The sequence below is a fragment of the Gimesia sp. genome, assembly GCF_040219335.1.
Taxonomy (GTDB): domain Bacteria; phylum Planctomycetota; class Planctomycetia; order Planctomycetales; family Planctomycetaceae; genus Gimesia.
In genome coordinates, this window is the sequence record NZ_JAVJSQ010000015.1 from 57672 (window position 1) to 173014 (window position 115343).

Annotated in this window: 90 protein-coding genes and 1 tRNA gene (2 of these 91 cut by a window edge); 46 read left to right on the plus strand and 45 right to left on the minus strand. The window is 51.3% G+C overall.

What is annotated here, in order from left to right:
• Positions 1-539, plus strand: the end of a protein-coding gene (locus RID21_RS12985; RefSeq protein WP_350189448.1) for a transglutaminase domain-containing protein. The gene continues 1480 nt to the left of window position 1, outside the view; only the last 539 of its 2019 coding nucleotides appear in the window; the start codon falls outside the window, past its left edge; its stop codon occupies positions 537-539.
• A 199-nt stretch (positions 540-738) separates the two neighbouring features.
• Positions 739-948: a hypothetical protein gene (locus RID21_RS12990; protein ID WP_145035879.1), complete on the plus strand. Its 210-nt coding sequence runs from the start codon at positions 739-741 to the stop codon at positions 946-948.
• A 52-nt stretch (positions 949-1000) separates the two neighbouring features.
• Here RID21_RS12990 and RID21_RS12995 read toward each other — a convergent pair whose 3' ends face one another.
• Positions 1001-2143: a metallophosphoesterase family protein gene (locus RID21_RS12995; protein WP_350189450.1), complete on the minus strand. Its 1143-nt coding sequence runs from the start codon at positions 2141-2143 to the stop codon at positions 1001-1003.
• A 422-nt stretch (positions 2144-2565) separates the two neighbouring features.
• Between RID21_RS12995 and RID21_RS13000 the strand changes: the two genes are divergently transcribed.
• The 4 genes from RID21_RS13000 (at position 2566) to RID21_RS13015 (ending at position 7543) form a co-directional block, all read left to right on the plus strand.
• Complete coding sequence (locus tag RID21_RS13000; RefSeq protein WP_350189452.1) at positions 2566-3951, plus strand: tetratricopeptide repeat protein; 1386 nt, start codon at positions 2566-2568, stop codon at positions 3949-3951.
• Entirely contained in the window at positions 3948-5726 is a 1779-nt protein-coding gene (locus tag RID21_RS13005; protein ID WP_350189454.1) for a CRTAC1 family protein, read from the plus strand. Before RID21_RS13000 ends, RID21_RS13005 begins: the two co-directional genes overlap by 4 nt.
• 348 nt (positions 5727-6074) lie before the next feature.
• Positions 6075-7079 carry a DUF1559 domain-containing protein gene (locus RID21_RS13010; protein ID WP_350189456.1) on the plus strand — a complete coding sequence of 335 codons (1005 nt, stop codon included), beginning with the start codon at positions 6075-6077 and terminating at the stop codon, positions 7077-7079.
• Positions 7080-7234: 155 nt separating this feature from the next.
• Positions 7235-7543 (plus strand): hypothetical protein, encoded by a 309-nt coding sequence (locus tag RID21_RS13015; protein WP_350189458.1) that lies wholly within the window; start codon positions 7235-7237, stop codon positions 7541-7543.
• A gap of 152 nt (positions 7544-7695) precedes the next feature.
• Here the strand turns inward: RID21_RS13015 and RID21_RS13020 are convergent, their stop codons facing one another.
• From RID21_RS13020 to RID21_RS13060, 9 genes are all read right to left on the minus strand, one after another.
• The gene (locus RID21_RS13020; RefSeq protein WP_350189460.1) at positions 7696-8982 is read right to left on the minus strand and encodes a Gfo/Idh/MocA family protein; all 1287 of its coding nucleotides are present in this window, start codon (positions 8980-8982) and stop codon (positions 7696-7698) included.
• Positions 8983-9169: 187 nt separating this feature from the next.
• Positions 9170-11053, minus strand: coding sequence for a hypothetical protein (locus RID21_RS13025; protein WP_350189462.1), 1884 nt, complete (start codon positions 11051-11053; stop codon positions 9170-9172).
• A gap of 58 nt (positions 11054-11111) precedes the next feature.
• The gene (locus RID21_RS13030) at positions 11112-12101 is read right to left on the minus strand and encodes a phosphoglycerate dehydrogenase (protein WP_350189464.1); all 990 of its coding nucleotides are present in this window, start codon (positions 12099-12101) and stop codon (positions 11112-11114) included.
• A 126-nt stretch (positions 12102-12227) separates the two neighbouring features.
• On the minus strand, positions 12228-13415 hold the full coding sequence (locus RID21_RS13035) for a hypothetical protein (protein WP_350189466.1): 1188 nt from the start codon (positions 13413-13415) through the stop codon (positions 12228-12230).
• A 92-nt stretch (positions 13416-13507) separates the two neighbouring features.
• Positions 13508-14713 carry a C2HC5-type zinc finger protein gene (locus tag RID21_RS13040; RefSeq protein ID WP_350189468.1) on the minus strand — a complete coding sequence of 402 codons (1206 nt, stop codon included), beginning with the start codon at positions 14711-14713 and terminating at the stop codon, positions 13508-13510.
• A 64-nt stretch (positions 14714-14777) separates the two neighbouring features.
• Positions 14778-15695, minus strand: coding sequence for a hypothetical protein (locus tag RID21_RS13045; protein WP_350189470.1), 918 nt, complete (start codon positions 15693-15695; stop codon positions 14778-14780).
• Between the two features lie 137 nt (positions 15696-15832).
• On the minus strand, positions 15833-16549 hold the full coding sequence (locus tag RID21_RS13050; RefSeq protein ID WP_350189472.1) for a hypothetical protein: 717 nt from the start codon (positions 16547-16549) through the stop codon (positions 15833-15835).
• Between the two features lie 446 nt (positions 16550-16995).
• On the minus strand, positions 16996-18357 hold the full coding sequence (locus tag RID21_RS13055) for an ABC transporter permease (protein WP_350189474.1): 1362 nt from the start codon (positions 18355-18357) through the stop codon (positions 16996-16998).
• Between the two features lie 64 nt (positions 18358-18421).
• A complete protein-coding gene (locus RID21_RS13060; RefSeq protein ID WP_350189476.1) occupies positions 18422-19096 on the minus strand; it encodes an ABC transporter ATP-binding protein in 675 nt (224 codons plus the stop codon).
• A gap of 319 nt (positions 19097-19415) precedes the next feature.
• On the opposite strand from RID21_RS13060, the gene RID21_RS13065 reads away from it, so the two are divergent.
• From RID21_RS13065 to RID21_RS13075, 3 genes are all read left to right on the plus strand, one after another.
• Positions 19416-20684 (plus strand): L,D-transpeptidase family protein, encoded by a 1269-nt coding sequence (locus tag RID21_RS13065; RefSeq protein ID WP_350189478.1) that lies wholly within the window; start codon positions 19416-19418, stop codon positions 20682-20684.
• A gap of 188 nt (positions 20685-20872) precedes the next feature.
• Positions 20873-21433: an orotate phosphoribosyltransferase gene (gene pyrE / locus RID21_RS13070; protein WP_350189480.1), complete on the plus strand. Its 561-nt coding sequence runs from the start codon at positions 20873-20875 to the stop codon at positions 21431-21433.
• 43 nt (positions 21434-21476) lie between these two features.
• Positions 21477-22886, plus strand: a complete 1410-nt coding sequence (locus RID21_RS13075) for a phosphoglucose isomerase-related protein (RefSeq protein ID WP_350189482.1) — start codon at positions 21477-21479, stop codon at positions 22884-22886.
• Positions 22887-22982: 96 nt separating this feature from the next.
• On the opposite strand, the gene RID21_RS13080 is transcribed toward RID21_RS13075, so the two are convergent.
• Both RID21_RS13080 and RID21_RS13085 read right to left on the minus strand, forming a co-directional pair.
• Positions 22983-23486, minus strand: a complete 504-nt coding sequence (locus RID21_RS13080) for a 3-hydroxyacyl-ACP dehydratase FabZ family protein (protein ID WP_350189484.1) — start codon at positions 23484-23486, stop codon at positions 22983-22985.
• A gap of 185 nt (positions 23487-23671) precedes the next feature.
• Positions 23672-24628: an HAD family hydrolase gene (locus RID21_RS13085; protein ID WP_350189486.1), complete on the minus strand. Its 957-nt coding sequence runs from the start codon at positions 24626-24628 to the stop codon at positions 23672-23674.
• Positions 24629-25621: 993 nt separating this feature from the next.
• Between RID21_RS13085 and RID21_RS13090 the strand changes: the two genes are divergently transcribed.
• Positions 25622-26194 carry a helix-turn-helix domain-containing protein gene (locus RID21_RS13090; protein ID WP_044238118.1) on the plus strand — a complete coding sequence of 191 codons (573 nt, stop codon included), beginning with the start codon at positions 25622-25624 and terminating at the stop codon, positions 26192-26194.
• A gap of 200 nt (positions 26195-26394) precedes the next feature.
• Positions 26395-28062, plus strand: coding sequence for an ArnT family glycosyltransferase (locus RID21_RS13095; RefSeq protein ID WP_350189488.1), 1668 nt, complete (start codon positions 26395-26397; stop codon positions 28060-28062).
• 4 nt (positions 28063-28066) lie between these two features.
• On the opposite strand, the gene RID21_RS13100 is transcribed toward RID21_RS13095, so the two are convergent.
• The 6 genes from RID21_RS13100 to RID21_RS13125 form a co-directional block, all read right to left on the minus strand.
• On the minus strand, positions 28067-29098 hold the full coding sequence (locus RID21_RS13100) for an SMP-30/gluconolactonase/LRE family protein (RefSeq protein WP_350189490.1): 1032 nt from the start codon (positions 29096-29098) through the stop codon (positions 28067-28069).
• Between the two features lie 69 nt (positions 29099-29167).
• Positions 29168-29869 carry an MIP/aquaporin family protein gene (locus tag RID21_RS13105; RefSeq protein ID WP_350189492.1) on the minus strand — a complete coding sequence of 234 codons (702 nt, stop codon included), beginning with the start codon at positions 29867-29869 and terminating at the stop codon, positions 29168-29170.
• 45 nt (positions 29870-29914) lie between these two features.
• Positions 29915-30751, minus strand: a complete 837-nt coding sequence (locus RID21_RS13110; protein ID WP_350189494.1) for a phytanoyl-CoA dioxygenase family protein — start codon at positions 30749-30751, stop codon at positions 29915-29917.
• A 424-nt stretch (positions 30752-31175) separates the two neighbouring features.
• Positions 31176-32132 carry a MotA/TolQ/ExbB proton channel family protein gene (locus RID21_RS13115; protein WP_350189496.1) on the minus strand — a complete coding sequence of 319 codons (957 nt, stop codon included), beginning with the start codon at positions 32130-32132 and terminating at the stop codon, positions 31176-31178.
• A 223-nt stretch (positions 32133-32355) separates the two neighbouring features.
• Positions 32356-35436: a tetratricopeptide repeat protein gene (locus RID21_RS13120; RefSeq protein WP_350189498.1), complete on the minus strand. Its 3081-nt coding sequence runs from the start codon at positions 35434-35436 to the stop codon at positions 32356-32358.
• A gap of 228 nt (positions 35437-35664) precedes the next feature.
• Positions 35665-36942: a glucuronyl esterase domain-containing protein gene (locus RID21_RS13125; protein ID WP_350189500.1), complete on the minus strand. Its 1278-nt coding sequence runs from the start codon at positions 36940-36942 to the stop codon at positions 35665-35667.
• A 513-nt stretch (positions 36943-37455) separates the two neighbouring features.
• Between RID21_RS13125 and RID21_RS13130 the strand changes: the two genes are divergently transcribed.
• Positions 37456-37881 carry a hypothetical protein gene (locus tag RID21_RS13130; RefSeq protein WP_350189502.1) on the plus strand — a complete coding sequence of 142 codons (426 nt, stop codon included), beginning with the start codon at positions 37456-37458 and terminating at the stop codon, positions 37879-37881.
• 147 nt (positions 37882-38028) lie between these two features.
• Positions 38029-38472 carry a methyltransferase family protein gene (locus RID21_RS13135; RefSeq protein ID WP_350189504.1) on the plus strand — a complete coding sequence of 148 codons (444 nt, stop codon included), beginning with the start codon at positions 38029-38031 and terminating at the stop codon, positions 38470-38472.
• Positions 38473-38594: 122 nt separating this feature from the next.
• On the opposite strand, the gene RID21_RS13140 is transcribed toward RID21_RS13135, so the two are convergent.
• Positions 38595-39374, minus strand: coding sequence for an SPFH domain-containing protein (locus RID21_RS13140; RefSeq protein WP_228030707.1), 780 nt, complete (start codon positions 39372-39374; stop codon positions 38595-38597).
• A gap of 740 nt (positions 39375-40114) precedes the next feature.
• Complete coding sequence (locus RID21_RS13145; RefSeq protein WP_350189506.1) at positions 40115-41269, minus strand: alpha/beta hydrolase; 1155 nt, start codon at positions 41267-41269, stop codon at positions 40115-40117.
• Positions 41270-41966: 697 nt separating this feature from the next.
• Between RID21_RS13145 and RID21_RS13150 the strand changes: the two genes are divergently transcribed.
• The 3 genes from RID21_RS13150 to RID21_RS13160 all read left to right on the plus strand — a co-directional run bounded on the left by RID21_RS13150 (position 41967) and on the right by RID21_RS13160 (position 44337).
• Complete coding sequence (locus RID21_RS13150; RefSeq protein ID WP_350189508.1) at positions 41967-42377, plus strand: hypothetical protein; 411 nt, start codon at positions 41967-41969, stop codon at positions 42375-42377.
• Positions 42378-42611: 234 nt separating this feature from the next.
• Positions 42612-42965, plus strand: coding sequence for a hypothetical protein (locus tag RID21_RS13155; protein ID WP_350189510.1), 354 nt, complete (start codon positions 42612-42614; stop codon positions 42963-42965).
• A 925-nt stretch (positions 42966-43890) separates the two neighbouring features.
• The gene (locus RID21_RS13160; protein ID WP_145438445.1) at positions 43891-44337 is read left to right on the plus strand and encodes a Fur family transcriptional regulator; all 447 of its coding nucleotides are present in this window, start codon (positions 43891-43893) and stop codon (positions 44335-44337) included.
• A gap of 7 nt (positions 44338-44344) precedes the next feature.
• On the opposite strand, the gene RID21_RS13165 is transcribed toward RID21_RS13160, so the two are convergent.
• Positions 44345-45502, minus strand: coding sequence for a ZIP family metal transporter (locus RID21_RS13165; RefSeq protein ID WP_350189512.1), 1158 nt, complete (start codon positions 45500-45502; stop codon positions 44345-44347).
• A gap of 558 nt (positions 45503-46060) precedes the next feature.
• On the opposite strand from RID21_RS13165, the gene RID21_RS13170 reads away from it, so the two are divergent.
• Together RID21_RS13170 and RID21_RS13175 are read left to right on the plus strand one after the other, a co-directional pair.
• Positions 46061-47656 (plus strand): porin, encoded by a 1596-nt coding sequence (locus RID21_RS13170; protein WP_350189514.1) that lies wholly within the window; start codon positions 46061-46063, stop codon positions 47654-47656.
• Between the two features lie 61 nt (positions 47657-47717).
• Positions 47718-48173, plus strand: coding sequence for a hypothetical protein (locus RID21_RS13175; protein WP_350189516.1), 456 nt, complete (start codon positions 47718-47720; stop codon positions 48171-48173).
• Positions 48174-48255: 82 nt separating this feature from the next.
• Here RID21_RS13175 and RID21_RS13180 read toward each other — a convergent pair whose 3' ends face one another.
• Positions 48256-51408, minus strand: coding sequence for an efflux RND transporter permease subunit (locus RID21_RS13180; protein WP_350189518.1), 3153 nt, complete (start codon positions 51406-51408; stop codon positions 48256-48258).
• Positions 51409-51477: 69 nt separating this feature from the next.
• The gene (locus RID21_RS13185) at positions 51478-52809 is read right to left on the minus strand and encodes an efflux RND transporter periplasmic adaptor subunit (RefSeq protein ID WP_350189520.1); all 1332 of its coding nucleotides are present in this window, start codon (positions 52807-52809) and stop codon (positions 51478-51480) included.
• A gap of 287 nt (positions 52810-53096) precedes the next feature.
• On the opposite strand from RID21_RS13185, the gene RID21_RS13190 reads away from it, so the two are divergent.
• Both RID21_RS13190 and RID21_RS13195 read left to right on the plus strand, forming a co-directional pair.
• Positions 53097-54950, plus strand: coding sequence for a TolC family protein (locus RID21_RS13190; RefSeq protein WP_350189522.1), 1854 nt, complete (start codon positions 53097-53099; stop codon positions 54948-54950).
• Positions 54951-55102: 152 nt separating this feature from the next.
• Positions 55103-56569 carry a type I 3-dehydroquinate dehydratase gene (locus RID21_RS13195; RefSeq protein ID WP_350189524.1) on the plus strand — a complete coding sequence of 489 codons (1467 nt, stop codon included), beginning with the start codon at positions 55103-55105 and terminating at the stop codon, positions 56567-56569.
• Positions 56570-56588: 19 nt separating this feature from the next.
• Here the strand turns inward: RID21_RS13195 and RID21_RS13200 are convergent, their stop codons facing one another.
• On the minus strand, positions 56589-58787 hold the full coding sequence (locus tag RID21_RS13200; protein WP_350189526.1) for a heavy metal translocating P-type ATPase: 2199 nt from the start codon (positions 58785-58787) through the stop codon (positions 56589-56591).
• Between the two features lie 191 nt (positions 58788-58978).
• On the opposite strand from RID21_RS13200, the gene RID21_RS13205 reads away from it, so the two are divergent.
• The 8 genes from RID21_RS13205 to RID21_RS13240 all read left to right on the plus strand — a co-directional run bounded on the left by RID21_RS13205 (position 58979) and on the right by RID21_RS13240 (position 70957).
• Positions 58979-60076: a M24 family metallopeptidase gene (locus RID21_RS13205; protein ID WP_350189528.1), complete on the plus strand. Its 1098-nt coding sequence runs from the start codon at positions 58979-58981 to the stop codon at positions 60074-60076.
• Between the two features lie 389 nt (positions 60077-60465).
• Positions 60466-60969 carry an acetyl-CoA carboxylase biotin carboxyl carrier protein gene (gene accB / locus RID21_RS13210; protein WP_350189530.1) on the plus strand — a complete coding sequence of 168 codons (504 nt, stop codon included), beginning with the start codon at positions 60466-60468 and terminating at the stop codon, positions 60967-60969.
• 75 nt (positions 60970-61044) lie between these two features.
• Positions 61045-62382 carry an acetyl-CoA carboxylase biotin carboxylase subunit gene (gene accC / locus RID21_RS13215; protein ID WP_350189532.1) on the plus strand — a complete coding sequence of 446 codons (1338 nt, stop codon included), beginning with the start codon at positions 61045-61047 and terminating at the stop codon, positions 62380-62382.
• A gap of 217 nt (positions 62383-62599) precedes the next feature.
• On the plus strand, positions 62600-63634 hold the full coding sequence (locus RID21_RS13220; RefSeq protein WP_350189534.1) for a 6-phosphofructokinase: 1035 nt from the start codon (positions 62600-62602) through the stop codon (positions 63632-63634).
• Positions 63635-63914: 280 nt separating this feature from the next.
• Positions 63915-65525 (plus strand): DUF1080 domain-containing protein, encoded by a 1611-nt coding sequence (locus RID21_RS13225; protein WP_350189536.1) that lies wholly within the window; start codon positions 63915-63917, stop codon positions 65523-65525.
• Between the two features lie 68 nt (positions 65526-65593).
• The gene (locus RID21_RS13230; protein WP_350189538.1) at positions 65594-68662 is read left to right on the plus strand and encodes a PVC-type heme-binding CxxCH protein; all 3069 of its coding nucleotides are present in this window, start codon (positions 65594-65596) and stop codon (positions 68660-68662) included.
• A gap of 123 nt (positions 68663-68785) precedes the next feature.
• A complete protein-coding gene (locus RID21_RS13235; protein WP_350189540.1) occupies positions 68786-69811 on the plus strand; it encodes an MBL fold metallo-hydrolase in 1026 nt (341 codons plus the stop codon).
• Positions 69812-69901: 90 nt separating this feature from the next.
• Positions 69902-70957 (plus strand): C45 family autoproteolytic acyltransferase/hydrolase, encoded by a 1056-nt coding sequence (locus tag RID21_RS13240; RefSeq protein WP_350189542.1) that lies wholly within the window; start codon positions 69902-69904, stop codon positions 70955-70957.
• A gap of 18 nt (positions 70958-70975) precedes the next feature.
• Here the strand turns inward: RID21_RS13240 and RID21_RS13245 are convergent, their stop codons facing one another.
• The gene (locus RID21_RS13245) at positions 70976-72976 is read right to left on the minus strand and encodes an ATP-binding protein (RefSeq protein ID WP_350189544.1); all 2001 of its coding nucleotides are present in this window, start codon (positions 72974-72976) and stop codon (positions 70976-70978) included.
• Positions 72976-73653: a thioredoxin domain-containing protein gene (locus RID21_RS13250; protein WP_350189546.1), complete on the minus strand. Its 678-nt coding sequence runs from the start codon at positions 73651-73653 to the stop codon at positions 72976-72978. The genes RID21_RS13245 and RID21_RS13250 overlap by 1 nt, the downstream gene beginning before the upstream one ends.
• A gap of 614 nt (positions 73654-74267) precedes the next feature.
• Here RID21_RS13250 and RID21_RS13255 point away from each other — a divergent pair.
• Complete coding sequence (locus RID21_RS13255; protein WP_350189548.1) at positions 74268-75245, plus strand: tetratricopeptide repeat protein; 978 nt, start codon at positions 74268-74270, stop codon at positions 75243-75245.
• 80 nt (positions 75246-75325) lie between these two features.
• Here the strand turns inward: RID21_RS13255 and RID21_RS13260 are convergent.
• The 4 genes from RID21_RS13260 to RID21_RS13275 all read right to left on the minus strand — a co-directional run bounded on the left by RID21_RS13260 (position 75326) and on the right by RID21_RS13275 (position 79647).
• Positions 75326-75421 (minus strand) — tRNA-Leu (locus RID21_RS13260).
• A 346-nt stretch (positions 75422-75767) separates the two neighbouring features.
• Positions 75768-77231 carry a leucine-rich repeat domain-containing protein gene (locus RID21_RS13265; RefSeq protein ID WP_350189550.1) on the minus strand — a complete coding sequence of 488 codons (1464 nt, stop codon included), beginning with the start codon at positions 77229-77231 and terminating at the stop codon, positions 75768-75770.
• A 14-nt stretch (positions 77232-77245) separates the two neighbouring features.
• Complete coding sequence (locus tag RID21_RS13270) at positions 77246-79003, minus strand: protein kinase domain-containing protein (protein WP_350189552.1); 1758 nt, start codon at positions 79001-79003, stop codon at positions 77246-77248.
• 5 nt (positions 79004-79008) lie between these two features.
• Positions 79009-79647, minus strand: a complete 639-nt coding sequence (locus tag RID21_RS13275; protein WP_350189554.1) for an RNA polymerase sigma factor — start codon at positions 79645-79647, stop codon at positions 79009-79011.
• 311 nt (positions 79648-79958) lie between these two features.
• On the opposite strand from RID21_RS13275, the gene RID21_RS13280 reads away from it, so the two are divergent.
• Together RID21_RS13280 and RID21_RS13285 are read left to right on the plus strand one after the other, a co-directional pair.
• On the plus strand, positions 79959-81683 hold the full coding sequence (locus tag RID21_RS13280; RefSeq protein WP_350189556.1) for a DUF4339 domain-containing protein: 1725 nt from the start codon (positions 79959-79961) through the stop codon (positions 81681-81683).
• A gap of 54 nt (positions 81684-81737) precedes the next feature.
• Positions 81738-82328: a DUF4339 domain-containing protein gene (locus tag RID21_RS13285; protein WP_350189558.1), complete on the plus strand. Its 591-nt coding sequence runs from the start codon at positions 81738-81740 to the stop codon at positions 82326-82328.
• Positions 82329-82435: 107 nt separating this feature from the next.
• Here RID21_RS13285 and RID21_RS13290 read toward each other — a convergent pair whose 3' ends face one another.
• The 9 genes from RID21_RS13290 to RID21_RS13330 form a co-directional block, all read right to left on the minus strand.
• Positions 82436-84490 (minus strand): SUMF1/EgtB/PvdO family nonheme iron enzyme, encoded by a 2055-nt coding sequence (locus tag RID21_RS13290; RefSeq protein WP_350189560.1) that lies wholly within the window; start codon positions 84488-84490, stop codon positions 82436-82438.
• A 384-nt stretch (positions 84491-84874) separates the two neighbouring features.
• Positions 84875-85789, minus strand: coding sequence for an HNH endonuclease (locus RID21_RS13295; protein ID WP_350189562.1), 915 nt, complete (start codon positions 85787-85789; stop codon positions 84875-84877).
• 359 nt (positions 85790-86148) lie between these two features.
• Positions 86149-86454, minus strand: a complete 306-nt coding sequence (locus RID21_RS13300) for a hypothetical protein (RefSeq protein WP_350189564.1) — start codon at positions 86452-86454, stop codon at positions 86149-86151.
• A 317-nt stretch (positions 86455-86771) separates the two neighbouring features.
• Entirely contained in the window at positions 86772-87149 is a 378-nt protein-coding gene (locus RID21_RS13305; protein ID WP_350189566.1) for a hypothetical protein, read from the minus strand.
• A 30-nt stretch (positions 87150-87179) separates the two neighbouring features.
• On the minus strand, positions 87180-87554 hold the full coding sequence (locus RID21_RS13310) for a hypothetical protein (protein WP_350189568.1): 375 nt from the start codon (positions 87552-87554) through the stop codon (positions 87180-87182).
• A 10-nt stretch (positions 87555-87564) separates the two neighbouring features.
• On the minus strand, positions 87565-88476 hold the full coding sequence (locus RID21_RS13315) for a tyrosine-type recombinase/integrase (protein WP_350189570.1): 912 nt from the start codon (positions 88474-88476) through the stop codon (positions 87565-87567).
• A 100-nt stretch (positions 88477-88576) separates the two neighbouring features.
• Positions 88577-89050 (minus strand): hypothetical protein, encoded by a 474-nt coding sequence (locus tag RID21_RS13320; protein WP_350189572.1) that lies wholly within the window; start codon positions 89048-89050, stop codon positions 88577-88579.
• 4 nt (positions 89051-89054) lie between these two features.
• Positions 89055-90008, minus strand: a complete 954-nt coding sequence (locus RID21_RS13325; protein WP_350189574.1) for a Holliday junction DNA helicase RuvB C-terminal domain-containing protein — start codon at positions 90006-90008, stop codon at positions 89055-89057.
• Positions 90009-90223: 215 nt separating this feature from the next.
• Positions 90224-90640: a hypothetical protein gene (locus RID21_RS13330; RefSeq protein ID WP_350189576.1), complete on the minus strand. Its 417-nt coding sequence runs from the start codon at positions 90638-90640 to the stop codon at positions 90224-90226.
• 1009 nt (positions 90641-91649) lie between these two features.
• Between RID21_RS13330 and RID21_RS13335 the strand changes: the two genes are divergently transcribed.
• Entirely contained in the window at positions 91650-92504 is an 855-nt protein-coding gene (locus tag RID21_RS13335) for a hypothetical protein (protein WP_350189578.1), read from the plus strand.
• A gap of 65 nt (positions 92505-92569) precedes the next feature.
• On the opposite strand, the gene RID21_RS13340 is transcribed toward RID21_RS13335, so the two are convergent.
• Positions 92570-93373 carry a hypothetical protein gene (locus RID21_RS13340; protein WP_350189580.1) on the minus strand — a complete coding sequence of 268 codons (804 nt, stop codon included), beginning with the start codon at positions 93371-93373 and terminating at the stop codon, positions 92570-92572.
• Positions 93374-93499: 126 nt separating this feature from the next.
• Here RID21_RS13340 and RID21_RS30710 point away from each other — a divergent pair, with 126 nt between their 5' ends.
• Both RID21_RS30710 and RID21_RS13345 read left to right on the plus strand, forming a co-directional pair.
• Entirely contained in the window at positions 93500-93670 is a 171-nt protein-coding gene (locus RID21_RS30710; RefSeq protein WP_502892613.1) for a DUF6933 domain-containing protein, read from the plus strand.
• Positions 93661-94026: a DUF6933 domain-containing protein gene (locus RID21_RS13345; RefSeq protein ID WP_502892614.1), complete on the plus strand. Its 366-nt coding sequence runs from the start codon at positions 93661-93663 to the stop codon at positions 94024-94026. Before RID21_RS30710 ends, RID21_RS13345 begins: the two co-directional genes overlap by 10 nt.
• Positions 94027-94146: 120 nt before the next feature.
• On the opposite strand, the gene RID21_RS13350 is transcribed toward RID21_RS13345, so the two are convergent.
• Positions 94147-94455, minus strand: a complete 309-nt coding sequence (locus RID21_RS13350; protein WP_350189584.1) for a hypothetical protein — start codon at positions 94453-94455, stop codon at positions 94147-94149.
• Positions 94456-94643: 188 nt separating this feature from the next.
• On the opposite strand from RID21_RS13350, the gene RID21_RS13355 reads away from it, so the two are divergent.
• From RID21_RS13355 to RID21_RS13385, 7 genes are all read left to right on the plus strand, one after another.
• Positions 94644-95069 carry a heavy metal-responsive transcriptional regulator gene (locus RID21_RS13355; RefSeq protein WP_350189586.1) on the plus strand — a complete coding sequence of 142 codons (426 nt, stop codon included), beginning with the start codon at positions 94644-94646 and terminating at the stop codon, positions 95067-95069.
• A 22-nt stretch (positions 95070-95091) separates the two neighbouring features.
• Positions 95092-95337 carry a hypothetical protein gene (locus RID21_RS13360; protein ID WP_350189588.1) on the plus strand — a complete coding sequence of 82 codons (246 nt, stop codon included), beginning with the start codon at positions 95092-95094 and terminating at the stop codon, positions 95335-95337.
• 74 nt (positions 95338-95411) lie between these two features.
• Positions 95412-95690 carry a cupin domain-containing protein gene (locus RID21_RS13365; protein ID WP_350189590.1) on the plus strand — a complete coding sequence of 93 codons (279 nt, stop codon included), beginning with the start codon at positions 95412-95414 and terminating at the stop codon, positions 95688-95690.
• Complete coding sequence (locus RID21_RS13370; RefSeq protein WP_350189592.1) at positions 95687-96859, plus strand: efflux RND transporter periplasmic adaptor subunit; 1173 nt, start codon at positions 95687-95689, stop codon at positions 96857-96859. The genes RID21_RS13365 and RID21_RS13370 overlap by 4 nt, the downstream gene beginning before the upstream one ends.
• On the plus strand, positions 96856-98067 hold the full coding sequence (locus RID21_RS13375) for an ABC transporter permease (RefSeq protein WP_350189594.1): 1212 nt from the start codon (positions 96856-96858) through the stop codon (positions 98065-98067). The genes RID21_RS13370 and RID21_RS13375 overlap by 4 nt, the downstream gene beginning before the upstream one ends.
• On the plus strand, positions 98064-98768 hold the full coding sequence (locus RID21_RS13380) for an ABC transporter ATP-binding protein (RefSeq protein WP_350189596.1): 705 nt from the start codon (positions 98064-98066) through the stop codon (positions 98766-98768). The genes RID21_RS13375 and RID21_RS13380 overlap by 4 nt, the downstream gene beginning before the upstream one ends.
• A 633-nt stretch (positions 98769-99401) precedes the next feature.
• Positions 99402-99599 carry a cold-shock protein gene (locus tag RID21_RS13385; RefSeq protein WP_291167771.1) on the plus strand — a complete coding sequence of 66 codons (198 nt, stop codon included), beginning with the start codon at positions 99402-99404 and terminating at the stop codon, positions 99597-99599.
• Between the two features lie 491 nt (positions 99600-100090).
• Here the strand turns inward: RID21_RS13385 and RID21_RS13390 are convergent, their stop codons facing one another.
• The 4 genes from RID21_RS13390 to RID21_RS13405 all read right to left on the minus strand — a co-directional run bounded on the left by RID21_RS13390 (position 100091) and on the right by RID21_RS13405 (position 105517).
• The gene (locus tag RID21_RS13390; protein WP_350189598.1) at positions 100091-100702 is read right to left on the minus strand and encodes a hypothetical protein; all 612 of its coding nucleotides are present in this window, start codon (positions 100700-100702) and stop codon (positions 100091-100093) included.
• Positions 100699-101169 carry an alpha/beta fold hydrolase gene (locus tag RID21_RS13395; protein ID WP_350189600.1) on the minus strand — a complete coding sequence of 157 codons (471 nt, stop codon included), beginning with the start codon at positions 101167-101169 and terminating at the stop codon, positions 100699-100701. Before RID21_RS13395 ends, RID21_RS13390 begins: the two co-directional genes overlap by 4 nt.
• 4 nt (positions 101170-101173) lie before the next feature.
• Positions 101174-101800 carry a thermonuclease family protein gene (locus tag RID21_RS13400; RefSeq protein ID WP_350189602.1) on the minus strand — a complete coding sequence of 209 codons (627 nt, stop codon included), beginning with the start codon at positions 101798-101800 and terminating at the stop codon, positions 101174-101176.
• A gap of 96 nt (positions 101801-101896) precedes the next feature.
• The gene (locus RID21_RS13405) at positions 101897-105517 is read right to left on the minus strand and encodes an AAA domain-containing protein (RefSeq protein ID WP_350189604.1); all 3621 of its coding nucleotides are present in this window, start codon (positions 105515-105517) and stop codon (positions 101897-101899) included.
• Positions 105518-106134: 617 nt separating this feature from the next.
• Between RID21_RS13405 and drmD the strand changes: the two genes are divergently transcribed.
• The 5 genes in view from drmD to drmA are tightly spaced (at most 56 nt apart) and all read left to right on the plus strand, a layout consistent with a single transcriptional unit that may run on beyond the window.
• Complete coding sequence (gene drmD / locus RID21_RS13410; protein ID WP_350189988.1) at positions 106135-109278, plus strand: DISARM system SNF2-like helicase DrmD; 3144 nt, start codon at positions 106135-106137, stop codon at positions 109276-109278.
• Between the two features lie 15 nt (positions 109279-109293).
• Positions 109294-109827 carry a hypothetical protein gene (locus tag RID21_RS13415; RefSeq protein WP_350189606.1) on the plus strand — a complete coding sequence of 178 codons (534 nt, stop codon included), beginning with the start codon at positions 109294-109296 and terminating at the stop codon, positions 109825-109827.
• A 12-nt stretch (positions 109828-109839) separates the two neighbouring features.
• Positions 109840-113802 (plus strand): DNA methyltransferase, encoded by a 3963-nt coding sequence (locus tag RID21_RS13420; protein ID WP_350189608.1) that lies wholly within the window; start codon positions 109840-109842, stop codon positions 113800-113802.
• A gap of 56 nt (positions 113803-113858) precedes the next feature.
• Entirely contained in the window at positions 113859-114254 is a 396-nt protein-coding gene (locus RID21_RS13425; RefSeq protein WP_350189610.1) for a hypothetical protein, read from the plus strand.
• Positions 114247-115343 carry the start of a DISARM system helicase DrmA gene (gene drmA, locus RID21_RS13430; protein ID WP_350189612.1) on the plus strand. It continues 2578 nt past the right edge of the window, so 1097 of the gene's 3675 nt are visible here — the first part of the coding sequence; it begins with the start codon at positions 114247-114249; the stop codon falls past the right edge of the window. The genes RID21_RS13425 and drmA overlap by 8 nt, the downstream gene beginning before the upstream one ends.

Consider the following 115343-nt stretch of genomic DNA (forward strand, 5'->3'; position numbering starts at 1 on the left):
AAGCGTGGGATGAAAATCGGGGCTGGGTGACTGTGGAATCGACACCGTTCGCCGGGCAGCCGGAGTTCGAAACACCTGGTTCTGCACGTCAATACTGGGAATCGTTTATGGGACAGTTCACCCGGCTCAAGATGGCCCTGCAACAGGGGCAGTGGATCCTGGCGATGTCGGAAGCCCAGTTGCCTTTACTGCTGCTGGTGGGGGGGGTGGCGCTGTGGTTCCTGGTGCGATGGGTGTTGCATCTGGTTCTGCGACAACTGAAAACGCGTGCGGAGTTTCGCGACAATCCGTTATATATTCAGGAGTTACACCGCCTTTTATCTCAGATGGATCGTCTGCTGGCTCGTAAACATCTGGTTCGTGAACCTGGGGAAACTCTGATGCAATTTTCCCGTCGGATTCAGAATCAGGAGATCTCCCACTGGTATCAAACCTATGCCAGCAGCCGGTTTATGCCGGAAAATGAGTCATTGCAGGACCAGATCAGCCAACTGCGATCTCAGCTACAGGAAATCCGCAGTCGGAAAGCCTCTGTCTGACTGGGAAAGCGGCAGATTTTGCCAGTGAAAACGGGGTTGGCAGACTGTGAGCTCCGGGCTAGAATCCGCCCCTCATCTCTCAAATCTCAAACAATTTCCACAAGACTACTTCAGTTTTCAAAGACGGACCGGGCGTTCGCCTGTATTTGCATGCGCGTCTGTCTTTGACACTTCCTTTACCAGAAACGGGATTCTCTCAATGAAAGTTCTCTCAAAAGCACTCCTCATCGTGATTCTTCCGAGCCTGTCTCTGTTTGCCACCGGGTGCGATCTGTTACCGCACGCGTTTCATCCCAGTCAGTGGCATAAACTGAATCGGCAGCCGGCACCACGGCAGGATACCTACTTCTCTGTCCCCGACCATATTCCGGAGCGGGACTTTCCTCATCAGACAGAGAACGACAAATAAAAACCAGGTCAGCGGGCTGAAGGCGGCGACAGATACGTTAGCCTGATCGGGCTTACTGAGACTTCGCTGCTGAAAACATCTGGCGGTCGAGCACATCACCTTTGAGGTTTTTCAGCTCAGCCTTCATGGTACCTGCTGCGCGGTCACAGGTGAGCAGCAGGTAGCTGTCCTGTCCGGCGAGGAATTTTGAATGCGGGTCCGGGTACTTTGTGCCTGTGCCACTGAGTGAGGTGTTGTAACAGGTCAGACCGTCCACCTCGGCCCGCTCGGCGAAATAGCCGAAGCCGGTGACGCAGAGCGTCCCCCGTTGGAAGAGCTTGTGCCAGTCTCCCTTGAGCTTACCCCGCATGGTGGCGTTGCGCTCGTTATACAGGGTTATGGTGAGACCGGGATTGGTCTGCGTGAGCTGCTCATACCAGCGATACTGTTCTGAGTCATGACCAAACGGATGACAGGTCTGCCAGGTGGTGCCGAAATCGGATGTGTGGTTGAAGTCGAGGGCGATCAACCGCAGATCGAAGTCCGGGAGGTCGAAATGCCACTTCCATTCTTCGCCGGGTAACGCGAAGACGCGGCGGAACGCGGTTGCTTCGACATCGTAGACGGCGTGAGCCGGGGGCTGCTGACCACGGGGATGCGCTTCGCGGTCATGATTGCCGAGCACCGGCATGAAAGGTGTTGAACGGAACAGTTGCGGGTATTTACCGATGAGCTGCAGGTAGGGTTCAATGCATTCCGGTTTGCCGGGTCCACAGGTCTGCCAGAGATTACGGATGTTGTCGCCGGCGGTGAGCAGCAGATGGACATCGTCTTTTCGCAGCTGTGACAGATCGGGTTGTGACTGCCAGTCTGCGACGACCGCGATGCGCAGGACATCGGTGGGAAACGCTTTGAATGTCGCGAGTGACGATGTTTCGTTCCCGGTCTGGACCGAGTAATGGTAGATCGTGTCCCGTTGGGGCAGCGGGATCTCGACATGATGCAGTCTTGCGTTGCCCGGTTGGCTGATGGTCTGCAGGGAATCAGGGGTGGCGCCAAAGTGCACCACGGAGTCGCCGGGCTGGTCGCTGTACCAGTTGAACACAATTCGATCGGGGCGATGGTTGTTACAGGTGAGCCAGATGCGTTCAATATCTGCTGCGGTGACCGTGAGGGGAACCAGGCAGAGGGTGAGCAGGAATGCGGATAATCTCATGGAAGTCTCGCGTGTGAGAGGTGGATCGTTTCAAAGTGGATTAGAAGTCAGTGTAGGCTGAGATACAACGGGATGCCACGTTGGCGTTGATTGTAACGTGCGAATACTGATCTTTTGTGTTGGCGGTGTTAAAGTTGTTTATTTATCACGGTCGCGAGATCCAACGACGCGGATGCGGTTCGCGTAAGAGTACTGAGCCCTTGAATCCTGCTGAAGAATTGGCATTTTTAAGGATGAATGCCGCTTTTAGACAGGAAATACAGGGACGAGGGGTCTAAAATTACGTTCCCGGAGGCAGCAGAGGCCCGGCGATGCCTCGATTTTTTTGATGAAGCGATAGATGCGGTGCTCGATTGCGTTCCCAGGCGACTGATTCAACTGAGGCAAACAGGAAGACAACGGCGCGAAAGAAACGTCTGCTGGTGGTCGGTCTGATCCTGCTGGGGATCGTGGGCAGTGCGCCTTTCTGGGGGCAGGGCTTGTGGGTCGATTTCTGTCTGCAGCGGGCGGAAGCAAATCTGGTCGCACGCGATCCGGAGCGGGCCCTGGAGTGGATTGCTTCCGCGGACGGATATGCTGTAGATAACCCGGAGCTGATTCTGCTGAAAGCGCGGGCGCTGCGGAAGTCGCATGATGTTCAAGCCGCTTATACTGAGTTGCAGAAGTACTTTGAGCTGGCAGGACTCACGCCGGCACTCGAGCAGGAGCAGTGGCTGCTGAAAGCACAGGTGGGAGATCATACCGATCTACAGATGCATCTCAGTGACGTTCTGATGGCTCCCGAGGGGGATCTGCAGGACATCTGTGAGACCTACGTCAACAGCTGTCTGTTGAATTATCAGTTCAATGATGCGCTCAAAATCCTGGAGCTCTGGGAAGCAGATTTCCCCGCTGATCCGCTGCCCCATTTTATGCGGGGGAAGATGTTTGAGCATAATCTCGCCTGGGATGAAGCAATTACTGAATATCAGCGTGTTTTGGATAAGGACCCCAGATATGCTCCTGCCGCTTACAGCCTGGGGCGAATCCACCTGACGTTGAAGAAGACGGAGCAGGCATTGGAGTATTATCAGCGGGCCGTTGAGGGTGCCGATCAGCCGGGACCGGCCCAGGTGGGAGTGGCCCGCTGTCTGCGGTTGTTGAACCGGAATGCCGAGGCGAAAGCGCTGTTGCAACAGGTGCTGGCGAACGAACCGGAGGAGCTGCAGAAAGCTTATCAGGCTTTGGGGGATCATAAAGCAGCAGCGCTGTCGGAGCCGCAACTGGAAATGGCCAGGCTGGAACTGGGGGCGAAGAATTACGAAGCGGCACTCAAGTGGCTGGAGCCGGCGGCAGAGGCAAATCCCCTGGACCTGGGAATTAAGAACTCACTGGTGCAGGTCTACAGCCGACTGGGCCGCAAGAAAGAAGCACGCGAATTGGGACAGGTCGTCAAGGAGACCAACGAAGTGCTGGCGGAAATCTCAGATCTGTTGAAAGTCGTGGAAGAGAATCCGGGCGATGCGGACTTACGATTTCAGGTCGGCAAGAAATACCTGAATTATGTTTCCGAGGAGCAGGGGGTTGTCTGGCTCAATTCGGTCATCCGGTTGAAGCCCACTCATCGTGAAGCCCATGCAGAACTGGCTCACTATTATGAGCAGAATCTCTTCCGTGGCCCCAGCTTCGAACGACTGGCCAGACAGCATCGTGCGCAGGTAGAGGCTTTGGCTGAACAGGAAGAGAATCAGGGCGTGCCTGTAAACCACAATGAAAACAAAGCGCAGGCGACGCCTGTCGAAGAGCCTGAAAAGGCCAGCCAGCCATGAGTGTCAAGCCGCCCGTAACCCCGTTTCAAACCGGACAGCCGTACCCCGACAATAGCCTGAGAACACCTGTTTCCAGCATCCAATCTTACTGGCTGATGCTGGTATTGCTGATGCTCTTTACCGGTTGTCAGTCTGAGACGGAGTCGGTCAAGTCGAGTTCGAAAACCACCCAAGAAGGAACGCAGGCATCGAGCTCTGCAGAGGAAGTGGCGCCTGTGTTTCGAGATGTCTGGCCGGAGCAGAAGCTGGACTTTACTTATCGCAATGGACGTGAAGCGGGAGAGCTGGCGATCCTGGAAACCATCGGGGGCGGCACCGCGATCTTTGATTATGATCGCGATGGTGAGCCGGATCTGTTCTTTCCCGGTGGTGGGACGTTTGAAAACAAGAGTACAAAGGGTTATCCCTCCGTACTGCTGCGGCACACGGGGGACTTTCGGTTTGAAGATCGGACCATTCCGGCGGGACTGGATCTGGCGGCGTTCTACAGTAATGGTTGTGCTGTGGGCGATTATGACAACGATGGTTTTTCCGACCTGCTGGTGACCGGCTATGGTGGTTCGGTGCTCTGGAAGAACCTGGGAGACGGAACCTTTGAAGAGGTGTCAGTGGATGCAGGTGTGCGTGACTGTTTCATGGGAACGAGTGCCGGCTGGGGGGACCTGAATGGTGACGGTCTGCTGGATCTCTATCTGACGCAGTACGCGGACTGGTCGTTCGAGAATCATCCCCCGTGTGAACTGACTCCGGGCGTACCCGATGTCTGTTCGCCTCATTCTTTCACGGGAATGAAAGACAGGGTTTTTTACAGTAAAGGGGACGGTACCTTTTACGATGCGACAGAGGAAGCGGGCCTGGTCCCCGAGGGTAAAGGACTGGGGGTGCTGCTGGCGGATCTGGATAATGATGCGGATCTGGATGTCTATGTGTGTAACGATACCGTCGAGAATTTCCTGTACCTGAATGACGGGAAAGGGAAGCTGGAGGAGGTGGGCATTATCAATGGTGCCGCCGTCGATGATGGAGCCACGCCGAATGGAAGCATGGGAGTGGACATCATGGACTATAACCAGGACGGTCTGCCTGATCTGTGGGTGGCGAATTATGAGAAAGAAGCGTTTGCTTTGTATCGCAATGACGGTGATGCCCAGTTTCTGCACGTAAGCAATGATACGGGAGTGACTTCGATTGGGACCCTGTTTGTCGGTTTCGGGACTGCCTGTGCGGACTTCGATCTGGATGGGGATGAAGATGTAATGGTGGCCAACGGGCATGTCGCGTACTACTCGACTCACTCACCATTTCGGCAGAAGCCACTCTACCTGGAAAATCGGGACGGACGATTTCAGCAACGGGAGTTCTCAGGCGACTCGTATCTGGGCCAGGCCCACACCGGCCGGGGACTGGCAGTTTCCGATTTAAATCAAGACGGGAAGCTGGATGTCGTGATCTCCAATTTTTATGATCCACCGGCAATTCTCAAAAATGAGACCGAAGAGGCAGGCTCCTGGGTTACTGTGCGTCTGATTGGTATACAGAGCAATCGAGACGCGGTTGGAGCACGGCTGGTGCTGCATACTTCAGCCGGCGATCAGGTCAGACAGGTCAAGGGGGGGGGCAGTTATTTGTCTGCCAACGACCTGCTTGTACACTGGGGAGTGCCTGAGGGCGTAAGTGTAGACAGTTTAGCTATTTACTGGCCCTCTGGGGTTGAACAGACGCTGAAAACCGTGAATCAGCGCGAGGTTAACCTCATTCTTGAGCCGACTCCCTGATCAGTTAAATTGGTGCTGAATGTCCAGAATAGCTCGTGTCGGCTCGACTCTCCGCTGTCAGTAACAGGCTGGTACACACTGAACGGTGTGTACGTAAGTCAGAAATTTTAAATAAGTTAAGTAAATCAAACTTCGTACAAAAACAGCGTGTTTGGTCGATACATCAGTATGAAGAGATTGTTTTATATTGAAGAAAATATAGAATAGATTATTGGGGAGGCCTTTAGCGCCCCCCGGACTTGATGTCCCTGGCACACCAGACCTCTGTCTTACGTCTGGATAGCTCATGTTGCCAGTTATTGTTTTTTAAAGTGCTCATTTTTTCTATTTTTCTGCAGGAGAGTGTCGATGAGAGTCTTCCAGAGAAGACGCGCATTCACGCTGATTGAGTTGCTCGTCGTGATCGCTATTATTGCCATTTTAATTGCCTTGCTGCTTCCCGCGGTGCAGCAGGCGCGTGAGGCCGCCCGTCGGTCGCAGTGTAAGAACAACCTGAAACAGTTCGGGCTGGCTCTGCACAATTACCATGAAACCCATGGCTGTTTTGGTCAGCTGACCCTGGCTGCGTACCACGAAGGCAGTGGTGGGGCTATTCGACCCTGGACCGGTTTCAGCCAGCAGGCGATGCTGCTCCCCTTCCTGGATCAGGCCAACATTTACAACCAGTTTGATTTCAGCCAGTCTTGTGAAGAGTCCCCCAATACCAACAACCGCAATGCGGGAATTGGCGTTTTCCGTTGTCCTTCTGATCCAAGGTACATCAACTATGGTGAAGGGCATTTAAACTATTACATGTCGGCAGGTCCTTGTATGGGTTGGGATCCTGACCTGGGATATCAGGTAGGTTTTTCTCGCTACGAACTCATTACACGAGTTGCTGATATTCTGGATGGAACTTCGAATGTGGTTGCGATGAGTGAACGGATAGTAGGTACTGCTAACAGCTCCACATTTAATATTAACGGCGATGTGGCAAGATCGGTTGGAACGAGCTTCAACTCAAGACAGACGACTTTCCCGACGAAGTCACAATTAGACACGCATGGAACTGCTTGTAGTAATCCTACTGCTTTCTATACACATCGTGGATCTCGCTGGATGCGGGCAGACGAGTGCTGGTTTAACACCTGGAACACGCCGAACTCGCCTAATCCGGACTGCAGTACCGGCAACGGTGGTCATGCAGGTGGTGATGCTCCTGCAGCACAGGCGGCCCGTAGCCGTCACACCGGTGGTGTGCATGCTCTGATGGCCGATGGCTCAGTACACTTTGTCTCTGAGAACATCGACTTACAGAAATGGCAGCAACTGGGCGCGATCGCTGATGGTGCCGCTGTCAGTATCAACGAGTAGTCTGACTCACTGAAGTCGTATCGTGTTAACGAACAGAACAGCCCGGCAATGTTTGTTGCCGGGCTGTTTTTTTTCAGTATAATCAGGCGTGACATGTCATTAGAAATTAATCATTTAGAGAAAAGAAATTAATCATTTAGAGAAAGGTACTCACCATGTCTAAGTTGGCGCCACTCTGTCTTGCGCTGAGTTTACTTTTTACGGGCTGTGGCGGAGGCGAGGGAACGGGGGAAACAACACCTGCCAATCAGGAAACGCCACCGACTCATGATCTGTCTGCAGTGAAATCGACTTTGAACGATATCGCGCAATCAGGTGAGATCAACAGCGCCTTTTATGGCATTCCGGAAAGTCTTAAAGAAGCGGGCAAACCGGAACTGGCAGAAGAAGCAGAGAAGCTGGGATCTCTGAAGAGTCCGAGCCAGATCAAAGCTGCTGCGAAAAAACTGGCAGACAAGCTTTAAACGCCGGTCGCTTCAGACCTAATACATAGAAAAACCTTCGGCTCAATGGGGCGAAGGTTTTTTTACGTACGCAGTTTCTTGAAGCCGTCCATAAAAAAAGGGAGTCGACAAGCTGTCGACTCCCCGGGTATGAACTGTCTGACTAAATCAGACTAAACTTTGGGTTCCCAACCGGGTTCGTATTCGCGTCCCCAGAAGGTCATGGCTTCTTTATCATCAACGATGTGCCCGTTGGTCGTATCGCACTGCAGGGTACGTCCGGTGCGGTGGGCGATGTTACCGAGATGGCAGAGCAGGGTACTCTTGTTGCCGATTTCGATTTCAGCGTTGAGGTTCAGCGGCTCGTTATTGCGGATGGCATCCACAAAGTTCTGAGCATGTTCGCTCATGCCCTGGTTGCCGTCAACTTTCTTGACTTCCTTATCTTTGGCATCCAGAACCGTGTAACCACCGGAGGTACCGAGGATCAGGTTCCCTTTGCTGCCGAAGAAGATCACGAAATCATTCTTGTGACGGTTACAGCTGGTTCCCTGCCAGGTGATCTGCTTGCCGCCATCGAATTCAAAAGCGACGACATGCGTGTCGGGAGTCTGCTGATCGTCGCTGTAGAAGTAACGACCACCGCTGGAAACCACGCGGTTAGGAATTTCTGCACCCAGGCCCCAGCGACAGAGGTCGAGCGAGTGTACGCCGTTGTTCCCCAGTTCGCCGTTACCGTATTTCCAGAACCAGTGCCAGTTGTAGTGAATCAGGTTGTCCACGTACTTCTGACGGGGCGCTGGTCCCTGCCAGAGATCGTAGTTCAGTTCGGGAGGCACAGCCGCCGGTTTCCCTTTGCCGATGGAACCGCGGGCACTCCAGTAGTAGGCGCGGGCCAGGTGAACATCGCCGATGATACCTTCTTTGAGCTGCTGAATCCCTTCCTGAATGGATTCACTGCTGCGACGCTGGCTTCCCATCTGGACGGCTCGTTTGTTTTTGCGAGCAGCCTCAACCATCATTTCCCCTTCTTTGGGGTTGTGGCAGCAGGGCTTTTCAACGTAGACGTGCTTGCCGGCTGAACAGCCGAGAATAGTACCGGGAGCATGCCAGTGGTTGGGAGCAGCGACGATCAGAGCATCCACGTCTTTGTCGTCGAGGATTTTGCGGAAATCACCGATGGCCTGTGGCTTCTTTTTCGTGGCTTTTTCCACTGTCTGGGCTGCTTTGCCGGCACGGGTGTCATCCGTATCACAGACGTACTTGATTTCGACCCCATCCAGGGCACCGAAGGTTTTCGCCAGGGCCAGACCACGCTGCATCCCCATGATGCCGATGGTAACTTTCTCACTGGGGGCTTTGTTGGCGGCGGACAGAATCGCCGGGGCGGTGATGCCGGCAGCGGTGGCAGCTGCGGCAGTCTGTCCCAGGAAAGTACGACGATTGACGGAATCGGACATAATCTCTTTCTCCGTAGAATAGACTTAAAAGCGGTATGCTAAAGGCAGGATGTTAATATGACAAACTGTATTCTAGTCGCATTTCAGGCCAAATAACACAGTAAAAATCGCGCAGCGGCCTATTTCTTAAAAAAGCTAACAATCTCTTGTGCTGTCGCGGTTTACCGTCAGAGTGCGGTGGAACGCATCAGGCTTTGCGAATGTAATGAGCGGCGTAACTGCGGACTTCCTGCCCGTTGAGGACATGGAACATACGAAGCTGCTGGATGGTTTCCTGGCTGAAGCGGCCCAAGGGGACGTGGATCAGTTTTTTCTGGTAGCGTTTGGCGAGGCGCTTCCAGCCGATGCCCGGCGGCGATTCGCTGAGCAGGGCAATATGCGATTCTTCACTGTAATGGCAGGCAGCGACGAGCAGTCGTTCTTCGAGGGTATCGACGAAGTCGAAATTGACTTCATTCCAGATGTCATACACCGGTCGGGGTGGAAAGAGGAACATCGCGCCTCCGTAGGTGGAGACGCCGATTCCCGGGCCGACCATTTCCTGACGGTAGTCGGTAGCGAAGAAGGCCAGCGTCGATTCGTCCTGGTGTTCTGCATGCCAGGTGAGGCGATAGGGATAGTCGCGCGGGTCCGCAGGTGAGTCAAAGAGCATGATCACGCAATCGAGCCGGCCGCGGCTGGGGGGGAGCACTTTGACGTGGATCTCACCGGTGTGCCAGTTGCGGAGGGTTTCGCGGAGATCGAGACCATCTTTCATACTGGTCGTGAATTTTTCGGTCCGGGCCAGATCGACGCCGAGCAGGTTCAAGGCGTGGTCTTTGACGCTGGTGCGGAACTTTTCGATGGCGACATCTTCCGGTGGCCAGCTGCACTGCTTATAGGGATTCCATTTCATTTCCCATTCGTTCTGCTGCGGTTTGGGAGGCCGGGGAACCAACTGACAGCTGCGCCAGGAGATGGGATTGCCGGGCAGGCGGTTGCTGAGTTCGACAGTGGTGCCGTCAGGGAGCTGGGCCTGTTCGATGCCGAAACGGAGTGTTTCGAACGGGAGTAAGTGTACGAACGGGTATTCGCGGGCTGTTTCTGCGATCTGGATCGCATACTGATCGCCGGCGACCTGCTGGGCGGCTTTGACCAGCGTATACAGGTCGGGAGTCATGCGACGTTCGATGAGCGAGAGATTCCGCACGTAGCGAAAATAGACCGAGAGCAGCTTGGGGGTAATCTTGCGTCCCCGGGATTTGAGTTCGACTTTGTAACGGTCCCGGGCGGTGAGTGCGAGTTCCTTGATGCCGTCGACCGAGAGGTTTTCATCATCTTCCAGTTCAGAACGGGCGGCTTCATAGAGTCCCGTGATGTAAGGGAGTTCTCCCAGCATGAACAGCAGCGTTTCGGTGTCGGCGGTATAAATGGATGTCTCGTTGACCTCTTCGTCCTCGACTTCGAGGGGCAGTTGATCGATGTAGGCGTCGTGAATCCAGGGCCAGTCAGACAGCGAGCAGACCAGCAGGATCGATTTGTATTTTTTCTCCAGTTCCCGCAGGCGGTGTGCCATCATTGTGCAGCGGTCGAGGGGTTGTCCTGCGGGCAGTTTGCTGAGCGCGGGCAGGACGGCGGCGGAAAACTTTTCGATGGGCACCTTCTTCAGTGCATAGGGATCCGGGAGGACGGCGGACATACTCTCGAAACGCTGCGTTTCCAGATCGATGAAGTGCCGGTCGATGTGTTCCATCATCGCGATGCGGAGTGCGGCGATGACCCCCTGGCAGGGATCAATGGGCACGTAGCTGTACATCTTCTGGTTGTCTTCGTCGTCCTCGTCCTGCTCCCAGGGTGGTGCTCCGGAGATGGGGGGCTCTTCCTGCAGGACCGCGGTGATACTGGGGAGAAAGGTAATGGCCCGCTCGACATCTTCCTGAAACGAGGCGGGCAGCGGAACGGCGAGGCAGTCAAAATCGTTGTTGAGCATCACTCGACGGACTTCGATCGCGAAGTCGCCACTGCCGTGAATGAGGGGCAGCACGGAGATGCGTGGGCTGATTTTCAAAAAACTGGAATGAGGGGCTGTCATGTTGCAATCGTCCAGTTTCTCAAGGACCGGAGTCAGTTCGCTGGGATCTATGACGGGATCAGCGAGTCCATTTCCAGTCGGGGGTCTGTTTCAGGTTGACCACACACTCTTCCGGCCACTCGCCCTGATACAGTTTCACAATGTTGTGAGCCGCCATCGCGTAAGCATCGCGGTGCGATTCCTGGTCCAGTCCGCCGATGTGACAGCTCAACAGTACATTGTCCAGCTTGATCAGGGGACTTTCAACAGGCAATGGTTCTTTTTTGAAGACATCGAGACCGGCGGCGCGGAGATGTCCCGACTGCAGGGCTTCAATGAGGGCGTCTTCGTCGACGAGGCCGCCGCGGGCAGTGTTGATGAGGACCGAGCCTTGTTTCATTTTGGCCAGCGAGTCCTTGTTGATCAGGTCGACAGTTTCGGGGGTGACGGGAAGGTGCAGCGTGACGTAGTCCGACTGGGCCAGCAGTTCGTCGATGCTGACCATGGTGACCGCGTGACTGTCAACAAACTGTTTGTTGGGGAATGGATCGTACGCAAGGACTTTCATGCCCATGCCGATCGCGCGGGTTGCGACTGCCTGACCGATGCGACCGAGGCCGACGATTCCGATGGTGCTGCCCCAGACGCGGGGAGTCAGAGCCCGTTCCCATTCACCGCGTCGGACAGCCTGGTCCTGGGAGCGGGTGAGTCGGGCGACGCCCATCAGCAGCGCGAAAGCCTGTTCGGCGACCGAGTGATGATTCACTCCCGGGGTGATGGTGACCGCGATGTCCAGATCGTCAGCGGCTGCCAGATCGACGGCGTCGAAGCCGACTCCATAGCGGGAGACGATTCTCAGATCGGGCAGTTGTGCGAGCACTTCGCGGGAATAGATTTCTGCACCGGCCAGCACGGCATCGTAGCCCTGTACCTGTTCGACGACGCGATGGGGTTCTTTGCGGAGATCCACGTCAGTCGGGACGGTGTCCACCTCGAATCCTGCAGCCTGAAGGATTTCAAAGTGCGGACCGAATTCACACATTTTAGCGGTACAGATGACGCGAGGCATGTTTCCGTTTCTTCTTCTAATACAGGTTTCGGGAATGAGTAACCGGTAGTGTTACTCTAGCGAATCCCGGGGTTGGCTGACAGTCAGCCGGAAGGAAAAAACGGAAGGCCCGCGAAGTGTCGGTATTTAATAAAAGCGTTCGGCCCGTTTGACGAGTTGGGGGTCTCGATCGCGGATGAGAGTCAGGTATTTTCGGGCCCGGGCGGCGGTTGTGGCGTCGGGACCGCCGTCCGAGGGATCGGAATAGCGGGAGGCGACCAGCAGGTAGCGGATGATGGCCTGGCGGATGCCTTTGTAGTCGTAGCCTTTGGCGTCATAGAGGGAGACGAGTCGATCCATAACGGTCCAGTCCTGCCAGCGCGCGAGGTCGGCAATGACGAGGTCAGCCAGTTCCGGGCGATTGAGCAGCATCCGCATGGATTGTCGCAGGCGTTCGGGGGGAATCTGATAACGCCCCTTACCGTAAGTCCACATGAATGAGACCGCTTCGCGGGCGGCGAAGAGTTCATTGGGTGATGTATTCTTCTGCTGGAACTTGGATCGCTCCAGGTGGTCGAGTCCTTCGCTGCCGGTGAGCATCAGGTAGCCTGACATCAGGCCGCCGATGCCTGAGCGGAGCCCCTGTGCCTGGACGTTGATTTTATCTTCCATGAAGTCGATGTCATCTTCATTTCCGCAGAGTCCCAGCATGAGTCCGTATAAGCCGAGGCGGGGGGCGGGCGTGGATTTGCTGCTCAACCAGTAGTGCAGCTTTTCGCGGGGGAGTTGTGGGGTCAGCGGGGCGATGTCTTCAAAGGGGGCGTTAGCGAATTCCGCAAAGGCATCGTTGGCGATGATCATATCCTGGTGTTCGAGGAACTTCAGAAAGTACTGCAGCCTTTCGGTGGTCGGTTTCTGCAGCGAGGGCGCCTGCATGACATACGCATAGCTGGCAGGGGTGATGGCCGTCGGGTTTTCCCAGAGGGGCTTGGGGCCGTGAGTGCCGGTGAGCAGGAACGGGCCGCCGGGCTTGCTGAAGTGATAGTGGTTGACCGTGATCAGCGAACCTTTTTCGTACTGAGTGCCCTGCGACTGTTTAATGACCTTCAGCACTTTGAAGACCGTGTGTCCCGGCTTCTCGATGGTGCCGGTATCGCCTTCGACCCAGCGGACCAGACAGGCGGTGTGGGCGTGTGTGAGTTTTTCGGTCAACGGGACAGAAGCCCCGGGGCAGAACGGACAGGCTGCGAGTTTTGTGGACAGCAGTGTGATCAGCAGGCAGCAGAACAGCCCAGGCCATCCATGGCAGGGTCGGATTCGATTCCAGTCGGTCATACCAGTTCCTTCTGGTAAAAATGTCGGTTAGTCTCGGTCAGTTCCTGCTGTTGAGCGCGACTGCAGGAACGTCGTCAGCATATGAGTGCGAACTACTTCAGGAAGAAGAAGCGTTCGGCACTTTTGACGGTCTTGGGATCTTCTTCGCGGAGTTTGGCGAGAAGTTCCCTGGCTTTTTCGGTCGTAGCGGCATCAGGGCCGCCACCTTTTTTGTTTTTCCCTTTGGAGGCGACGAGCAGGTACCGCACGATGGCCCGTTTGATGGAGGGGATGTTGTAGTCTTCGGCGCCGTACATTTCCATCAGGCGGTTCATGACGCTCCAGTCATCCCAGCGAGCGAGGTCCGCGACGACAAGGTCGGTCAGTTCGGGACGCTCGAGGAGCAGTCGCATCGATTTCCGCAGACGTTCTTTACTGATGCGTCCGTCGCCGTAGGTCCACATGAAACGCAGGGCCTGCATGGCAGCATAGGTTTCGCTGAAGGCGACATCCTTGGGGACAAACTTGGATTCATCGATTTTGTCGAGTCCGTCCGACCCGGTGAGCAGCAGGTAGCCGGAGATGACGCCGTCGATCCCCAGGCGGAAGTCTTTGGTGGGTTCATTGATTTTCTTTTCCATGAACTCCACATCTTCACCCTGTCCGCAGAGTCCCATCAGCAGTCCGTAGAGACCGATGCGGGTGACGGGTGTTTCGGGATCGGAGAGCCACTTGCGGATTTTTTCGCGGGGCATGTCTTTGGACAGCGTGGCGATATCTTCGTAAGGGGCGTTGGCGAATTCGGCATAGGCGTCGTTCGAGATCATCTGGTCCGGGAATTCCAGGAACTTCAGGAAGTAACGCAGCCGCTTGGATGTTTTTTCTTCTGGCGGTGGTGCCTGGGAGACGTAGTGGTAGCTGGTTTCGGTGACTTCGATCGGGTCGCCCCAGTCGACTTCTGCGCCTTTGGTGCCCAGCAGCATGAACAGGTTGCCTTTTTTGCCGGGACGATGGCGATTGATGGTGATTTTATCGCCGACTTTGAGTTTGTCCTTGTCTGACTGGCGGATGATCTCTTTGACTTCGAAGACGGTTTTACCCGCTTTTTCGAGGTCCCCTTTCTCGGCTTCGATCCATTGGACCAGCACGGCGACGTCCGACTGAGACAGTTGCTCGGTCAGGGTCAGCGAGGGAGCGGAGCAGAAGGGACAGGCCTGGGCCACAGGTACCTGGGCCAGCAGGATCAGTCCGCAGAGCAATCCCATGACGGTGCGTTGTTTCAGGATGCGATGTTGAAAGAAGTTTCTCAGACGATTCATGAGCCAGACCTCGTGGCGTTAGTTAACAATTTTGTAAAACGTGTTTTGTTTCCGTAAGCATTTATTATTGATCGATGACGATGGCGTCGTCAATCAAGTAGATCCGCTCCAGTTCTCCGTCGATGGTTTCAGCCTTGATGTGGAAGACGCCGACCACGTCGAAGGGGCGGTTCAGAATGTAGTCAGTTGTGACGCCGTCCTTGAGGAGCACGGGGAACAGGTCGTAGATTTTCGGGTTCTTGCCGAAGCAACAGATCTGGTTATCCCGCGCGAGGAGGAAATACTCATTGCCGGTCTGCTGGAACGGGGGATACATGAAACCGCGAATACGAATTCGTTTGCCGTTCAGATCCTTCAACCACTGAGGCATCAGCTCGGGGGCTTCGGGAGTGACGGGTTCCATATTCATGACTTTGAGCAGGTCGATGTCATCGTAGCTGACCTGCAGGGCATCATTGGGCGCGACGTGTCGGAATGATTTGTTTTTGACCAGAATCTTGACTTCCCGTGGTTCCTTTTTCGCCGTCTGCTGCTGTTCTTCTTCCGGAGTGAGTGCCCGGAGGCTCGGATCGGGACGCTGCGCGATCAGGGGGAGGAAGTCGTCGGTGGCATCGACGGCGGCGGTGGTTTCCGTGGGGGCCGGTTTGGCTTTGGTCCCGTTCTCCAGCGGCATCGGTTCAGCCGATTTGACTGCGGAGGTCTGGGTGATGGTTTCCGGTTCGGGTTCTACCGGCTCCGATTGCTCTGGAACCGTTGCGGCGACCTGTTCCGGCTGCTTCACAGCCGCGTCTTTCTGCTCGGGCGATTTGGCATCAATCTGTTCGCTGTACTGACGGTACTCGGTCTGGTCTGATGAATTGCAGCCGACTCCCCAGAAGGTGAGGCTGCAGAGGGTGAGGATTATCAGACTGACTGGTGAGTATCGGGTGGGATTGTGGTGGGCCTGCACGTGATCAAACTCCTGATGATCGGGTGGTTGCACCAACTTCTGGATAAAGTTGATAATGGCTCAGACTGTGAATCAACCTGAGCCATTCAAATTCGTAACGTGGTAATGAACGCGTTGGTCTGGGTCTCCGGTGTTTTCAGGCGGGTGTCTCTGTGTGGTTGTCTGGTCGATTATCTGTAGGAAGTACGAGCCTGTTCGAAGTGGGTCCCCTTCAGCTGGTAGACCGGACGTAATTCACCGGCCTGGGTCGGGGCTTCTGCGACGAATTCACCGGCAACGGAAACGAGACCGGAATAGAAGTCGGCTCGATTCTTACCCTGCATTTCGACCAGGATCATATCTTTTACGTCGGGCTGGCCGCCGAAGCAGCACTGGCCGTTATCTTTAACCAGAATGAAAGACTGCAGGTCTTCGGTCTGGCGTGTGGGGTACATGTAGCCTTTGACGAAGACTTTCTGCTTGTCCATTTTGAGTACGTCGGGATTGACGCTGGTCACGCCATCCTTCTGGACGAATTCTTTGGTTGAAATGTCGGTCGCGAAGTTGATGCGCTGGTAGCCTTCGGGAACTTCGTGTGCATAGACGAAGGACTGATAGCTGATGCCGGTGACCAGGAAGAAGGTCGACAGCATGAGACCGGAACGGGCTACCATTTTGCCGCCCAGTTCACCGCCTGCCCGGCGGATATTGAACATACTGATCAGCGAGACCACGATACCGAACACGGCCACACCCAGTCCGATGATCCCGAACAGGGCGATAAAGGAGAGCAGTCCCAGTACCAGGCCCACGACAGCAGTCGGGGGAACCGGCTTGTAGGAAAACTCATCCTGACCTTCGAAGGAACTTTGCAGCGAGTGATTGGAGCCATCAAGAACTTGCGACATCTTGCAAGGCCTTTCAAAATTCAGCAGAAATAAACAGGGAATACAGTTAATTATCGCAGAATCACAGGTTGCCCGGCCAGAACAACTGGCTGATGTTCAGAACGGGGTCTGGATTTTTTACTATCATATCAGGGAGGGGGGATGAGAACATCCCTGAAATCATCCAGAACCGGTCAGAAAATTCTGAAGTTCCGGGTAAAGTGAGCCTGGCTCTTTAGATCCCTTGCTGAGCGACAGGCAGAATGCTCCCTGACACCAGTCCTTTATAATAGTATATACGGAATGGAATGGATTTCCGTTGAATTTTTATCAATCTTAATTTAAAGCGGGTCCCGTCAGGAAAACATGCATCGCAAGTGCCTATTTCAAAACGGTTTATGGCGAAACGCTTGTTGCTGTTCCCTTATCGTAAAACCACCGAATAGGAGACCGGTTCAAGCGGACGATCAGGTATCACTCAAAGTGCTGGCGACGTCGGTGCGGTAGGCGGTCATCGCGGGGATGAAGCCGACCAGTGAGGCCAGGACGACCAATACCGGCAGCAGGATCAGTTCGACTGAGCTGAAAGCGAACGGATTGATCAGCAGTCCGCTGCGGGCCTCGATGATCGGGGCGGCGGCGAAGACCAGGCCGTGTCCGAGCAGGATACCCAGGATGCCTCCCCCCAGGCAGAGCAGAACGGACTCGCTGAGAATGATGGTGAAGACTGCGGTGCGGCCGGCACCCAGGGCCCGCATGATGGCGATCTCCCGTTTGCGGTCGGCCATTGAGTTGTAGATGCTGACAAAAATACTGACGCCGGAGACGACGATGATCAGGCTCGTCAGAATGATGAGCATCGTGCGTACGTTGCCTACGATGTTGATCATCAGCCAGCTGATCTGCTGAATTGGATTGACAGCCTGGGCCTTGTTACCTTCTTTGAGTTCGGACTGCAGTTTGATGGTGGAAAAGCCGCGGAGGCGATCGCCTTTCATCTGGACCAGAATCGCAGTAACCTCTTTCTGCGCGTCGGGAACTTCGTGCCCGTGATCGTGTCCATGGTCATGACCGCTGTGATCATGATGATCGTGGCCGGCGTTTTCCTTGAGGATTTTCTGCAGTTCGGCTTCGTCGATTTTTTCACCGAAGAATTCGGCTTCGCGGCGGAGTGCTTCTTCCAGCGGTTTTTCGTGACCGGATACCTGGTAGAACCCGCGCAGATTGACGAAGACGGTGCGGTCGTTCGGCGTGCCCGTTGGTGCGAGGATGCCGACGATCTTGAATTTTTCATCGTGGACGTGACCACTCTCCGCGGAGCCGTGAATCAACTGGAATTCATCTCCCATTTTCCAGTTGTTTTGTTTCGCGACGGCAGAACCTATGACGGCATCCCAGGTGCCGGGCAGGAACTTGCCATCCTTATTAATGCGGAAGTGCCGCCCCGGGATGTACTCCAGAGCGAAGTAACGCGGTATGGTGCCGACAATTGGAAAGCCGCCTTCCTCGGTGACATCGCCGATCGCGAAGGGGATGGCTTCTTCGATACGGGGATCTTTTTTCAGTTCTTCGTAGTAGCGGTAGGGGAGATTCTCAATCGGGGCACCGACGCGGAAGACGGTATTCAACACCAGCTGCAGCGGGCTGCCCTTGGGGCCGATGATGAGGTCGTAGCCGCTGGCGGTCTGGTTGAACATCTTGTCGATGACGCCGTTGATGACCAGAACGGAGATCATCAGCGTCACACCCAGGGCCACGCTGAGGGCCGTCAGTGCAGAGGCGAGGCGACGTTGTTTGATGCTTTTCCAGGCGATGGTCAGTGTATTCATAATGAGAATCTACTTTGTAGTCGGTTCGCTGAGAAGAAAATAAGAAACGAAAAACCAGGACGAATCAGACCTGTGCGTGGACCTTGTTGAAGTCGGTCAGCGTTTCAACCCGTTCAAACTGGCTGGCAACTTCCTGGGAGTGGGTGACCAGCAGCATGGCGATCTGGTGCTGAGTGCAGGCTTCGCGGAGCAGTTTGAGGATGGTTTCCTGGTTGGCGACATCGACGTTCGCCGTCGGTTCGTCGGCCAAAAGTAGTTTGGGTTGATTGGCCAGGGCCCGCGCGACGGCGACCCTTTGCTGTTCCCCGACGGACATCTGTTTGGGGCGGTGATGCAGGCGATGCTCGAGTCCCACGAGGGCCAGCAGTTCTTTCGCCCGGTCGCGGCTCGCTTTTTTTCGTGAGAAGCTCATGCCGAGCAGGACGTTTTCCAGGGCTGAGAACGCGGGGAGCAGATTAAAGGTCTGGAAGACGAAGCCGATGCGTTCGGCGCGAAAGCGGTCACGAACGACTTCAGGCATGGAGGCGATTTCGGTTCCGGCGATGGTGACTTTTCCACTGTCGGCGGTGGTGATGCCGGAAATGACGTTGAGCAGTGTCGATTTCCCCGAGCCACTCTCGCCGATGAGAACAACCTGTTCCTGTTCTTTGACTTCAAAGCGTTCGATATCCAGGATGGGGAGTGTCGAGCCATCCGGTTCACGGTAGCTCTTTTTGACATTTTCCAATAGCAGGGACATGCTGACCTCGTCTGGTGGGAATCTGGCAACGCCGCAAACCGTGGTGCCGGCGTCAGGCCGTATTGTTTGTTTTTGCAAATGTTATGCAATTAGCCGGGTGTTGCCTAGGGTTGTTCTGTCAAATCTTCCTGATTCCTGCGGAACACAGGGAACCGCGGGTCGGATCTTAAACAATTATTAATATATGACTTACGTCTCCCCGGTGGCAAGCCGGTTTTCACAGAATCGCCGTAGGCTTAATCTTGTGGATTTGCTATAGTCCCGACTCTCTGATTTTAACCGAAGCGTATCCGTATTGTGAATCAAGGATGATGGCAAGATGCGAAGTCGTAACCGGGGTCGATGGATTACTCCTTTTCGTTTCATCATGGTAACTGGACTGGGAATTCTGGGGGCGGTGGCCTGGAAAATGGATCTGCTGCCTTTCCAGGTGAGTAGTGCTCCCACAGGCGCGCTGCACGAACAGGAGACTGCAGGCAAGTCGTCCGGCAAGACGACTGCGCAGCCGGAAGAATACAAAGAGCCGGTCCTGGAAGAAGCCACGATTCTGGCACAGTCCGAACCGCCTGCGGAGGAACTCTCAGACGGAGATGACAACCAGCGTCTGTTCCGCAGAAGCGAAGTGGAGATGCCCCGGGTTTACACGCGTACGTTGAACGGGGCGATCGTGGAAGCGGAGACCTCCGTCGATCCGCTGTTCGCGGAAACCGAGCCTCCGGCCCAATTCAAAGGGGCCGCTCGTCCTGTTGAACCACTGCCCGAACCGACGGCTGCCATGCCTGAGCCCAACGCACCCGCGAAGCTGAATCCCCCCGAGGGGATCAAGCGGGCCAGCAATCCAGTGATCAAAACCGCCAAGCATGCCAGCTTTAAAGAAGAGATTGGTGGTGAAGCCGCCAAACAGGCCGTACCCGATCTGATTGCCATTGATGAACTGATTTCACAACGGAAAATCATCGAGGCTCACAAGCGACTGTCCAAAATTTACTGGGATCAGCCTGAAGTCTATCCGGTCATTAAATCGCGTATTGAAGAGACGGCGCGGATGATCTATTTCGCACCGCAGCCGCATTTCATGAAGCCTTACGAGATCGAACCCGGCGACCAGCTGCGGAAAGTCGCGCAGCAGTACGGCATTACCTGGGAATACCTGGCGAAGCTGAACCAGATCGATCCCAAACGGATCCGTCCCGGTCAGAAGCTCAAGGTCATCAAAGGGCCCTTACATGTGTTCGTTGATTTGAGCGACTTCACACTCACGGTGCATTCGCACGGTTACTTCGTCAAACGCTATACGATTGGTACCGGCAAGGATCATTCGACGCCGACCGGCAAATTTGTCGTTAAGGACAAGCTGGTCGATCCGACGTATTACGGTCCGGATGGTGTGATTGCCAATGATGATCCGACCAATCCCCTGGGCGAACGCTGGATTGATATCGGCGACAGCTATGGAATTCACGGCACGATCGATCCGTCTTCGATTGGCAAAGCGGAGTCCAAAGGTTGCGTGCGGATGCAGAATGACGATGTGGCCGAGGTCTACGATCTGCTGGGTGTTGGCTCGGAAGTCGTGATTCGCCCCTGATTGCAGAGAGATTCGCGTCAGCTGGGAATTCTTTGCCTGCAGTCCGTTTGAATGTTCAATTCGACCCTGTAGAATACGTGTGTTTGAGCCGGTCCGCGGTGTTTTTATTAAACATTGTTTATGCGAACGGACCGTGGCGGCTCCTGATTTGAGCACATCACACATTCAGGGTAGAGAAGAGAGCATTCATGTTTGATCGCGAAAAGCTGATCGAGTTGTTTCGGGAGCGGGCGTTAAAATTCGGCGATTTCACGCTGGCTTCAGGTAAGAAGAGCACCTATTACCTCGACGGAAAACAGGTGGTCCTGCATTCACACGGTCTGCGTCTGGTGAGTGCCGGCCTGCTGGAAATGCTGGAAGATGTCGAATTCGACGCGATCGGCGGCATGTCGATCGGTGCTGACCCGATTGTCGCGGGTGTGCTCGCGGTTGCTGCAGAGCAGGGCCGAGCGCTGAACGGGTTTATGGTCCGCAAAGAACCCAAGGGGCACGGCACCAATAAATATGTCGAAGGCCCCGTGCAGCCTGGCGACAAAGTGGTGATCGTGGATGACGTCATCACGACTGCCGGCAGTGCACTGCTGTCCGTCGACCGGGCCGAAGAGTTTGGTTGCAAGGTTGTGCAGGCCCTGGGAGTCGTCGATCGTCTGCAGGGGGGCGCAGCCAACTTTGAGAAGCGCAACATCCCCTTCAAAGCGCTGCTCTCGATTCGGGACTTCGGTATCGAGCCGCCTGCGGAAGATCAGTGATCTCCCTCTCAATTTATCCACTCTGACGAAAGCGTGATCTCACATGACAAACTCCATTCGCTACGACGATTCCGCCGCCCGCAAGCTCATTGATGAGAAGTGGTATGAAGAACTGCAGCCGGCCCTGATGGCGGCCCGGGAAGAAATGTTGAAAGACATTGAACTGCTGGGCAGCGATGCGATCCCTGCGGACAAGCAGCCTCTGGATGCGGGTTTTCAGAACCTGCCTCAACAGTTGCTGGACGAATACGAGTCCCAGGGAAGCGGGAGCCTGCTGGGACGCATCGAAGCGAAAGCCCAGGAACTACGTGAGCAGTCGGACCGGTTTGTCGTGCTGGGGATCGGCGGTTCTTACATGGGGATGCGGGCGCTGTTCGAAGCGTTGTGCCATCCGCTGCACAATGAACTGACCCGCGAGCAGCGAGGAGGCGTGCCGCGCCTGTATTTTGAAGGGAACAATGTCGACAACGATTCGATTACGGCATTGCAGGAACTGTTGAAGACGAGTTGCCAGGATCCTAAGGATGTGCTGCAGCGGTGGAGTATGACCGTCATCAGTAAATCCGGGGGAACGCTGGAAACCGCCCTCGGCTTCCGCCTGTTCCGCGAATCACTGGAAGAGTATTACGGAGCCGATTCCGAAGAGAGCCGATCACTGGTGGTGCCGATCACCGGGCTGGAAGGAAAGCTGCGGAACTTCTCCAATCATAAAGGGTATCCGGAAGTCTTTCCGATTCCCGACAATGTGGGCGGCCGGTTTTCGGTCTTCACGTCGGTCGGTCTGTTCCCGGCTGCCGTGCTGGGCGTCGATCTGAAAGCATTGCTGCAGGGGGCCGCGGACATGACGCGCCTGTTCAACACACAGCCGATGGGGGACAACCCGGTGCTGGATTACACGGCGACCTGTCACCTGTTTGAGCGGGAGAAGAACGTATCGATGCGGATTCTTTCGACCTGGGGCAAGCGTCTGGAAGCGCTGGGGCTGTGGTACGATCAGCTGCTGGCGGAAAGTCTCGGTAAAGAAGAAAAGGGTGCGACGCCGCTGACCGTGGTCAACACTCGCGACCTGCACAGCCGGGGACAGCAGCACCAGGAAGGTGTGCGTGACAAGCTGATCACCAACGTGATTGTCGAACGTCCGGACAGCGAGCCAATCTCCGTGCCTGTCGTACCTGAAGAAGAAAATCAGGATCAGCTGAATAAGTTGAAAGGCAAAACGGTTCCCGACGTGCTCTCTGCGGCAATCGAAGGGACCAACCAGGCTTATGCCGACGTGCATCGTCCGACGGCGGATCTGATCCTGCCGAATCTGGATGCCTATACGGTCGGCCAGACCCTGCAGATGCTGATGCTGGCGACGGTGCTCGAAGGCCGGTTGATCAATATCAATCCCTACGGGCAGCCGGGTGTGGAAGCCTATAAGAAGAACATGCAGGACGTGTTGAGCCGCTAAGGCGACATTCCGAGCAGTTAGTAATATAGAGAACGCCCCGGATCAGTCAGATGCTGATCCGGGGCGTTTTTGTTCAATTTCGATTTCAGGGGCAGCTTAGCTGGGGACTTCCTGATTCTTGTCGATGGGGACGCCAATCATCTGTCCGCTGAAGACCATACTGTTGTTGACGAGTCCCTGGAAGTTGAATTCCGCCCGTTTGCCGGCGCGGATGCGGGCCAGCTGAGCCATAATCACCAGTCGCTGATTGGGGAAGACGGGGCTGCGGAAGCGAACGTCGTTCATGCCGCCGAAGCCGAGGAAGTCTCCTCCCAGTAATTTGAACTTGCGGGCATAGAAGCCGGCCAGTTGAGCGGAACATTCACAGAGGATGACGCCGGGCATCAGGGGGAAGTCGGGCATGTGGCCACGAACCCAGAATTCGTCTTCGGTGACATCCTTGAAGCCGACGATGCCATGCTTTTCATTATCAACATGGACAATCCCCGTCAGCTGCTCCATTTCAAATCGCTGAGGATTGATTTCTCTGATCTCTTCGATTCCAAAAATCGGGTTTTCAAAATCGAAGTCAATTCCTTCATAAAGCAATTTGGGAGGCATGGTCTCTCTTCTCCAATAAGGGCATCAATATCTGAGGTATGACCCTGGTTCCCTTTCAGGGCCATCAGGTGCAGGAAATGTATATAGTCAATGGGTTTAGGTATCAGATGGGTTAGTTCATCCAAGTGGAAATGCGAGTCCGATATCTGATAAGGCAGAAATATTAGCAGAATCGGCGGAATATGTTAATCGAGGATTTCCGCTATTTGGCTCAAATTAGTGATCAACCTGTCAGGTTTGGTATCAGGGCTTCTGACTTCTGCTTTACTGGCGTGAATGCTGAGAGAATCGCCGGCAAACAGGGCGGTTTTCATCCCGAAACTCCGGGCGATCGCCAGATCATCGGGGATGCGGGAGCCGACGTGCAGAATTTCCTCGGGGGGAATGTCCAGTTGATCGAAGCGCCCCAAGAGTGTCTCGTACAGACTGGCCGAGGGTTTGCGGACTGTTTTGCGATAAGAGAAACAGAAACATTCCTGTGTGAACAGCTCGGACAGGGGCGGAAGTGTTCCCTGAGTGCCTAATGCCCGCAGGAGCTGAACCAGAGTGAACGGCTGAGCATCCGCAAACAAAGCGACTTTTTTACCGTACTGACTGAGCTGGCAGAGTGACTCCAGGGCGTCGGGCATGGGAGCGATTCCCTGCAGGCTGGAGTGGAAGAAGTAGGCGACTTTCAGGCTGAAGTCGTCGAGGTTGCCGTAAAAGGATTCATCGAACGTGTATTCGTTTTTCTGCAGGCGTTCGATGAGCAGTTTCCAGAGGTCGGCGGAGTTGATTTCCGGCTTTTCCCCTTTGGCGACCTTTCCGCCGAGTTGCTGGTCTTCGAGCAGCGAGCGGTATTGGGAGAGCATGTATTCCCAGGGGGCCCCCGGTTTGCGGGACATGCTGTTCCACATATTGAACTCTTTGATTGTCTTATCGAGGGCGATCTGCATGCGGAGCTGCTGCTGATGGTCGAACAGAAGTTCGCCGTCGGTGATGTGCAGCAGGGTGCCATAGATACTGAAGGTGATCGCGGAAATGCGTTTCAGCGGTTTGAGAAAGGGCGTCGCCTTGGGCGTTTCCAGCGCGGGAGCCGTGGGCCAGATCAGATCATCCCGGTTGGATAACCAGTCAGCGTATTCTTGAAGAGTCTGCGGCATAAGGGTTGTATTTCAGATCGTATATCGTGTCAGCTGTCGCTGGAAGCAGCTGACATTCAGAAACCAGAACGGGTCTGTCGGGAATGTGATGAACGATTCGGTGAATGCGGTTGTAAACTCTGCCTGAGAGATGAATTTTGACAGACAGACAACCGGAATTCAATGTGATCTTAGACGGGTGGATATGGACAGGGCAAGCGCAAAGGCAAAAATCGAATGGCTTCTCTGGTGAACAGGTAATAAGGCCACAGGAATAAAAGAACCAACACGGATCGCTATATCCGTCGTAATAGAGACGACAGTTCCAATACATTGAACCAGAGACGGGTTGCTGTTGTCATAACGGTTATCCGCTCGGAGCAGGCTTACCCCGGGGAAAATCAGCGGAACCTGATACGAAAACTCAAGTCACCTCAGAAATAAGGTTCACATCTTAAGCATTTCCCCGAGCCGTATTAAGTGCCTGTTTTACAGGGCATTAGAGCATGATATCCCTCACAGCTGATTCTTCCGTACCAGCTATTCCGAGTGTCTCTGTCACTACTGCACTCTCTCTTGTCAAAGAACTTAAAGTCCTCACGGCAGTTTCGTCGATGCAATTAGGGCAGACGGTTGAAACCGGAAAGACGTAAAAACCACGTCGAGCCAGTCAACACCAGTTGAATGGTTCAATCCGATCAACAGTCTGTAAGGGGGGAGAGGACAAGACGGATCTAGTCTGACGAACTGATCTGAATGGTATTGCGATTGTCATTCAGTCCGACCCCAAAAGTATTACGTACCAGATCCCAAATTTCCTTAAAATTAAAGATTGGCATTTTGAAACAGTTTCTGGAGATGCTGTCTCCAGAGACAAACCCCGACCCAAGACTACACAGGTTACAACGTGAACTGACTGGCCAGGATAGCCGCAAACTGTAGTAGGGGTTAAAGCAGAAGAAAAGTAACCTTTCTTCGACGAGATTTGCCAAGCATGTGATTGGAGAGCCCGCAATGAAAACGATCTTCACTACTGGCCAAGTAGCAAAGATCTGTAAGGTTGCACCCCGCACGGTTAGTAAGTGGTTCGACTCTGGACGCCTGAGAGGATACCGAATTCCCGGTTCTCAGGACCGCCGAATCCCACGTGAGCACCTTATTCGATTTCTTAAAGAACACGGCATGCCATTAGGCGAACTGGAAGACGAAGCGATGGGCAAACTGCTGCTCGTCGGTGCCGATACCCAGGTTCGAGCCAGCCTTGACGATCTGATGGCAACAGAAGACTTCAAAATTGAATACGCCGTGAGCGGTTTTGAAGCCGGTATCCAGGCAGAATCACTGCACCCCGACTGCGTAATCGTTGATTTCGCCATGGGTCGCAACGAAGCTCTGATGATCGCACAAAACCTGCGACGCAACAAAGACTACACCGACTCTGTTCTGATTGCCCTGCTGAGCGATGAAGACAACGCCAGCGGTTTCGACAGAACACTGTTTAACGAAACTTTCCGGAAACCATTTGACGCTGCATTGCTGGCCGAACGGATTCGGACCTTGGTTGGACGTAAAAAGCAGATCGCCTAATAGACCGGGCAGGAATGCCTTAAGGTGAGATTGCCAGGGACGTGTAGTTCTCGATATTATGGACGGTGTCGAGAGAACGGCCCGCTGGCCAACCAGAACAATCGCAAAGGGATTTGCTGGTTTGCGTGAACGACTAAACCCGGCCAAGAGGTAACACTCTTGGTCGGGTTTTTTTATTGCGCCCCGGAAGTAATGTCACCATGAATCAATCCACAACACAAGCGCCGCTGAATGCCCGCGAGAAACTGAAGCCCGCCGCCTGGTATGCGCTGCTGGCCTGCCTGGCCTTTCTGCTGGTGGCGGCCCGCCTGGACTGTGCCCGGGATCTGTCACTCACCGGACCGGGACCCGGGATGACGGTCGACGAACCGTTTAACGTGGGGCAGGGGGTGTTCCTGGTGCGTGCGATTCGCGTGTATGGGCTGGGTATCATTGCCCCGGAGAGCCTGCGGGAGATCTTTGAGCATGAGAACTATCTGCCCGATCATCCGCCGCTGGGGCGTCTGCTGATTGGCATCGCCCATGAAACAGTGGCAGGGTTAGCGGGAGAGGGAGAGCGACCGTTCGTCGTAACCTATGGTCGCTACGCGTCGGCACTCTGTTTCGCCTGCCTGGTGTTTGTGGTGGGCTGGTTTACCTCTCAACGGTCCGGTCATTTCGCGGGCGTAGTGGCTGCTGTCGCGTTGATTGCATTGCCCCGTGTGTTCGGACATGCGCATCTGGCGGCACTGGAGACGGTGACGGCACTCTTCTATGTGACCGCGGTGCTCGCGGTGATCCGGTTCTGGGATACTACGGAACCGCCGACCACGAAGCGGGCCTGCCTGACCGGTATGCTGCTCGGACTGGCGCTGCTGACCAAGATTCAGGCGGTACTGATTCCGATTCCCGTGATCATCTGGGCGCTGTGGAAGTGGCGTCTCAAGGCGATCAAGCCACTCCTCTGCTGGGGAGGCGTGGGAGTGCTCGTCTTCTTTGCGGGCTGGCCGTGGCTCTGGTTTGATCCGGTCGGGCATCTCAGTGAATATCTGGGACGAACCACGGGCCGGGCTGCCATCTATCTCGATTACTTTGGAACGAAATACGCCGACCGCGATGTTCCCTGGCATTATCCCTGGGTGATGTTGCTGGTGACGATCCCGCTCGGCCTGCTGGTACTGGCGTTGATTGGTGGCTGGAAGACGGGCCGCCGTTCAGAGGCAGAGCGTGAGCAGCGATCCAGCGGTGGCGTGCTGCTGATCGGTTCGCTGCTCTGGCCACTCATGCTGTTTTCCTGGCCGGGGATTACGGTCTACGACGGCGTGCGGTTATTTTTGATGGTCTTTCCCATGGCGGCGATTCTGATCGGCGTGGGGGCAGCACAGAGCTGTGAGTGGCTGCAGCAGCGATTTTCCATGCGAGTGGCGCGTACCGCGGTAGGACTGCTGATCCTGACGCAGGCGTATGCTGCATTCGCTTTCAGTCCCTGCTGGCTCAGTTATTACAGCCTGCTGACCGGGGGACTGCAGGGAGCGAACGCACTGGGGATGGAAGTCACGTACTGGGGCGATTCCATCACGGCGGAAATGCTGCACGATGTAGTCGAGCGGGTGCCCGAGAATTCGTATCTCCAGCTGGCACCGATTCTGCATCCGGCTTACATACAGATGTTGCAGGAGACGCCGGAAGTGAAACGGAAGGGGATCAAGCTGATCCCCTTCGATTCCGAACGTCAGGGCGTTTCTGAATACGTGTTGTACTTCCAGCGGAAGCCTTACCTGCCGGAAGAACTGCAGCCACGTGAGTCAGCTGCGTGGCAGACCGAGATTGCCGTCGTGCGGAAGCAGGTGCCTTTAGCACGACTGGTGCGACTCAATCCGCCCCGCTGAGGTCTTATTGATCCAGGGGCAGTGAAGGGTGGAAGCCCGGGATCTTACAGGGGATGCGATACAGACCGCTGCCGGCGGTGATGTAGAGCGTCGATGCATCCTTGCCGATGCCGAACGTGCAGTTAGTGGGCAGTTCCGGCGTGGGGATGTAGGCCAGTTCTTTGCCTTCAGGAGAGAAGACCACGATGCCATACCGGCTCTCGGCGCGAAAGGCAGCGTAGATATTTCCTTTCTGATCGACAGTCATGCCGTCAATGCCGGTCTCTTTCGAACCGAAGTCGGCCAGGACTTTTTTCTTACCCAGTGAACCGTCGGCCTTGATCGGGAAGGCGTTGAGGGTCATCCGTTTCTTCGGATTTTTCGGAGGATCTTTCTCCAGTCCGGAGAGACCGTTGTTGGTTTCCGCGACGTAGAGGGTTTTGCCATCGGGGGAGACGACGACGCCGTTCGGTTTGGTGATGTCGGTTGTGGCCCGGTGGACGGTTTTCTTTTTCGGGTCATAACGGAAGACGCTCATGTGATCGAGTTCGAGTGGTTCGAATCCGACGTAGCGGGGATCGGTGAAATAGACCCAGCCTTTGGGGTGGATTACCAGGTCGTTCGGTGCGTTGAATTTCTTGCCTTCGAATTTGTCGACCAGGCACACGGGTTTGCCTGATTTGGAAATCCGCGCCAGGCACTGTTTGCCGTTATTGGCACCACAGGCTGCCAGCAGTCGTCCTTTCTGGTCAATCATGAGCCCGTTGCTCTGACCGCTGTCCGCACTGAAGACGCTGGTCTTGCCGGTTGCGGGATCGAAGGTCATGATTTTGCCCTTACCGCCGGCGAAATTGATATCGCTGAAGTAGATCAGCCCGTCAACATCGACGCAGGCCCCTTCGGTGAAGCCTTTATCGACCCAGAGGGTTTCGACTTTGGCATCCGGGGAGACGATCGACGCGTCGCCGCTGGGGGCGGCGGTTTCAGCAGAAACTCGGGAGCCGGTCAGTCCGGAGATGACGATTCCCAGTACAAGAACGTGTTGCCAGTGAACCATGGTTTGTTCCTCTTCTGTTGCTGTGAATGCAAAACGAGCGATTTAAGATATCTCAAGGTGCGAGCGCCATCAGGATGCCTCCGCGGGTTCGATTTCGGCATCAAATTCAGTATCAGTTTCGGTCTCATGTGTATTGTTGCGGACCAGCCAGAGCGAAGGCACCGCGAGGACAGCACCAGCGGTCGGGCCGATGAGATAGAGCCAGAGTGATTCCAGATGGCCGCTGACCAGGGCCGGAGCCAGGGAGCGGGCCGGGTTCATGGAGGCGCCGCAGATCGGTCCGGCGAACATTGCTTCCAAAGCGATCACGGCGCCAATGGCGACACCGGCGAGGATGCCGGTCTCTTTCGCGCCGGTACTCACGCATAAGACGACGAACATCAGAATCCAGGTGAGGACCGCTTCCAGTATCAGCGACTGGATCTCCGTGCCTGCAGGCAGGGTCATGCCGTAGTTGGTCAGGCCCGGGAACGTGATTTTCAACAGCAGGCAGGCGGCGAGGGCGCCGATGACCTGGCAGATGATATAGGGGAGCACCTGGTTGCCCGGGAAGCGTTTACCGACCCAGAAGGCAATCGTCACAGCGGGGTTAATATGTGCGCCGGAGATTTCGCCGATGGCGTAAATAATCGCGGTGACAACCAGGCCGAAGACCAGGGCGATGCCGACGTGCGTCACGGTTCCCTCGGAAACCTGGTTAGTGACAATGGCGCCGGCGCCGCAGAACAGCAGAATAAAAGTACCGAAGATCTCCGCGTAGTATTTTTGCATCTCTGATGACTTCCCGAGCATGAAACTCAAATGGAGGTTGGGAGTTTAATCGTTTTCCGGTCGAGGTGGATTGAGCCAGTGTCCGGAAGGATCGGAACCGGCGACAATCACACCTTTGGCATTCCAGTCCATCCCGGCGCGGACGTCTGCGGCACAGTAGCGGAGAGTGAGTCCACAGCGGCGGCGGTCGGACTGGTTGGCTTCGGAACCGTGCAGGAGCAGGTCGGAGTGAATCGAAATCTCGCCGGCATTCAGAGTATCGTCAACGGGAGTGCCGTACTGTTCGGGATTGTCGATGGTCTGATTGAGTACGTTGTCTTCATGGGAACCGCTGGGGCGGTAGGTCATGTGTCCGTAGTGATGACTGCCGGCGATGAACCGCATGTTGGCGTTTTCCGGGTCGGCGTCATCGATGGCCAGCCAGACCGTGACCGCCTTGGAGGGGGACAGGGGCCAGTAACTGGCGTCCTGATGCCAGGAGACGGCCTTCCCGTCATGGGGCATTTTGCAGAAGAAATGCGATCCCCAGGCAATCACATTTTCGCCGAGCAGGTCTTTCACATGAGCGACGATCCTGGGATGGGTGAGCAGGTCGTAGACTGTGCCGTACTTCATGTGGGCGGTACTGATCGAGTAGCTGTTACCACCCGCGGCGATGACCTGTTCCAGCAGTCGATCAAAGTATTCGCGGTTGGCGATGACTTCCCGATCGTCAAAGATGCGAATGCCGCGGAGGAAGCCGTCTCGGTTGAAGTCTTCGATCTGTGCGACCGTCAGCAGTTGTGGATCAGCGGTTGTGGAAGGATAAAACTTGAGATCGCGCTGTAATTGGGACAGTTCTTCTTCGAGGGGGACTGCCTTAAATTCTTTGGAGTCAGCCATACCGGTTCTCGTCGTGTTTCAAGAGAATGAATGAGTCGCTGTTTCAGCCGGCGGAAGTGCCGGTTCTCCCACGGGAGAGATCAGAATTCATTGTAAATCGGAACAGGTCGGGGAACAACTTAGAAGTGGAAGTTCGCGAGGATCGAGACGATGCGGGGACGAATGGGCTTGCGTTGCCGGGTGGGCTCGAATGGAATTCGAGGTTGTCGGAGACAACTGGAGGTTGCGGTGTACGCGTTCTGCTGGGTGGAGTGCACCTCATCCCAGGGATGCAGGTTGGCGGATTTCCTCTGAAGTGATCGATTTTTCTGAGACCTCCAGCTCGCTGCGCTCGGCTCGGATGATATCCGAGCCCACCCATTCTACTGGAGGCCTTACGTGGAAAAGAGGGAGTTTCTGAATAAGACTCCATCTCTGCAAGTGCTTACGACTTACTGGCTGCTTTATCCGTTTTGGCTTTGGCCGTCGTGGTGGTTGTGGTCGCTTTGCGGCTGGCGGCACTGGCGGCGAGCCCCTCGGCGGAGATCAGGTGCACGAGATCCTGGGCGTTCTGGTCCATTTCCATCACGAGTCCATCCACGCGGCCGGCCAGGTACATGTACATGATCAGCGAGGGGATGGCGATGCCCAGACCGAAGGCGGTGGTGAGCAGGGCCATGGCGATGCCGACGGCCAGTTCTTCCGCTTTACCCATCGCGCTGCTGTTGGCGATTTCGTTGAAGGCCTGGATCATGCCGATCACGGTTCCCAGCAGACCCATCAGGGGGGCGACCGTGGCGACGCCGTTGATCACGCGGAGGTGTTTACGAAGTTGTGACAGCTGACGTTCGCCGCCATCGATAATGGCCTGTTCGACTTCGACACTGGGCTTGCCCCATTTCCGAACGCCGTGCGCGAAGACTGAAGCGATCGGGCTCGGGTTTTCCTCACACAGTTTCAGGGCGGAACGCGCGTTGAGTTTGCCGTCCCGCAGTAGCTTGAGAAAGCGGCTGACGAAGTGCCGGGGAATGACGCGACCGGAGCGGAGAATCACCAGGCGTTCGATGATGAACCACATGGAGATGATGGAAGCGATCACGAAGGGGAGCAGGAAGTAGCCCATCTCTTCGATGATGTCTTCGGGCGTGGAAGGGATCACCTGCCGTTGTTTGACGGCGGCCACCGATTCGGGCAGGGGCCCGTCGGGATCCGCTGCTTCCACGAGTTTGTCGCCCTGCTGTTCGACGACTTTGGGCAGTCGCTCCTGTGCGGAGGCGAACGGGGGTAAGAGGACCAGCGTCACCAGGAGTGTCATGACCAGACTGACCAGTCGTCGAGAGGGACTCTGGACCGCGAGATCGGGAGTAGAGAAATCCTGTGGACTGTGGAAGAGTTTGATCATGAACCAGGGGTATCGCTGTGTAATGACTAATAAACCGGCCCGGAGCTTAGCCGGATCAACCGGAAGAGAGGCGCGGGATTGGAAGAACCTGACTTACCCGGATGGGGAATTCAGGTCGTGCTCTAGTTTACGCGAGATGGAATATGACGTCGAGTCTGGATTGGGATTTCCCGCAGTTGGATTTCCTGATGCATGATCTTTGGGAACAGGCAGACAGTGTCCGTCAGGTGCCGGCCCGGGGCTGGACCTGCTGGATGCGTTCTTTGACGCGAGCGGCCAGTTCATGTTCCGGGAAACGCTTCAAAAAGTCCTGATATGTTTTCAACGCCTGTTTCCATTCCTTCAAAGCTTCATGGCACATGCCGGCCTGAAACAGGGCTGGGGCCTGCCATTCGGGGAATTTATATTGAATGTCGACCTGCAGATAGGCGAGCAGGGCTTCCTTGAATTTCTCCTGGATCATCAGGGTTTCAGCGAGCAGGAACTGGCACTTGGCCGCGGTTTCGGTGCGACGGCTGTTTTCCGAGTCGATGATCTTCTGGAAGACTTTGCGGGCCTCGTCGAATTTGGCCTGATTCTTCAGGCTGCGTCCCAGGACCTCTTCCGCCTGGTAAAGAAAGGGGCTTTCCTCATCCCATTCGCGGAACTGGTCGACGGTTTTCTGAACTTCGGCATATTTTTTCTGCCGGAAGTAAGTCTCAGCGAGCAACACCCAGACCCGCGGATACCAGGGACGGTCGCCCAGCTGTTCGGTCTGTTCTTTGGTTGTCAGGGTCAGCAGTTCTTTCTGAGCTGCTTTGACCTGGTTCAGATACAGGGCGGCTTCCGCCTGATGGAAACGGGCGAAGGCCGCGTATTCATTCTGGGGGAACCGCTTGAGCAGATCCTGGCTGAATTTCTCGACCTCTTTCCATTTCTGCTGTTCCAGATTGATTTCGATCAACCGGTAGAGGGAGACTTCCTGCACCTTCTGATCGGATTTCTCGGAAGCCTGCAGAGCTTCGAATTCTTTTGCGGCGGCATCGAGTTTGCCGGCGATGAGATCGCTTTCGGCAAGGCTCAGGCGGGCATTGTCAGCCAGGTCGCTGTCCGGGGTCTCTTTGACAAGTCGGCGGAAGATCGCGTCTGACTCATCGAACATTTCCGCTTCGTAATTGATGAGTGCCCATTCATCGAGGATCTTATCCAGGTTGTCGGGCTTGGGGAATTTCGTCAGCAGGGCTTCGTAGGCCTTGTTGACTTCATCGATTTTCTTCAGCTGGAACAGCGTGCGGGCGGCCTGCAGTCCCGAGAGCATCGCGTAGCGTGAGGGGGCGAACTGCTTGAGGGTCTGCTGATAAACGTCGACCGCGGGTTGGAGCTTCTGGTCACTTTCCAGGCTGCGGCCCTGCATGTAGGAGGCTTCCGCGGCCAGCGGGTTCTTGGGGAACTCTTTGGTGAACTGTTCAAAGTGCATTGCCGCCGCGGGGAATTCATTCAGCTGAAACTCACTCCAGGCGAGGCCCGACAGGCCGGCCGGGAATTCGGGGGACGTCGCACCGCGCTCGACGATTTCAGCGAAGAACTTCTTCGCACGGCTCCACTGCTGGTTTTCGTAATTGCGTTCGGCCAGTTGTCGATAGGTCTGGATCAGCAGATCGAGATTCGGTTTGCGTTTTTCCAGTTCGGCCAGGTACTGATCGACTTCCTCGGGCTTGTCGTTTTTGGAAGTCAGGATAATCAGGTTCGCGAGGATCTGGTCGTAGCGAGGTTCATTGGGAAACTGCTTAAGATACGTTTTGGCCAGCGATTCCGCTTCCGGGAATTTCTGCAGCGAGTTGAAGTTGTTGCTCTGCAGGATCAGGGCGTCCGCGTATTCGCTGGTGGTTTTGTCGGTGTTCGCGTCATCGAGGTACGGCTTCAGAACGTCGATCGACTTCTGGTATTCTTTCAGCTTCTGATAAGTCCGCGCGAGGTACAGTCGGGCCAGCAGTTGTGTATTCTCGAGCTTGCTCTGGTCGAGTACGTTTTGAAAGTGTTTGACGGCGGCCTGCAGATCTTCGGGCTTGCCCTGGGCATCGCTGATGCGTCCTTTGAGCAGTTCCTGGTGCAGGCGGAGTCCACTTTGGGGATACTCTTTTTCAAACCGGGCAGCGAGTTGAGCGGCTTCTTCGAGTTGGTCGCTGAGCAGGGCGGCTTCGATGGCGAAGTGCAGGCTGTCGTCAGCGAGCTCACTCTGAGGCGACTGCTTGACCAGGTCCAGGAACAGGGTTTTGGCCTGAGCCTGTTTACCGCTGCGGAGCAGGGCGTCAGCCAGTTGGTAGTTTATCAAGGGCTGCTGAGCGGACGAAGGTTTGGCTTTCTGGGCCTCTTCCAGCGCGGTGATGGCTTCCGAGAGCTGACCTGCGGCTTTGAGGCTGACCCCTTTCCAGTAGAGGGCATTGGCGGCCTGCACGGGATCTTTGGCGACGATGTCGAACTGTTCCACGGCCTTGTCGTACTGTTTCAGATCGTAAAAAGCATAGCCGGCATTCAGGCGGGCCGTGATGCCCAGGGGACTTTCGGGGAATTTGGTGGGGAGTGCCAGAAAGGCATCCGCGGCCTGCTGGAATTGTCCCCGATCAAAGAGTGATGTGGCCAGTGCCATCTGGGCGTCGCTGGCCCGGGAATGGGTTTTCTGACTGGCGATCTGCAGGAAGCGTTTCTCTGCTTCCTCGGGCTCCTTGTTTTGCAGGTAAGCGGACGCGAGACCGAACTGGGCGTCCTGCGACATGGCGCCTTCCGGGTGCCGATCGAGGGAACGCTGGAAACTCTTGATCGCCAGGTCGGCTTTCCCCTGTCGGAGCAGTGCATCCCCGAAATAGGCATAGGCCCATTCTTCGAGGGCGTGATTGGGGTAGCGTTTGAGGAAGTCGGTGAACTCGGACTCGGCTGCTTTCAGATCATCGAGCAGGTAACTGCACTCGGCGACGCGATACAGGGCGTCGGGGAGATTTTTATTCTGGGGATACTGCTTCACGAATTCCCGCAGAATGTCGCGGGCCTCTTTATACTTCTGCTGATTGACGAGCGTGAGCCCCAGGTAGAATTTTGCCAGCGGCACGTTTTCGTGGTTGGGGTACTCCTTGAGGTACTTCTGAAACGTCTCGGTCGCCAGTTCCCAGCGGTTCTGCTTGTAGAGGCCGATGGCCAGCTGAAATTCATCACTGGCTTTGTCGGCCCGGACCAGGGTGGTCGGGAGCAGGCAGAGACAGAGTAAAATCAGGGCGAACCTGCGGAGGGAAGAGGCATCAAAGGAAGGGAGCCGGAAACGTTGATTCATCATATTGAAATCGTCTGATCGGTCTTAATTAAGGAATCGTGAACACGCTCCCATCTTATCGTGGGAGTTCAGGCAGAGGCAAGCGGGCATCGCGAAAACTGCTTGTTCCCCGACGAAAACCCGCTCTTGAGGCTGTATTCTGCGCAGAAAAGTCCCCGTAACCCAACTGTCGATCGTTGGTTATCGACTGGTGTTCAGACTACGGGGAATCGGCGGGCGGATGAACCGAGATCAGCTGCCCTGGAAATGCTGGTCGGCGAAGTTGAGGTACTGTTCCCAGTCGAAGTCGGTCACATCGTGTTTGCCGGTGCGGATGTGGTAACCCATCTGCTTCTGCACGGGTTCGTTGATGCCGGGCATCTTGTCTGCACCGAAGCCGGAGGTGCCAAGCAGCTTGTAGACGGGCTCCGCATATTTGACCGAGAGGAATTCTCCCTTGGGATCGGCCCAGCGGTCTTCGACGGCACTCGCGACGTAGACGGGGCGGGGGGCGATCAGTGAGATCAGCATGTGTTGATCGACGGGGAGATCATTTTCCTTGTCGATGTACTTATTGAAGTTGTCACAGAACCAGTGGGGGAACGCGTTGTTGATGACGTGCAGGGTTTCGCCAAAGCGACGACGGCTGAGAGCGGCACCGCCACATCCGGAGTCGTTGGAGATGACGAGGGCGAACCGTGGATCCTGTGCGCCGGCCCAGAGGGAGGTTTTCCCGAGACGGGAGTGTCCCATGACGGCGACTTTGTTTGCGTCGATCTGCTTGTCGGTTTCGAGGTAATCCAGGGCGCGGCTGAGTCCCCAGGCCCAGGCAGCGATCGTGCCCCATTCATCGGGCGCGGGTTTCTGTTTGGAATTATAGAGGGCGTGAACGCCGTTCTTGAAGCCGTCGTCATAGTCGGGATCGATGTCGCCACAGTAGATGGCGACGAGCCCATAGCCACGATCGATGATCTTTTCGATGGGCCAGCGGGACGATGATTTGCCTCGAGAGGCTTCGGTCGCTTTATGATCGACGATGCCTTTGTCTTTGTTGGCCCGCATCCAGTGATCGTTGAGTTTGACGTCTGTCTCATCGGTGATGGTGTGATTGCCGTAAAAGTTGAGACCCATGAAGACAGGGACCGGCTTGGTCGCTTTCGCGGGGAGATAGATCAGCAGATCCATCCGCGGTTCTTCTTTTTTACCCGAGAAGTAGACCGAGACTTCCTTGCGGATGGCCTTGCCGCCGAGGGCGTCGTTCTTGACGGAGGTGACCTCGAACAGCATGTCTTGGGGGGCTGCGGGGCTTTTGCCGTAGACTTCGTTTTCGAAGAGTTCCAGAATTTCAGGGCGGCGAACCTGCTGCCATGCTTTAGCTGAATCGACCTTTTTCCCTTTATTGGTGACGAGCGGGTCGGGGAGTTTGAATTCCGGGACCTGGCTTTCATCGTAATTGGGTTTGGGACGCTGGGCGTGGGCGGTGGGAGTCAGCAGCAGCGTAAGGCTGAGCAGGAACAGCAGATGTTTCATGGTGAGGCGGCCTTTATATTCTGGTGGGTCATCAATTGTGAGTTCTGAGGTAACTATTCTCAATCGTGCCGGTTTCCGCAAGGATTGGCAATATGAAATCGGCGGTGGACCGCGAAAGATACGAAATTTTATGAACCATGGTCGTAATGGAAATTTTTATGAACCACGAAATGCACGAAAGACACGAAAATTTTGTCAGGTGACTGAAAAGGTTTTTGACGGTTTTGTTACGATTCGGGTGGCCTCGGATGTAATCCGAGGTTGTCGTGAGACAACAGGAGGTTGCGGAGTTCGTGTTCTGTGGTGGTTGAACGAACCTCATTGTTTAGGGCTTTGCTCAGAACGGATCAATTTTACTGCGACCTCTTGTTCGCTGCGCTCACCCCGGATTGCATCCGGGGTCACCCTTTTTCTTTACTGCGAAAAGCACGAAAATATCTCGTGTCAGTACTGTTTCACAAAAAGTGAACATTGCTCTTTGCAAGCGTGATCAATTTCGCCACGATTGGCAATATGAAATCGGAATCGGAGTGGAAAAGCTGGTTGTTTCTTTATCCGCTGCTGCAGGGGCTGGGCGGAGTGGGGTGGTGGTGTCTGTTGCTGGCGGTGCCGGAGAGTCGTGCGCTGTTTCTGTCTGAGACACTGTCGGAGCGGGTGCTGCTGGCGTTCTGGCTGCCGGACGGGGTGGTGTTTGTGGGCGGTTCTTTTGTACTGGCCTATGGTCTCTGGCGGCAACGCTGCTGGGCGGGGCCGGTGTTGTATTTTCTGACGGGCGGCATTGCTTACGTGAGCCTGTACTGTCTGTCGCTGAGCCTGGCGACGCAGGGGGGTTGGCTGGGAACCTGTCTGATGCTGGTGTGTCTGGGACTGATGCTGCTGGTTGGTTTGATTCATGCGGGCCGATGTTGCGGTCAGTTAAAAAGGTGTCAGGAACCTTAATTATAAGGTTCCTGACACCTTTTTAATGAGGGGAAGCTGAGGATGTTCAAGATCACGTTTCGACCGACGCGGGCTGAGACGCCACTGTGGTGGCTGCTGCTGAAGATTGTGCTGCAGACGGTCGTGTTCTGGACGCTGTTTCTGCTGGTGCTCCCGGCGGGGCTGATCTGGCTGGAAGGTATACTCGGCTGGCCGGCGTTTCGGTTCGACGGGCAGCGGGTGCTGGGAGTGATTCTGTTTGTGCTGGGGGGAAGCCTGGGGCTGACCAGCGGGGCGACGATGGGCATTTATGGTCGCGGGACGCCGGTCCCTTTCGATACGGCGCGGCAGCTGGTGGTGGCGGGACCGTATCGGTTTGTACGGAATCCAATGGCGATTGCGGGGCTGGTGCAGGGGGCCGCCGTGGGGTTGTATTTCGGTAGCGGGCTGGTGCTGGCGTACGTAGTAGTGGGCATGGTGCTGTGGAATATTTGTGTGCGGCCGGTGGAGGAGCAGGACCTGGAGACGCGATTCGGGGAGGCGTTTGTAGAATATCGCAGGGAGGTGTGGTGCTGGGTGCCGCGATGGAAGGGGTATCGAGTGGTGGAGTGATTCGGGAGACTCGAGTGATCTGATTTAAGAACCACAAAACACAAAAAAATCTGTTTGCAGTGAATCAAAAGGGGTATAAACAGTGCTCAACTGGATTGAGGCAGGTTCAAAAGTCCTGTTGGTTAGTCTTCATTATCTGTCTCTTCGAACTCGTTGGAGTCCTCTTGCAAACGTTTTTTCATGAGTTCTTCGAGGCTTGTGATTCCCATAAAAGCGGGCATCGCGCCCATTGATTTGTCGGTAGGAATGAATACGACAGAAGACTTCCCCTCGAGGCAGATCTCGTAGAGCATGTTCATAGATCGCAGTTGAAGGGCAATGGGATTGTCTGCGTATTTTTTGGAAGCAGCGATAATGGCATCGGCAGCCAGTTGTTCCGCATCAGCCAGGATCACACGTGCGCGTTTTTCGCGTTCCGCAGCCGCTTCGCGCGCAATGGCATCTTCCAGCTCTTTGGCAACAATGACGTCCTTGATTTCTACAGAAATCACGGTCACTCCCCATTTGGAAACGAATCCATCAATGTGCTCTTTCAGCCGCTTTCCGATTTTGTCCCGTTCGGCGAGGAGCTCGTCAAGATTGGATTTCCCTACCATGTCCCGGATCGAGGATCGCGCGCTAAGCTGTGTGGCTTTATGGTAGTTATCGACGTTCAAAACGCACGCCTTGGGATCCATCACCTGGTAGAAGAGGATCGCATCCACTTCTACCGGAATGTTGTCTTTCGTCAGCCCTACCTGCATGGGGACCGTGTAGGTGATAATTCGCAAGTCGATCCGGTAGAGAACACGCGTGACGAAGGGGATGTAAAAGTATAAACCGGGCTCAACCATTCGGTAAAACTTCCCGAGGAAAAACAGGGCGTGACGCTCCCATTCTTTCACTGTACCAAAGAAAAACATGTGCATTGTCCTGGATGGAGGAAGCCGACATGGAGCCAGTTATTAAAGTGCGCCACATGAAAAGCGGCAGGTCTCAAAGGTGCTGTTCCTTTTATCATCTCTGAGGTCTGATGACTTAACAACTGCTTTTTAACAGATTAACAATTTTCCACGCAGTGGTTAAGTATTTTTCTGTAATACCGTTGAATGACGGTTTTGTGGAACCACGGAAGGCATGAAAAGTTGTGGGCGGAATGGCGTTCGCCACCGGTTCTGGGATCGGCGTCAACCTTTTCTACCGGTGGCCAGGTAGCGTTTCTTATTTCGGATGGTCTATACCAAAGTCGTTTCAACCGGGGCTAATGCCCTGCGACTCATTTTCTGAGAGCATTTGCTGAGGTTTATTCAATTGTCGGGTGGCCTCGGATGTAATCCGAGGTTGTCATGAGACAACAGGAGGTTGCGGAGCACGCGTTCTGTTATAGGGAAACGTACCTCATTAATTTGGAATGGAAAAGGTTGGTGCCTTTGTTCTGCAGGGGGCGATTTCTCTGGGACCTCCTGCTCGCTGCGCTCGGCTCGGATTTTATCCGAGCCCACCCATCAATCTTTTTACCGGCGGCTGGCACCTTGCCGCTCGGAGTTGGTGGGGGGACTGTGATTCCCCTTGGGCGTTGATGCTAGTGGCATGTCGCCAGGCGGGCGAACACATGGGTTCGCCCCTACATTTTATTTTGCCTGGGTGAATCAGGGGGGGATTCTTACTCGCCGAAGTGTTGTTTGAGGAAGGCGAGGCTTTTGTTGTTGGACCAGCGGTGGCCGCCTGCGAAGAAGTCGGCGTCGATGTTTTCTTGGGCTCCTAAAACCTGGTAGACCTGTTGCAGTTTTTTGTAGCCCTGGCGGGCGGCGTCGATGGGGAAGATTTTGTCTTCGATGCCGTTGATGAGCAGGACCGGGCGGGGGGCGTGCAGGGCGACGACGTCGGACATTTCGCCGAACCGCATCATCTCGGGCATACACTGGCACAAGCAGTGCGGCATGGCGTAGTAGGAGGCGCGGTAGGTTGAGAAGGCGCCGGCAATCATGGTGAGTTTGACGCGCTCGTCGAGGACGGGGAGGTACATGGCGGTGGCTCCGCCGCCCGAGAGGCCGGCGGCAGCGATGCGGTCCGGATCGACCTCATCCTGTGTCTGCAGGAAGTCGATGACGCGCATGGCGTCCCAGCTGCGCTGGCCCTGGGGAGTACTGCCGATAAGGAGGGCGTTCATGGTCATCTGCAGGCAACTGCGTTTGGTGTGTGAGACGCCGCGATCCTGGTCGCCGGCGGTTTCGTTCCAGCCCCGCATGACGATGGCGGCGGTAACGTAGCCGTGTTTCGCGAAGTAGACGGCGTAGTCGAGTTCGCTCTGGCGGGTCTTTTCTTTGTCGGCTTTGGTTTTGCCTTCATCGATGTAGGGGATGATGCCGCTGTGTCCGTGCAGGCAGACAATCGCGGGCACTTTTTTCTTTAAGTTATGCGGGACGAAGTAATAGACGGGAGCCCAATAGGCGGCTTCGGTGCGGATAAAGACTTTGTGACGGGTGAAGGTGTCGAACTCTTTCTTTTCGGCCCACTTGACTTCCAGGGGGACGCGCTCGGGCATTTTACCCAGGATGCGGGTGACGGTCGGATGAAACTGTTTCCGCCAGGCTGCGTGCTCGGCTTTGTTCGTGGCCTGCCAGGCCTGCAGCGGTTCCATGGCATCGGCGAGTTGCTGGTAGCTTTCGGTGACGGTGAATGGTTTCTCGGCGGGATCGCGTTCTGCTGCGGTCGTTGGGGTGATCAGCAGGCTGGTCAGGATGGTGACGAGCAGGCTGCGGGTGAGTGTTTGTTGGTGGGAGGTATTGAAACTGGAAACAGGGGCTGGCAGGTGCATGTTAATTTACCATCAATCAGAACAGGGGATGTTTGGGTTGGTTCGGGAGTCGCACTGTCAGTTTCCTGCTCGCTGCGCTCGGCCCGAATTGCATTCGGGCTCACCCGTGAAATCTTGTTTCATTCTATTACAGGGGAACGCTGGGGGAAGGTCAAGGGGGAGAATAGGGGCGGGGCTCGATCTGGGGTTTTCTGAACCACGAAATACACGAAATGTTGTGAGTGGAAAGGAACCGGGGCTAAAAGTCTGACCGCATTTATTGAGGGATCTCCCGTTGTCGTGAGACAACAGGAGGTTGTGGAGCACGCGTGCTGTTATAGTTCAACGAACCTCAGCTTATCGGGGCTTTGTTCTGCAGGGGGCGATTTCTCTGCGACCTCCTGTTCGCTGCGCTCACCCCGAATTGCATTCGGGGTTACCCATTTTTCTTTGCCGCGAAAGATACGAAATTTTTATGCGAGGTCAGCACAGTCGGGCGAGCCGACTGTGGCCCCCGTCGTTTGCCGGGGTGGTGAAAGGGGGGCTGGAAGGTTTCCCTGTCCGTTTCCTGCTCGATGCGCTTGAATCGATGGTTCATTATGCACGTCATAAAAACTTCTGTACGCGATTAGTGTGACAGGGTAAGATCAGCGGGTATGTACGGGGATTGAACAGACTGCTTTCATGTTTTTAATGTTGCACCCAGGAAAGAAGCCGAATGAAGGACGAACAGACGATTGACTGTTTAACCTTTGAGGCGTGTCTACCGGATGATTCCGTGTGGAGCCAGGATGGGGATCTGATGGTGCCGGGAGGCAGGGCGATTGCTGCGGTTCTGATTGAACTGTTCAAAGAAGCCGGAGTGAATGTCGAGCCTGCTGAGCAACAGGAGTACTATGCCTGGCTGATCCCGGTGGAGTCGGACGGTTTGCGTCTAGAGTTTTATCTGCACGACTTACATCCGTGGCTGCTGATCTGTGAATCACAGGGACGCTGGTATCAATTGCAGAAGAAGCGGCAGAAGCTGAAGGTACTCTATGAACGTGTTCTGACGGAGCTTAAGGAACGACTTCAATCCGATTCGCGGTTTTCTGATGTTCGGGCAGGATCGAGAGAGACACTGCTTTGAAAAACTGTGATATTGCAGGGGATTGGGGCCAGATGAAGAATTCAGGATTTTAAGGGACCACGAAAGGCACGAAAATTTTGTGCATCGTTGATCGCAGGGAATAAGATGGAGGGGTTGACCTTCTCTGTTTTCAAAAATTGATTCTGTGTCAGGAACAGGTAACCGAAAATGGCATCTTCCGACAAGAGCGCGCAGCCCAGGGAAAAGGTTTTCACTCTCGGGAATACCATTGTGATGCTGCTGTTTCTGGGGGTGATCTATTTTCTTTTTTTCCATGGTTTCGTGTTTGCGAATGCGGCGAATGCGGAGTTGCTGGCGATCTATGAGGTTGCTGAAGTGGGGGGCTCTTTGCGTGAACTGGATGAACAAGTTGCGAAGCTGCCTCAAACGTGGATCACTGCTTCTTCGCATGAGGATTTGCGAATCTTTTCCACCCCGCTCCAATTTGGTGCTTCAGAATGGTACCTGAGAATCGAGGCAGAAGAAGGGCTGATTACGTGTGTCCGGATTCATACGGCGGACTCGATTCGCTTTCACCCCGAGGCGGCGCCGCCTGATAAGGGAGAGTGCTCATTCGAGACATACTGATGTGAGTGTCTGGTGTGCATCTCGCGTGAAGGGGGCGGATGTGTAGAATGAGGCAGGTTTGCGTTATGAGCGGAATTGCGTTCGGCATTGACTCTCGATCAGCATCAACCTTTTTACCGGCGGCTGGTGCCTTGCCGCTCACGGTTGGTGGGCTGTGATTCCCTTTGGATGTTGATACCGGTGGTATGTCGTCAGGCGGGCGAACACATGGGTGCGCCCCTACGACAGACAGGGGATTGGTTTCTCTGTTGTGGATTGTGAGATTGCTCTGACCGTTTCCTGTTCGCTGCGCTCACCCCGAATTGCATTCGGGGTTACCCGTTTTCTTTACCGCGAAAGGCACGAAAATATTTTGTGCGAGGTCAGCACAGTCGGGCGAGCCGACTGTGGCACCCGTTGTGTAATTGGTTTTTTGAGAGGTTGTCATGTTGAGAACGAAATTCGTGAACGGAGACAGGGAGGCCAGGACAGAATTTTGTCCCGATGTGGCCGGATTTTGTCCTGGTGTGTCCCGGTTTTTGTCCCTGTGTGACCGGAGTCTGTCCTGGTTTGCCCTGAACAATATGTGGGAAACATTTCGCATGAGTTCTGTTTGCTCCAGTGAAAACCTGTTGAAAAGCGGTGTGGATTCAGGTGCTGTTGCGTCAGTGGTGTCTGGTGTTCCGGTGCACGCTGACCTGCCTCGCGCGCGAGCCAGAGGGGAACAGCATACGATTCGGGAGGGGCGGATCAAGAGGAGTTTGTGCAGTAAATACGGGGAAAATGAGCACCTGATTACGGGGCGCGTGTCAGGGGAAACGACAAATAAGTTCCTCAATCTCGTATTTCTGGTATATAATGGCTAAGATAATCGCTTCGAACCAAGAACTGTCTGAATCTTCACAACTGACATACATCGGCACTATGGGGTGCCTGGATCTGATTTATGAAACATCTGTCTCAAGCAGAAGAAATTGAGGAAATCCGCCAGCTGGTGCGGAAGAGCGGCCTGCGGAGTACGGCGGCCCGGATTACCGTGATCCAGTTTTTACGAAAGGCGAAGTCTCCGCTGACGCACGCGGAGATTGCAGAAGATCTGACCCCCATGGGCTTTGATAAAGCGACCGTGTATCGCAACCTGATTGACCTGGCGGATGCAGGTCTGGTGAAACGGACCGAGCTGGGCGATCATGCCTGGCGGTTCGAATTACGGAACCCGGATGAGCCGGAAGATGCAGAGCATCCGCACTTTGTCTGTACCGAATGCGGCAGTGTTTCCTGTCTGCACGATGTGGAATTCAAGACTCCCAAGAACAAGCAGTGGGCGGCGGTCGGTAAAGTGACCGAGATCCTGCTCAAGGGAATCTGCAGCGAGTGTGAAGAGGAAGAGTGAGCGCTGGTCAGTGGTCGTGCTTGTGCTCGTGCGAATGACCGTCGTCTGATTCTTCCGCGTGCGAACCGTGGTTGTGAACGTGTTCGGGTTCGAGAAAGCCGATGCCATACGCGAGGGCGATGCCGAGCAGGAGTACGAACGAGAGTCGGAAGCGGTTATGCGAATGGAATTCCATTTCCGGCAGCAGGTCGCCCAGTGAGATACAGATGAAGACGCCCGCGGCGAAGGCCAGGGCACAGCCGATGATGATGTGCTGGTTATCGGAAAACTGCTGCACGCCCAGGAAGAAGAGCAGGGCACCGAGGGGGCACATCAACGCGAAGCCGATGTTGACGGCGTTTCTCCAGCCGGCGGACCAGCCACCCGCGGCCATCAGTGATGTGATCGAAACGGCATCTAGTGGTTTGTGTAGTGCGATCGCCAGAAAAGTTCCGAGGCCGAACAAAGAGAGAAAGACTTCGTGGTGTTGCTCGGCTATGATACTGGCGCCGAGAGCGAGCCCGTCAATCAGTGTGTGCAGGGCCAGACCCAGGGCGATGCCGACCCAGCTCAAATGATGCGAGTGGGCATGCGTGTGCGAATGGACCGGCGCGTGCGCGTGATGCTGATCGCAGTCGTGATCGTGGTCATGGTCATGGTCATGGTCGTGGGGGTGTCCTTCTTCTTCGAGTTCCACGGTACCGTGCTGGTGAAAGTGGAAGGTTCTCAGCAGGAAGAAGAGCGTGATGATGCCGGTCATCATCCACCAGACGGCGCGGTCAATCGATCCCATTTCGGCGACCGCGTGTGGCAGAAGATGAAAGACGCCGATGCCCAGCATGAGTCCGCCGACAAAACTGATGAGCGTTTCCATGCGGGTGTGTGTCAGTTTGACAAACGAGGGGAGCCAGCCTCCCATTAAGGACGAGAAGACAATCAACGCGCAATAAATGCCGAGCAGCGTGTATGACCAGCCGGTGTTGTTTTCGGAGGCCGGTTCTGTCGTGGATTCCTCAGTGGCGGTGCTGGTTGTTTTTTCCGGGTGCGGGTGAGTGTGTTCGGCAGCCGCGGCCTGGGTGGGGCGCGAGGTGAAAAAGCCGGGCGCTACCAGGAAGGTGACCAGGGGAATCGTGAGCAGCAGAAAGGTCAACCGCACGTCGTTTTTGAGGTGTGACAGGGGTTTCATGGGATCAGAACAATCAGCAGTGAGCGTGAACTTGAAGCGGACTTAGCGGGAATGGAATTCTCTATCGGCGTTCAAGTATTGTAATAGCAAATAAATTGCGATTGAATTTAGCTTTTACGATGAATCAAGACAAGAGCCGTCCCGTGTTGATTGGGGAAGTTTCTGAACTTCTGCACCGCGGTTGGGGCGTTGGGGAGGCGATTCAGCCCCGATCTGGCTGTGTGGAGGGTATTACCCCGGTTTGAGACACTGTTTGCCGGCTCAAAGCAGCGCTTCTTTAAGAGGGTTTATTAAAGGGATGTTTGTCTCCACTAAAGATAAGTGCAGTTATTGACTCACTTTACCCTGTTAAACTCTTCCGGTTAGGGGTTCTGTTCGGAGTGTTCCTAAGGTGCGGGCGATTGTGAAGCGTCTTAACCGTATCTTAATATTTGCTTCAAAAAAGATCCGCCGATAAGCGAATACAGGATCTCGTTGTTTTTGCAGGCATGTGGAAATACGGATTAATTAGTAAAACCGCCTGGTAAGGAAACCGGGCCATGAACATCAGGGATGAAGATGCGCACATTCATTAAGACTGCAGGTTTCCTGCTCTTACTGGGGACACTGTTTCGTACAACCAGTGTCATTGCGGAAGATGCTCGAATCGATTCTGCTCAACTGGAGCGCCTGCTGGACCGTTTAGAAGCAGCAGAACAACGGATCCAGGAGCTGGAGCAGAAGAAAGAGGAGCCAAAGCAGCAGACTCCTCCTCCGGCCCCGGCTTCGCGGATGGCGCCGCCCCCTCAGCTGGAAAAAGCGAGTGGGGGACTGGACGACTCCGAGCAGCTGTTGATCAACAACTTCTACGATGAAGCGGGAGACAACGCTCTGGAGAGCCGCCTGTCGACCCTGGAAGAGGACTGGAAAAAGTTCTCCGAATCAGAGCAGGCCAAGAAAGCCGAAGATGCTGCCAAGCCGACCACATTGAAAGTCTTTGGTCGTATTCACCTGGACGGCTGGAACTTCTCTAACAGCACTCCGGGGATCGAGTCCTTTAATGATCCAACCGATCCAACCGATCCGCAGAACCGTGTTGGGTTCCGTCGCGTTCGTATCGGCGTGTCTGGTAAAATCAAAGACAACATGCTCTACAAATTCGAGTATGACTTCGCCGATCCTGGTGACCCCGCGTTCAAAGACGTTTACATGGGGTGGAACGATCTGCCTGTCTTTCAGACGCTGTTAATTGGTAACCAGAAGCGTCCGCTGGGTATGGATCACCTTAACAGTAGTCGTTACAACTGGTTCATGGAACGTCCGCTGGTGATCGAAGCGTTCAACCAGGATGCACGTCGTTTGGGTATTTGTGCCTACGGCGTTTCGGATGATGAGACCTGGAACTGGCGTTACGGTATCTTCAACCTGGAAGATGTCTCGAAAGACGGGGCGTACATTGGCGATGCGGGTCAGTATTCGCTCAATGGTCGTTTTGCCGGGACCCCCTGGTACGATGAAACCTCGGGTGGTCGCGGTTACCTGCACCTGGCTGTCGCCGACATGTGGGCCAAGCCGGATGGCGATCCGAGTGCGACCGCTTCCAATGATAACGAAGCCCGTTTCCGGACCCGTCCTGAAGCCCGTACCAGCAGCCGCTGGATTGACACCGGCGCGATTGCAGGAGCCGAATGGTTCAACACACTGGGTTTCGAAGCGATGTTGAACATTGGATCTTTCGGGGTCGTCAGCGAATACCAGGTGACTCATGTGGGCCGTGGTTCGCAGGGATCTCAGCTGACGTTTGAAGGTGCTTATGTCGAGGCTGGTTACTTCCTGACTGGCGAATATCAGCCGATCGACCGCAAGTCCGGAACCATTGGCCGCGTCAAGCCGCTGGAGAACTTCTTCCTGGTTCGTACTTGTGACGACGAAATCGGTGGTGGCTGGGGTGCGTGGCAGGTTGTGGCCCGTTACTCCTACCTGGACCTGTCTAACGGAAATATCACCGGTGGTGATGAGACCAACTTCACCTTTGGTATGAACTGGTGGTGGAATTCTCACTCGCGTGTGCAGTTCAACTACATCCATGCTCAGATTGATGACCGTGGTCCGATCAACGGATATACCGGTGGTCGATCCGACATCTTCGGTGCCCGGTTTATGGTGGACTTCTAAGCCAGGTTCCAACTCAGCGACTATCAATATTTGAAATTTAAAATCTCAGGAAGTGAGAATTATGAAATACTTAGCAATCGTTGTGCTGGCAGTCACGGTCAGCCTGTCGGGGGGAACTCAGAGCTCAGCCGGAAACGGCACCCCCTGTTGCGACAAAGCAAACGGTGCGTGCGGCAGCTGCAACAGTTGTTCTCAGGGTTGTAAGACCTGCCGGCTGTATGTCGAGAATCTGAAAGTAAAGAAGCATTGTTTCTTTACTGAATGCAAAGACATCTGTATTCCTCCCGTGCGGTTTCCCTGGCAGAAGTGCTGCGACCTGAAGTGTGGGAAGGTCAAGACTGTGCGTGTGCTGAAAAAGCACGAATACAAGTGTGATAAATGTGGATACAAGTGGACGGTGGAAGATCTCTGCGGGAACTGCAACAGTGGTGCCTGCGAGGCCATGCCTCCCGCTCCTGCGAAGTCAGCCCAGGCGCAGCCTCCGCTGGCACCAGCGACTTCAATCAGAAAAAAGTAATCTGACGTTTCAGAATCACTCTGAATGAGCTCTGCCGGTAATCTGTGCTGCCTGAAAACAGCGACCGATTACCGGCTTCGTTTCACGAAGAGGCTTTCGCCTGCGGGCGGTGAACCAGCGAGTAGACACAGGGGATCAGGACAAGCGTCAGGAGTGTGGAGACAACCATTCCCCCCAAGAGTGCCCGTGCGAGTGGAATCATGGCCTCGTTTCCGGGTGAGAGCTGGAACGACAGCGGCAGCATGGAAGCGACCAGGGTCAGGGAGGTCATCAAAATGGGTCTGAGGCGCACCTGGGCAGCGGAGAGTGCTGCCTCGCGTGGTGTCAGACCTTCCCTGCGGCGCTGGTTGGCGAATTCAACGAGCAGAATGGAGTTGTTGACGACGACGCCGATCATCATCAGGGTGCCCATCAGCGACTGAATATTGATGTAGGTGTCGGTCAGGTACAGAATCAGGAGGACGCCTCCCAGTCCGAGGGGAACCGCCAGCATGATGATCAGCGGATCGACGAAGGAGCGGAACTGGGCCATTAAAACGAGGTAGACCAGAGTGCCGGCGACGATGAGTCCGGTTCCCAGCAGGCTCATGCCGGTCTGCATGGTTTCTACGGGGCCGCGAATTGTCGTCGAGACGCCGTTTTCAAATTCGAGTTGTTTGAGTGTGTTTCTGATATCCTGGGCGACCGAGCCGACATCCCGGCCGGCGACATTCACGTAGACGTCATTGACGCGTGAAATATTGTAATGCGCGATCTCGCCGGGGATGGTAACCCGCTTGACGGTGGCGATGTTCGACAGGGGGATCGTGACTGGCCCGGTGGGAGTGCTGAGCGAAAGAGGGATGTTGCGAACTTCGTCCAGCGTCTGGAACTCATTCGATTTGTATTGCACGCCCATGAAGAAGTCGACGCCGGACTTGGGATCGATCCAGATGGTGGGCGAATAGCCGACGCTCGATCCCAGGGCGGTCAGGACGGTCTGGGCGACTTCTTCCTGGTCGACCCCCAGGTACTTGGCGCGGGTGCGATCCACCTGAATATCGAATTGTGGATAGTCCAGCGACTGCGCGATCTGGACGTCCTCGGTTCCGGGGATCTGCTGGACTGCGGCGACGACTTTTTCGGCAGCGTTGCGACACTGGTCGAGAGTACCTGCGGCGACTTGCACGTTAATCGGGGTAGGGACGCCTTCATTCAATGCCAGGTTGACAATGCCGCCGGAGACGAACAGGAACTGTTCCAGAGGATACTTCTCAGCAAGCTTCTGACGCAGTTGCTGAATATAGATTTTTGTACTCGTGGACCGATTGTCCTGTTTCAGATTGACGATCAGGTAGGCAGTGTCGGGTCCGGAATTGGAGCTGAGGACAGTGGAGAAGCCGGCACCTTTTCCGACGGGCAGGCCGATGTTGGCGATGAGCGTGTCAATTTCTTCAGGCGGCACAATCTCTTTGACGGTCTCTTCGATGCTGGCGACCAGTTTTTCGGTTTCTTTCAGCTCGGTGCCGGGAAGTGTTTTGATTCGGATTTCAAAGGTGCCCGCATCGACGTCGGGAAAGAGTTCAGTCCCGAGTCGGGGCCAGAGCAGGAAGCTGGTTCCGACGGCGACGATGATCAGCAGTCCGCTGAGTGCGGGGGCTTTCAAGATATCATTCAGAAATCGTCCATAAATGCCGTGCGGCTGGGAGTCATTCTGGGTAGATGATTCCAGTGAGTTATCTGCAGAGGTTTGTTTCTGAACGCGTTCCCGAACGAAGGTGGCACAGAACGCGGGGACGACAGTCAGGGCCAGGATGTATGAAGCGCCGATGGTGAACGTGGCTGCCAGCGAGAGCGGTTCAAACAGGTATTTAATCATGCCGGTCAGAAAGACCGCGGGGAGAAATACGGCCAGCGTGGTGATGGTACCCGCCAGGATGGCCCCCGAGACTTCCATCGTCCCTTCCCGGGCCGCTTCGAGTGCCGATTTTCCCATCCGCTGGTGACGTATGATATTTTCGACCACCACAATGCCGGCGTCTACGACGGTGCCGATCGCCAGGGCAATCCCGCCGAGCGTCATGACGTTAATCGTCTGTCCGGTAAAAGCAAATCCCAGACCACCGATCAGAATGGATAACACGATCATAGAGACAATAATCAGTGTCGGCAGGAAGCGGCGGAGAAACACAAACACAACCGCGGCGACCAGGAGCGCGCCCAGGCCGACCTGACTGTAGAGGTTGCTCATGGCTTTGCGGATGTAATGCGACTGGTCCGAGACGAGCGTGACTTCGGTCGCTTCCGGGATGTCCCCCCGTTCTTTCATCTTGGGGATTTCGGTGGAGATCCCCTCGTAGATCCGGTCGACAACCGCGATCGTGTTCTCGCCCGGCTCCCGCAGCAGCGGACAGTAGACGCTTCGTTTGCCATTCACGCGTACGATGTTGTATTGCAGGGCCGCATCGTCTTTCACTTCGCCCAGATCGCGGATGAAAATCGGTCGGCCATCACGCACGGCGACCGGGATCGCTTCGATTTCCTCTGTCGTGGGTAATGTGTTTTTGGGATGGATCTGGTAATCGGTGCCACCGACCCGCGCCGTTCCTGCTGCCAGCACCAGGTTGGATTTTTTGAGTGCGTCGACCACATCGGTCGTACTGACATGATGTGCCTGCAGCTTGGCTGGATCGACATAGACCATCATCTGGCGGAACTTTCCGCCGAACGGGTGGGGAATCTGTACCCCTTTCAATCCGCCCATTTTATTACGGACCGCGTAGTAGCCAATGCTGTAGAGTTCCGATTCGCTCAAGCCTTCCCCAGAAATCGCAGCGAGGACTACGGGCAGATTCGAGGGTTCACTGCGGAGTGTAAACGGCCATTCGATTCCGGGAGGCAGGTGAAACATGTCACTGGCTTCCAGGTTGACGATATCGTTCATTGCAGAACTGGGATCAGCGCCGGCCTGGAAGAAGATCTTGATGACGGCGGCACCGGGGACCGTGCGGGATTCCTGGTGCTCAATCTTGCCTGCCAGGGTCAGGGCGCGCTCGACGCGTGAGGTGACCGACTTCTCCATGTCGAGTGTGGGCAGTCCGGGATAAGAGAAGAAGCTGACCACGACTGGTTTTTTGAAGTCGGGCAGAATATCGACCGTGATCCCGGGGATGACGGCGGCTCCCAGCAGGCAGAGCGCGACAGCTCCCGCGAGAACAGCGTAGCGATTCTTGAGTGAAAAGTTGATGAGTCCCATGACGCCCGTACTTTCCTGTTCGTCTCTAAATCAATGAATGTTCGGTGATGAATTCCGGAGTCAGTTCGCTCAGCGCTGGAGTGGTGCGACCTTGTCGCCCGACTGGAATCGCTTGAGATGGGCGTCAATGACCTTCTGGCCTGGAACGATGCCCGCCAGGATTTCAATCGACTGGCCATTGTCGATGCCCGTCGAGACCTGGACGATGGAGACGACGTCATCATCGTTGACGGCATAGACGTAGGCCTGTCCCGAGGATTCATAGCGAATGGCCCGGGAAGGCAATGTGCTGGCCGTAATTTGTGCCGAGAGAGTAATCGTCGCCTGGCCGAACATGCCGGGGAGCAGTTTGCGGTCGGGGTTGGGAACGTCCGCTTCGACCAGCATCGTTCGGGTATGCGGATCGAGGGCGCCTGTAAAGCGGGACACTTTTGCTTTCAGTTCTGCTTCGCCTGCAAACGAGGGGAATCGCAGTGTGACCAGGTCGCCCCGGTTCACCAGAGCCGCTTCTGCTTCCGGGACCGGGATCTGAATGCGGACCTGTTCGATCTGATCAATTACGAACAGGGGTTCTCCTTTACCGACCTCATTTGCTTCACGCACCAGGTCGCCGGGATCAATCGAGCGGGCGGTGATCATGCCGGCGAACGGAGCTTTGATTTGAGAGTACGCCAGCAGTACTTCCAGTTCTTCCAACTGACGTCGTGCGATGGAGGTCTGGGCCTGGGCTGCCTGCAGATCGGCCTGGGCTGATTTCTGTTTCGCTTTAGCAACGACGACCTCCGCCATTGCGGAATTGATTGCCGAGTTCACACTCTGCTGACTGGCGAGTTCGGAATCTCGTTTTTTGCGAACTTCATCCAGAACCCTGCTCTCTAGCGACCTTCGTTTCACCAGGTCACTGGTTCTGGCGAATTCCGCTTCCGCTGCTGCGACGACTGCTTTGACGCGGTTCAATTCCGATTTCGACTGGGCCAGCCTGGCTTCGGCAGACTGAACATTGGCCTGGCTGAGTTCGATTCCCGCTTCGGCCCGTTTTTCTTCTGATTCATACCGGGTAACCTGCGCCTGAAGCACGAGACGCTGCTTCTGCAGTTCTGGTACATCGATGGTGGCCAGTACCGTTCCCTGTTTGACGTAATCGCCGATATCGGCTTTGACCTCGCTCACATAACCGCTCACCTTGGCCCGCAGTTCAGCCTTGTAGTAGGGCAGGATGGTCGCCGGCTGTGTGGTGGTCCGCGTTACCTGTTCCTGTGTCACGGAGATCATTTTTACGGGAACGGGCGGGGTCTTTTTTTTCTGCAGTGTGATTTCTGTTTCTTGAGAGCAGCCTGATAAGGCGGCTGCCAGGCAGAGCGCGCTGATGCAGCGCGTCACCAGAGGCGGGTAAGACATCATGAGCAGTGGACCTTCATTTATGACAAAATGGGAATGTATTGAAAATCTACCATTGAAAAAGGGGAGATTGTAGATGGACGACACTGAATTGCAGATTTTTTGCTGCATTTTTTAACCGGGAATACCTGCATAGGCCGCAAACTCAACCGGATCGGAGCAACTGTCTCAAGGCTTGCAATTCGAATCTGAAACCCGTCGGATCAGCGCGGTTAGTGGGGTGATTCTGCCGATACTTTCGAGACAGGAAGTGTAAATAGCATAAGCGCCAAAACACGGAAGGTTTTACAATGCGTCGACGAGAAGGCAGGTTATGGATGGGATTAGGCCTGGTCTGTCTGAGCGGGTGTTCAACGGTGCAGACCGCATTCCACGGTACTGCTCAGGACAGACCGGAAGTTCCTGACCGCGCCCGCATGATCGCAGAGCAGGATCTGGATGACATCCTGCTGAAGAAGCCCTCCTGTAATACCCGCTATCTGACGAAGAAAAAAGCGAGTCTGGTCAGTTTGCGGCCTCCTGTTCGCTCGGGCGATCATTCCGTAGCCACCACCGAAACGGAAGTCCCCGTGTTCTCAACGCAGAAGGTTCAGTCGGTCAGTCATGAAGACAAACCGCTGGTGCCGGCCGTGGAACAGAAAACAGCCACGTTGATGATTGATGGGAAGGCCTATCGCGTTCAACTGCTGGAAGAAGCCACGGAGCCCGAGCCGAACAGCGCCATCACCACCGCCTCAGCAAATGTCCCTCCCGCACCGGCCGTGCTACCCATTTCGGAATTTGATCAATCCGAACTGAGTCAGTCCCCCATTCCTGCAGAGGATTCTCTACGACTCAATTTACCAACGGCGTTGTCCATGATCGGCGGCGAGCATCCTGCCGTCGGGCTGGCACAATGGAAGGTTCAGGAAGCCTATGCTCGACTGGATCAGGCGAATGTTCTCTGGCTGCCTTCGATTCAGCCCGGGTTCAGCTTTGACCGGCATGATGGAAATCTGCAGCCCAGCGATGGCTCGATCGTGGATGTGAATCGGAACTCATTCCAGTACGGTCTGGGAGCGGGAGCCACGGGGGCCGGCACAACTCCGGTTCCGGGCATCGTCGCTCGATTTCATATGGCTGATGCCATCTTCCAGCCTGAAATTGCCGAGAAAACCGCCTGGGCTCAAAGTCATGCCGTCGATGGTGTACTCAACGAACAGTTGTTTAAAGTTGCCGATGCGTACCTGGAATTGCTGGAAGCAGAACAGGATATTCGCATTCTGGAAGAGACCCGCAAACATACCGCCGGTCTGGCCAAGCTGACTCACGACTTCGCAGCAACCGGACAGGGGCTGCAGGCAGACGCTGACCGGATGAAAACGGAACTCGCGCTGGATGACAACCGGGTTGTCAGTGGACGGGAACGAGTCGAGATCGCTTCGGCACGTCTGTCAGAAGCGCTCAGCGTCGACAGTGGTCAGCGGATTGTTCCCCTGGATGTGACAGTCGTTCCCCTGGATCTGGTTTCTCCCGATCTGGACAAAGGCACGCTGATCAGCACCGGCCTGGCCAGCCGACCCGAATTGAAGGAAGCGCAAACTCTCGTCGCCGTTGCCTGTGAGCAGTATAAACGTCAACGCTATGCCCCGTTTATTCCCAGCGTATTACTGGGATTCAGTAATGGTGGTTTCGGGGGCGGTCTCAGTGACAGCCTCAATAATGTGGGCGAGCGTTACGATTTTGATGCCATCGTTACCTGGGAAATTCGCAATCTCGGCTTTGGAGAAGGTGCCGCCCGCAGGGAGACACAGGCGCAAATCGAGCAGGCCCGGTTCCAGCAGATCAAGGTCCTGGATCAGGTGGCGCGTGAGATCTCAGAAGCGCATGCCCAGGTTGTGCATCGCGCACAAAATATCAGGATCACAAAAGCAGGGATCAAGTCTGCTGAGGAATCTTATGAAAGAAACCTGGGACGGATCCGGGATGGTCAGGGGTTACCCATCGAGGTTCTGCAGTCCGTCCGCGCATTGGAAGCTGCTCAGCGGGCTTACCTGACAGCGGTGATTCAATACAATCAGGCACAGTTCCGTCTGCAATGGGCACTGGGCTGGCCCGTGTTCGCACCAGACGCATCTGCTGAGGATGAATTGAGCATCAGGTAACCTTCGTCTGGCTGTCATTACTCTGCGAATGGCGTATTTCTCAGGCCAGACACGAATAATCCTTTCAAACAGGTTCAGATCTGGCATAATTAAAGAGCTTCAGCCTGGTACCCCTCTGTCGTTCTTTCCCTTCCTGATTATTGTGTGACAGCATGATCTGTATTTCTGTAACTCCCGAATCCCGTAACTTTGCCAAGGTCGATATCCTGAACGCAGCCGCGCAGTGCGACCTCGTGGAACTCTGCCTGGACCGGTTGATCAAGACACCCGATATTGGCGATCTGATCTCAGGTTTCGAAGTGCCGATTCTGGTTTCCTGTCGGCACCCCGAAGAAGGGGGGCAGTTCAAAGGCACGGAAGCGGAGCGGGTCCAACTGCTCAAGCAGGCGATCATCGCGGAGCCGGAATACATTGAGCTGGACCTGGAAACGGCGCGACAGATTCCCCGCTTCGGCAAGACCAAACGGGTCATCACTTACACGAGTCTGAAAAAGCCGCTGTCACAGGTCGATGATATTTTCGACGAAATGGAAGACGCGAAAGCGGACGTGATCAAGTTTACCTGGCCGACTCCCACGCTGCAGACCGCGTGGCCTTTACTGGCGGCAATCAGTCAGAAGCGGGAGATTCCCGTCGTCGGGCTGGGACTGGGCGCAGCGGGGATTACGTTTTCTCTGCTGGGGACGAAATACGGTTCACCCTGGATTTACGCGGCCCTGGAAAAGGGGATGGAAGTTTTCGAGGGGCAGCCGACGGTCGCGGAGCTCAACGAAGTGTTTCACTGTCAGCGTATCACGGCCAAGACCCGTTTCATTGGTGTGGCAGGGCTGGGGGTGACAGAACGGCGGACAGTTGAGGTCATCAATAAAGCCTCTGAGAGACTGGGGCTGGATTATGTCTGTCTGCCGCTGGTGATCAACGACTTCAAACAGGTGCATAAGATGCTGGGGATTCTCAAAATCCGTTCGCTGGTAGTCAGTCCGCGGATGGGGGAATTCATCCTGCCTTTGGCCGAACATCTGGAAGAGTCTTCACAGAAGACCGGCTATGGCGATCTGCAGCTGAATCAGGCGGATGGCTGGCATGCTTACGATACCGTTCGACGGAGTGCGATCCGGAGCCTGGAGACAACGCTCGGGGCAGGCACTGATGGAGACAGTTCTGTCTTTCAGCGGAAGAACATTCTGGTGCTGGGACAGGGTGGGCTGACGAAGGCCATCGTCTACAGTCTGACCCAACTCGGCGCTGTCGTGAGTGTCACTTCACCCAACGATCGTGCGGCGCAGGGAATCGCGAAGACGTTTGATGTGCGATATGTGCCGTTTGCAACGATCTATGACACGCTGAGTGACATCGTGATTCAGACCGATCCTGAATTGCAGCTGGGACCCGGCAAGTTGAATTTCAATCCCTCCTATCTTCGTGAGACCATGACGGTGATGGATATCAGCCATCTGCCCGAAGAGACGGAGTTGATCCGTGAGGCGGAGAACCGGGGCTGTGAAGTGGTGTCGGTGGATGAAGTCTATCGTCGGCAGTTGAATCAGATTTTCAAGGCGATTACCGGCCAGGAAATCCCGGACGAGATTTTCACCAGCCGGAGCGAATACACGCGGTGAGGCGGGGTGCCTCGTCGCGTTAGTTTGCCTGGTTGCGGTTGGCAGCTGGGAGCTTGAGCAGGCGCAGGCCGTTGAAAATGACGAGCAGGGAAGCACCCATGTCGGCAGCGATCGCAGCCCAGAGGGAAGCGTGATTGACGGCCATCAGGATCACGAACAGAACTTTGATGCTCAACGCAAAGATGATGTTCTGACGGATGATCTTCAGCGTGCGGCGTGAATGATGAATCAGCCAGGGAATCTTGGTCAGGTCGTCGGTCATCAGCGCGATATCAGCCGATTCAATGGCGACGTCACTGCCCGCGGCGCCCATGGCGATGCCCAGGCTCGAACGTCCCATCGCAGGTGCATCGTTAACGCCGTCTCCGACCATGGCGACATGCTCATATTCATTGACCAGGGACTCAATAACCGTGAGCTTTTCTGCGGGAAGCAGCTCTGCATGCACCTGATCCAGGCCGATCTCCCGGGCGACGGCTTGCGCGGTGCCCTGGTTGTCTCCCGTCAGCATGACCAGTTGCTCGATCCCCGTGGCGTGCAGCTCACGAATGACAGTTGCGGAGGTGTCGCGCACGCGGTCTGCCAGCGCGATGAAGCCACAGACGTGTGTGTCATTACCCACGACGACGACGGTCTGTCCGCTGGCAGAGAGTTCCTCCAGCTGCTGATGCACTTCGGCCGTTTCTTCTTTTCGTTCTTCCAGGTAACGGTGCGAGCCGAGCCAGAAATTTCTGCCGTTCAACGTAGCGGTAGCCCCTTTTCCCTGGATGATCTGATAGTCGTCCGCGGGCTGATAAGTGACGTTCCGCTCGGTAGCTGCTTCCAGGATAGCCAGTGCGAGGGGATGGTTGCTGTGTGCTTCCAGGGCAGCGGCGCGTTCGAGCAGTTCGGCTTCGGTGTGTCCATTGAGGGGCACGATTTTCGTGACGACCGGCTTCCCCTGCGTGAGCGTTCCCGTTTTATCCAGGGCCAGGGCGCGGAGGCGGGAAGGGGTTTCCACGAACACGCCCCCTTTGATGAGCACGCCGTTACGGGCAGCGGCAGCGAGCGCCGCAACGATACTGACGGGCGTCGAGATAACCAGAGCACAAGGGCAGGCGATGACCAGCAGGACCAGGGCACGATACATGGCATTGTGCCAGCTGACCTGCAGCAGCAGAGGCAGGCTCACCAGCACCAACAGTGCGAGGACCATGACGATGGGGGTATAGATCCGGGCGAATTTCTCGACCCAGAGTTCGGAGGGAGACCGCTTCGACTGGGCTTCTCCCACCATGCGGATGATCTGGGCGAGGACGGTGTCTTCAGCCGGCTTCGTACATTTCGCTTCCAGCAGCCCATCGCCGTTGATCGTACCGGCGTAGATTTCATCGTCCGCCTGTTTGCCGACAGGCACCGATTCACCGGTGATCGGCGCCTGGTTAACGTCACTGATCCCCTTGATGACGGTGCCGTCCAGCGGAATCTTTTCGCCGGGACGAATCAGAAACACGGTGCCGACCGAAACGGATTCTGCGGCAACTGTGATTTCATTCCCTTCCGCATCGCGGATGCGGGCGATGGGGGCGGACAGGTCCATCAAAGCAGCAACCGCTTTGCGGGCGCGACCCACGCTCCAGGCTTCGAGCAGTTGTGAGAACGAAAACAGAAAGGCAACCGCGGCGGCTTCGAACCATTCATCGATGAACAAGGCTCCCAGTACCGCGACGCACATCAACAGGTTCATGTCGGGGCGCAGACGTTTCAGGGCAAACCAGGCTTTGGGTAATACGAACCAGATGCCGCTCAGCATGGCTGCCAGGTATTGGATGCGCACAGGCAACGGCATGAAACCTCCCATGGCTTCTTCCGCACCGAGGGCCGCAGCGAAGCTGCCCGCCAGGATGACGTGGGTCACGAAAGCGGAGACCAGCATGATGCCACTCACGCTGGTCAGCAGGGTTCTGCCGTGACGCTTCCAGAAGGATGCCGAAGCCTTTTTTTTGTCAGGCTCCCAGGGTTCTGCCTGCATACCGGTCTCACGGACGGCGGCAATGATGGCTTCGCCAGTAACGGGTTCCGCATTGAGGGTGACCGTCATCCTGCGATTGAGGATATCGAAAAACAAGTGATCTTCGCCTCCCACCAGGGGAGAGAGTTCCCGCTTGAGGATCGTGACTTCCTCGGCGCAATCCATATCCTGTATCTTAAAGATGAGCTCGGTTGATTCCTGTTTCATGCAGCGGGACATTCAGAATGAAGGGATGTGGGAAGATCTAAATCTGTTGTTTCAATCATAGCACTTGAGGAATGCAAACAAAAACTTCGGTATTTTTTCTTCGCAAAATTCCTGAAAAGGGATAAGATCCTGCTCAGATATAAGGAATAACAGGAACCCGATTCAATCAGCGGCTGAATGGAAGGACAACGATGAGCAAAGACTACCTGGGTGCCAGGCGGAAAAAACTGATATCACAGATCAAACGGATCGGGGCCGAGGCCTTGCTGGTAACCAGTGAAACGAATGTTACGTATTTAACCGGTTTCAGCGGTGATTCCAGTTATCTGCTGATTGGCAAAGACCAGACCGTCCTGATCAGTGATGGACGATATACCACGCAGCTGGAAGAGGAATGCCCGGGACTGGATGTCCACATTCGCAAGCCGACCGAATCGATGATCGTGGCCCTGGAGCAGGTGCTGAAAAAGGCGCATCTCACTAAAGTGGGACTGGAAAGCCATGTTGTGACCTGCGATCTGCTGGACTCGTTAACCGGAATTACACCTGCTATCCAGTGGAACCCGGTTTCGAGTGTGGTGGAAGAACTGCGGATGGTCAAAGATGCGTCTGAGATTCAGGAGATCCGCGAAGCCGTCGATCAGGCGCAGCGCGGCTTCGAAGTCTTTCGTGCACTGCTGACAAACGAGATGACCGAACTGCAGGGAGCGCATGAACTGGAGCACGCGATGCGGCGGTTTGGTGCGCGACAGGCGGCCTTCGATCCCATTGTAGCAGTGGGGGAGCGATCAGCTCTGCCGCATGCGATCCCCACGGAAAAGCTGATTGGCGAATCTCCGTTTCTGCTGGTGGACTGGGGGGCGATGACACAGAAAGGGTATCGCAGCGATCTGACCCGGATGATTATCCGTGATCGGGCTCCCTCGAAACTGAAGAAGGTCTACAACACGGTGCTGCAGGCACAGCTTGCCGCGATTAAAGCGATAAAACCCGGGGTACTCTGCAAAGACGTCGATCAGGTCGCGCGGAAAGTCATCAACAAGGCGGGCTTCGGCAAACAATTTACCCACAGCCTGGGGCATGGCATCGGCCTGGACATTCATGAAGGCCCTCGACTGGGGGGCAATGTCGAGACCGAACTGAAGCCGGGGATGATTGTCACGGTGGAACCGGGCATCTATCTGCCGGGCTGGGGGGGCGTCCGCATTGAGGATGATGTGCTGGTGACCCGGAGCGGACATGAAGTCCTGACCAGCGTTCCCAAGGATTATGAGTCGGCGCTGGTTTGATTTCGCGAGAAGCCTATTACAATGTACATGGGCAGGCAGGCCTGCGCTCCATTTTCGAGTGACGTTAGAAGTTCTCTGATCGTAATAAGTAAGAAAAACTGACGTAAGTCTCTTATTTAAAAGGGTTATAGATGTTGAGGCTCTGCCTGATTTTATTGCAGAAACTTCCCGGTTGCGCTTGGTATTCTCGGGGGTTTTGGCTTAGAATCTCTCCCAACACAAGTCAGACAGGGTAGATAGTGCGCGCAATCAGTGAATGCGATCCTTTCCCGGCATCAATTTGATTCTTCAAGAAACCGGAACGCACCGCTGGCAGCAGTGAGCGTTGAATGCCCTCATTACAGCAGGCAAAGCACGTGTAGCTTGAGAATATGAAATAAGGTAGGTCAATGGCAAAGAACGAGGTGCCGAAAGGCGAGCCTTTCGATTTGGAAAAACTTCAGACACTGTTTGAAATGATGGAAAAGCACGGATTGACGGAAGTCAATCTGAAGCGGGGCGAAGAAACCTGGAAGCTGCGTCGCGGTCCCCAGGAAACCGTTTCCATGGTTCCCGCTGCTCATGCTGTTCCTCAAGCGGTTCCGCAACCCGTTGCAGCGGCTCCTGCCGCTCCGGCGCCGGCACCTCAGGAAGCAGCGCCTGCTGCCGATTCGGGGCCTGCCATCAAGAGCCCGACCGTGGGGACATTTTATTCCTCACCCAGCCCCGATGATCCGCCGTTCGTCAGTGTAGGATCCAAAGTCAGCGCTGATACGATTGTCTGTATCGTCGAGGCGATGAAGGTCTTCAATCAGATCCCTGCCGAGCTCAACGGTACCATCAGCGAGGTTCTGGTCAAGGATGGTGAAGCGGTCGAATTCGGCCAGCCGCTGTTCAGAATCAGCCAGGGCTGAGGCCTGTTGTCGTAGCATGGTCGCCGTTCGCGATCGGAATGTCAGATGTAGGATCCTTTTACCAAGTCAAAACATATGTTTCAGAGAATACTGGTTGCCAACCGAGGAGAAATCGCACTGCGGGTGATTCGTGCCTGTCGTGAAATGGGCATTGAGACAGTCGCGGTCTTCAGTGAAGCAGATCGTGGCGCTCACTACCTCTCACTGGCTGACGAAGCCTACTGTATCGGTCCTGCTGCAGCGACCGACAGTTACCTGATGATCAACCGGATTATCAGTGCTGCTGAAATCGGTAACGTGCAGGCGATTCACCCCGGCTACGGGTTCCTGGCAGAAAACGCGCATTTTGCGGAAGTCTGTCGGAGCTGTAATATCGAATTCATCGGACCTCCCCACGAAGCGATGGCACAGCTGGGAGATAAAGTCTCGGCCCGTGAAATTGCCAAGAATGCCAACGTACCTGTTTCACCGGGTACCGAAGGTCTGGTCACCGACGAAGCTGAAGCCCTGCGGGTGGCCCAGGAGATTGGTTATCCCGTTTTGATCAAGGCTACCGCCGGCGGTGGTGGTAAAGGGATGCGAGTCGCCCGGAATGACATTTCGCTGAAAGCCGGTCTGAAAGCAGCCGCTGCCGAAGCGGAAGCCGCATTCAAAAATTCTGGCGTCTATATTGAGAAATACATCGAGAATCCACGGCACGTGGAAGTCCAGATCCTCGCGGACAATCATGGCACGGTACTCCACCTCTGGGAGCGGGACTGCAGTCTGCAACGTCGTCACCAGAAGCTGGTGGAAGAGAGCCCGGCTCCGAACCTGCCTCAGTCGGTTCGTGAAGACATCTGTAAAGCGGCCTGTCGCCTGATCGAAGAAGCCGGTTATACCAATGCCGGTACGGTCGAGTTCCTGGTAGGGCCGGATAACCAGTTCTACTTCATCGAAGTCAATGCCCGAATTCAGGTGGAACATCCTGTCAGCGAAGAGGTGACGGGGCTCGACCTGATCAAGCAGCAGATCCGTGTTGCGGCAGGCGAGAAACTGGAACTGAAGCAGAAGAACGTTCCCTGCAATGGCTCCGCAATTGAACTGCGGATCAATGCTGAAGACCCCGACAACGATTTCCGGGGTTCGCCGGGTAAGATCACCAAACTGCGCGTTCCCTCGGGGCCCGGGGTGCGGTTTGATTCGCATATCTATGAGGGCTATACCGTCGGCCCTTATTATGACTCCCTGATTGGCAAGCTGATCGTGCATCGGCCGACACGCGAGGAGTCACTGGCGTGTATGCGTCGATGTCTGGATGAGTTCGTCATTGAAGGGATTAAAACGACAATTCCTCTGGCGAAGAAGATCTTCAATCATTCGGCCTTTATTGAAGGTAAAGTCGATACCACGTTCATCGAACGTACCTGGTAATCGCCGGTCGGTTGAAGTTGATGATCACGGATGGTTCTGTATTGTGACAGGCTCGTGGAGACTGCGTTCGCGGTTCCGCAGAGAGAGTCCCCTGGTGTCAGAACGAATCTGGAGATCAGACCGAAGTTCGCTCATCTCTAGTTGTGGTATGGTACATTTTTGAGCCTCAGTCGCTGACCGGAGGCCTTACTTTTACGAACAGATAACAGGAAGAATAATGAGAGTTGGTATTTTAACTGGTGGTGGTGACTGTCCTGGTTTGAACCCGGTAATCCGCGGTGCCGTCCGCGTGATCTGCAATGCTGGTGGCGAAGTTTACGGCCTGCTGGAAGGCTGGCGGGGTGCCATCGAAGGCAACTACATCGAACTGAATTCGGAAAACACTGACGACATCATTTTCAAAGGGGGAACCATCCTCGGTTCTTCCCGTACGAACCCTTACAAAAACGAAGCAGAAGATGTTCCCAAGGTTCGAGAAACTTTCGAGCGTCTGGGCCTCGACTGCCTGATCGCCATCGGCGGTGATGACACCCTCGGTGTCGCGAACAAACTGTGGAACGATTACAAGCTGCCCGTCATCGGTTGTCCCAAAACAATCGACAACGACCTGAGTTCCACCGACGTGACCTTCGGTTTTGACACTTCCATCAACATCGTGATGGAAGCCGTTGACCGTCTGCGGACTACAGCCGAATCACACCGCCGGATCATGGTTGTCGAAACCATGGGTCGTCATGCAGGCTGGATCGCGCTGTTCTCTGGACTGGCAACTGCCGCCGATTACACGCTGGTTCCCGAAGTGCCCATCGAAATGGATCGCATGGTCGACGTTCTGAAAAGACGTCGCGCTAACGGTAAGATGTACGGCATCATCATCGTCAGCGAAGGTGCCCAGTTCAGTGAAGATGAAGGTGTTGTCACCCAGGATGGCGAAGTCGACGACTTCGGTCACGTCAAGCTGGGCGGCATTGGTGAAACCGTTGCTAAGATGATCGAAGACCGGACCGGTTTCGAAACCCGTCACGTGACCCTCGGTCACCTGCAGCGTGGTGGTTCTCCCAGTGCAGCAGACCGCGTACTCGGAACCCGTTGCGGCGTACACGCCGGCTGGCTCGCACTGAAGCATCACTTCGGTTACATGGTGGCTCTGCGGGGTACTTCCATCGTTCCCGTTGCTCTGGCTGACGCTGTGGGCGAGATGCGGGCACTCGAGAAGAACTTCCTCGAAGAAGCAGAAGTCTTCCTGCAGTAGTCGATCCGTTTGATCGAAGTCATAAGAGTCACGGCGCTGGCAACAGCGCCTTTTTTTATGCGCGGACAGTGAGTTGTCTAACCCACTGCACAGACTACTGTCATAGAGCGAATTACTTAACAATCTTATCTATTGGCTATTCCGGTCTTTCACGCTAGCTTCCCATCCCCCCGGCTGTTTAAGATAGAAAGATAATTTCATACCGGCTGTTTCAGCTGCGCCTGCCAACATCACAATCCACGGCACATAACGACTTCGAATCATCTTCCCGGAGGGACAAATGACGTCACAGCGCTTGTTTCGTATTCACACCTCACTCTTCTGCTCTCTGATTTGTCTGATACTGGCAACGCCCCAGTTGCTCCAGGCGGAGGACAAAGGGTTTCAACCAATCTTTGATGGCAAGACTTTGAAGAACTGGGATGGCGATCCCCGTTTCTGGTCTGTTAAAGATGGGGCGATCACGGGAATCACCACAAAGGACAATCCGACACAGGGGAATACCTTCATCATCTGGCGTGGAGGCGAGCCTGGCGATTTCGAACTGAAACTGCAGTACAAAATTATCGGACATAATTCAGGAATCCAGTATCGCAGCTTCCCCATTAAAGGCGCAGACAAGTGGCGGATCGGCGGTTACCAGGCCGACATGGAAGCCGGCGATAAATATTCGGGAATCCTCTACGGCGAAAAGTTTCGCGGCATTCTCGCGCTGCGGGGCGAAAAGACCGTGATCGGCAAGAACCACAAACCCAAGGTGGTCGGTTCCGTCGGCGATACCGATGAGATTCAGAAGCACATCAAAAAAGAAGACTGGAACGACTATCACATTATCGCCCGCGGTAATCATTTCATTCACAAGATCAATGGCATTACCACGGTCGACGTGACCGACAATGATGTCGACATGCGACGCGACAAAGGGCTGATTGCACTACAGTTACACGCCGGCCCTCCGATGGAAGTTCAGTTCCGCGATATTCAACTCAAAGAGCTGCCGGCCTCTAAGGAGACATCATCCGCTGACGGCGCTAAAAAAAAAGTCGTCCTGATCGCCGGTAAAAAAAGTCACGGTTACGGGGCCCACGAACATCGTGCCGGCTGCATGCTGCTGGCTGAGGCATTGAATAACAGTGGTTTGAATATCGAAGCCACCGTGGTCACCGAAGGCTGGCCGAAAGACGCTTCGATTCTGGAAGACGCCGATTCCATTGTCATTTACTGCGATGGGGGTGGCCGCCATCCTTACAACGAGCACCTGGACGAACTCGACGAACTGGCAAAGCAGGGCGTGGGGATGGTCAACATTCACTATGGTGTGGAAGTTCCTAAAGGGAAATCCGGGGATGCCTTCCTGCGGTGGATCGGCGGCTATTTTGAAGAGTGGTGGTCGGTCAATCCACACTGGACCGCCGACTATAAAAGTCTGCCCTCACATCCAATCGCGAATGGCGTCAAACCATTTTCCATCAACGACGAATGGTACTACCACATGCGGTTTCAGCCGGAGATGAAAAACGTCGATCCGATCCTGACCGCGGTGCCTCCCAAAGAAACACTCAAACGCCCCGATGGAGCTCACAGCGGGAACCCGGCTGTGCGGAAAACCGTCGGACAACCTCAGCACATGGCCTGGGCTTATGAGCGTCCGGACGGCGGTCGCGGTTTTGGTTTTACCGGCGGTCACTTTCACTGGAACTGGGGCAACGATGATTTCCGCAAACTGGTGCTGAATGCCATCGCCTGGTCTGCCCAGGCGGAGGTGCCAGCCGATGGGGTGGCTTCTACTCCGGTAACCCTGGAACAGCTGGAAGCCAACCAGGATTATCCGCAGCCGGATAACTTTAACCCGGCACGCATCAAAGCCCTGCTCGCTCAGTGGAATCAATAGGCGAGTTTTTCCTGCAACAGAACACCGATTTGAGACAGCTACTGAAATAACATAAGGAAACTGACTCCATGAACTACCGTTGGCTTGCCATTATTCCGGCTCTGTTTTTATCAACCTCTCTGACAGGCTCCTCACTGTTCGCGCAGTCGGAGCACGACGCCGACCAGGCCGTACCCAATTTGACCGTGGCACCGGGGCTGCAGGCGACACTGTTTTCCTCCGAACCCCACATTAGCAGTCCTTCAAGCATGGACGTCGATGCACAGGGCCGCGTCTGGATCTGTGAAGTCGTCAATTACCGTGCCGGGATCCGCAACATCCCCACCCGCGAAGCCGGGGACCGGATTGTCATTCTCGAAGATACGAATGGCGACGGCAAAGCCGATGAGTCGAAAGTATTCTACCAGGGAAATGACATCAACGGTTCACAGGGAATCTGTGTGCTGGGGAATAAAGTCATCGTGGCTGCCTCTCCCAATGTCTTCCTGTTCACCGATGAAGACAACGACGGCAAGGCCGACAAAAAAGAGCTGCTCTTCAAAGTGGCGGGGGGCGAACATGATCACTCAGCGCATGCGTCAGTCTTCGGTCCGGATGGTCGACTTTACTGGAACTTCGGGAACGCGGGGAAGCAGGTCTTCGATGCGGCAGGCAAACCGATACTGGAACGCGATGGTCGCCCCGTGCTGGATAACGGTAAACCATACTGGGGCGGGATGGTCTTTCGCTGTAACCTGGACGGCAGCGATTTCGAAGTACTCGCCCATAACTTCCGTAATAACTACGAAGTGACCGTCGATTCTTTCGGCACCCTCTGGCAGTCAGACAATGACGACGATGGTAACCGTGGTGTTCGGATTAATTATGTGATGGAATTCGGTAACTACGGCTATCTCGATCAGTTGACCGGGGCTCGCTGGAAAACGCCGCGAACTGGCATGCACGAAGAAATTCCTCTACGTCACTGGCATCTCCGTGATCCGGGTGTCGTTCCCAACCTGCTGCAGACCGGTGCGGGATCCCCGACCGGGATCTGCGTCTATGAAGGTGCCCTGCTGCCGGAAAAATACCGGAATGAAATCATTCACTCTGACGCCGGTCCGAATGTGGTCCGCGCGTATCCAGTGAAAAAAGAAGGCGCTGGATATGAAGCTGAGATCGCCAATATTATTACCAGCGAAAAGGACAAATGGTTCCGTCCCTCCGATGTGTGTATCGCCCCCGATGGTTCTCTGTTTGTCGCAGACTGGTATGATCCGGGCGTCGGCGGACACCGGATTGGCGATCAGGAACGCGGCCGGATCTTCCGGATTGCCCCTGCGGACGCAAAATACCAGTTTCAAAAACTGGACCTGAGTACCATCGAAGGCGCGATTGCCGGCATCAAGAGTCCCAATGTCGCGACTCGCTATCTTGCCTGGAACAAGCTGCACGAACTGCAGGCTGAAGCCCAGCCACAACTGGAAGAACTCTATCAGTCTGACAACCAGAGGTTCCGCGCTCGGGCCCTCTGGCTGTTGGCTGGCATTGAGGGGAAAGCCGGAGACTATGTTTCTCTGGCGATCAAAGATAAAAATCCCGATATCCGCATCACCGGATTGCGGGCGGCACGTCGTTACAAGCTGGATGTGATTCCCTTCGTGAAACAGCTGGCTCACGATGACTCGCCTCAGGTACGCCGCGAATGTGCGATTGCCCTGCATCACAGTAAATCGCCCGCAGCACCGGAACTCTGGGCGACGCTCGTTGATCAGTACGACGGGAAAGATCGCTGGTATCTGGAAGCACTCGGGATCGGCATGGACGGGCAGGAAAAGAAGTTCATGACTGCCTGGCTCAAGCAGGCGGGTGAAAACTGGAATACCCCGGTCGGCCGAGATCTGCTCTGGCGATCCAAAATCCCGCTGGCGATTCCCTACCTGGTAAAAATCATTGAGGATCCCCAGACGCAGCAGGCAGCACTGCCGCGTTACTTCCGTGCCCTGGACTTCATCCCGGGTAAAGAAAAGAACGAAGCTGTCGCCGAACTGTCTCTGTTCAAGGAAGACGGGAATCAAAAACGGGAAACCTACATCATCGCGGAAGCATTGTCGCGAATGTCAGCGAAAGTTGTCACCGGTGATAAAAAATACCAGCAGGCACTGAACCAGGTGATCGACAGCAGCCGGGGGACTCCCGAGTTCATCAAGCTGGTCGAAAAGTTCAAAGCGAAGGAATACTATCCCGAACTGGTAAAACTGGGCAGCCATTCCGGCAAGTCACAGACTGCGGTCGACGCGATACGTGCGGCTCTGTCTCTGAAGCAGAATGCACTGATTCAGAAAGCGCTGAACAGCAAGCGGGATAATGAAAAAGAACAGAATCAGAAACTGGACCTGATCTGGGCACTGGGAAATGCCGCCCATAATGGTGCCAATAAAATTCTGCTCGGCATTATCCAGGATCCCGAGGAACCACTGGTCGATCGACGCGAAGCCGTGAGGGCGGTTGCGAAATCCCGCCCGGGAGCGCACGCGTTACTGGATCTGGCTGAGAAGGGCAAAGTGGATCCCCAGCTGGAACAGACGGCTGCCGCTGCCATGTCTACAACCATCATGAAGGACGTCAAGGAACGGGCCGCGAAGCTGTTCCCCGCACCTCCCACGCGGAATAACAAGCCTTTGCCACCGATCAATGTGCTGGCGGGCATGAAGGGGGATGTCGTCGATGGTCGAGTGATGTTCAACACCAAGGGAACCTGTGCCAAGTGTCACGTGGTGAATGGCATGGGGAAAGAAGTCGGCCCGGATCTCTCCGAGATCGGAAAGAAGCTGAGCCGCGAGGCGTTGTTTGAATCGATCCTGTACCCTAGTGCCGGGATCAGTCATAACTTCGAAGCGTACACGGTGATTCTGGTGTCGGGTAACGTGGTAAATGGTCTGCTGGTCAATAAGACCGACGACGCCATCACGATCAAGGATGCCGAAGCCATTGCCCGTACCTTTAAAATGGATGACGTCGAAGAAGTGATTCAGCAGAAGATCTCACTGATGCCGGCCGATCTGCAGAAGGTACTGACGGAAGAAGAGCTGATTAACATCGTCGAATACCTGACGACGCTCAAGCAGGCCAAGCCGATCAAAAAGGCCAGTCTGTAAGTATCGTCGATCAGAGATTGCGTTTCATGTGATGCTGTCAGGCTTTGTGATCGACCACACCTGGGCAGATAAGCATGGGATTATGCGCTCGAGTAGAGTTAGCGGAATTATCGGGAGAAATTCATGATCAGCAGGTGGCTGCGGTTTCTGTTATGGCAGCCTTATGCACTGCTCTGTCGCCGGTTTCCTCTCTGGCCGTTCCAGGTCAAAATTACGCAGCCGGTGGAATACGTCACCTGTATTCAAATCGACAATTTTCTGACACGCACGCTGAGTCGGTTCAGTGGCGGTTATGATTACGCGGTCTGTTATCTGGTTGACGAAATACTGCTGATCGACACCGGGTTTCCCTGGGCCCGTCGGAGCCTGAAACAGACGCTGCAGAAACTGGGTGTTGTGGAAACCATCACGACCGTCGTGAACACGCATTATCATGAAGATCACACGGGCAACAATGATCTACTGGTGGAGCTGTGTGACGCGCAGGTTCTCGCGCATGCGGATGCGATTCCGGAGATCCGCTTTCCGGTGGAGTTGCGCTGGTATCGCAGCTTTCTGTTTGGTCCTTCCGCCATCGCGGATGCCCAGCCCGTGGGCGCTTCGGTCAGTACGGAGCACACGCGGTTCGAGGTCATCGACACTCCCGGCCATTGCCCCGGGCATATCTGTCTGTTCGAGCCGGAGCGGAAGATCCTGTTCAGCGGCGATCTCTATATCGCAGCCGACCTGGACAGTCAACTGGGAGACGCCGACGGTCCGAAGTGGATCGCCAGCCTGGAACAGGCGATCCAGCTGCGCGCCGAATGGTTGTTTGATGCGCATGGAACAGTTCTGAAAGGAGCCGAGGCCGTGGAGCAGCACTTGAGCCGCAAACTTGCGTTTCTACAGACAATTCGCGATCGCGTCTATGAATATGCCACGCACGCACAGACGATTGAAGAGCTGACGCGCAAGGTCTTCGACCGACGTGGCCTGGTCGACTTTCTTTCGTTTGGCGAAGGCTGGCTGTCGCTGATTACCGGTTCTGACTTCTCGCGGAGTAATATCGTCAAATCGTTTTTGAGAGAGAAATTCCAGCAGGAAGCATCTGCATCGCTGAATCAAGAACTCGAAAAAGAAGCAGGTCAACCGCGGATTTCCTCTGCTTAAGCTCAACAATCCCGGGAGAAGGGTTTAAGATTGTCAGGAGACCGTCGCGTTTTCCGGGCGAGATTCAACAATCAATCGTGAGCAGGTGAAATGGTTCCAGCTGGACGTTATCGTGAAATCGAAGTCAGTGGTTCTCCCCGCGAAATGGGCAGGCAGTTGGGAGAAGCTGCTGCTGAAGAGGTGCGGGCTTTTTGTGTTGTGGCGCTGGAGCGTCTCCATGAGACCATGCAGGTCAGCCCGAAACGGGCTCAGGCTCTGGCGGAAGTCTGTCTGCCTGTTGCGAGGGAATACAGTCCCGATTCCGTAGAGGAACTTGAGGGGCTGGCCGAAGCCGTCGCTGTTCCGCTGTGGCAGATCATGCTGTTGCAGATCCGGAATCAGTTCACCCCGGAACCGGATGCGGGCTGCACTTCGCTGAGTGTGCCGGATCCTTCCGGAAAGGGAGCGATCGTGGCTCAGAACTGGGACAATGACCCGGCTCTCGATCCGTTTACCATCATGTTGACGCGTCGCCCGACGGGGAAGCCGGCGCTGATGACGTTGACCCAGGCCGGGTTGATTTCTTACATCGGGTTCAATTCAGAGGGTATTGGTACCTGTCTGAATTCTCTGCCAGCCCCCAGTCGCGCACACGGAGTACCACACTATTTCACGCTCCGCGAGCTCTATGAAGCAGACAGCCTGGCAGGCGCGGTGGAGGCGATCCGTCGGGCCGAGCGGGCGATTCCCGCGAATATCATGCTGGCGACTCCAGAGGGCCCTGCGAACCTGGAAGTGACGATTGACAGTGTGCAGGTTTTAAGGCCGGATGAGACAAGCTGGATTACACATACCAATCATTGTCTGCATCCGGACTTTTGTCACTACAATGCAGAGTTTCCGGAACTGATCGGTTCACACCCGCGTAAGGCGCGCATTGATGAATTGCTGCAAGCCAGTTCCGCCGATCCAGGAGTCGCAGAGATCAAAACCGCTCTCCGCGATCATCAGGATTATCCACGATCGATCTGCAGGCATCTCAACGACGACCCCGATCATGGTTACTGGCAGACCGTGTTTTCCGTGATCATCGAACCGGAGCGGCAGCGGATGCATGTCTCGCGTGGTACACCCTGCAGTGCGGAATACCAGGTCTATCAGCTTTGAACTCAAACCGATCGGTACTTAAATCTGGTAAGCGATGTCAGAAGTCAGGATGTTTTGCTCGCTCTCAGTTTCATTGAGCGACATTAAAATCACCTCAATCAGTTTCTTGCGATCAATGGGCTTCGTCAGATATTCGTCGCAGCCTGCATCGAGACATTTCTGTCGATCACCGTTCATGGCGTGCGCTGTTAACGCGATGATTGGTACCTGGAAACCAGCGTCTCTTAATTGCCGGGTCGCGCTGTAGCCGTCCAGTACCGGCATCTGCATATCCATCAGGATCACGTCAAAAGGCTGACCTTGCGCTTCGGCTGCTGTCGCCTGATCGATTGAGAGCTGACCATTTTCTGCCAGGCTGACGTCCGCACCTGCTTTTTTCAGCAGGAAGGTGATCAGCCGCTGATTGTAGAGGCCGTCTTCCGTCAGCAGAATGCGATACCCTTTGAGAGGTGTAGCCGGCAGGGTCTCGGAGGAGGCGTCTGTTTTTTCTTTGGTAACCGGTTTCAGGCTGGTTGCCTCTTGTTCTATCAGGGGAACATTATTCAGGGGGCCGGTACCGACTCTAATCGTGAATGTGCTGCCCGCACCGTGCGTGCTGGTGACAGAAATGGATCCTCCCAGCAGTTCTGCCAGGCGTTTGCTGATCGTCAGTCCCAGCCCGGTCCCTTCAAACTTGCGCGTCATGGAATCATCGGCCTGGGTGAAAGGATTAAACAGGGTTTCCAGACATGAAGCAGGAATACCGATTCCGGTGTCGATGACTTCGAACTGCAGCTGAGGTGCCTGCTTAGAATCATTCAGCAGACGCGTGACGACTTTTACGGAACCGGTTTCGGTGAATTTAATCGCATTGCCGATCGTATTGATCAGAATCTGTCGCAGGCGTGTGGGATCGGTCTGGATCGTTTCAGGAATGGGGCCCTCAATCTGAAATTCCAGCGGCAGTGCTTTGGCGACCGCGCGGACATTCATCAATGAAGAGACATTATTCAACAGTTCGTGGGGCGAGCAGGCAATCTGTTCGACCTCCATTTTTTCGGCTTCGATTTTGGACAGGTCCAGAATGTCATTGATGAGTCGGATCAGATATTCGCCGTTCTCCTTCACGGTCTGCGCTGCTTCCACATTTTCAGGAGCGGAGACGTTCTCGAGCAGGATATCGTTGAATCCAAGAATGGCATTCATGGGTGTCCGGATTTCGTGGCTCATGTTGGCGAGGAATGCACTTTTGGCGCGGTTGGCGGCTTCTGCATGTTCCTTGGCGCTGCGTAATTCACGGGCCTGCATTTCCAACTGGTGATTGGTTTCCGAAATTTTCTGATTGGCGAGATGCAGTTCGCTGGTCCGTTTCTGGACCTCTGATTTAATCAGGGATTTTGTTTCCTCAAGAGCCGCTCTCTGACATGCCATTGCCCGCATTTCACGTGTGTTCTGTTGAATGGCAATGATCAGGAAGATGTCTTCAAATACGACCCATGCACCATGTTCGACAATCCGCCAGGGGCTCGCAGTCAGTGCGCCAAAGACCGCATGGGGGTACAGCAGCCCGAATGCGGTATGGTCAATGACAACGACTGTGGTTGCCGAGATCAAAACGCGCCAGTCCCGGTAAAAGGCCAGGAATGCCAGGGAACCAAAAATATGGAAGTGTGTTTCAATCCGCCCACCGCTCAAGTGGATCAGCAGAGAGGAGGTCAACATCTGGCTGACTGCAATCACATGCCGGGTGAGGACGCGGCCCGGATGAAACCACGCCAGGAAGACGGGGAAGCAGGTAATCAAACCGCCCAGGATGACAGCCGCCCAGACATGCAGGTGGGTCTGACTTAAATTACCAATCCAGGTGTATGGAGTCACCAGGCAGGCAGCTCCGATGGCAGCCAGCCACTGGATAATCATCAGAACTGCGAATAGACGGTCAGTCCGTTGACAGAGTTGCTGACGATGCTCGTTGAACAGTTCGTCTGCTCTTTGTGCGAAATCAGGTTGGCAGGGTTTGTTGAGGATACTGAGTTTCATTATTTTTCCTCCTGTCGGCATGTCTTTTCCTGTCCCAGCAGGGGGCAGCCGAAGGTGTATGTCTGATGCGACTCTGAGTTGCCTTGAGACAGATAATCAAGCACTGCACTACTGCCGCGGTTGGCCCCCGTGTGTCCTCGTGATCCAGTGATTCCTCCGTGGAATACCAGTTCTCCCCGTGTGTCATACAAGGCGACATATCCGGAGGTCGTGGCACCAAACAGCCGGGCAGCCTGGCCATCCAGATCGCTGCTAACGGTTACTCCGGGAATGGCTGCCGCCGCTTTCCAGAGGTCAGTTTTTTCCCAGTCACGGGGAAAGTTCTCCGGTTTATAAAATTCGACGCGTGCATCCAGCCGTTCAGGGCCGTAAGCCATGATCTGTTCCAGTTCGCTGATACTGGCCCGGGTACAGGGGCAGCGGGGGTGCGCAAACATGACCAGGGTAGGGCGGAATGCGTTCCAGGTAGACTGGCTTTCTGCCGGCCACTGAGTTGGTGAATGCGCTACCGCACCGGGAGTCGTCTGATAACTCCAGAGGACTCCCATCACGGACAGAATCAGTCCTGCCCAGACGATCGTCAGACAGGGAATGAGAGACCGGCTCCCAATCCGACTGGAAGGGAGCGGTTTCAAACCGAGTGGTTTTTCAATGTGCCAGATACTGGAGATATTCATCAGGTCAAATCGATCCTCTGTAGAGAAGACTGGTCAGGGACGTTACGACTGAGGTCTCTGCAGGCTCCCCACCGGGAATCTGTACCGCAGCGAAGAAAACATAAGTTGAAATCTGTGGCGCGTGGGGGGAATCAGCTTAAAAACTGATAAAACGATCCGATATCTACCTCAGGCTAATGTATAGGCTTCACAACCGGTAAAAATCAGTTGAGATAAGGAGGAATTCCCATGCAGTTTTCGGGTGAGTAAGCTGACAAATAGCCCGGGATTGCGTGAATTCTGAACAGGGGGATTTCCCTCAGATTTGAGTGACATGCTCAAAAAAGCACGTTCGGAGAATCCGGGTGACTCAATTTGAGTTTTAAGCCTCCAGCTTGAGGCGAAAAGTGAGGAGTAAAACTACCTGTCGAGAACTGATTTCCATTCGAAGAGGCAGAGGTTGCCTGCGACTTCCGTTTGAGGATTGTTTTGATTTGAGGAGTTGTATCGAGGTGGGCTTTGCGTATTAGGATGAACTTGTACGAATGGTTTTAATCTGTTTGACAGCCGTTCTCGAGGGCGGGACGATTAAGCCAGTTCTTCTCTTTAAAACTTGATAGCTGGAAAAAGAAGTCATGGCAGCAGAGCGACGGTTAAGGGACAGACAACAGAGAAATCGCCCAGAAGATCTGAATGAAGTGACCGGTATGGCTGTCTGGGGCATGTCTGTTGCGCTTTGCTGTTTACTCCTGTTGAATGGATGTCAGGGGCAGCAGAGTCTCGATCCCCGCACAGCGGCTGAGCAGGGAGATGCCGCAGCGCAAAACAATTTAGGAATCATGTACACACTCGGAGACGGCGTCGAACAGGATTTCGGCAAAGCCGCGATGTGTTTTCGTCGTGCCGCCGAACAGGGATACGCCGAAGCACAAAACAATCTGGGGGTCAGCTATCGTGACGGTAAGGGGGTTGAAAAAGATTATCCTCAGGCAGTCAACTGGTTTCGCAAAGCGGCAGAACAGGGTTTGCCTAAAGCACAATTCAATTTAGGGATCATGTATACCAACGGAAATGGAGTCGGGAAGGATTATGCACAAGCGGCTGAATGGTTTCGATCAGGGGCTCAGTATGGAAATCCAGAATCACAGACCTATTTAGGAATCTTTTACCGTGATGGAATGGGCGTTGAGAAGGATACTGCTCAGGCGACCGAGTGGATTCGGAAGGCAGCCAGACAGAACCTGCCCATGGCGCAACACAATTTAGGATTCATGTATGCAACAGGTAACGGTGTCGAGCAGGATGATGCTGAGGCGGTGAAGTGGTATCGCAAAGCGGCTGAGCTGGGAAATGCCGAAGCCCAGAACAATTTAGCGATGTGTTACCGCAACGGAAAAGGTGTGGAGCAGGATCTGGGTCAGGCAGCAAAGTGGCTCCGCGAAGCAGCAGAGCAGGATCTGATAAGTGCGCAATTCAATCTGGGCTACATGTATGCAGAGGGAGAAGGCGTTGAACAGGATCTAAAGCGGGCCGCGGAGTGGTATCGTAAAGCCGCGGAACAGGGAAATCAGGCAGCAAAGCAGGCATTAGAGAATTTAGAGAAGAACCGGTAGGAGAATCCCGTTTCTAACCGGCAAGATGGCATGAAAAAAGGACTCAGGGTGCGATAACCCTGAGTCCTTTTTGTTTTTAGTGCCCAAGAGAGGACTCGAACCTCCACGGGGATTACCCCCACTAGCCCCTCAAGCTAAGAATGACGTATTGCCCAAATATTGCAATGACATTGGCCGATGTTGTAAGTGTCTGTAAAATAAGGGGATATGTATGCGTGATGTTGCTGGGTTTTTGTGATTGCGTTGCTCCTGTATTGCCAATGCTGTCCCATTTTTGTCCCATTTTGGGTGAGAAGTAATTTTTTATTGATGCTTTTTATGAAATTTTCAAGTCCTGATAATATTTTGAGGCTGCATTCGTTTTTGCAAGAGGCTATTTCTAACTCCTGCTTCGCCTCCACACTTATCACCCCATTCAACTGCCCCCAACCTCATTCATCTGATTAATATCTGGGGATCAAAAACAGGGGCATATGCTGCCGGTTTACAGCAGTCAGAAGTTTAAAGATATAAACGACATTACTATGGTCCATTAACAGAGCAATTTCGCACAGATCTCTGAAATGCCACCACACCTCTCTTGGTTACTCGTGTTTTGGCGACATCCAGTTTTTCAAGCGATTTAAGACCATAAAGATACCGTAACCCTTTATCCGATATCTTCAATCTAAAACCGATTCCCTTGAGGCGTAATTCTTTTAGTGATTGAATTCTCCCGATGTATTGCAGTGCTGAATCGCTGATTGTTGTATCAATTAGCCCTAGGCAAGATAGATTGCTCAACTGTACTAAATGGGCTATTGAATTATCTGTAATCCTCACGCACCCACCACACAAGAGGGTTGAGAGGTTATTGAGATCCGCTAGATATTGGAAGCCGCTTCCATTTATCTGCGTAGCTGCAAGATTTAGGCTCTCTAGACTGGAAATTGTTGAAAGGTGCCGAAGTCCATCATCGGTGATAGGCGTCTTCATCAAATTTAAAGAAGTTAGATGTTTCAGTTGGCTAAAACGTCTAAGATCATTGTTTGTAATGCGGTCTAAACTATGAAGACTGATTTTGGAAATGTGGAATGGCTGATCTGGCAAGCCCGCCTTTATTTCAGACGTGTGACCTTCAGAATCTACTATATCAAGCTTGCCTCCAACTTTGATTACCCATTCGGCGACAAGGCGATCTTCGCTCAGCTTTTTAGGAATAGTTGGTAACGGTTCAAGCTGAATCAAAAGATTACGGTTATTGGAAGCAATTTGAATTCTCTGCTCATAATTCTTGAATCCAACACACGAAGCTGAAAGCGTGAAATCGCCAATCTCATTTGAATTGGACACAACAACCTTTCGCTGTCTACCTTCCCCAGAAATGACAACATCCTTGCTGTCCGATTTCAGTTCCGCATTTTGAGGGCTGATTTCAACAACATAAATAATTTCAGTAATCGCTTGTTTCACTTCAGACTGATCAGGGCTTTGCTCTGATACTATCGGTGGCGTTTGAACAACCGTTTGGTTCGGGCGAGATACAGGTTTTGCATTTTCTTCCTGATTATTGCCCACCAGTTTTTGCCACGGTAGTAGGAACGAAGCAGCAGCCATAATGATGAAGCCGCCTAAAATGACAGACATTATTCCCAAATATTCTCTAAATAAACCACTGCTTTCACCAACGGTTCTACCAGCGGATGATTTAATTCCTGAATGCCGTGTATTACTAGAGTTTAAGTTAAATCGACGGTTATAATTCTTTCTCAAATTCGGGCTAGCCAAAGTCAATTCTGCATCATCAATTTCAGAAATTAATTGAGCAGCCTCTTCATGATTTTCTCCCTGCTCAAATTGCTGGACGTGAGATCGTTGTTTTTCCGCAGCAGACTGAATGACATCAATGTCTTTTTCTTCAAAATCGACGCCTAATAACTGATAATAGGTTGGTCTTTTTACTTTAGGTGAAATCCCAAGCCACTTGTGGTATCGATTGAATGCCATTTTCCCGTCTCCGCTTATTTTTTATTATTAGTGTTTTCTATTGGTTGATAAGATTGGACCGTAAGCCTTTCAATTGTCCCATCGTTATTTCTATCGCTCAGGTCAATTACTTGATCATCTTTGAATGATGTCGAGTCATACAGCAAAACCGTTTCATCATCGGCGGTTAATACATCATCGGGAGTGAAGCTTTCATCGTAACGCTCTCCATCTGTGATTCGGACTGACCTAATCTGTCCATTAAAGAATTGGCTGAGATGATCGACACCAAGGTTTCCAATCACAAATGATGTGTCTCCAGAGATTTTAGAGGCTGGACCTTTGGCGACAGGTATTCCATCTATAAAAAGTGTCGTGTCTTTTTCCCCAAAGACACCTGCCATATGAAACCATCGGTTACCATTGATCGCTTTCGGAGCTGTGAAACCACCTTTCACGATTTCAACAGAAGGTGCCAGACCAACTAAATTCATTCCGATCCCGAATCGATCAGGGATGTCGCTTCCGACAATAAACATCATGTGTTTGTCTTGGGTTCGGACCCATGCTTCGATTGTCACGGGTAAGAACTGCTCTACAGGTGTCACAATTCTCGTTCTCCCATCGAAATGCAACACATTGTTTTTTACCAAGTTAATTGGTGCAGTCCCTGCTGAAACCTGCTCTGGTACTATTGGGGAGATCGTGAAACTGTTGATTGCCCAGACAGAGATCAAACTGATCACCAATATGCACAACGAAAACCATGCAACAGATCGCAATCGTTTATAAGGAAATGCTTTCAGAACCGATTTCAATTCAACAACTAATTCGTTTGCAGATTGAAAACGATCATCAGGATGTTTGCGAAGACACTTCAAACAGATCCGTTCTAGCTCGATGGGAATTGCTGAATTTAAGTGCCGTAATGAAGGTGGATCACCAAAAAGAATGTATTCCCTAAGTTCGAGTGATGTTTTACTTGGAAATGGATGAGTCCCTGTCAGCAGCTCGAATAGAATTACTCCCAGAGCATAAATATCAGTTCGAGCGTCAACCAATTGAGACTCACCTGCTAATTGCTCAGGGGACATATAAGCTAGTGTCCCGATACTTTCTGAAAGCCCTTCCAGATCTCCCTTCGTGATCGCAATTCCAAAATCCGCAATGTAGACTTTTCCATTTTGATCGATAAGGATATTCGCTGGCTTTACGTCTCTGTGAACGAATCCCTGCTCATGAGCAAAATGAAGGTTTTCAGCAGCTTGGATTATAAGTTGGATTGCCTCTGTGAGTTTAAACTGTGTTTGTTTTAATTTATGAGCGAGATCAGTTCCATCAATCAAGTCGGAAACTATGAAAACAAAACCATCCTGCCTGCCTAGATCATAAACCGTAACAATGCCGAGATGCTTGAGGCGAGCAACTTTTCGTGCTTCCTCCAATAGCTCATCAGACAAATCACGATCTAAATTCTTTGGGAATTTAATTGCCACATGACGTTCAAGTTCTGTGTCCAATGCTTTCCAGACTTGTCCGAATCCTCCCACGGCTATTCGTTCTACTAATTTGTAACGATCCGCCAAGATATCTGGAACATTCTGAGCGTCAGATTGCTCATTATCTTCTTTGACCCAAGCCATTTCTTTTAATGCATTTATTTTTTGCTGGATGACTTCTAATAGTTCTGGATTATTATGACAAAGATCCTCTGGTGATATTTCAACGCCTTGTTCCCAAGACTCTTCCCATTCAATCAGAAGTTCGGCTATCTTGTCATCTTTTTCAGACATTTATCTCACCTTGGCTGTTCGCCATCCATCGCAGCATGAATAGTTAATCTTGCTTCCTGCCAGCGGCGTTTAATCGTTCTTATAGATACATCGAGAACCGTACTGGCTTCTTGCTGAGAGAATCCTTGATACCAGAGCAGATCAAATACTTCCTTTTGTTCAGGTGATAGGGACTCGACGGTTTCGTGAAATCGGGTCCAGTCTTCGAGGCTATTGGGTTCAACACCAATTGATGAGGAAACATCAATTCTTGCAGGTAGATTCGGGTTATCTGTTTGATGGTTATTTCCAATTCCAGTTTGGGCATAATGCCGACGAGCAAGGTCGATTAACTCACGGCGTATTTGTGTTGACGCCAATCCATAAAACTGTCGAGGTGTCTCAGGCTTAATTTCTAATAGTGACCTATGAAGTCGAATTAATGAATTTTGTAAAACATCGTCAGTTAGCTCCCACCGTTTGACTCTTGAGAAATCTCCCAGCATTCTTCGGGTTTGTTTTTGAAGCCTTTCGCAGGCGTGTTCGATGATCCTATTGATCGCAGCAGAGTCACCAACCTCAAAGTCATGTAATAAAGACTGGAGCTTTTCCGTGTGACCTAAAGGCGTGTCTGTTCTGTTCGTGCCATGTGGATGATTGTTCATACCCTGAGTTTACAGCGAAAATCTATAAATCACCACCAAAACAATAAGCGGATAATTCGTTGAATTGGGGACAGAAGAAATCTGAATTAATTTGTTTTTCTGCAATATCCAAAATCATTCAGGAAACTCACAGAAAGCTTGTCCCTCCTGTGAATTCTTCTCGCTAAGCATTTTGAAGACTCCTCAAATCCATGTAAGTACAAAGCAGTCAATTGATCAGATCGTTCATTAATCGGTTTGTACCATACAGATTTAGGTGAGTTGATTCAGAGTAGTTGGAAATGCTATTAGCAAAGAAAAGGGGCTGAAGAATGGCGAGGCAGTGGTATTATGAAATTAATGGGAAACGGCGTGGACCAGTCGATTCAAAAACTCTTAAACAGCTTGCTACCAGTGGTAGATTAAAGCCTACGGATCTTGTTTGGACGGATGGTAAAGATGAGTGGAAACCAGCACGGATTGTTGTTGGACTTTTTCCTGAATCAGTAGTTCCTCCACCACCGCCTGTCCAGAAAAAATCTTCTGTCCCTCCACCGCCGCCCCCACTAAAGAAACAGAAACCCGTGTCCCCAAGTGCAGAATCAGTACCTGCATTGTGGAACCCAACAGCAGCTCGATTATGGAGTTTGCCTTTCACGTGGGGGTTCGGTGCTTTCCTGATGGCTCAGAACTGGAAGGCCTTGGGAGAGCATGATAAGGCCAAGAAATCGATGATTTGGTTTTATTCAATCTTCGGATTTATCTTTCTTGGGCTGATTACTCCTGATGATGACACCACGATGAAAATATTTCGCTTTGCAGGGCTTGGGATTCTAGCAGCATGGTCGATCTTTTCCGCTCAGCCACAGATCAACTTTATCAAGGAGCATTTTGGAAAAGAGTATCCAAGGCGTTCTTGGGGTAAGCCAATTGGAATCACGATTGGCAGTTTTGTTCTGTTGATGTGTTTGATATTGGTAACCTCGTTCATTTCGGGTTTCGCAGCGTCTGGAAAGAATATCGATATCGTTCGTAATGGATATCTAAAAATCAATCAAACGATTAGCGTCGGTCAGGCGTTTGACAGTTTTTTATCGAATCCCAAATGGGAAGAAATTGAAGCAGAAGATGGAAACCAGTATGTGAATGTTACAGGCGAAATGACCGTCAATGAAGAATCTGTAAATGCAAAGTTGCAATTTAGAGTGTTTCCTGAGACCAAAACATTTAAATATCAGGCTCTCACCTTTGATGGAATTGAGCAAAATGATGCAATGGCTACAAATCTAATTGTAACTGCATTTAATGAAGCTGGAGGTAACCGAGTGGAAAGACCTTCAAATCCTCTGCCAGCAAATGTAGTTGAAGAGCCGATTGAGCAGTTGCCAGACGAAATGGTTGACGATGGTGAGACGACGGGAACGTGGAACGGGCCAAATGTTCGTAATCCAAGTCCAATTACTCAAAACCAACTAGACTCAATGGATATATCCGACCTCAAGAAACGGATTGGTAACCCTGACAAAACGTATCGTCATCCAGTAAAGAAGAATGTTTTCGTCAGTGTTTGGGAACAACCTAACGGGAAATATCTGGTTATGGCTGGTATCGAAGCAATTGATGGATCGAACCGTGATTTATATGGGCTGAAGAAAATCAATAGGTCTCAAGCAGTCGTTGAGAATCTTGTTAAGGAAATGACTGGATTTGAATTCGAGGACGATAATAAAATTCAGGAAGGTGCAGCCTTACAGGGGAATTTGAATGGACGTGACATGTCGAAAATGAAGAACTGGCCTAGTGAGAGTGAATTAAACAGATTGCAATTTAAGGAAATCATTGCTTGGCTCGGAGAACCAGATAACGTCTACACCCACATCGATCCCTCTCGGAACATCGTGGCTTTTGTTTGGATGCAACCTAATGGTAGATACACGTTGATGACAGGCGTAAACACTGAGACAGCGATCTATGCACAATTACGAAGAGTCAATCTGTCCAAAGCTCTGGCTAAGAAAATTGTGAAGGATCAGACACGAAGAATCATCATTGATTAGCTTGAGAATAGGCTTAACTCAGACTCTTACTTTCCGAATTGGAACTGACTCACCATGAACAATCAATGGTATTACGCAATCAACGGCCTGTCTTATGGTCCAGTCGATTTAAATATCCTGAGACAGCTTGCTGTAACTGGTAAGCTGAAACCATCAGATCTAGTCTGGACAGTAGGAGCAGACAATTGGAAGCCCGCTGGAGAAGTACAAGGATTGTTTCAGCAAGAAGCTGCCCCACCTCCCCTACCGACTGGATATGGAACTTCGCCAGATGAAATCAGTCGTCGAGTGCAAAGCTTGATCGGAAAAGATTACAGTGAACTGAGTCCCGAAGAATATGAATTCATGGTTGCCAACGGCTACTCCTATGATGTGCCGATGACATTTGGAGAAAAGATTGGGGCGGCAATGATGATCTTTTTTGTGGTTGGATCTGCGATTGCTATTTACAAATTAGGGTTTTTCATTTTCTTTGTCTTGCTCATCCCAGTCCTTTTGTTGATATCGGTTTTTATTTGCATCTACGGATTGGTATCAGGCGAAAATGAAGACAAGCCATTTTATTTGATTGTACTGACAGCAAGTGCAGCTATGCTGATTGCAATTTTCAATTCAGCCAACAGTTCAGTTTTTAGAGATGATTAAAAGCGTATAACCACAAATGAAGTCCCCATGAGTACTCCCCAGAAACGATTTCAAATCAAAGAAGTTGTCTGGTACTCATGTGAAATTCAACGCTGCGACCTACGATTTTACTGACCACTAGAATGAGACGAATTCAAGACAATACGGAAGCCCATAAATGGACTTTTGTAAGTTGGAGCGTCCCTGCCACGAACCGGCGAACGACATCCTTTAGCACCGCTGAACCACCCTCCGCCTCGACTGACCCTCCGTGCCCCCTCTGAATCCTCACACCACTCCCATACGTTTCCATGCATGTCATATAAGCCCCAAGCATTCGCAAGCTTCTGACCAACCGGATGTGTTGACCCTTGACTATTAATCTTGCACCATGCATAGTCACGCAAATCTGTTGCATCATCACCAAAGCAGTACTCTGATATCGAACCAGCACGACAGGCGTATTCCCACTCTATTTCAGTTGGTAATCGATAGCTATAACCCTTTTCTTTTTCTTTTGGCAACTCTGATAAACGACGGCAGAACTTTTTAGCATCTTCCCAACTAACAGACTCAACAGGGTTCAGAGGCCCTTTAAACTTACTTCTATTCACGCCCATGATCTGCTCGTACTGCTCCTGAGTGACCTCAGTCGTACCAATATAAAACTGATGAGTCACTGTTACCAATTGTTCGGGTTTTTCGTTGTGACTTCTGTGCTTGGACCCCATTTTAAATCTACCCGGTCGAATCAATTTCAACTTCATTCCGATGGAGTTAGTCAACTTTTCGGCAGAATTATTTGTCGGAGCGGGTGTTGGTTGCCCAACTGCCTCTGACATCGATATTTTATTTGCCGAATTATCGTCTACGTTTGCACTTCTGGCGGCTTGTTGATCGGAAACTCGGATCACACGAAATCCGACACGACTATTACTCAAGTCAGGTGCTAAATTGTGACGAGCCGAGGAAGAACAATAATCAGCAGTATTAGTTATCCCACCACCACGGAGTACACGATACCTCTTTGCAGACGTAGGACCGCTAGGATTTGTAATAACACCGTCTTGATACTTATCGTGCCAATCTTGGCACCATTCAAACACGTTACCATGCATGTCATAAAGCCCAAACGAATTGGGTTTCTTTTCACCCACAGGATGAGATTTCAAACCTGAATTTTCAAAATACCATGCGTAGTCACCTAACTGCGAATCAGCATCACCAAAACAATATGCTGTCGTTGATCCCGCACGGCACGCATACTCCCATTCGGCCTCAGTTGGTAATCGGTAGCTGAAGCCTTTCTCATCTGGCGTCTCCGAAAGTTTGCGGCAGAATTCTACTGCATCATTCCAGTTCACCCCATCAACAGGGTTATTTTGCCCTTTGAATTCGCTCGGATTAACCCCCATCACTTTTTCGTATTGTTTTTGAGTGACTTCGTATACGCCAATTTCAAAAGGTTTGGTCAAGATCACCTGATGGGCTGGTTTTTCGTTGTCTTTAGTCGTTTGGGAAGTCGCCCCCATCAAGAATGTACCTTCGGGGATTAGCTGGAACTTCATTCCTATAGAATTGACTGATTCTTTTTTCGATTCAGGTTCTGGTACTTTAGCTGGAGCCGTTACCTTTGCTACAGGTTTTGGTTTGGCTATCGGTTCTTCCTGTTTAGCAATGTTTCTATTAGCATTTTGCTGGTCTGGTTGTAATTTCCCCCAAGGCAGCCAGAAAGATGCTGCGGCCATACCAAAGAACGCAATTGTCAAGACGGCAACAATACCAGCGTATTCCCTGAAAAATCCACTACCTTCACCAACTGATCGGCTACTGTTTGATGAAATTGAAGATGGGGAGTAGTTCGGATCGATCTGTCGCTCTTTACGGCGTTTTTTGAAGAGCTTCACTTTGCGATCATATTCTCGACGCAGTTCTGGACTGAGTAGTGTGATCTCGGCCTCATCAATCTGACTGATTAACTTGTTGGCGTACTTGTTGAACTCAGTGCCGAGGAATTGTTCAACATGAGAGCGTTGGCGGTCAGCAGCGGACTTGATAACGGCATGCTCATCTTCATCGAGAGAGAGACCGAGCAATTCGTAAAATGTGGGAGGGCATTTTGCTTCAGGGATGCCTAGCCAGAGGTGGTAGGGGTTAAAGCTATCTGAGTTATTTCTCGCCATCGTGAATTCCCCAACTGTTTCAGTAATGTGCTTTGTTCTGCACTGAGGAATTGGAGAGGATGGTCCCATGAAGAGAGGCGTCAAACCAAGACCACCTCACACGCCCGCCAAGCCCTAGACCAGCACTGCTTCTGGCCTATAGAGATATCTAGTTCAAACTTGGCAGTTTGTGAGGAAGTAGAACCGACGTTCGCACATCGTATCGAATTGTTATCGATGCCCTATTTAGGGCGAAAACTATCCTTTATTTGTGAATGAACTCTAACTTAAATTCATTACTATCTGTCAGTAGTGCACTGAACTTATGGAGCCATCCATAGACCCCAAGTAATATTTATATGGGTAGGTCAGTTCCTTTCATTCCCTGCCATCTGTGATTGCAGTTTACAAAGAATTAGATTTCGTCCTATTGCATCTCTCACAAAGCAATTGAATATTTCTTTCTGTATTTGAGCCACCTTTTGATACTGGAATAATGTGGTCATACTCAAGTTTTTCTTGTGATCCACATTGGACACATTTACCGAGATCACGTCTCCATACAGCTACTCTAGTTTCTTTTGAAATATATCGATCCTTATTTTTATCATCCGAATTTTCAATATTATCATTAGTTATTGGGCTAAAATCTTCCTCAACAAACTCTAGCAAATAGTCAAACATAAATTCTATTTCATTTAGAACTACGTCCTTCAGATACCAATGCTTTTTATTGTATCCAGATTCATTGAGCAGCCTATTTACGAAGCATTCTTCAAAATAAACTTGATAATCACGATCTTTGAATTCGCCATCCTCATCTAAATAGTAATGGAATCTCTCTCTTAATAGCTCTTCGTAAATCTTCAATTGACTCCCATTCAGTGAATATTTATCAAGATCGCAAAAACTTAACGGAATCTGTTTAATGCCAAGCTTTGATGAATTGAAATGCTCAAGCATCCTCATTGATCTATATATCAACGAATACATATTTTTTAAATAGTCATGGACAGATCCTATATTTCCCACATGCCCTGTAAATGTCTTTATAGCCTTGAGGTCTGAGCCGCTATTAATAAGTTGGCTAGTTTCTTCATCGAGCAATCTCAGGGATTCATCGTATAAGTTTTTAAATGTTTCAATAAACTTATTAGGTTTTGACTGAACTGGTAGAGTTTTACTCGCAATGAGAGCATGGAGTATCGTTTTTATTATTTTTGCTTTGGCTTGTTGAGTGTTGATGGGTAATGGCAATTTAATCTGCTCTCCACATTTGTCACATTCCCATGCTGTCCCTGCTGTTTCTTCAGGGATCATTATTATCTGACTGCATTGGGGACAAATGAAACTATTCACAGATCGCCTCTTTCAATAAAGCGTGCCTGCATTTATTGTTATTACTGAATCTTCAGCTACAAGTATAAACGAGAAACATCATTCAATCCTACGGTCTTTCCGATCGCTTCGACACTAATGACATTGGAACCAGATGAAATCCCCCATGAGCACCCCTAGAACCCGTTTTCAAATCAAAGAAGGTGTCTGGTACGCATGCGAATTCATTGGAGATGGATTCCTTGGTGATTATTGCTCCTATTCTCCGATCAGGGTGGATGGAATCAAGCTACTAAAAATTAGATAATAACTAAGTTCATTTGTTATCTTGAAAAAGCTCATCATACAACCCTTCGATATCCTTTCTTACGCCCTTGAGTTTCGATTAGTCCAGCTTGCCTTAATTGATCTAAAGCATTTCTGATTTGACTTTTATACCTTTGGCTTCCTCCATCATTTGGATTTCGAATTAGATAGTCCGAATCCATTAAGATTCGATTCTTCTCCATCATTATGCGAACAGGATCATATAGCTCTGTAGCACAGTGAAAAAATGGTCCCTCTTCTTCAAAGAGAAGCTCACGAATTTGGTCAAGTTTTTCTAGCACACGGATGATGAAGCTTTTGTACACATTCACGTTAGTCATGATCTAAATTTCCTCTCAAAAGAATGTTTGTAGAACTAACTCATCCCGAAAAAATAGTACAGTTGAACTACAAGATGTTCAAGAAGAAAAAACGAAATATGCAAAATAAAAATACAAATGTACATATCGGTAAGTTGTTATATGGCAATGGTTTAAGATTATTGGTATGTTGTGGGTGGTGCCGTCGCCTGCTATCTAAAAGTCATTGTAGAAGTACTGTACAACGGGTGGGGTGAAGGGGGGAATAAAAGAGATAAGTTATCGAATAGATATAATATCTATGTTAAATAATTATTTAAAAAATGTACATATGTGTATTATCTATGGGCATCTCGCAACGTATCCCATTTAATAAACGGCAGTATCCAGCTTCCATTCGGCCCCTGATCGTCGTGGAAGAAATCTAAAAGATGAGTCTGCCACATGTGTGAGATCAGAGCTTCCAGATCGGGTTTTTCCATAGCGAAAGCCTCAACCTCAACAACTCCTTCAAAATTCCACATATTGAATTTTTTCAGAGGGTTGTTGTTAAAGTCGAAGATCTGGTTCTCAGCTTCTGCTCTGTCGTGATACTTCAGAGCTTTTTCTTTTTCAGGAATCCAGATGGTTCCATTCCAGAAATAGTCATACTCATTTTTGATGAACCATCTTTGAGCAAAATGGGGACCGACTGAAATTAAAGTAACATCGCTCATTGTCATACCCTTGTATATTCAAACTCTCTCTTATCTGATCTCTTTCAGATTGTCCCAATTCACTTTGGGAATTATTAAAGTCGATTTTGGTCCTTCTACATTTAGACCCGTTGAAACACTGTGGTGTTCCCTTAAGTGTTTGCGGAGCGACCACAACGTTGGTTTTTCAATTCCTTTCACTTCGATTTCGATGATGGCTCTATAAGTCCACGTATTCATGGCGTCTAATAGAGCTTGCATCAACTCAGCTATAACATCCTGAGCTTCACCCAACTCATGAAAAAGTAAGGCGTCCTTCTGGTAAGGGGACCAGCCTTCCCCGTTCCAGTAAAGGTCTTTGTTAGATTTGATTACCCAGCGAGAAATATGGTTTGGTCCGACTCTATTTGCCTGTAGTTCAATCATTTTCATTCCTTTAATAGTTTAATTTGTCTATAGAATCAGAAAGCTGATCCAGAGTTCGCTGGACATACCTACTACAAGTTTGCAAATTTTCGTGACCTAATAATTGAGCCAAACCGACCAAATCATTTTGATTGTCTTCCAAATATTTGTGAGCCATCGTGTGACGTAGCAAATGAGGGTATATCTTCACACCGATCAAAGCCCCGTATTTATCACACAGAGAGCGAATGCCCCGATCAGTGAGTGGTCCACGTTCTCCTATAAATACTATCTGGCTTTTCACAGATGGGCGTGATTCCAGATAAGTCTGCAATGATTTTCGAGCTGGCAATGGAAGAGGAACAGAACGCTGCTTATTTCCTTTTCCGAATCGGAACACAACAGATCCTGATCGTTCGCTGATCATTAAATCTGTCAGTTCCAAATTAACCAGATCACTGACCCGACAACCTGTATAAAGTAACAATGAGAAAATGGCATTTGCTCTCACATCACCCCGAAGTTCAATTTCACGTAGTAACTTTCTGACTTCAGATCTTTCCAGTCCTTTGGGAGCCAGCTGCTGGTTCCGCAATTCCTTAACCTGTTTGGCTGGATTCGTTGACAAGTAATTCTGTTCGACTAGCCAGCCAAAGAACCTCCTGACGGTCACCAGTGCCCGATTGACTGTAGAAACTGCCTGTTCTTTTTCTTCCCTCAGATGTTTCCTGAAATCAGTTACATCCCTCACAGTCACCCGACTGATAGAAAATGGTTCTTGATTAGATTCGGAGAACCAAGTAGCGAACTTGCGGATGTCCTGAGTGAATGCTTTGCGTGTCAAATCAGAGAAATCGTTGGCGTCTAGGAATTCACCGAACAGACCCGCTTCCTGTTTTTTCACAGAGATATTTCGAAAAACATTATCGGATGAATTCTTCACGCTTTATCTCCAACAATTGGACAACAATTTGACAGTTATTACTCAAAACTCAGGAGATAATGACTCTTATTTGCCGACATTATCTTCCCAGTTTTTTACATCAATCTCCTGCGTTATCATTCTCTGACTGCTTCAGTTGAAGAAAGACAGCACGGATCACTTCGGCTTCATCTGTGTTTTTGATTCCATCTGGAAACAAGACTCGGATAGCTTCGGCTAATTTTCCAGAGTCGGTTTTCAATCCCAATGCCCGAATAGATTCAGCGATATGATCGAACTTGCCGTTTGATGATTTGACGGTTTTCTGCTTTCGTGGTTTTCGAACTACGCCTACATCATTTCGTCTGGCATAAAACAAAATCGGCTTACCGTCGATCCCACAGTTACGTTGCCTTACTTCTAAACAGATCTGTTGCTTTTCGAGATCGTAATACGGTCGTTTGGTTTCAGGATCATATTCTGGTTCTGGAAATGCTGTTCCACGTAGTTGGTGAAATCGTTGACGACTTAAGCCGACCATGCGTGCCATCTCAGAAACAGATACGATACTTTTTGACGGCTTGTTTACATTCATTTGACTACTTCTGTTCTTCAATATGACACTGATCTGACAGGTGCGATTGCCCTTTTGCGGTAATAGTGCGGCGTCCCTGATCGTCCTTGGCTATTAAGCCAGAACGGATCAGATAGGGTTCAGTTACTTCACTGACAGTTCTTGAAGGCAATCCCAGAGTTGAGCTGATGACATTTAACCGTGTAGGACCAGAAGAAATAATCTGCAGGTACTTCTGCTCTGTTGGCCCTAATCCCAATTCATCAATTTGTTCTAAGTCACAGGCACGTTGCAGGTGATCTTGTGTAATATCTTGATCGCCTAAAGATCTGGAGACACGGTGAGCTGATTCCAGTAGGCGTAATGCCAACCTTGGGGTCCCCTTGCCCTTCAGAGCGATTTGATGAAGTACTGAGTCATCAACTTCCCATTTCAAACCAGTAATTCGCTGCTTCAAAATGAGTGATAATTCATCGGTTGAGTAGTATTCAAATCGAAGAACGAGCTTCATGCGGTCTCTGAGTGGCTGGAGTAACAGATACTCGTCTGTTGTCGCCAGCAGCAAAGTGAAATCAGCAATTGGGATGCTGATCGGTGCTTTGTTGCTTCCACCGTGGACCAGTATCTTTCTTTGGTCTAAAGCAAGATACAGAGTTGTCTGAAGGCTTTTACTTAGTTCATGAGCCTCATCTATGAACACAATTGAGCGATCTTGGGCTGAGAGGAGAACTGCATTCAAATCTGCGACCGAATTAATCGACTGTCCCAACAGGTCTATGAAGTCTGTTGCCATTTCCTGAGCGATGATTTGGCTCAGGGCTGTCTTCCCAAGTCCAGCACCGCCTAACATCATAGAATGATCGAACTTTTTGCTCTCTTGGTGAGCATAATCAAGGGCAACTGTCACGACGCTCTTGACATGCGACTGACCTATTATGTGTGCGATTGAGGAAGGCTTTACTTCACTTAGATCACTCATGCTGGTTTCCTTTCTATTGTTTGTGAAAAACCCTGTGGACCTGACGAAATATTATTGCTGCATATTTTTTGAAGAAGAGCTATCTTGTATTCTCTGGAGTCCCTCCTGAGAGGACTGAAAATAAAGTTTTTCAAAAAAGTTTTTGTATTAATAAAAATCCAAATTCGTTTTCATATTTTTTGCTTTTGAGTTTGTGGAATACTAAGAATGACCCATCAGTATTCACTTGGTAGTAGCAGCGTTGTGCTGCTTCTGTCTGCTTCTGTGATGATCCAGATCTTGTCATCATCAATCTTGTAGGCGGAGAATATTCTGTCACCGTTTTTCACAGCTGCGTCGTTAGCTTCTCTGTCTTCTTTGCAGAGATCCCCCCAGTCCCCAGCGTGATGACGGCTTAGGAATTCTGCTGGAGTTTTGTTGTGTTCATCCAGTAAGCTCAAGGCTGCGGGAGTTGCTACGACTTGTCCTAATTGAAACAACGGTTTGTTTGATATTGTGTTCATGAATTGTTTCCTTTTTTGAATGGATGTTGTTTTGTCCGTAAAAGGTACAAAGGAGTTAATTGGATCACTCCAAGTGACAACTACAGTGCTTCCGTGCTTTGCGTTTCCCTTCTCTTGTTCGCTTTCCATTTCGGACTAGAGTATTTTTCTGAAAGAACGAATCTGAGTGACGATCAACAGGAATGTAGACTGGGTGCTCTTCTGAAATCTGCCTACAGAACGTAGAGACTGCTGGTGATGTGGAACGGGGTGTTTGAGCTAAGTTTTGAAACGACAAACGAGGCATAAAATCTCCTTCAAAATAAGGTTTAAAAATGCCAACTGAGACCTTCTCAGCGTGGCTGTCAGTCTGGAAGTACCCTGATGATGGTGGAGATTCCAGAATCAAATGAGCCGCAAAACAACGGCTTAGTTACAAGTAGGAAATAGTGAACAGTCCACCTGATGGATTGGTCCCGCAACTTCAATTAGGGCAATTAATTCATTTGTACTGGGGCGTCAGAAATCGATCTGATCTATCTCCAGCCAGCATTCAGATAAGAACCCACAGGCGAGCTGAAGATTACACTCACAGCGAATTACACAAATCAGAAGAGCATTTCCTCAGATTTGCAAAATCGTGCGTTTGCATTGATAAAAAGTGCGAATGAGATAATTAGAATTGGAGCTGCAAATGGCAGAAGGTGCAGCCCTGATGAGACTTAATGCAATTTGTTCAGTTTTCTGATCCAGAAATCAGATACTTGGAAATCCAGAATTCTGGAAATCTAGCTTATTTGCCGTCCAAAAAAGGTTTAATTCACCAATGAAATTCCACGAGATCGAAGCTGAAATCCGCTACCTGACCACAGAAGAAGGTGGTCGGAGAGATGGAATGGTGGGGGGGATCGTGGACGGGGATCACTTTACTGCGACGAAATTGTTGAGGTCCTAATTTTGTCGGAGCAATCAGGCGGGTTGAAATTGTAGAAATAAATTCATAGTGTACATGTTTTGTTCAAAACTCAATTGATGTTCGAATATAATTTGATTGGGAAGTAATTAGCAAAATAACTCTACAGCAAAAACAAAACAGCTTTGATATTTTTAATATACACATCTTTAATATAAATACTTGGCATTCAAGGAACACATTAAAATGGACGATTCGCAAAAACGCAAAATCGCATCTGTTTCGTCGGAAAGTATTTTCAAGGCGGTCTCTCCCTACACAGTTGCAATGATTGATATAAAGGCCCGCCCCAAAGAACTAAGCAGTGGCACTCTAGTCCAGATAGAGAACAGGATGTTTATTGCGACCTGTAAACATAACATTCCGCAAAATCCTGAGAAACGGCTTTGGATTCTACCATCTGAACCTGAAAATGTAGCTGATGGTATGATTGGCTTCACTTCAATAAAACGACATCCCATCTTAGATCTAGGTTTGTTAGAGGTAGATTCCGAAAGTTTACATGATTACTTACCCAAGAAGTCTTGCTGTAAGCTGGAACAAGTTAGAATCGCTGGCTGCGGTAGGGCAAATAAAACGATCACTCTTTGTGGTGCTCCTACACAGTTTGCCAAAGGCGACGGCACAGAAATCAATCCACAGAAAACATTAATTATGGGGTTTTCATCTGTTCCATACACACCACAGGAATTTCCGAATGTTCCGAATACTAGCCATGACGCAGATCAGGAAATCGACATTTTCTACGAGTATCCTGAGCAAGGATTCAGACATGATAATAATGAAGAATTAGATTTAGAACATCCAGAAGGATTTAGTGGGGGAGGAATATGGGATCAAGGATTTACTGAAAGAGAAATGTGGAATCCTTCGAATGCAAAACTCATTGGTATTCAAAGTTCTTGGTTTGAGCCAGAGCGATATGCACGAGGAATTCAAATAAAACATTGGTTAGACTTAGTTTGGAATGAAATGCCAGATCTCAGACAGATAATAGAGTCTTCATTTCCATCTGAAAATTTTATAACTTTTGAAAGTTAAAAAGTTACAAAATTAACTACAATCAATTAATCTTGTTACCAATTTGATAAAATTAGATCTCAAAACTAATCCATGTCGTTCACAATTCTCTCATACTGCTTTCCACTCACCCTTACATACTGAACCGAATCCACCTTCATCCGCTTCAAATTATCTGACAGGTCATGCCCGCCACCTATAACAATCACCTTGATCCCCTGCCCTTTCAATAAATTCTTAACCATCCCATCTTCACGCTTCTCTTCTGCGGCTTCAACAAATCGAACCTTACCATCTTTTCCAACAGGATTAGCTGCTTCAAAAGCCTCTGCGTTCTCAAGAGGCAAGGCAGTCTTAATTTCATTTGAGATCAGCAACTGAGCCGCTGCTCCCATCTGTATACAGTCCCGCCTGTATTGCTCTTTCAAAAACAGATCAAACGCACCATCACCTTCTGGAACTTCGAACTCCCGAAGCGTTTTTATGAAGCTGTTGAAAGCTTTCAGATTCTTCTCTGTCAACCCTTCCATGTAGACAGACCGAACTTCGTGTTTCTTAATCAAGAATCGCAGTATCTGTCTCTGCTCTTTCTGAACCGCTTCCACATCATTGAGGAATTCAAGATACCGCTTATTTATTTCAGTTTCTGAAAATTCATTATCTGATGAATCAGAAAGATCGGCGGCAAAATCTTCCTTGGAAACGAAATGCCAATTTAACAGATGAATGATGATCTGCTTTGGTTTGGATTTTGTTGGTGTGGAAGTGACTGAATGGACGCTGGGGAGTTTGCGGAGTTGGGTGGGGAGATCGGAATCATCACAGAATGCAAGAGAGTCTGCAAAGTGCAGGCATAAGATGATGGAGGCACAGTGAGCTAATTTGAACATGGCTGGATGGATCAATCGAATTGGATCAGTTCATAAAAAAGGCCGTCCGTGTGCCTGCTCCAGACGGCTGATTTATTATATTAGCACGAATATAAATGCGAATAACTATTTATAAAAAGAACACCGATGATCTTCCGCCTCTCACAAAAGCTCAATCAGAAAATCAAAACAGGCACATCAGAAACCCTTTCCTTACATCAGAATCCTTTTGCTGACTGGTCGTGCCACATTTTCCCGGCAAATCGCCGTCAGTACATTTTGCTAAGTAATACCAAATCACTTTATTCGTGTGTGTGATGCCAGCTAAAGGTGTTACAAATCCAAAACGTTTTGCTGAAAATGCGATGAACTGTATTAGGGATTTTACAGCCGATGACGCTAATCAATGGGCGTACAGGGCATTCATTTCTCCAGAACTTGAAAAAGTTCAGTTTGCTAAAGCGTTGAATCGATCTGTGACCAGCTCGATGAATCAGTTGGTGGATTGTGCTCAGGGATTACTGATTGAATGTCAGATGTCACCGCATGAAGTTGGCTTTAAGCTGAATGACTTTTTGCTGTCATCTATTGCCGAGAAAAAATCAGATGGATATGGCAGACCAGAAGATGCGTTTCAGAGGATGGTGGAATCGTATTCGGTTTTTTCAGGGTAAGTGTTTTTGTCTGAGATAAACTGGCACTGCTTGAGTTGCAGTTCAGTGAGTTGTATGGCAAGTTCATTAAAATTCTCTGCTTCAAATTTGTCTAGAATTGCTTTTCGACGCATTGCCTAATTATTCTTTTGAACGGTGCTTTCTTTTACCTTCTTTAAGTTTGGCGATGAGCATTTTTTCAACACGCACACACTCCTTGGGGCTTTTTGCAAATTCGATTTCTGCCTCTTTGATGAAATCCTTCTTTTGCGAATTTGTTAAGCCAAGCGATTTGTGAGTCGTCTTCCAGAAAGCCTCAGCTACTTTGCTTCCAGCCATGTTCATTGCAGCAGGTAAAAGTCTCTTGGCTTCTTTCTTGAAATCTGCTTCTGTGTTTAGTTTGTCGTAGTCGATTCCTTCCAGATCAAATTCGAGTTTTTTATCTGGCATGGTTCTCCCTTTTTATGAGTCTTGGGAACAGGAATGATCAGAAACAACAATTACCATTGAGATCTTAATTATACCAGACACTATTGGGGAACATCCTGATCTTCCGGTAAATAATATCGCCTTCCGACACTTGACTCTGTAGTATGGTATAGAGTGTATAATAGGTGCTGAAACAAGGAGAGTCACTTGTGAGTACATTGAAAATCGGTGAGGTTGCGAAGCGGTCAGATGTTGGGATCGAAACGATTCGCTTCTACGAACGTCAAGGATTGTTGGCAGAACCGGATCGTCGTCCCTCGGGATTCCGCCAGTATGACGAGTCAGTGGTGTCTCGCTTGCAGTTCATCCGCAATGCGAAGGAACTTGGTTTCACACTTGCTGAGATCAAAGAACTTCTTGGACTGTGGTTCGATGTGAATACGAAGTGCGTCCATGTCCGACAGCGAGCCGAAGAGAAAATCACAAACATCGAAGACAAGATTCGATTGCTCCAGAAGATGAAGCGGTCGCTGAAAAAAATCATAAACCAGTGTGAACGTCGAGATGCCGTAGATGAATGCCCACTATGGCTGGGACTTGATGAGCCTCGGAAAAACAAGAAGGCTCGTGATTAACTAATCGTAGAGTGAGTGACAGATGAAAGAATTGTGGATGACGTTCGTAGCGGTGGTGGCCTTTCCATTTCTTGTACTTGAGTGGATTGGCACTCGTATCTATCAGGAGATGCCACCTATCCCTGAGAAGATCGAGATGACGGACGGCCAGACACTCTTTGGTAGCGGCGAGATCACTTCCAGAGCAAAACGTGCTGTCGAAGCTTCACAAAGTCAAGAATGGCGGAATCCAAACCGCCCATCTCTCATCACCAAACTAGAAAAGTAGAGGTATTTATGGCTATTCCCCACGCACAACCGGGCGAAGTAATTGATGTACGGCCTTTGGCGGACCAATTGGTGGTGTCCAGAACCAAGACACTCTTCCAGACACCACACATCGAAATGATTCGTATGATCCTTCCGGCAGGCAAAGTCCTGTCAGAACACAAAGCCCCCGGCGAGATTATCGTGCATTGTCTGGAAGGAGACATGACGTTCACAACAATGGGAGAGCCAAAAAAGCTGCGGGCGGGTGACATGCTCTATCTGGCGGCAGAAGAACCCCACAAGGTTGAAGCCGTCAAAGATTCTTCCTTCCTGCTAACCATACTACGGACATCGGCGGGCGGTAATTCATGAGTGAACAGAAAGCAGGTTTGAAACTTGGCTGGTTATGGAAGCTGGGACGCTGGCTCGGCCTAGCAATCATCGTGGGCGGTATCGTCTACCAGATAAAATTTGCACCGATGGGCGTTCAAGGCATCTCTCCTACTCGCAAAACTGTTGTGTCGGAGGTCATGGGAACCGGAACGCTTGAGGCACGGGTCTCCACGACGATCAGCCCGAAGATTGCCGGACGGATCGGTAAAGTCCTCGTGGATCAGGGAGACAAGGTTGAGCAAGGACAGTTACTTGTACGACTCGACGACGAAGAACTCCAGCAACAGGTTGAGATTGCTTTAGCGAACGTGGAAGCGGCGAATGCCGCACTCGGAAGGCTCTTGGCTGACAAGAAAAGAACGATTGCGGTGCTAGAGCAGTCACAGAGGCATCATGATCGTGTGCAGTCACTCAAAGTAAAGAACGTTACGACACAGGATGATGTGGATCGAGCCGTTGAATCGCTGGCGGTGGCGACGGCGGATATGACACGGGCCGAAGCCGCCATTACCGAGGGGCAGAAAAGTCTGCTCGCCGCCGAGAAAACACTCGAATATCACCGGGCACGGCTGGCGGACACGCTGATCAAAGCTCCATTCGCTGGGCTAGTTGTCGAACGTCAGCGAGAGGCGGGTGATATTGCTGTTCCCGGCAGTGCGGTCTTGACGCTAATTTCCACAGATGTCCTGTGGATTTCCGCATGGGTCGATGAAACCGAGATGTCGAAGCTGAGCGTCGATCAGCCCGCACGCATTGTGTTCCGCTCCCAACCGGGGCAAAGCTTCCCCGGAACCGTGGTTCGGCTTGGCAGACAGGCGGATCGAGAGACACGGGAGCTCGTCGTGGATGTTCAAGTCTCCGAGTTACCTGAGAATTGGGCTATCGGCCAACGGGCCGAAGTCTACATCGAAACTCACCGACAAAATAATGCCTTAACAATACCGTTGATCGCTCTCCATCGTCGTGACAATATCGAAGGAGTCTTTGTAAATGAGAACGGGAATGCCCGCTGGAAAGCGTTGACACTCGGTGTGCGTGGGCGAGAGGTTGTCGAAGTGCAATCAGGGCTGACGGAGCGTGATGTAGTTTTGCTGGTGCCGACCGACGTGACAACGCTTACCGAAGGGCGGAGGGTCCAAGTTCGATGATGCTTGCTCTCAAGGACATTCGCCACAATGTCGGTCGCTTCGCCTTAACGACAGTAGGTATTGGACTACTGCTCATGATCGTCATGGGGATGGGGGGCATATACCGAGGCGTGATTGAAGATGCCACATTGCTGATCGACCGGGTGGGGGCGGATCTGTGGGTTGTTCAGCGGAGTACCAGAGGACCGTTTGCTGAGATCTCCCGTGTGCCGCCAAATCTTGTCCATCGAGTGCAGTCGGTTCCCGGCGTCCGATCAGCCCGTGAATTTGTGTACCATACGATTCAGCGGGAGCGAGCAGGTAAGCCGTTGCGAATTGCCGTCATGGGACTGAGTTGGCCCATGGACAAAGGAGAGTGGTTGCCACTCACGGCAGGAAGGCATCTTACTCAGAATCACTTCGAGATGATCGCTGATGAATCTCTGAGACTTCCAGTTGGCAGCCAGATCGAACTCGGGAAAGAAACGTATCATGTCGTCGGCACCACGAAGAATCTCATCAGTTCAAATGGCGATGGAATTGCTTTTGTGACCGTACAGGATGCTCAGGCAATTCAGTTTGACATTCCCGGCGAAGCGGTTCGCCTCGAACGTGCGTCCCGTGAATCACGTGGCGAAGAGTTTGAAGCCGCCATGAAACAACCGGCTTTGCTCGACAATGCTGGACGACCAACAGGAGAACTTCCCGCCGTGGCCCGTCCTCAATTGAGTGCAGTGATGGTCACCCTCAGCCCGGGGGGCAACGCTAAAGAAGTCGAGCAAATCATTGGGGGATGGAGTGATGTCTCTGTGTACACACAGGATGGTCAGCGGGAACTGCTATTACGGGGTTCTGTTGAAAAGATCAAACGGCAGATTGGCTTATTTCGAGTCCTTTTGACGATCATCGCTGCGATCATCATGGCACTGATCTTGTACACGCTGACGCTCGACAAGATTCACTCGATTGCCCTACTCAAACTGATCGGAGCACCCAATAGAGTCATTCTTGGACTGATTCTGCAACAGGCATTATTGCTCGGCGGAATTGGCTTCGGAATTGCCTATCTACTGGGCCAAAGAGTCTTTCCACTCTTTCCTCGTCGAGTCATCATCACCAACGAAGATGTATTACAGCTTGCCGTTATCGTACTGGGGATTTCAATCGCTTCGAGTATTCTGGGGATCTGGAAAGCAATGCGAGTCTCTCCCAATGAGGCTCTGTCATGATCATAAATCAGGACACTTCATTTGCCATCGAAACCGAACTGTTGACGAAGGTCTACGGCAGCGGCAATACGGAAGTTGTGGCAATGAAAGACGCTACGATGAAAGTTCGACAGGGTGAGGTTGTGGCTCTGCTTGGTCCCAGCGGGTCAGGGAAATCAACATTCCTCACGGCTGTTGGACTCATCAATCCACCCACATCAGGACGAGTCATCATTCGGGGGCAACTGGTCCTCGACGGAGCAGAGGCAAAAACGAACCTGAGAACATTTAGGCGACAGCATATCGGATTTATTTTTCAGAAGTCGAATCTCATTCCTTTTCTATCTGCTGCTGAAAATGTGCAGATTGCGATGGAACTCAACGGGGAATCACGACGTGTTGCGGCCAAACGCTCGATGGAACTGCTAGACTATCTCGGTGTTGCTGACCGGGCGAAAAACCTTCCTTCAATGCTGTCAGGCGGGCAACAGCAGCGAGTCGCCGTCGCACGGGCACTGGCGAATCGCCCCAGCGTAATCCTTGCCGATGAACCGACCGCTGCTCTTGATAGTCACCGTGGACGGCAAGTGATGGAACTCTTCGCCCAAGTCGCTCATGACCAGCAGGCCGGAGTAATTGTTGTAACACACGATCATCGTTCATTGGATGTGTTTGATACACAGTATGAAATGGAAGATGGTCGATTATCCTCACCAAAGTAAGCGGATCAAGGATCAGACTATTGCAAACCATTCTCTGCTATATCTAATTTAAGTACCTAGAATTCTTTAGGTGAGGGATCTGGCATCGGTTGGTATTTTGGGTTGCCATTGGTATTTATGCTTGCTGTGGATTTCTTCTTTGACATATGAGACTCACTGAACTAAATCAGGTTGTATGTCTTACTGACAGGTGATGATATCACGAGGCATTTTCATTACTTCTTATCACGAAATACTGGTTCAACATTCCGACATAATTGTTCCAATTGATGTGCTATTTGCTGGATTTCTTTAGATGTCATTTCGATTTGTTCATTCACGAAGGACCATTTAAAGTTTCGAGGGTTGATGACAGAAATTGAACTTCGACCATTATATTGTCTTACAAACCAGCCGGGAACGGAAAGCAATTAGCATTCGGGACTGATACTTGAGTTGTTACTTAAGATGTGAAATATGCAAGCCTCGGTATTAGAATGGTTTATACCGAAGACATTGATCAATTCCCGGCCGTGGTAGCCGTTTCCTTGGTTTTGTCCATATTTCTGTATAGACTAATTTTCTGTGGTTGAGCAGACTGAACCCGTTGTGTCAGACGCTCCACAAAGACTTTTTTTATGAATCGGACTGAAGATGGCAGAAGGTACAATTAAGAGACTGACGGACAAAGGTTTTGGCTTTATCGACACGGGGAGTGGCAAGGACCTATTCTTCCACTCGTCGAACGTCGAAGGGGTAAGCTACGATGATCTCTATGAAGGACAACGAGTTTCGTTCACGGAAGGACGTGGGCAGAAGGGGCCGATGGCGGAGAACGTCAAGCCGGTCTAAACACTGAAAACGATTAAGAAAACCAAGAAGCCGACGAATTTCGTCGGCTTCTTTTATCGTAATCAATACCTTTTCTTTGAAGGAAATTACCCGTGAATCATTTCTGCGTTCTGCTGACGCTGTTAGCACTGTGCCATTCCCTGCCTGCTGCTGAACCGATTCGTGAATGAATTGAGTGGATTGACATTTGGGTCACAGACGCTGATAAGGACAACCTTCCACGAGTTCTGTTAGTTGGAGATTCGATCACAAGAGGGTACTTCGGTGCTGTGGAAAAACAACTTGCCGGAAAAGCCTATTGTGCGAGACTGACCACATCGAAATGTGTGTCCGATCCAACGTTCAACGACGATCTTCTGCTGTTACTCAAGCAGTACAAGTTCTCCGTGATCCACTTAAATAAAGCGGTACACGTCACCGAAGACAGCGATGGTGCAGTCTTCGTTCGGTTTCCTGAGGGTTGGCGAGATGTCATGGTAAAATCGTGAGTTTCAAGCTGAGATCGCTTCTCCCAAAAAATCAGGAAGTACACGAATGGTATCGAGAATGTAGCCAGACACAATCTGTCTATCTGTATCGACGCTGCACGGGTCAATGAACAGGTTGATTCCTGCAACTCCAGAGTGAACTGGATAAATCAGGAACTCTTCTTCCTTGAATCGCTCACACCACCCTCGTGCTTCTTGTTCAGAAAGCGAGGCATAAATGTAGTAGGGGGAGTCAGCAAACATTTTGGATCGCCCTTCTCCATCAACACTGATTTCCGGCAGAAGACCATGTTTCTCAACGCTTTTTTGATTTTTGGCTGGAGTCGAATGAAAACACAGCTGCGGTCTTGGCACAAATTCCTTCCGCATAACAGAGGCTCTAAGCATTCCTTCGCCAAAATAATTATCAGGTACAGCAGCTAAGAACCAGTCAGTTGCTCGAAGCAGGTCGTACACTTTCGGCTGTAATTTGGTGGATGCGACCGCAAACGAATACGGTGAATATTTGTCACCAAATGAAGCAGTCTGCCTAAATCGCTCTTCCATAGCTTCGGCAACACATGGGAACGGTTTCCTCATCAGGTCGAGCACGTTGTTGTAGTCCTGCTCATTCATTTCGTGGCTCCCAGCTGCTCACACGCCTCCAACATCACCTTGAGCGATTCTGGATCAGCAAGTCGATGATCATGTCCGATCTCACAGAGCGTCTCAGTTGGAAGGTCGCTGTTGGCAACCAGTTCCTCGGAATCGGCGAATGGGATCACGTCGTCTTGGTGTGAATGTAAAATTACCGAGTTCGGCTTGAGCCTCTTGGCAGTTCCCCAGTTCTTCCATGCAGGGCAAAGTAAGACGAGAGGTGTATCTCCACTGTCTATATTCATAGCGACTGCACCGCCACGTGAAGAACCGACTATCACATCTGGTTCGTGCTTGTCGTATTCAGCTTGAGCGGTGTGAACGGCCTGTTCAAAATCATCATCATCGAGTGCTGGATTCAACACCTCGTAACCAGCTTGTTTCAGATGGGTTGGTTTGACACCACCAACAATGCTACGCCACCCGTGTAGAAAAAGGATTTTCATTCAACTACCCGCCACACCTTCCACATGCCTTTCCATCATTCGGTCCACAAATCCGACCACGTTTGGTGTTCTTGAAATACTCACATTTTTCGTTGTGCCGCACGTTGGAAGAGGTGTTCAACCAGAACATTGTAGCTGGTGTATTGTTTGGTCTATTCTTTCTGGCTCGATAATCCCACGGAGCAAGTGGATTCGAATCAGCCCACAGACCACGCTTTGCCTTACGTGCTGACAGTTCTAATTTAGCCAGACGTTTCTCATCATTATATTTTTTGTAATGCCATGCCCAGCCATCTTCAATCATCTTGGCATTGGCGTCTACTTTGCCCACAATTATGATTCCGAGTGTGCGACCGTAGCGATCCTCTCCTGTCTTCTTGACCGTCACAGTTTTTCCGAACACCATCTTGGACAATGCCTGCTTGGATTTGGTCTCAAAGCTCTGGCTCGATTCAGGTGCGTCAATGCCCTCCAATCGAACTTTGACTGTCTGGCGGTTGACCAGCACCTTGACGGTGTCCCCATCAGTAACTCCAATCACTTTTCCAGTGAGCGTATCAACAACCTTCGGTGGAGCCGCAAAGACAATCCCAAAGATGAGCAGAGTCACTATGACTGTGATGTAACGCATACCGTTTTTTCTTATAAGGTGGCTCGAAAGAGGATGGGGTCGAGGTGCACAATTACCCTTGCCACGTTTTTTTATGTATCCCACTGTTACATCGCTTTAAATGTCGGCTGCGATCTCTTCACCCGGTTGCACAACTATTATTTTAAAGTCTTCTAGCTTTCGTATAATTCGTTTCCTTGGAAGATCTTTCCCGAAACAGGCGTAATTCTGACCATCGACTTTAAAACGAAAGAGCGGGTCGGCGATGATTTCACCATTTTTAGTACTCAATGGTTCCTGCCTGATCCCATAATTATTCCAGATTCCACTTAACCATTTACGATGCTCAGAGCCAATACAATCAAGTAGCTCTACGAAATCATCCTGTGGACTAATTTGAGAATCCACATCAGGAGACTCTTCTAGATTTGCCAGACAATCCTCAAGGACTTCGTATAATCGTTTTGCATCTTGATCCTTCATCGATTGCGAAAATAGCGTCAGAACAGATCTTGCCCTCGTCATCGCAACATAAAGATTATTAGCAAGTACCCCCTTGTCCTTAGCCTTGTATTGATCCACACCGGGTACAATCACAATCTCAGAGTCGTAGCCTTTGAAGGAATGTGATGTGGTTGCCAACAGCATATTGTTACTTCGTTCAAACGGTTTATTCTTTTGAACTGATAACTCAACCCCTAACCCCTCAAGATGTGGCATCGTCTTCTTCTTGAGCCAGTTCGGGATATTATTGCCGTTATAGATCAGGCAAATATCTGATGGCTGTACTCCTTGATCTACAATTAGTTCCCGGCAGTACTTTCCAATTGCGTCAAATTCCTGATCAAGACTGGCAAATCTGCGAAATTCGGGTTTAGGACCATCTACCTGATTAAATCTGACATTCCACCACTCATTTCCGCAACGAGAGGAACGTTCTATAAGCCCACGTGAAAGGAGTTCTTTGTGATCCGGGTTTGTCTCTGGTGGTTGCAGGCTGTACAAGACATTTAGAGCGAATTCGGTAATCGGACGTGTGCTACGAAAGCTTTCCTTCATTACAGTGGAGCGTCCACGCATGTCTAATCCAAAATCGGACCATTTCGGAGTAGATCTACCATAAATATTCTGTGCGTTGTCATAAAAAATATTTATGGATCTACTGTTTTCATCATTTTCATCGGATCGCTTCACAATCGCTGAAAGTAGTTTTAACGTGTTTGGTCCCATGTCTTGGGCTTCATCAATGAATAAAGCATCGCAGCGTGGTGTAATCTCATCAATGTCTTTTCGTTTAAGATAGGCTTCAGCAGCTTGGTCATACTCAAACTGAAAGCTATTGATTCTTAATCCAACATCAGGCAGCATGCCTTCTAAAATTTCTTTGATGTGGTGTAATTCAACTCGGTCCCAAGGAAAAGACTTCCCTTCTGTTGCCTTGTCCCACGCCGATTCAATTGAGCTTCCGATTAAAGACTGCAGTGACCGGTTCGCAAAAACTGCCCATATACGCACATTTGGTTTATCGACTAAAGACTGAACTGTTTGCATCAACCAGTGGGCAAGTACAACCGTCTTTCCACTACCTGCCACACCACGAACTAGACGTGGTTTTCCATCAAGTCCAAGTCCACACAGGCGTTCTTGTTCCTGAGACAATACTGGTCGAAGCTCTTTGCGTTTTGATAATTGATTGCCAAGCGATAATGAGTTATCTGATACTTGAGTAGCATCTAATTTAAAGTCGGTTTTCGCTGGTACTTCTTCCCAAGATAATTTTGAGCCATTCTTTTTGAGTATACGTGGTGAAAGTTTCTTTAATAGTGGTCTCAGATATGGCTCATCCATTTCTGCACGACTGGATAATAGAATGATTGACTCACGTGAACGACTTAGGGCGACATTGACTAATCGCTTCCATTCGTTGTATCCCCAGCCATAACTGCCAGCATTTACAGAATCAAAAATAACAATATCTGCCTCAGATCCCTGCTGACTATGGACGGTCGATGCCAGCCACGATGTAAGTTCATTCTTTGCGAAAAAGGAATGGATCTTTTTTGCCTGAGCTTTGAACGGTGAGATATAAAGCCCATTTGCAGATTGCAATGTCGGATCAGCAAATAGTTTTTTTAAGAGTTTAGGAGTTGCTGTCCTAATCCAACTTCGATTTCCCGGTCCTCTTTCTGCTCGAATTGATGGTATATCATCGATATCATCATCCAGAACATACCAAATCGCTCTGGGCTGATCTTTTAAAAGATCTGGTAATACATAATCTCTATTGGCAACATCATCAGCAGTCTTCAAAAATCCGTCATATTGAAAATTCGAGACAACATCACAGACATCAGGATGCATCCTCCTTTGCTCTTGAAGAACATGAACTCCATCGATCTTATTATCAATATGATCAAGATGGCTTAATCCACTCTGTGCTAACCAGTTTCCTTGAGCTGGTTCAAGAATTCGACTGATCCGACTGATTGGAGCAAGCTGTTTCGAATCACCTACCAATACAACTCGGCGGCTGGCTAGTAATGAAAGTGCAGCTACTGTAACTCTTGATAACAATCCTGCTTCATCGATGAATATCGTTGTGAATGGAGAATATCCCCGCTCTAAATCTTCCTTAACCTCATCACGATTTAGAAATGTAGTAGCCTTAAATGCGGTACCAACAACGACTCTTACATCTGCATCTAGAAAGTTTCTCTGAGCAGCGTCCAGCATTTCTTCTCGGATTTCTTTGATCTGTTTGCGAATCAAAGCTTTGTTTTCAGGGGACTCAGTTCTGGCAAGTTCAATTGCTAGGTTTTCTATTTCTTCAAGGTATTCAGTTTCTGTACCACGCAATAAATCAGTGAGAGTCTCTGCTTCGTATTGTTTAAAAGATGCTCCCTTTCCAATTCGAAGTAATTCACCCTCTTCCAAATCAATTCCTGCCTGACGTGCTGCTCGACCAATAGATTGTGCGACTGCGTCCGTCGCTTTATTTGTAGTAGATACGACCAGAATACGCTCTGATCGATCTTCCAGAACCTGAGCAACCTGCTGACCAGTAGTATAAGTTTTGCCTGTTCCGGGAGGCCCCCAGAGAATACTCCATGATTTTTGCCACCATGACCGAAGTTCGTCTAACCCAAAATTTGCTGGATTGGATACATCTGGATGGATATTACCAGCAGAAGCAGCCAATCTTGGTGATAATTGACGCCTCAGTGACACAAATGCAGGTTCATTGTAGACAGAATCCAAAAACGCTAGGAACTCGAAAGGTCTTACGTAAAAAGAGCCACGTCTCGGAGGATGCTCAGGATCAGAAACAACAATGAAAATTCTGCCAGTTGTTTCATCGACTTCTAAAACTTCCCCAGACCAGAGAATGGAATCGTCAATGTCGGGATCGAGTGAGCCATTATCAAACAAGGTGGATTGATCGTCTTCAAATTCACGAAGTAGCAAAGGGCGAAATGCGACAGCCCCCTCCCAAGTCCAGTCAAATTCGACAGAGTGACCAATTTCCAATTCGAAAACTGTTCCTGATTCAGATTCGGTGACAACATCGACACTACGGCATCTTAACCTTTTCCACTTTGCTGAATCTCTAAATTCCCTGCGAATTGCTCTGCTTGCATCATCGAGGAGCTGGTCGACAGCAGCAGGTAAATTTAGTTCAATGGGAAAACTGGCTTGTGTGAACTGTGATTCTTCGTCAATTTCCTCTATTTCTTCCACAGGTTTACCTTCAAACTAAAACTTTGCGAATACCCTTTCAAACCGTCTAAATCGACGCAGGTCCAATTGTTGAACATATTTGCATGTTTTGGTACTCTGGGGAGAAAATCTATCGGTAATTTATCTTAGAAAATACAACCATAGAGCACTCTGCTATGTCCAATTAAAATTGGCCGTTAAATTTTACGGCTCTCGACCTCGGATTGAAAATTTGAAACCCCAAGAGTTCTCAGTTCTAATTTTGTAACTAAATTTCACAATCTACTTTCGTATAAATAGCTAAGCAAATAAAGGCGAACGGCAACGGTAAACAATAAGAAACAGCCTCTCAGTCTGAGATCAACGGCATTCTCTGGAAGGCGTGTGATACCTTTCGAGGAGCGGTGACGAGTAGTTGCCAACAAGGAATATTGAAAAAGAAAGGCTTGGTCGAGTTCATCGCAGGCACACTCGTCCGTTTGAAGGCGAATGTAGCCAGATCAAGCATTCCTCTTGCTTGAAGATCACAGTCCGAACTTGTAGCATGACCGCAGTGATCATTCAAACACAATGGACAGTAACAGTCTCAGTTTTCTCGAGTGAATGGGGCAACATAGTCGTGAGGAAAGGGGACAGTCATAGCAACTTCTACACTTAATACACCGGAGCAAGGACAACTTGTCACTGTTCGTTCACGTAACTGGATAGTAAACGAAGTCGAGCCCAGTGCTTTACCAACTTCAACCCTTAAGGGACTGGGCAACGGCCAGAATTTGCTGAGTTTATCATCGATTGAAGATGACGGCCTTGGTGAAGAACTTCAAGTTGTTTGGGAGCTGGAACCCGGTGCTCGTGTGATTGAAAAAGTGGCTTTGCCAGAGCCAACAGGTTTCGATTCCCCAATTCGCTTGAATGCGTTTTTGGATGCCGTTCGCTGGGGGGCATCTTCCTCCGCAGATGTCAAAAATATCCAATCGCCGTTTCGGTCGGGCATCGACATCGAAGATTACCAGCTTGACCCCGTTGTTCGTGCCATTCAGATGCCACGAGTGAACTTGCTGATTGCCGACGATGTTGGTTTGGGCAAAACCATCGAAGCGGGAATGGTTGCCCTCGAATTGATCATCCGCCACAGGGCACGCAAAATTCTAATAGTCTGTCCTTCTGCTCTTCAGATTCAGTGGCAGGAACAGATGAGGGATAAATTTGGTCTCGATTTTCGAATCGTCAATAGTCAGTTGATGAAGGAACTTCGACGAAAGCGTGGGATTCATGTTAATCCTTGGAATCATTTTCCACGATTGATCACTTCTATTGACTTTATCAAACGTGAGCGGCCACTTCGAATGATGCGGGAAGTGTTACCCGGTCCCAATGATCCAATCTATCCACGAAAATTCGATCTCCTGATCGTGGATGAGTCACATAACTGTGCACCCTCTGGTCGAGGCAAGTATGCCACTGATTCTATGCGAACCAAGGCATTACGAACACTGGCGCCCCATTTTGAACACAAGTTGTTTTTGACAGCCACTCCGCACAACGGTTATCCAGAGAGCTTTTCAGCCCTCTTGGAGTTGCTAGATAGCCAGCGGTTTGCCCGCAGTACGCCTCCAGACCGAAAGCAATTGGATACGGTCATGGTAAGGAGGCTAAAATCAGAATTACCGCCCGATGACTTTGGACGACCAAGGTTTCCTAAAAGGATTCTTGGGCCAATTGAGGTGCCGTACACTGAGGAAGAAAAGGAGATCCATTCGGCACTGAAAAAGTATGGACGGATGAGGGCTAATCGAGCCAAAGACAACACAGAGTCGATGGCAACTGAGTTTGTTCTGAAGACTCTAAAGAAACGGTTGTTCTCCAGCCCAGCAGCTTTCTTGACGACGCTCGAAAAACACGAAGAGTCAATCCGCAGCGGAAAGAAAAAGAAAGTTACAAAACCAAGTGTTGGTATACTCAAGCGTGAACTTGAACGTATCGATGAGGAGTACGCTGACGACGAGGATTACGATGAAGCAACCGGTGATGCTGTTGATACAGCAACTCGTTTGTTCTCAGAGCCCACTGATGATGAACTGGCCCTTCTGGAGCAAATGAAGAAGTGGGCAGATCGGGCATGTTCACAAAATGATTCTAAGGCCAAAGAACTTATCGCTTGGCTAAACGAACACATCAGGCCAAATGGAAAGTGGTCTGATGAGCGAGTCATCATATTCACCGAATATCGTGCCACCCAAAAATGGTTGGCCGATGTAATGGCCTCAGAGGGTTTCTCTGGGCAAGATCGGTTGATGACTATGTACGGCGGTATGGACTCTCAATTGCGGGAGGCGGTAAAGGCGGCGTTCCAATCATCTCCATCACAGAGTCCAGTCAGAATCCTCTTGGCAACTGATGCTGCATCCGAAGGTTTGGATTTGCAAAACTATTGTTCCCGGTTGATTCATTACGAAGTGCCGTGGAACCCAAACCGCATGGAGCAGCGAAATGGACGTGTTGACCGTCACGGCCAAAAGGCTGACCAAGTAGATATCTACCACTTCGTCGCTGAGGGCTACGAAAAGCGAAAGGCCGGTGGTGTCTCGACTGCTGCCAGTGATCTCGATGCTGACCTCGAATTTTTGATGCGTGTTGCCCAAAAGGTTGAGACCATTCGAGAAGACTTAGGCAGTGTTGGGCAAGTGCTGGCTGATGAAGTCGAACATGCGATGCTTGGAAATGGTTACAGCTTCGTTCGCACGGATACCGCCGAGAAAGGAAGTGAGCCAGTTCGCAAGATGCTTAAGTTTGAACGGGACTTGAAGAAGCAGATTGACGGTTTGCTTGATCAGTACCGTGAGACACAGAAGGAATTGCGACTCTCGCCAGAGAACATACAAACGGTTGTTGAAGTTGGATTGGAGATTGCCCAACAGCCACCTCTGCTTCCCGATGATGACGGGGATGGGAAGATCTTTCGTTTGCCAAACCTCAAGGGAAGTTGGGCAGCGTGTTCTGAGGGATTAACACATCCCCACACACAAGAAGTTCGCCCCATCACGTTCGATCCCAGTGTCTCCAAGGGACGTGATGATGTTGTATTGGTTCACTTGAACCATCGACTTGTACAAATGTGTCTTCGACTCTTGCGTGCCGAAGTGTGGACGGTCGAAGGTCGTAAGAAGATGCACCGGATTGAAGCCCGTGTTGTCCCTGACACCGAGTTGGCTCACCCCGCTGTTATCGCCCATGGACGGCTGGTGGTGATTGGCGGTGACAGTCATCGTTTGCACGAGGAAATCATTGCTGCTGGTGGACACATCAAAGAAGGTCGCTTCAACAGGATGAATGTTGGTCAGGTCTCGGAGGCTCTTAGAGCGGCGTCAGATGAAGAACCATCCGAGGAAGTCAAACAACGATTGCTGGAGCTTTGGGACTCGTTGTCATCATCACTACAGCAATCTTTGGTTGCCCGTACCAATGATCGAACAAAGGGCCTTGGAAAGCGATTGGACGAAAGAGCCGAGAAGGAAGCAAAAGACATCGAGTCAATTTTGCTTGAATTGAAAAAGTCCATCGCTGCTGAATTGGATGATCCTGAGTACAAACAGCTTGAGTTGTTCAGTGATCCAGAGCAAGAGCAGTTTGAACGTAACAAAGACTTCTTACGGGAAAGGCTGAGCCAGATTCCTGATGAGATCAAACGTGAGACGGAAGCAATCAAAGCTCGCTTTGCTGATCCTCAGTCTAGGATGTTTCCCGTTGCGGTGACATTCTTGGTTCCAAAAAGAATGACGTAATAAAGCGAGAAAACTATGGCAAATGAGAATTGGAAGCCACTCACATCAAGCGAACTGTCCGACTGGCGAGCTTTATATAAGGACTTTCCAAGCAAAGCGTACTACAAGCAAATTGGTCAGGACGCATTGCCTAACTCGATGCCCAAGTCGTTAAAGCAGAAGATTGATAATTGCGTGGTTATGGCTTCTGGCACACCAGAAGGAGATGTAGTCATGGTTTGCAATCTTTGCCGGGTCGATCAGAAAGATTCTGCAGTTGATCAACAGCCATTCGCAATAGTGTTCGATTCTCATGGTCATGCCGAGTCAGGCGTCTATTTGGATCACGGTAACTGGCCTGAAAGAACTTCATCTCCGCAGAGCGACTTTTGGAGACACGTCGATGAAAGTGGCATTGGAAACTACTTCTATCCATCCCTTCCAGATGGATCGCAGTCAGGCACACTCGAGTCACTACCAGAAACAAGCCACCGAGCGGCGTTTAACGAGATGGTGAGCCGGATGCAGAGAAAAAACCTAATCGACCCCAAGGGAACGGAATCCCGTTAAAGCGAGAACTTCATGTCAATTGCTAGATTTCACGCTGAATGGCTTTCGCTTCTCGACATCTCAGGGCCATTCCTGAGTTTGCCGGTACTTGTTCGTCGATTCCCACAAGGGCTTGAGGCTCATGATCCCGATCACTTTAGGCTTCTCAGGCAAGTTCATGATGAATGGGATGACAATCAACAAGGATTGAAGCCTGATCCCGGCATTCACACTCAGTGGATCAAGTGGGTGTTGAAAAACACACTTGAACTCGATGACATGTTGCTTGAGGGACAAGAGATTCCTCAGACCCTCAAGGCCGAGATTGAAGAGCCACAGAACCGTGAAACACTTCGTCCAAATATGGTTCTGATGGACCCTGATGGCAAGAAAGCACGATTACTTATTCAAACCTACCCGCTTCGACAGAAGCTTACTCGTGTTGTTGAAGGCAAGTCATGGAAAGTATCTCCTGATACCCGTATGACACAGTTGTTGCGAGATACAGGCGTAACACTGGGGCTTGTCACCAACGGCGATCAATGGATGTTGGTTTACGCCCCCAAAGGTGAAACGTCGGGCTACACATCGTGGTATTCAACGATTTGGTTGGAAGAACAAAAGACTCTTGCTGCATTTCGCAATCTTCTTGGGCTCCATCGCTTTTTCGGCGTTTCCGATGAGGAAACACTCGATGCCCTCTTAGCAGAGAGCGCTGAAGATCAACAGGAAGTTACAGACCAGCTTGGTTATCAGGTCCGCAAAGCGGTTGAAGTGCTCGTTCAATCATTGGACAAAGCGGACCAAGATTATGACGGGAAGCTGTTGGACGGTGTGCCAGAAAAGGTTCTCTACGAAGCTTCCCTGACCGTCATGATGAAGTTGGTATTTCTGTTTTGTGCTGAAGAACGTGAACTTCTTTTGTTGGGTGATGAAATTTATGATCTCAACTATGCAGTTTCGACATTACGAGAACAATTACGAACAACAGCGGACAATCACGGCGAAGAAATATTGGAGAGCCGTAAAGATGCTTGGAGCCGATTGTTGACAACATTTCGTGCTGTCTACAGCGGTGTCCAGCATGAACGAATGAAATTGCCTCCTTACGGTGGCAACCTTTTTAATCCTGATCGTTTTCCATTTCTGGAAGGCCGTGAACCGAAGACCAGTTGGCAAGATACTCCCAGCCAACCACTCCCCATCAACAATAGAACTGTTCTTCACCTTCTTGAAGCTCTCCAAGTTCTTCAAGTTCGATTACCGGGTGGTGGTCCTGCTGAACCACGAAAATTAAGCTTCAGTGCTCTGGACATTGAACAGATTGGACATGTCTATGAGGGCTTGCTTGATCATACCGCTATTCGTGCAACCGAGCCCGTGTTGGGGTTGACTGGGACTAGAGTTAACGAGCCAGAGATTCCATTATCCAAGCTGGAAGAATTAGCGGAGAAAGATGAAAAGGAACTCCACAAGTTCCTGAAGAAGGAAACGGGAAGATCAACTGTCACAACCATCAAAAAGATGCTCGGCGCTGAGATTGATGACCAAACCGCAAGTCGATTTCGAACTGCTTGTCACGGCAACGAGGAACTATGGAAACGCATCGAACAATTCGCTGGTTTAGTTCGCACCGACACATATGGTTATCCTGCTGTAATTGTTGAAGGCAGTGTTTATGTCACGGCAGGGACAGATCGTCGATCAAGTGGCACGCACTATACGCCTAAGTCTTTAACCGAACCCATAGTTCAGTACACACTGGAGCCCCTTGTATACGAGGGGCCTTCCGAAGGTAAACCAAGAACAGAGTGGAGACTGAAAACAGCAGCGGAATTGCTCGAACTAAAAATATGTGATATGGCTTGCGGCTCAGGTGCGTTTTTGGTCCAAGCCTGTCGGTATCTTTCAGAACGACTTTTGGAGGCTTGGGGGACAGTTGAGGAGAAGATTGATGGAACACCCAAAATCACTCCCTTAGGAGAAATTTCAAAAGGTGGGCCAATGGAACAGATTATTCCTTCTGATGCTGCAGAAAGACTTACATACGCTCGCCGCATTATTGCCCAACGCTGTTTGTATGGTGTTGATGCTAATCCACTAGCAGCGGAAATGGCTAAATTATCTTTGTGGCTGTTAACACTCGCAAAAGACAAGCCATTTGAATTCCTTGACCATTCAATTCGATGTGGCGATTCACTTGTTGGTATCCACAACCTTGATCAACTTAAATACTTTAATTTGAAACCTAATAACTCAAACGCACCACTTTTCATAGGTCCGTTGGACCAAGCAGTTAACGAGGCAATAGAACTGCGTCTAAAGTTGGAAGCCCTACCCTCAAACACAGTCGAAGAAATAGAAACGCAAGAAATTCTTCTGTCAGAAACAGAGGAGAAACTTCATCACATTCGAAACATAGCTAATTTATTGGTTGGTGCGATTCTTAATCAAAGCACAGATCGAGAGGAAAGGCGCTCCTTAGCAGATCTTGCCTCTATCGCAAGTCGCTATCTCCAAGATGATGAAATAGATGAACTTGATAATCTAACAAGAAATGTATGCAAAAATCGCTTGATGTTTCATTGGCCGCTAGAGTTTCCCGAAGTCTTAATTAGCCGAGGTGGATTCGACGGATTTTTGGGTAACCCTCCCTATCAAGGGGGAACGGTTGCCACCACAGCACTTGGCGGAGATTATACAGCTTTCATCTCTACCCGATTTCAACCTTGGCATGGTAAGGCTGATCTTGTGGGGGCATTCCTACGAAACATGCCTCTTCTTATGAAGAGTGAGGGAACAATCGGAATCGTCACGACAGCATCGCTCATCAGAGGTGAAACTCTAGAAAGTAGCCTCATTCCTTTAGTATCGGGCGGCTCTGTAATCTATCGGGCAGTGACACCTTTTTCATGGCCGGGGGAGGCAAAAGTAACCGCTGTTTGCGTCTGGTTGAACAAGTCACGCTGGGAAGGTTCCTACGTATTGGATTCTGACTGCGTTGAAACGATTGGTCCAGATCTTGAGCCGGGTTACTTGGGGGTTCCTGTGCCACTTGCAACATCGCAGAAAGGTTATCTTGGAATCAAGCTTTCGCCTCATAATGTTTCCTTAAAACTCGAAGATATGCATTCTCTTCCTCACGAATGCCAGTGCGCCTTATTGCCAGCGATTGGCGGACAAGAACTATACCGTAATGTAAATTGGTCTGTTGGTCCATTTGCTTTTGCTCCTGAGCTTGTAACAGACAATGTATTAAGCCAATTCCGTAAAGCGACAAATGATGAAATAGCTAAGGAGCAGTTAAAGCACTCTGCTCCAGCAAAAGCCCTAACTTCCTTGCTACATGAAAGTGATCTTGTGCTTGCGTGTGCCGAGACGACTCATGTCCAACTGGCCTTTGTTGAAGTACCGAATTCAGGTGTACTTTTAAAACACAGCGTAATTGTATTTCCAAAGTCTGACTGGTGGTCATTCGCAGTCCTGCAATCATGCTTTCATGTCGAATGGTCATGGAAATATGGAATTCGCCGAAAGCAGGATCTTCGTTATTCCCCAAAACGTTGCAGCTATACATTCCCGTGGCCATTAGAAATCAACACCGATGCAAAAATCATAGGAAAGACATATCACCTCAAACGCCAGTCAATAATGGAATCTAATAACCTTGGCTTAACTCAGCTATACAATCGCTTTCACGACCCAGAAGATAGATCCGAAGATATTCGTTGTCTTCGAGAACTACATGTCCGAATGGATCAGTGTGTAGCGCAAGCATATGGATGGTTGGATTTGGATCTAAGCTATGATTTTAGAAAGAATGCAAAAGTACGATACACTATAGAAAACAAAACCCGACGTGAAATTCTAAATCGTCTGCTGAAGCTTAATCACACTTTGTCAGAGGTAGAAGCCAATTCACTGAAATCGCCTACCACAAAATTGACTAGAAATAAAAAAGATCATCAGCGACAAGAACGAACCCTTTTTGATTAACAAACAACAATAGCTCCCCAAAAATATATATCAATGATTCCAGCAAGGAAGAAATAATGAATCAGATGGATGAATGTATCTTCGAAAAAGTTAAAGGCCCAGCATGGGATGCAATACGTCCAATGATGCTTGAAATGTGCAATGGTCTGCTTAGTGTATCACCAGATTCGTATGCAAAGTTGACGACGATTTATGCAAAATTCACTTTAGATTCGAGTCCGTCAAGCCCTGTCTATGCAGTGATGTGGCTCAAGTCATCAAAGCAAATTACAGTTGGCTTTGCTCTTCCTCCCGACATTGTAAATCGATCGCTAAAGGATGCACCGAAAGGAATGACTTATCGTGGACTTACTCGATATCTTTCACTAGGAATCGATGACAAGATCCCTGTCAACTTTGTTGAATGGGCAAGAGATGCATTCAGCAATGTAAAGGGCGGCGTTAATGAATGAACAACTCAGAGATGACATCCCTTTTCCTCTCGCATTACGTGGTATGATTGAGGAAATGGCCGTCAAGGAACTTCTTGGTCCCGTTGGTGGCGAAGAAGAGGAGGTCGATGAACGTATTCGTGATCGTTACCTTGTCGGGATTCTGGCAACACAGCAGCTTGATGATCAGCAAGCTGCGGCAGTAACTGAAGCTCCTGATGCAGACGAAGAAGATGATATTCTAGAAGGTGACTTCCCTCCCGGTGACGAGCTTGGCATTGAAGGAGTTGGTCGTGGAAACCAAAGTGGCGACGACGGCCCCACTGAACTATCTGCACCACAAGCAAAAGCGATTTTTCCATCTTCCATGGGAATGTCATTTTGCGTGGATCTCGATGCTACAAAATTACATGTAAAACCGAAATGGGGGTTTTATGATCGAATTCCCAGCGAGTTCCTAGAAACCAAAGCAGGGCGGCCAAAGAAAGTATGGAAACGGGTTCCATGTGGCGGCGAACCCCATACAATCAAATTGGAAGCGGGTGCGTTTGGTCCCATCATGGCTGATGCAACTTTCCCCAACGCTCAAATCAAAGGGCTTGTTCGAAAACGTGACAATCATTGGAGCGTGACCGTCTTTTTGGTGAATGGCGGTATCGATCCTCCACCAAAAACGCCCAATCGTGATTCACTGTGGATGTTTCAATGCGAAATGGAGGTCGAGGCTCCCGATGGCGCTTCCATTTTCCAAAAGCGAATGAACCGCATTGAATTACCCGGGACGGATGAATCATTCAAACGTGAAAATGAAATGTTGGCGATGTTGTATCGTCGCCATGTTGAATTTGCCGTTGGGCATGGTGTAGCGGTTCATGCTGATGTTGATCCAGCCGATGTGAATCGTGCTACAAAAATTGTAACGAAGGTTGTCCCAAGCTACGAAGTTCCAAAGACAACACCACCAACAGTTGAGGATACTGATCAGAACCCTGCGTTTGCCAAGTTGGCTGGTCTTGTGCTCGACATGAAGGTGTTGACTGAGGCCAAACAGAACCAGTATCGCTCGATGCTTGAGCCGTTGGTCGTTGCCTACGAAGACTGGATCAAGTT

Excerpts from the sequence above, each read along its gene's own strand:
- RID21_RS12990 (WP_145035879.1), top strand. The coding sequence starts at position 739 with ATGAAAGTTCTCTCAAAAGCACTCCTCATCGTGATTCTTCCGAGCCTG.
- RID21_RS12995 (WP_350189450.1), bottom strand. The coding sequence starts at position 2,143 with ATGAGATTATCCGCATTCCTGCTCACCCTCTGCCTGGTTCCCCTCACG.
- RID21_RS13005 (WP_350189454.1), top strand. The coding sequence starts at position 3,948 with ATGAGTGTCAAGCCGCCCGTAACCCCGTTTCAAACCGGACAGCCGTAC.
- RID21_RS13010 (WP_350189456.1), top strand. The coding sequence starts at position 6,075 with ATGAGAGTCTTCCAGAGAAGACGCGCATTCACGCTGATTGAGTTGCTC.
- RID21_RS13015 (WP_350189458.1), top strand. The coding sequence starts at position 7,235 with ATGTCTAAGTTGGCGCCACTCTGTCTTGCGCTGAGTTTACTTTTTACG.
- RID21_RS13020 (WP_350189460.1), bottom strand. The coding sequence starts at position 8,982 with ATGTCCGATTCCGTCAATCGTCGTACTTTCCTGGGACAGACTGCCGCA.
- RID21_RS13025 (WP_350189462.1), bottom strand. The coding sequence starts at position 11,053 with ATGACAGCCCCTCATTCCAGTTTTTTGAAAATCAGCCCACGCATCTCC.
- RID21_RS13030 (WP_350189464.1), bottom strand. The coding sequence starts at position 12,101 with ATGCCTCGCGTCATCTGTACCGCTAAAATGTGTGAATTCGGTCCGCAC.
- RID21_RS13035 (WP_350189466.1), bottom strand. The coding sequence starts at position 13,415 with ATGACCGACTGGAATCGAATCCGACCCTGCCATGGATGGCCTGGGCTG.
- RID21_RS13040 (WP_350189468.1), bottom strand. The coding sequence starts at position 14,713 with ATGAATCGTCTGAGAAACTTCTTTCAACATCGCATCCTGAAACAACGC.
- RID21_RS13050 (WP_350189472.1), bottom strand. The coding sequence starts at position 16,549 with ATGTCGCAAGTTCTTGATGGCTCCAATCACTCGCTGCAAAGTTCCTTC.
- RID21_RS13055 (WP_350189474.1), bottom strand. The coding sequence starts at position 18,357 with ATGAATACACTGACCATCGCCTGGAAAAGCATCAAACAACGTCGCCTC.
- RID21_RS13060 (WP_350189476.1), bottom strand. The coding sequence starts at position 19,096 with ATGTCCCTGCTATTGGAAAATGTCAAAAAGAGCTACCGTGAACCGGAT.
- RID21_RS13065 (WP_350189478.1), top strand. The coding sequence starts at position 19,416 with ATGCGAAGTCGTAACCGGGGTCGATGGATTACTCCTTTTCGTTTCATC.
- pyrE (WP_350189480.1), top strand. The coding sequence starts at position 20,873 with ATGTTTGATCGCGAAAAGCTGATCGAGTTGTTTCGGGAGCGGGCGTTA.
- RID21_RS13075 (WP_350189482.1), top strand. The coding sequence starts at position 21,477 with ATGACAAACTCCATTCGCTACGACGATTCCGCCGCCCGCAAGCTCATT.
- RID21_RS13080 (WP_350189484.1), bottom strand. The coding sequence starts at position 23,486 with ATGCCTCCCAAATTGCTTTATGAAGGAATTGACTTCGATTTTGAAAAC.
- RID21_RS13085 (WP_350189486.1), bottom strand. The coding sequence starts at position 24,628 with ATGCCGCAGACTCTTCAAGAATACGCTGACTGGTTATCCAACCGGGAT.
- RID21_RS13090 (WP_044238118.1), top strand. The coding sequence starts at position 25,622 with ATGAAAACGATCTTCACTACTGGCCAAGTAGCAAAGATCTGTAAGGTT.
- RID21_RS13095 (WP_350189488.1), top strand. The coding sequence starts at position 26,395 with ATGAATCAATCCACAACACAAGCGCCGCTGAATGCCCGCGAGAAACTG.
- RID21_RS13100 (WP_350189490.1), bottom strand. The coding sequence starts at position 29,098 with ATGGTTCACTGGCAACACGTTCTTGTACTGGGAATCGTCATCTCCGGA.
- RID21_RS13105 (WP_350189492.1), bottom strand. The coding sequence starts at position 29,869 with ATGCAAAAATACTACGCGGAGATCTTCGGTACTTTTATTCTGCTGTTC.
- RID21_RS13110 (WP_350189494.1), bottom strand. The coding sequence starts at position 30,751 with ATGGCTGACTCCAAAGAATTTAAGGCAGTCCCCCTCGAAGAAGAACTG.
- RID21_RS13115 (WP_350189496.1), bottom strand. The coding sequence starts at position 32,132 with ATGATCAAACTCTTCCACAGTCCACAGGATTTCTCTACTCCCGATCTC.
- RID21_RS13120 (WP_350189498.1), bottom strand. The coding sequence starts at position 35,436 with ATGATGAATCAACGTTTCCGGCTCCCTTCCTTTGATGCCTCTTCCCTC.
- RID21_RS13125 (WP_350189500.1), bottom strand. The coding sequence starts at position 36,942 with ATGAAACATCTGCTGTTCCTGCTCAGCCTTACGCTGCTGCTGACTCCC.
- RID21_RS13130 (WP_350189502.1), top strand. The coding sequence starts at position 37,456 with ATGAAATCGGAATCGGAGTGGAAAAGCTGGTTGTTTCTTTATCCGCTG.
- RID21_RS13140 (WP_228030707.1), bottom strand. The coding sequence starts at position 39,374 with ATGTTTTTCTTTGGTACAGTGAAAGAATGGGAGCGTCACGCCCTGTTT.
- RID21_RS13145 (WP_350189506.1), bottom strand. The coding sequence starts at position 41,269 with ATGCACCTGCCAGCCCCTGTTTCCAGTTTCAATACCTCCCACCAACAA.
- RID21_RS13150 (WP_350189508.1), top strand. The coding sequence starts at position 41,967 with ATGAAGGACGAACAGACGATTGACTGTTTAACCTTTGAGGCGTGTCTA.
- RID21_RS13155 (WP_350189510.1), top strand. The coding sequence starts at position 42,612 with ATGCTGCTGTTTCTGGGGGTGATCTATTTTCTTTTTTTCCATGGTTTC.
- RID21_RS13160 (WP_145438445.1), top strand. The coding sequence starts at position 43,891 with ATGAAACATCTGTCTCAAGCAGAAGAAATTGAGGAAATCCGCCAGCTG.
- RID21_RS13165 (WP_350189512.1), bottom strand. The coding sequence starts at position 45,502 with ATGAAACCCCTGTCACACCTCAAAAACGACGTGCGGTTGACCTTTCTG.
- RID21_RS13170 (WP_350189514.1), top strand. The coding sequence starts at position 46,061 with ATGCGCACATTCATTAAGACTGCAGGTTTCCTGCTCTTACTGGGGACA.
- RID21_RS13175 (WP_350189516.1), top strand. The coding sequence starts at position 47,718 with ATGAAATACTTAGCAATCGTTGTGCTGGCAGTCACGGTCAGCCTGTCG.
- RID21_RS13180 (WP_350189518.1), bottom strand. The coding sequence starts at position 51,408 with ATGGGACTCATCAACTTTTCACTCAAGAATCGCTACGCTGTTCTCGCG.
- RID21_RS13185 (WP_350189520.1), bottom strand. The coding sequence starts at position 52,809 with ATGATGTCTTACCCGCCTCTGGTGACGCGCTGCATCAGCGCGCTCTGC.
- RID21_RS13190 (WP_350189522.1), top strand. The coding sequence starts at position 53,097 with ATGCGTCGACGAGAAGGCAGGTTATGGATGGGATTAGGCCTGGTCTGT.
- RID21_RS13195 (WP_350189524.1), top strand. The coding sequence starts at position 55,103 with ATGATCTGTATTTCTGTAACTCCCGAATCCCGTAACTTTGCCAAGGTC.
- RID21_RS13200 (WP_350189526.1), bottom strand. The coding sequence starts at position 58,787 with ATGAAACAGGAATCAACCGAGCTCATCTTTAAGATACAGGATATGGAT.
- RID21_RS13205 (WP_350189528.1), top strand. The coding sequence starts at position 58,979 with ATGAGCAAAGACTACCTGGGTGCCAGGCGGAAAAAACTGATATCACAG.
- accB (WP_350189530.1), top strand. The coding sequence starts at position 60,466 with ATGGCAAAGAACGAGGTGCCGAAAGGCGAGCCTTTCGATTTGGAAAAA.
- accC (WP_350189532.1), top strand. The coding sequence starts at position 61,045 with ATGTTTCAGAGAATACTGGTTGCCAACCGAGGAGAAATCGCACTGCGG.
- RID21_RS13220 (WP_350189534.1), top strand. The coding sequence starts at position 62,600 with ATGAGAGTTGGTATTTTAACTGGTGGTGGTGACTGTCCTGGTTTGAAC.
- RID21_RS13225 (WP_350189536.1), top strand. The coding sequence starts at position 63,915 with ATGACGTCACAGCGCTTGTTTCGTATTCACACCTCACTCTTCTGCTCT.
- RID21_RS13230 (WP_350189538.1), top strand. The coding sequence starts at position 65,594 with ATGAACTACCGTTGGCTTGCCATTATTCCGGCTCTGTTTTTATCAACC.
- RID21_RS13235 (WP_350189540.1), top strand. The coding sequence starts at position 68,786 with ATGATCAGCAGGTGGCTGCGGTTTCTGTTATGGCAGCCTTATGCACTG.
- RID21_RS13240 (WP_350189542.1), top strand. The coding sequence starts at position 69,902 with ATGGTTCCAGCTGGACGTTATCGTGAAATCGAAGTCAGTGGTTCTCCC.
- RID21_RS13245 (WP_350189544.1), bottom strand. The coding sequence starts at position 72,976 with ATGAAACTCAGTATCCTCAACAAACCCTGCCAACCTGATTTCGCACAA.
- RID21_RS13250 (WP_350189546.1), bottom strand. The coding sequence starts at position 73,653 with ATGAATATCTCCAGTATCTGGCACATTGAAAAACCACTCGGTTTGAAA.
- RID21_RS13255 (WP_350189548.1), top strand. The coding sequence starts at position 74,268 with ATGGCAGCAGAGCGACGGTTAAGGGACAGACAACAGAGAAATCGCCCA.
- RID21_RS13265 (WP_350189550.1), bottom strand. The coding sequence starts at position 77,231 with ATGGCATTCAATCGATACCACAAGTGGCTTGGGATTTCACCTAAAGTA.
- RID21_RS13270 (WP_350189552.1), bottom strand. The coding sequence starts at position 79,003 with ATGTCTGAAAAAGATGACAAGATAGCCGAACTTCTGATTGAATGGGAA.
- RID21_RS13275 (WP_350189554.1), bottom strand. The coding sequence starts at position 79,647 with ATGAACAATCATCCACATGGCACGAACAGAACAGACACGCCTTTAGGT.
- RID21_RS13280 (WP_350189556.1), top strand. The coding sequence starts at position 79,959 with ATGGCGAGGCAGTGGTATTATGAAATTAATGGGAAACGGCGTGGACCA.
- RID21_RS13285 (WP_350189558.1), top strand. The coding sequence starts at position 81,738 with ATGAACAATCAATGGTATTACGCAATCAACGGCCTGTCTTATGGTCCA.
- RID21_RS13290 (WP_350189560.1), bottom strand. The coding sequence starts at position 84,490 with ATGGCGAGAAATAACTCAGATAGCTTTAACCCCTACCACCTCTGGCTA.
- RID21_RS13295 (WP_350189562.1), bottom strand. The coding sequence starts at position 85,789 with ATGATCCCTGAAGAAACAGCAGGGACAGCATGGGAATGTGACAAATGT.
- RID21_RS13300 (WP_350189564.1), bottom strand. The coding sequence starts at position 86,454 with ATGACTAACGTGAATGTGTACAAAAGCTTCATCATCCGTGTGCTAGAA.
- RID21_RS13305 (WP_350189566.1), bottom strand. The coding sequence starts at position 87,149 with ATGAGCGATGTTACTTTAATTTCAGTCGGTCCCCATTTTGCTCAAAGA.
- RID21_RS13310 (WP_350189568.1), bottom strand. The coding sequence starts at position 87,554 with ATGATTGAACTACAGGCAAATAGAGTCGGACCAAACCATATTTCTCGC.
- RID21_RS13320 (WP_350189572.1), bottom strand. The coding sequence starts at position 89,050 with ATGAATGTAAACAAGCCGTCAAAAAGTATCGTATCTGTTTCTGAGATG.
- RID21_RS13325 (WP_350189574.1), bottom strand. The coding sequence starts at position 90,008 with ATGAGTGATCTAAGTGAAGTAAAGCCTTCCTCAATCGCACACATAATA.
- RID21_RS13330 (WP_350189576.1), bottom strand. The coding sequence starts at position 90,640 with ATGGAAAGCGAACAAGAGAAGGGAAACGCAAAGCACGGAAGCACTGTA.
- RID21_RS13335 (WP_350189578.1), top strand. The coding sequence starts at position 91,650 with ATGGACGATTCGCAAAAACGCAAAATCGCATCTGTTTCGTCGGAAAGT.
- RID21_RS13340 (WP_350189580.1), bottom strand. The coding sequence starts at position 93,373 with ATGTTCAAATTAGCTCACTGTGCCTCCATCATCTTATGCCTGCACTTT.
- RID21_RS30710 (WP_502892613.1), top strand. The coding sequence starts at position 93,500 with ATGATCTTCCGCCTCTCACAAAAGCTCAATCAGAAAATCAAAACAGGC.
- RID21_RS13350 (WP_350189584.1), bottom strand. The coding sequence starts at position 94,455 with ATGCCAGATAAAAAACTCGAATTTGATCTGGAAGGAATCGACTACGAC.
- RID21_RS13360 (WP_350189588.1), top strand. The coding sequence starts at position 95,092 with ATGAAAGAATTGTGGATGACGTTCGTAGCGGTGGTGGCCTTTCCATTT.
- RID21_RS13370 (WP_350189592.1), top strand. The coding sequence starts at position 95,687 with ATGAGTGAACAGAAAGCAGGTTTGAAACTTGGCTGGTTATGGAAGCTG.
- RID21_RS13375 (WP_350189594.1), top strand. The coding sequence starts at position 96,856 with ATGATGCTTGCTCTCAAGGACATTCGCCACAATGTCGGTCGCTTCGCC.
- RID21_RS13380 (WP_350189596.1), top strand. The coding sequence starts at position 98,064 with ATGATCATAAATCAGGACACTTCATTTGCCATCGAAACCGAACTGTTG.
- RID21_RS13385 (WP_291167771.1), top strand. The coding sequence starts at position 99,402 with ATGGCAGAAGGTACAATTAAGAGACTGACGGACAAAGGTTTTGGCTTT.
- RID21_RS13390 (WP_350189598.1), bottom strand. The coding sequence starts at position 100,702 with ATGAATGAGCAGGACTACAACAACGTGCTCGACCTGATGAGGAAACCG.
- RID21_RS13395 (WP_350189600.1), bottom strand. The coding sequence starts at position 101,169 with ATGAAAATCCTTTTTCTACACGGGTGGCGTAGCATTGTTGGTGGTGTC.
- RID21_RS13400 (WP_350189602.1), bottom strand. The coding sequence starts at position 101,800 with ATGCGTTACATCACAGTCATAGTGACTCTGCTCATCTTTGGGATTGTC.
- RID21_RS13415 (WP_350189606.1), top strand. The coding sequence starts at position 109,294 with ATGGCAAATGAGAATTGGAAGCCACTCACATCAAGCGAACTGTCCGAC.
- RID21_RS13420 (WP_350189608.1), top strand. The coding sequence starts at position 109,840 with ATGTCAATTGCTAGATTTCACGCTGAATGGCTTTCGCTTCTCGACATC.
- RID21_RS13425 (WP_350189610.1), top strand. The coding sequence starts at position 113,859 with ATGAATCAGATGGATGAATGTATCTTCGAAAAAGTTAAAGGCCCAGCA.